This is a genomic window from Fodinibacter luteus (assembly GCF_039541575.1).
GTDB lineage: Bacteria > Actinomycetota > Actinomycetes > Actinomycetales > Dermatophilaceae > Fodinibacter > Fodinibacter luteus.
Genome location: NZ_BAABGM010000001.1, coordinates 340,757 through 433,365 on the forward strand (window position 1 = coordinate 340,757; position 92,609 = coordinate 433,365).

Below are 92,609 nucleotides of genomic sequence, written 5' to 3' on the forward strand. Positions count from 1 at the left end.
CCCCGTGGCCGGCAGCGACGACCGCCGCCGTTCCCGTGCCCACCCACCCGTAGGAGTCCACCGTGTCCGAGATCCTCGTCCTCGCCGAGCTCACCCCCACCGGGGTCCGCAAGGCGACCCTCGAGCTGCTCACCCTCGCGCGCCGGCTCGGCGAGCCGGCCGCCCTCGTCTGCGGCGAGGCGACCGACGAGGTCGTCGCCGCGCTCGGGGAGTTCGGCGCGACGAAGGTCTACGCCGTCCCCGCGCCGGAGGTCGCGCAGTTCCTCTCCCTGCCCAAGGCCGAGGCCGTGCTCGCGGTCACCGCCAGGTCGGAGCCGGCCGCCGTGCTCGTGACCTCCGGCCCCGAGGGCAAGGACGTCGCCGCCCGCGTCGCCGTGCGGCTCGACAGCGGACTCGTCACGGATGCCGTCGACGTCGTCGTCGACGGGGGCGTCGTCACGACGACGCAGTCGGTCGTCGCGGGCGCCTTCCACGTGCGCAGCCAGGTGGTGCGCGGCACCCCGGTCATCACGGTCATGCCGAACGCCGTCACCGCCGAGGCCGCACCGGTGCAGCCGAGGGTCGAGGCCGTCGAGGTCGAGTTCAGCGAGCGGGCCAAGGGCGCCGCGGTCACGAGCCGCACGCCGAAGGCCTCGAGCGCCCGCCCCGACCTGGCCGACGCCTCCGTCATCGTCGCCGGCGGTCGCGGCATCGGCTCCGAGGCCGGGCTCGGTGTCATCGAGGCCCTGGCCGACGCCCTCGGTGGAGCCGTCGGCGTCACCCGCGCGGTGAGCGACCTGCACTGGGCTCCCCACGACCTCCAGATCGGCCAGACCGGCAAGACCGTCGCCCCCGCGCTGTACGTCGCCGCGGGCGTGTCCGGGGCGATCCAGCACCGGGCCGGGATGCAGTCGAGCAAGACCATCGTCGCCGTGAACAAGGACCCCAAGGCCCCCATCTTCGCGATCGCCGACTTCGGCGTCGTCGGCGACCTGCACACCGTCCTGCCCGCACTCGTCGACGAGGTCGGCAAGCGCCGGGGCTGAAGCAACCCCCCGCCCGGGGGGAAACGCAAAGGAGCGTGATCGATGGCGACCGTCAAGCTGGTCCTCGGCTTGGGCATGACGATCGTGCTCCTCGGCATCGCAGGCGCCCGCCTGCTCTACCTCTACCGCGTCGGACGGTCCGCGCAGCCGATCGAGCCGGGGCGGGTCGGCCGCACCGGCGACATCGCCCGCGCCGAGGTCGTCGAGGTCGCCGCCCAGCGCAAGCTGCTGCGGTGGACCGCGCCCGGGCTGGCGCACCTCGCCGTCTTCTGGGGTTTCATCGTCCTCGTCCTCACCATCGTCGAGGGGTTCGGCGCCCTCTTCTCACCGACGTTCCACATCCCCGTCATCGGCACCTGGCCCGCCCTCGGCTTCATCGAGGACCTCTTCGCGGTCCTGTGCCTGCTCGCCGTCGTCGCGTTCACGGTCATCCGGCTGCGCGAGTCGCCCAGGGAGCACGGTCGCTCCTCACGGTTCTTCGGGTCGCACCTCGGGGTCGCGTGGTTCACCCTCTTCATGATCGTCAACGTCGTCTGGACGCTGCTGCTCGCCCGTGGCGCGCAGATCAACGTCCAGGACGTCGACGGCACCGACAACCTGCCGTTCCTCGAGGGAGCCTTCGTCTCGCAGTGGATCGCCTCCCTCCTCGAGCCGCTCGGCGAGACCGCCAACGAGGTCATCGAGACGGTCGCCCTCCTCCTCGCCCTCGGCGTCCTCCTCGGGTTCACGGTCTTCGTCACGTACAGCAAGCACCTCCACATCCTGCTCTCGCTGCCGAACGTCGCCCTCGCTCGCCGCCCACGGGCGCTCGGGGCGCTCCTGCCGGTGTACTCGGGCGGGACGGCCGTCGACTTCGAGGACCCGGGCGAGGACGACCTCATGGGGGTCGGGAAGGTCGAGGACTTCACCTGGAAGGGCCTGCTCGACTTCGGGACCTGCACCGAGTGCGGCCGCTGCCAGAGCCAGTGCCCGGCGTGGAACACCGGGAAGCCGCTCTCGCCCAAGCTGCTCATCATGACCCTGCGCGACCACGCGCTCGCCAAGGGCCCGTGGCTCACGGCGGCCGAGGAGGCGCGGGCGGGGCTCGACGACGAGCTACAGGCCCTCGCCTCGGTCCCGCTCGTCGGGGAGACGGGCTACGCCACGGAGTCACCGCTCGCCGCCTACACGCCGCACGGCCCGGATGCCGTCATCGACCAGGACGTGCTGTGGTCGTGCACGACGTGCGGTGCCTGCGTCGAGCAGTGCCCCGTCGACATCGAGCACGTCGACCACATCGTCGACATGCGGCGCTACCAGGTGCTCATGGAGTCGGCCTTCCCCGAGGAGGCCGGCATCATGCTCACGAACCTCGAGCACGCCGCCGACCCCTGGGGCCGGGGCGTGGCCCAGCGCCTCCAGTGGACCGAGCCGCTCGACTTCGACGTCCGGGTGCTCGGCGACGACGGCGGGACGACGATCCCCGACGACGTCGAGTACCTCTACTGGGTCGGGTGCGCCGGAGCCCTCGACGAGGGCGCGCAGCGCACCGCCCGGGCCGTCGCCACGCTGCTCCACGAGGCCGGGGTCGAGTTCATGGTGCTCGGCGACGCCGAGTCCTGCACCGGTGACCCGGCCCGCCGGATGGGCCACGAGTACCTGTTCCAGATGCTCGCGACCCAGAACGTCGAGGTGCTCAACGAGGCCGGCGCGAAGCGGATCGTCGTCACCTGCGCCCACTGCTTCAACACGCTGCGCAACGAGTACCCCCAGGTGGGCGGGCACTACGAGGTCGTCCACCACACGACCCTGCTCTCCCGGCTCGTCGCGGAGCGGCGGCTCGTCCCCGTCGCCCCCGTGGCCAGGTCGGTGACCTACCACGACCCGTGCTACCTCGGGCGGCACAACCGCGTGTTCAGCGCCCCACGGGAGGTGCTCGGGTCCGTCCCCGGCCTCACCCTCACCGAGATGCCGCGCACCCGGGAGCGCTCGTTCTGCTGCGGTGCGGGCGGCGCCCGCATGTGGATGGACGAGGACCTCGGCACCCGGATCAACCTCGACCGCACGGACGAGGCGCTGGCCCTGTCGCCCGACCTCGTCGCCGCCGCGTGCCCCTTCTGCGTCACCATGCTCGGCGACGGCATCGCCCAGCGGCGGATCGAGGGCACGGCCGGCGACGGCGTCGAGGCCGTCGACATCGCCGAGGTGCTCCTGCGCTCGGTCCGCCCCGACCTCGACGAGTCCCCGTCGGCGCCCGCCGACTCCACCCCCGCACCCACGCCACCCCAGTGAGGACCAGATGACCGACACCGCCACGACCGCCCCCGAGTCCGGCCACTTCGGCGGCGCCGGGCTCGACCTGCCGACGCTCACCCTCATGCTCGAGGCGCTCGGCGACTTCGTCGACGCCTCCCTCTCCCCCGACCTCCAGCTCGAGCTCGACCACGAGGACCGCTGCCCCGAGGACATCGTGCGGGCGATGTCGGACCCCATGACGCTCGGCGTCCAGCTCGTCTTCATCCCCGAGCAGTACGGCGGCATGGACGGCGGGGCGTTCGACTCCTACCGGGTGTGCGAGGCGATGGCCCGCAAGGACATCGGGCTCGCGACGGCGGTCTTCGCGACCTTCCTGGGCTCCGACCCGATCGTCGTCGGGGCCACGGAGGAGCAGAAGAAGGAGTGGCTCGGCGCCATCGCCGAGCAGGGCGTCGTCTTCGCGTACGGCGCGACCGAACCGGATGCCGGGTCCGACCTCGGCGCGATGACGACGACCGCGACGCCGGTCACCGATGCCGACGGCACGGTGACGGCCTACCGGATCAACGGACGCAAGCAGTGGATCTCGAACGGCTCCATCGCCGACTACTGCACGATCCTCGCGGCGACCCCCGAGGGGCCGACCTGGTTCGTCGTCGCGAAGGACACCCCGGGCTTCACCGGCGGCCCGCCCGAGGACAAGCACGGCATCCGGCTGTCGAACACGGCCTCGCTGTTCCTCGACGACGTCGAGGTGCCCGCCGGGAACCTCGTCGGCACGCGGGGCGGGCTCGGGCTCGTCCAGGCCCAGCAGGTCTTCGGCTACACCCGCCTCATGGTCGCGGCCTTCGGCCTCGGTGGCGGCTGGGAGGCCCTCGACCGCGCCATCGCGTACTCGCAGCAGCGCGAGCAGGGCGGTGGCCCGCTCAGCGAGAAGCAGGGCTTCACGCACAAGCTCATCGTCCCGCACGCCGTGCGCCTCGAGGCGGCCCGCGCCTTCATGGAGGACACCGCCGACCGACTCGACCGCGGCCTCGGGGACAACGGGGCGATGAACACCGAGGGCGCCATCGCGAAGTACATGGCGACCGAGGCCGGCAACGCCGCCGCCGACGCCGCGATCCAGGCGCACGGCGGCTACGGCTTCACCCGCCCCTACGTCGTCGAGAAGATCCGTCGCGACGTGCGGATCACGACGATCTACGAGGGCACCTCCGAGATCATGGAGATGACCATCGCGCGCGACCGGTGGCAGGCCCACCTGAAGTCACGCGGTCGGCACTACCTCGACCTGGCGAGCGAGCTGAACGCACTGCACGCCCGCAACCCGCAGGTCGGTGCGGGTGCGGCGGCCCTCGCGGCCCAGTCCCTCGCCGTCGTCCTCGACTGCTGCCAGGCGGGGCGGCTCACCCGCAACCAGCACCTGCTGTTCCGCATCGGCGAGCTCGTCGCGACGACGGAGACCGCCCTCGTGTTCGCCCGCGAGGCCGACAAGGCGATGGCGGGCGCTCGGTTCGAGAAGTCGCCCACCCGCTTCGACGGCGAGGCCGTCGCCGCGATGTCCCGGGTCTTCGCCCGCGAGGCGGCGCAGCACGTGGCCGTCGACGGCACCCGCTGGGTCGCCGGCGCGCTGGAACCGGACAGCCCCGTGCTCGCCCGGCTGACCGGCATCCCGACCGATGCCATCCGGGCGGCGCAGGCCGGCCTCGTCGCCGACATGGACCGCGTCTCCGACGTGCTCTACGGGCGCTCCCCGGCCTGACCGCCCCCTCGACCACACCCTCACCACCACCACACCCAGCACACCACCGATTCGGGACACGACCATGACGCACCATGACACCCACCCCGTCGCCATCGTCGGCATGTCGGCGATCATGCCTGACGCGCCCAGCGCAGAAGCGTTCTGGCACAACGTCTCCGGAGGGAAGTACTCGATCTCACCGACGCCGGCCGACCGCTGGGACCAGGCCCTGTACCACAGCGAGGACCGCAGCGCCCCGGACAAGACGTACAGCGTCATCGGCGGGTGGGTCCGCGAGTTCGACTGGGACCCCATCGCGTGGCGCCTGCCGGTGCCCCCGAAGGTCGCCGCCCAGATGGACGAGGGGCAGCGCTGGGCGATCTCGGCCGCGCGGGCGGCGCTCACCGACGCCGGGTGGCCGGCGTGGCCGGTCGACAGCGACCGGGTGGCGGTCATCCTGGGCAACGCCATCGGCGGCGAGAAGCACTACACCTCGAGCATGCGGATCCGGCTGCCGGAGATGCTCCGCCGGCTCGAGGAGTCGGCCACCCTCGCGACCCTGGCACCGGAGACGCGTGAGCGGATCGTCGAGGAGACCCGACGCGGCTACCTCGACGGCACCTTCGAGATCACCGAGGACACGATGCCCGGTGAGCTGGCCAACGTCATCGCCGGTCGGGTCGCGAACCTGTTCAACCTGCGAGGGATGAACTACACGACGGATGCCGCGTGCGCGTCCGGGCTGGCCGCGCTCAACTCCGCCGTCACGGGCCTCCTCGACCACCAGTTCGACGCCGTCGTCACCGGCGGCATCGACCGGAACATGGGCGTGGACGCCTTCGTGAAGTTCTGCAAGATCGGTGCGCTGTCGGCCACCGGGACGCGCCCCTTCGACGCCGGCGCCGACGGCTTCGTCATGGGTGAGGGCGCCGCGCTCTTCGTGCTCAAGCGGCTCGAGGACGCCGAGCGCGACGGGGACCGGGTGTACGCCGTCATCCTCGGCATCGGCGGCTCGTCCGACGGCAAGGGCAAGGGCATCACCGCCCCGAACCCCGTGGGCCAGCGGCTCGCCGTCGAGCGCGCGTGGGAGCGCGCCGGGGCCGACCCGGCCACCGCGGGGGCGGTCGAGGCCCATGGCACGTCCACCCGGGTGGGCGACGCGTCCGAGCTCACCAGCCTCACCGACGTCTTCGGCGCCGCCGGGGCGGCTGCGCGCTCCATCGCCCTCGGCTCGGTGAAGTCGAACATCGGGCACCTCAAGGCCGCGGCGGGCTCCGCGGGGCTGTTCAAGATGGTGCGCTCGCTCCACGAGAAGCAGCTCGCGCCGAGCCTGCACTTCGAGAACCCCAACCCCAACGTCGACTGGGACACCGTCCCGTTCGCCGTCAACACCCACCTGCGTCCCTGGCAGGCACCCACGAACGACGTCCGGCGGGGCGGGGTCAGCGCGTTCGGGTTCGGCGGCACGAACTTCCACGTCGTCGTCGAGGAGCACGTCCCCGGCCGGCACCGCCCACCGGCGCGCAGCTTCGCGTCCGCAGGGATCGGCAGCAGCACGGCCGCTCCCCCTGTCGCCGCTCCCGCCTCCGCCGCGACGGCGGCTCCGGCCAAGGCTCCGCTGCGCGGCGCCCTCGTGCTCGGCGGCCGCGACGACGCCGACCTCGCCGCCCAGGTCCAGGCGGCCCTGGCCCAGGCCCGCGCCGGTGTCACACCGCCGCGCGTCGCGCCCGACCCGGCGCTGGCGACGGCGGCCGTCCGCGCGGCGGTCGACCACACCGACGCGGCCGACCTCGCGCCCAAGCTGGAGCGACTGGCGACGGCCCTCGCGTCCGGCAACGCCGGTGCGTTCCGGTTGCTGCGCCAGCAGGGCGTCTTCGTCGGGCGCGGTCCGGCGCCGCGCGTCGCGTTCCTCTACACCGGGCAGGGGTCCCAGTACGTCAACATGCTCAAGTCCCTCGCCGCGCAGGAGCCCGTCGTCAGGTCGACCTTCGACGAGGCGGACCGGGTGATGACCCCCCTCCTCGGGAGGCCGTTGACCTCCTTCGTCTTCATCGACGGCGACGACCCCGCCGCCGTGAAGACCCTCAACCAGCAGCTCATGCAGACCGAGATCACCCAGCCGGCGGTGCTCGCCACCGACATCGCGCTCACCCGGCTCCTCGCCGCCTACGGCGTCCAGCCCGACATGGTCATGGGCCACAGCCTCGGGGAGTACGGCGCCCTCGTCGCCGCCGGAGCGCTCACCCTCGACAGCGCCCTCGAGGCGGTCAGTGCCCGTGGCCGCGAGATGACCAAGGTCTCCGTCGCCGACAACGGCGCGATGGCCGCGGTGTTCGCCCCGATGGCCGACATCCAGCGCATCGTCGACGCGGCCGACGGCTACGTCGTCGTCGCGAACCTCAACAGCACGAGCCAGGCCGTCGTCGGCGGCGCCACGGATGCCGTCGAGCGGATCATCGAGCGCTTCACCGCCGAGGGGTTCACCGCCACACGCATCCCGGTCAGCCACGCGTTCCACACCTCGATCGTCGCGCCCGCGTCCGGCCCGTTCGTCGACGCGCTGCGCCGGCTCGACCTCCGACCGCCGACCACCCCCGTCGTCGCCAACGTCACCGGCGAGTTCTACCCGGCGGACGCGACGACCGAGACGGTGCTGGACTACGCCGGGCGCCAGATCGCCTCCCCCGTGCAGTTCGTCAAGGGGCTCCAGACGCTGTACTCCGCCGGCGCGCGGGTCTTCGTCGAGGTGGGGCCGAAGAAGGCCCTGCACGGCTTCGTCGAGGACGTCCTCGGCTCCGAGCACGACGACGTCGTCGCGCTCTTCACCAACCACCCGAAGGTCGGAGACGACGTGGCGTTCAACCAGGCCCTGTGCGGTCTCTACGCGGCCGGCATCGGCCTCGACCGGCACGCCACCCCCGAGGTCCCCGTCGGGTCGACCGCCCCCGCGACACCAGCACCAGCGGTACCTGCGGCCCCCGAGGCCCCCGCGACGACCGGCGGGCCGGCGGCGTCCACGGCACCCGGCGCCGTGGCGTCGACCGCCACGCACGGTGCGGCGACGGCCGCGCCGGCGGACGACACGATCCGCGAGCTGGGGCTGCTCTTCGCCGACGTCCTCGAGAAGGGCATGCACCTGTACGCCGGGACGGGCGCGACGGAGCAGTCGCCCGGGTCCGCCGCCACGACGACGAAGACGGCCCCGGCTCACCCCACCACCCCGTCCCCTGCCGTCGAGCCGGTCGTCATCACCGGCGCCGCCCTCGGGCTGCCCGGGACGGAGCAGACCTTCGCCGACGACAACGTCGCCCGGATCCTCGCGGGCCAGAACTTCATCAGCGTGCTCGACGAGGACGCCCGCCACCGGATGGTCGACATGCGGATCACCCGGCTCGTCAAGGACGCGAAGACCGGCGGCGGCAGCTTCGCGACGATCGACGACCCCCAGGACGTCATCAAGCTCGCCGGGGTGCACGCCCCCCTCGACGTCGTCGAGCAGTTCGGCGTCGACAAGGCTCGCGACGAGGCCCTCGACACGACGACCCGGTTGGCGATCGGGGCGGGCTTCGACGCGCTGCGCGACGCCGGCATCCCGCTCGTCATGAGCTACAAGACGACGACCCTCGGCACCCAGCTGCCCGACCGCTGGGGGCTCCCCGAGGCCCTGCGCGACGAGACCGGGGTCATCTTCGCCTCGGCCTTCCCCGGCTACGACCGGTTCGCCGAGGCCGTCGAGGGCTACGCACTCGACCGCGGGCGCCGGGAGGGCCTCCTGGCCGTCGAGGGCCTGCGCGCCCGGATGGCCGAGGACGACCCGGCCCGCGCCGAGGTCGACGCGCTCGCCACCGAGCTCCGCGAGAACCTCGAGCGCGACGGCGGCTACCGGTTCGACCGTCGCTTCCTCTTCCGGGCACTGTCGATGGGCCACTCGCAGTTCGCCGAGATCATCGGGGCGCGCGGCCCGAACACGCAGGTCAACGCCGCGTGCGCGAGCACGACCCAGGCCATCTCGCTCGCCGAGGACTGGATCCGCGCCGGCCGCTGCCGCCGCGTCGTCGTGGTCTCGGCCGACGACGCCACCGGGGAGCACCTGCTGCCGTGGGTCACCGCCGGCTTCCTCGCCTCCGGCGCGGCCGCCACCGACGAGCGCGTCGAGGATGCCGCGACGCCGTTCGACCGGCGTCGGCACGGGATGGTCGTCGGCGCGGGCGCGGCAGCCGTCGTCGTCGAGTCCGCTGAGGCCGCGCGGGAGCGGGGGATCCAGCCGATCGCCGAGGCGCTCGCCACGATCACCGCGAACAGCGCCTTCCACGGCTCGCGCCTCGACGTGCAGCACATCTGCGACGTCATGGAGGCGCTCGTCCGCGAGGCCGAGGGCCGCGGTGTCGACCGCCACGAGATCGCGCCACGCACGATGTTCGTCTCGCACGAGACCTACACCCCGGCTCGCGGCGGCAGCGCCGCCGCCGAGATCAACGCCCTCCGCCGGGTCTTCGGCCCGGCGGCCGGCGAGATCGTCATCACGAACACCAAGGGCTTCACGGGACACGCGATGGGCGCGGGCGTCGAGGACGTCGTCGCGCTCAAGGCGCTCGAGACCGGCATCGTCCCGCCCGTCCCCAACTACCGTGAGGCCGACCCCGACCTCGGCACGCTCAACCTGTCCACCGGCGGGCAGTACCCCGTCGAGTACGCCCTGCGCCTCGCCGCGGGGTTCGGGTCCCAGGTCGCGATGTCGCTCGTGCGGTGGACCCCCGTGCCCGACGGGCGCCGCCGGGCGCCCGACGAGCTCGGCTACGCCTACCGCGTCGTCGACCACGACGCGTGGCAGGGCTGGCTCGACCGGCTCTCCGGGCACCCCGAAAGCCGGCTCGAGGTCGACCACCGGCGGCTGCGCGTCACCGACACCGGCCCCGCGACCATCCCGGTCGCCAGGTCGGGACACGTCCCGGTGCCGTACGCCGACCGGCTGGCCCCGACCCGTGGGTTCACCACGACCCCGGGCGCCCGGACGGCCTCCGCCCCCGCGCCGCAGGTCACCGGCGCCGCTCCGGTCCCGCAGGCGCCCGCGACGGTTCCCGCGGCCTCCGCGGCGCCGTCGGCACCACCGATGGCGCCTGCCGCGCCGGCGGCACCGCCCGCGCCGGCGGCACCCGCGACGCAGCCCTCGGCCGCAGCATCGGCCCCGACGGCGGACTCGGTGCTCGAGACCGTCACCGGCATCGTCGCCGAGATGACCGGCTACCCGGCCGACCTGCTCGACCCGGACCTCGACCTCGAGGCCGACCTCGGCGTCGACACCGTCAAGCAGGCCGAGGTCTTCGCCGCCGTGCGCGCGCGGTGGGACCTCGAGCGCGACGACAACCTGCGGCTGCGGGACTTCCCGACGCTCAACCACGTCGCCGGGTGGGTCCGGGGCAGGCTCGGCGTCGACGCCGGCGGCTCCACGGCATCCGCCGCGGCGGTGCTCGCGCCGTCGCCGCGGCCCTTCGACGAGGGCGCCGAGGTCGTCGCCGACCCGATCCTGGCCACGATCACCCAGATCGTCGCCGAGATGACCGGCTACCCCGCCGACCTGCTCGACCCCGACCTCGACCTCGAGGCCGACCTCGGCGTCGACACCGTCAAGCAGGCCGAGGTCTTCGCCGCCGTGCGCGCCCAGTGGGACCTCGTGAGGGACGACACCCTCCAGCTGCGCGAGTTCCCCACCCTCAACCACGTCGCGGCCTGGGTCCGCGGCCGGCTCGGGGTGGCCGCACCCACCGCAGCCACCGCAGCCACCGCAGCCACGGTCGCTCCGGCCGCCACCCCGGCGGCTGCGCCCGCGGCCGCTCCGGCCATGCCGGCCGGCCAGCCGGCGGGCGACGAGGTCCTCGACACGGTGACGTCGATCGTCGCCGAGATGACCGGCTACCCCGCCGACCTGCTCGACCCCGACCTCGACCTCGAGGCCGACCTCGGCGTCGACACCGTCAAGCAGGCCGAGGTCTTCGCCGCCGTCCGCGCCCGCTGGGACCTCGAGCGCGACGACAGCCTCCAGCTGCGCGAGTTCCCCACCCTCAACCACGTCGCCGCCTGGGTCCGCGGCAAGCTCGGCACCGCCGCACCGGCCGCACCGGCCGCACCGGCGGCACCGGCCGCACCGGCGGCACCGGCCACGTCGGCCGGCCAGCCGGCGGGCGACGAGGTGCTGACCGCGGTGACGTCGATCGTGGCCGAGATGACCGGCTACCCCGCCGACCTGCTCGACCCCGACCTCGACCTCGAGGCCGACCTCGGCGTCGACACCGTCAAGCAGGCCGAGGTCTTCGCCGCCGTCCGCGCCCGCTGGGACCTCGAGCGCGACGACAGCCTCCAGCTGCGCGAGTTCCCCACCCTCAACCACGTCGCCGCCTGGGTCCGCGGCAAGCTCGGCACCGCCGCACCCGCCGCCCCGGCGGCACCGGCGGCACCGGCCGCACCCGCCGCACCGGCCACGTCGGCCGGCCAGCCGGCGGGCGACGAGGTGCTGACCGCGGTGACGTCGATCGTGGCCGAGATGACCGGCTACCCCGCCGACCTGCTCGACCCCGACCTCGACCTCGAGGCCGACCTCGGCGTCGACACCGTCAAGCAGGCCGAGGTCTTCGCCGCCGTCCGCGCCCGCTGGGACCTCGAGCGCGACGACAGCCTCCAGCTGCGCGAGTTCCCCACCCTCAACCACGTCGCCGCCTGGGTCCGCGGCAAGCTCGGCAGCACCGACACCCCCGACGCCGCGTCCGGCACGACGGACGGCCAGGGGGCGCCCGGGGCGGGCGAGCACCACCCCGTCGCCCCCGCCACCGTCACCGGCGACCTCGACGCCGTCGACGCCCTGCCCCGACGCGTCCCCACGCCCTCGCTCCGCCCGCCGGCCGACCGGTGCCTGCCGACCGGCGTGTCCCTCGAGGGCGCCCGCGTCGTCGTCATGCGCGACGAGGGCGGGGTCGGCAACGCCCTCGCCAAGCGGCTCGGCAAGGCCGGCGCGACGACTCTCGTGCTCGACCCCGGCACGTCCACCGACGAGGTCGTCTCGCAGCTCACGGCCTGGACGGCCGAGGGCCCGGTCGACGGCGTCTACTGGCTCGCCGCCCTCGACGACGAGGGTGACGTCACGACCTACGACCTCGCCACCTGGCGCGAGGCGCTGCGCCGCCGGGTCACGGCGCTCCACGCGACGATGCGGCACCTCTGGGCGTCCGACGCCTTCCTCGTGTCGGCCACCCGCCTGGGCGGCTACCACGGCTACACGCCCGCGGGCGCGGCATCCACGCTGGGCGGTGCGGTGACGGGCTTCACGAAGTCGTACAAGAAGGAGCGGCCGGACGCCCTCGTCAAGGCGGTCGACCTGCCGGTGGACCGCCGGACCGCGGCGGTCGCCGACGTGCTCATCGAGGAGACCCTGCTCGACCCCGGCTGCGTCGAGGTCGGCCGGGTCGACGGCCGCCGCTTCGGCATCGCCCTCGTCGAGCAGCCGTTCCCGGCCCGCGCGGCCGGTGACGCCCCGACCGCGGACGGCGGGATGCCGCTGACGTCCGACTCGGTCGTCGTCGTCACCGGTGCCGCCGGCAGCATCGTCGCGGCCATCACCGCCGACCTCGCCCAGGCCTCGGGCGGGTGCTTCCACCTGCTCGACCTCGCCCCGGAGCCGGACCCGGCCGACCCCGACATCGCCGCCTTCCGCACGGACAAGAACGCGCTCAAGGCCACGATCGCGTCCCGGATGAAGGAGCGCGGCGAGAAGCCGACCCCCGTCGCCATCGACCGCGAGCTGGCCCACATCGAGCGCCTCGAGGCCGCGCTCACGGGCGTGGAGGCCGTCGAGGCGGCCGGCGGGACGGCCTACTACTACTCCGTCGACCTCACCGACGCGGAGGCCGTCGGCTCCGTGATGAGCCGCGTGCGCGAACGCAGCGGGCACGTCGACGTGCTCCTGCACGCCGCCGGTGTCGAGATCAGCCGGAGCCTGCCCGACAAGGAGCCCCGCGAGTTCGAGCTCGTCCTCGACGTCAAGGCGACCGGGTGGTTCAACGTCTGGCAGGCCCTGCGCGACACCGACATCGGGGCGGTCGTCGTCTTCTCGTCGGTCGCCGGCCGCTTCGGCAACGCCGGCCAGACCGACTACGCCGCGGCCAACGACCTGCTCTGCAAGACGGTCTCCCACCTGCGGACCAGCCGGCCGACGACCCGGGCCATCGCCCTGGACTGGACGGCCTGGGGCGGCATCGGGATGGCGACCCGCGGCTCCATCCCGAAGATCATGGAGATGGCGGGCGTGCAGATGCTCCCGCCGGAGGCCGGGGTCGCGTGGATCCGGCGCGAGCTGACGTCCTCGGACTTCTCCGGGGAGGTCGTCGTCGCCGGCGCGCTCGGCCTCATGGCGGGCGAGCAGCACGAGCACGGCGGTGTCGCCCCGGGCGCGCTGACCGACGGCGGCTCGTGGGGACCGATGGTCGGTGACGTCACGCTGAGCACGACCGACGGCGTCGTCGCACGGGTGACCCTCGACCCGAGCGAGCAGGCCTTCCTCGACGACCACCGGATCGACGGCACCCCCGTCCTCCCGGGCGTCATGGGGATGGAGGCCTTCGCCGAGGTCGCGGCGGTCGTCGCCCCACCCGGATGCCGGGTCGCGGCGGTCGAGGACGTCTCGTTCCTCGCGCCCGTCAAGTTCTACCGCGACGAGCCACGGACCCTCACCGTCTCGGTCGTGACCGGGCCCGACCCCGACGGGGGTGACGACCTCGTCTCCCGGTGCACCCTGACCGCCGAGCGCTCGCTCCCCGGCCACGACGCCCCGGTGCGCTCGACGCACTTCACCGGCCGGGTGCGCCTCACCACCGCCCCCGCCGAGCAGGAGCGCAGCGGGCTCGACCGCTCTCAGCACGACCCCGCCCTCGAGGCGGAGCAGGTCTACCGGTTCTACTTCCACGGGCCGGCGTACCAGGTCGTCGAGGCGGCCTGGCGCGACGGTGACGGGGCGACGGCACGGCTCCCCGAGTCGCTGCCCGACGACCGCTCACCCGATAGCGCCCCGCTCACCCTCGCGCCACGGCTCGTCGAGCTGTGCTTCCAGACCGCGGGACTCTGGGAGGCGGCCCGCGACGACCGTCTCGCCCTGCCGCTCGGTGTCGCGAGCGCGCGGGTCGTGCTCGACCCGGCCGAGGCCTCGGGGCGCCTCGTGGCCCACGCCGAGGCGTGCGACGGCCGGGTCGACGCCGTCGTCGTCGACGACGACGGGCGGGTCGTGGTCCGGCTCGACGGGTACACGACCGTGCCCCTGACCGCGGTCCCGGACGACGTCCGCGGCGCGCTGCGCACCGCGTTCGGCTCGGAGTCGTCGCAGTGAGGAGCGGGCGCCGGCTGGCCGTCGTCGACCGGGGCGAGCCCGCCGTCCGGGTGCTCACCACCGCGGCGGCGACGACCGACCCGGCCACCGGCGAGCCGCTGCGCACCGTCGCGGTGAGCACGGTGCCCCGCTCCGCCGCCTGGTGGGCGCGCGAGGCCGGCGAGACGCTCGTCGTCGACACGCACGAGGGCGACGTCGTTCCCGCGGGCGAGCTCGGCGCCACCCTCGTCGCGGCGGGTGCCGACGCGGTGTGGCTCGGGCTCGTGCCGTGCGCCGACCGGGCCCAGCTCGCCGAGGAGTGCGAGCGGGCCGGCATCCTCGTCATCGGCCCGGACGCGACGACGATCCGCTCCTTCTGCGACCCCGCCCGCCTGGCCGCGCTCGGCTCGGCCGCCGGCGTCCCCGTCCACGGGGGCGGCACGTTCCCCGAGCAGGCCCGACGCCTCGAGGTCGACGTCCTGCGCGACGCCGCCGGGACGGTCTGGGCCCTCGGCCTGCGCGAGGTGACCGTCCTGCGGGACACCTGGGCCATCCTGAGCGAGCTGCCCGCGACGGGGATCCCCGACGCGACGGTGGACGCGATGGAGGCGGCGGCCCGGGCGCTCGTCGAGCACGCCGGGTACCGGGGCAGTGCCCTCGTGCACTTCGCGCTGGGGCCCGACGGCTCCTTCGCGGTGACGAGCGTCGACACCGACGGGCGGGCCACCCACACCGGCGTGGAGGAGCGCACGGGCGCCGGCATCCTCGGCATCCGCCTGCGGGTCGCGCTCGGCGAGGCCCTGCCCCCCACCCCGCCGCACGGGGAGGGGTGCACCGTCGAGGCCCGCCTGCTCGCGCACGACCCCGACCGCGGCTACGCCCCGACGGGGGGTCGGGTCGAGGTCCTCTCGCTCCCGGTGGGCACGGGGGTCCGGGTCGACTCGGGCCTGCGGGTGGGGGACGTCGTCGACGCCCGGCTCGACCCGGTCGTCGCGACGGTGACGTCGTGGGGCCGGGACCGGGCCCAGGCGATCGCGCGACTGCGCCGTGCGCTCGAGCGCACGAGTGTCGTGCTCTCCGGCGGGGCCACGAACCGCACCGGGCTCATCGCGATGCTCGGTGCGCCCGCCGTCCTCGACGGCCCACCCCACCCCGACTGGTACGCCGAGCAGCTCGCCTCGGGCGGGCTCGTGCCCGAGGCCGACCCGGTCGCCGTGGTGGCGGCAGCCATCGAGGTGTACGACGCCGACCTCGCGCTCGCCCAGCGCTCCTTCCGGGCCAGTGCCGAGCGCGGCCGTCCCGAGCACCCGGAGCGCGTCGGGGTGGCGATCGACCTCGCGTACCGCGGGGGCCGCCACCGCCTGCGGGTGGACCGCACCGCGCCCGACCGCTACCGCGTCCACGACGGCGTCCGGCTCGACGTCCTCGTCGACGTCCTGAGCCGGTTCGAGCGACGCCTCCTCGTCGCGGGCCGGACGCGCCGGGTCGTCGCGGTCACCTCGGACGACGCGATCCGCCTCGAGATCGACGGCGTCGCGCACACCGTCACCCGTGAGGACGGGGTGGTCGTGCGCGCCCCGGCCCCCGCGCTCGTCTGCTCGCTGCTCGTGGCGGTCGGGGACCGGGTCACCGCCGGCCAGCCCGTGGCGACCCTCGAGTCGATGAAGATGACGAGCACGCTCAGCGCTCCCCTCACCGGCACCGTGACGTCCCTCCCGGTGCTGCCGAACCAGCAGGTCGAGCAGGGCGACCCGTTGATGCGGGTCAAGTCGGCCGAGACCTCGCGCCTGCTGCCGGTCCTGCCCACGACCGATGGTGGGCCCGACGTCGACCTCGCCACGCTCCTCGAGGAGGGTGACGCGCCACCGTCGGCCGACGTCTTCGACGACCTCACGGCCTACCTGCTCGGCTTCGACCTCGACCCGGCGGCGGTCAAGGCGCTGCGCACCGCCTACCGGAGCCGAGTGGCGGCCAGCGACCCGGGCGACCCGCAGCTCCTCGCGCGCGAGGACGCCTTCCTCGACCTCTTCGCCGACATCGGCTCCCTCTACCGCCCGCGGACCGAGGCGGAGTCGCTCGGCGACGCCGACGAGGTGGATCAGGGCAGCACGCAGGAGTACGTCCTGGAGTTCCTGAGGTGGCTCGACGCAGACCGCGTCGGGCTGCCGTCGCGCTTCCGGCAGCGCCTCGAGCGGGTGCTGTCCCGGTACGGGGTCGACGACCTCGCCGACCGTGCCCGCCTCGAGCGGGCGACCTTCTGGCTGTTCCGTGCGTTCTCGAGGGTCCCCGAGCTCGCCGACCTCGTCACCGAGCTCCTGGGACGCCGGCTCCAGAACGCCAACGACCTCCTGGGACGGGCCACCGCCGCGGACCGGGTGCGGCTCGAGCGGCTCGTCCGGGCGACCCAGGGGCGGCAGCCCGCCGTGGCGGACGCCGCGCGGGACGTCGTCTACCACTGGTTCGACGAGCCCGTGCTCAGCCGGGTGGTCGCCGAGACCGAGGCCGAGATGCGCGACCACCTCGCCGAGCTCGCCGCCGACCCCACGGGGATCGAGCGCGCCGACCGCATCGGCAGGCTCGTGTGGTGCCCGCAGCCGATGCGCTCGATGCTGCTCGGGGCCTGGCTCGGCGCCCGGGACGACGGGGGCGCCGGGGCGTCGCCCGACGGCACCGCCGGCGTGACGGACCGGGGGACCGCGTTCCGCCGGGCCCTGCTCGAGACCTACCTGCGCCGCTTCTACCGGATGCGCGACCTGCACGGGCTCGACTTCGACACCCGGGACGGCCTCGACCTCGCGTACGCGCGCTACGAGCTCGACGGCCTCCTCGTGCACGTCGTCGCCGGGTACCTCCCGATCGACGACCTCACGAAGGCGTCCCGCGCCGTCGCCCGCCACCTCGCCGAGCACGCGGGCGAGCGCGACGTCGTCGTCGACCTCGTCGTCTGGCGCCAGGGCGCCCGCCAGGACATCGACGTGACCGCTGCCGAGGCCGCCGGCCTCCTCGAGGAGTGCGAGTTCGGACGGGCACTGCACCGGCTCGACCTCACGATCACCTCCCTCGAGGGCGGCGGGCCGGAGCGCGACCGCACCCAGCACGTGACGTTCCGCAGCCGTCCCGACGGCGCCGGCTTTGTCGAGGACACGATCTACCGCAACCTCCATCCGATGCTCGGGAAGCGCCTCGACCTGTGGCGGCTGTCGAACTTCGAGCTCACGCGGCTGCCGTCCCCGGAGGACGTCTACGTCTTCGACGGCGTCGCCAAGGACAACCCGCGCGACCACCGGCTCTTCGCGCTGGCCGAGGTCCGCGACCTCACCCCGGTGCGCGACCCCGCGACGGGGCGGGTGTCCTACCCCCGTCTCGGGCGGAGCGGGCTCGCGGCCCTCGCCGCGATGCGCAGCGCGATGGCCCGCTACCCCTCGCGGGAGCGACCCGCGGCGAACCGCCTCGTCGTGTGGGTCCGACCCACGTGGCACATCCCGCGGGAGGAGTGGCGCGACCTCGCGATGACGTACGAGGGGCTGGCCCGCGGGGCGAGCCTGGAGAAGGTCGTCCTGCACGTCACGATCCCCGAGACCGACCGCCACGGCCGCCGCGTCTTCGAGGACCGGATCGTCGTGCTCGAGGGGCTCGGCGCCGGGGGTCCGACGATCCGGATGCGCCACCCCGGGCCCAACCCGGTGCGCACCCTCACGCCGTACGCCCAGAAGGTGCTCACCGCGAGCCGCTTCGGCACCCCGTACCCCTACGAGATCGTGCGGATGCTGACCCCCGCCGAGGGCGACGCCTCGCCCTTCCCGCCGGGCAGCTTCGAGGAGCTCGACCTCGGCGTGGGCGACGAGCTCGTCCCCGTCGACCGCGAGCCCGGGGGCAACACGGCCCACGTCGTCGTCGGTCTGCTCACCAACCGCACGGCCGTGCACCCCGACGGGATGACGAGGGTGGCGATCCTCGCGGACCCGACGCAGGGCCTGGGCAACCTCGCCGAGCCGGAGTGCCGGCGGGTCAACGCCGCCCTCGCCCTGGCCCTGGAACGGGGCATCCCCGTCGAGTGGTACGCCGTGTCGTCGGGTGCGCTCATCGCCATGGACTCGGGCACCGAGAACATGGACTGGATCGCGCTCACCCTCCGCCGGCTCATCGAGTACACGCAGGCCGGCGGCGAGGTCAACATCGTCATCACGGGGATCACCGTCGGCGGCCAGCCGTACTGGAACGCCGAGGCGACGATGCTCATGCACACCAAGGGCATCCTCGTCATGACGCCGGCCAGCACGATGGTCCTCACCGGCAAGCAGGCGCTCGACTTCTCCGGCGCGGTGTCGGCGGACGACAACCAGGGCATCGGCGGCTTCGACCGGGTCATGGGCCCGAACGGGCAGGCCCAGTACTGGGCGCCGAGCTTCCCGGAGGCCTGCGCCCTGCTGCTGCGCCACTACGACTTCACGTACGTCGTGCCCGGTGAGCGGTTCCCCCGGCGTCGGCCGACCGCCGACCCGGTCGACCGCGACGTCCGCACCTCCCCGCACGCCGCCCTGCCCGAGTCACGGTTCACGACGGTCGGTGACGTCTTCGACGCCGCCACCAACCCCGAGCGCAAGCTCCCGTTCGACATGCGCTCGGTGATGCGCGCCGTCGCCGATGCCGACGTCGAGCCCCTCGAGCGCTGGCGGGCCTGGCAGGACGCCGACACGGCGGTCGTCTGGGACGGCACGGTGGGCGGCATCCCCGTGTGCCTCATCGGCATCGAGTCGCACACGGTGCAGCGCAAGGGTTTCGTCCCGTCGTACGGGCCACCGACGTGGACGTCCGGCACCCTGTTCCCGCAGTCCTCGCGCAAGCTGGCGCGGGCCGTCAACGCCGCGAGCGGCAACCGTCCCCTCGTCGTGCTCGCCAACCTGTCCGGGTTCGACGGGTCACCGGAGTCGATGCGCAACTGGCAGCTCGAGTACGGCGCCGAGATCGGCCGTGCGGTGACGAACTTCGACGGACCCATCGTCTTCGTCGTCGTCTCCCGCTACCACGGCGGGGCGTTCGTCGTGTTCTCCAAGGCCCTCACCGACAGCATGGAGATCGCCGCTGTCGAGGGGTCGTTCGCCTCCGTCATCGGGGGGGCGCCGGCCGCGGCCACGGTGTTCGCGCGCGAGGTGAAGCGTCGGGTCGAGCAGGACCCACGGGTTGCGGGCGCCCGGGCGGATGCCGCCTCGGCGAGCGGTCCCGGGGCGGCCGCCCTGAGGGCTCGCGCGGCCCGGGTCGTCGAGGAGGTCCGGTCGCAGAAGCTGCACGACGTCGCCGACGAGTTCGACGCCATCCACACGATCGAGCGGGCGTTGCGCGTCGGCTCGGTCGACCGGATCATCCCGGCGTCGACACTGCGCCCCTACGTCGTCGACGCGCTCGAGCGGGGGATGGCGCGAACCGCCGGTCGCCAGCCCGGGTGACCCGCCCGGCTACTCACCCGGCTACTCACCCGGGCTGACGACCGGCGCCGCGACCCAGCTGTGCACCGGCGTCGCCGAGGCCATGTCCACGGCCCCGGGGAGCACCGCCGGGGGCTCCAGGTCGCGCCGCGCGGCGACCGTGAGCAGGAAGTCGCCCTCCCGGCGCCACCAGCCGGGCAGCACCTGGCCGCCGCGCCAGGTCGCCGCGAACCGGGCCCAGCCGTCGTCACGGGCGTCGGACCGCACGGCGACCTCCACCCACCGGGTGTCCGCCCGCAGGCCCAGGTGGAGCACCTTGAGGGCCGCCTCCTTGGCCGACCACACGAGGTTCGCCGCGGCATCCCGACCAAGGAATGGGTCCGACGACGCCGGGCCCCGGACCCAGGCCTGCTCCGCCGCGGTGAGGAAGTCGCTGACGAACCCCTCGCTGCGCGGTTCGACGACCTCGAGGTCGATGCCGAGGGTCCCCGCCCCACCGGGGCCGAGGACGCCGACGACGGCGACGGCGCACCCCGCCCGGTCGGACAGCGAGACCTCCCACGGCGCCTCCTTCCCCTCGAGCGCGACGTAGGGGGCGCCGGTCATCCGGTTGAGCAGCTCGATCCGGGCGAGCGAGCCCGGGTCGGCGGCGAGCCCGGCCCGGGCGGCCACGGCCCGCTTGCCCACCCAGCGGCGCAGGAGGTACTCGGTGCGCCGCTTCGTGAAGCGCAACGAGTCGAGCCGGGCCGCCTCACGGGACGACAGCCAGTCGCGCCCGCCGGGGAGGTCCCCCTCGTGCCCGGCCCACCAGTGCCGCTCGGCCCCCGGCTCGCCGGTGCGGCCGGCAGGGGCTCCCCCACCCGCCGTCCCGCCGGTCGCGTCCACCCCACCATCGTAGGGAGCCCAGGCCCGGCGAGACGCGCTTCACACCGCCTCGGCGGGTGGAGCGCGCGTCAACGGTGCACACTGGAAGGGTCCACAGCGAGGCCATGCACCCTGGCCTCCGGACGGCTGGAACGCTGTCGCCCGACAGGTCGGGGAATTGACCCTGCTCACCGTGGTCGAGACAGCGGAGAGCGCCCATGAGCAGCACGTCCACCGGTCCAGACGTCCCCGTCGACACGTCGACGCCCCCACCGACAGGTGGCCGGGCCCCGAGCGTCACACCGAGGTACCCCGGCATCCCGACCGTCATCCACGGCAACGGGGCCGTGGCCCACGTCATGAGCCACGTCTGCGGAGGGGTCATCGGCTACCCGATCACGCCGTCGACCGAGATCGCCGAGCTCTACGAGGCGACCCGTGCCGAGGGCGGCCTCAACGTCTGGGGCAGGCACGCCTTCTTCTTCGAGCCCGAGGGAGAGCACTCGGCCCAGAGCGGTGCGCTCGGGGCGGCGCTCACCGGCGGCCAGTACATCTCGAACGCGTCCTCGAGCCAGGGGATCCTCTACGCGATGGAGTCCCACTACGTCACGGTGGGCAAGAAGATCGGGGGCTTCGTGCTCCAGGTCGCAGCGCGCGTGGTGTCCAAGCACGCCCTCAACGTCATGGCGGGCCACGACGACGTCTACGCCCTGCTCGCCTCCGGCTACACGGTCCTCTTCGGCTCGAACCCCCAGGAGGCGGCCGACCTGGCCGCCATCTCCTACCGCGCGTCCGCGCTGTCACTCATCCCGGTCGCCAACGCGATGGACGGCTTCTCGACGAGCCACATGCTGAGCGAGGCGCTCCTGCCCGAGCCCGAGCTGCTCCGTGAGTACCTCGGCGACCCGGCCGGCCGCGTCCCGTGCCCCACCGTCGCCCAGGAGATGCTCTTCGGCGCCAAGGGCCGGGTCTTCCAGCTCGGCGGCTTCCTCAGCCGGCACAGCCGGGACATCCCCGAGAGCGACGTCGCCGACCTGCGGGCCTTCCTCGCCGCCAAGGCCGACGAGGTCGAGAAGGACCACGACGGCGAGCTCGTCGGCGCCACCCTCGCCTGGGTGCCCGTGGAGCTGCACGGGGCGTGGCGCCGCCAGTGGGTCAACGCGTGGGAGAAGGGCACCCGCCAGCTCGTCCCCGCGCTCGTCGACATCCACAACCCGGGGCTCACCGGCCCGGTGCAGAACCAGCCCGACTTCCAGGCCGGCGCCGTCGACCACCGCACCCACTTCGCCTCCGCCGTCCCGAGCCTGGTGCGCCGGGCGATGAGCGAGTACTCCGAGCTCACCGGCCGCGACTACGCGCCGATCCACACCTACGACTGCGACGACGCCGACGTCGTCATGATCGGCCTGGGCTCGGTCGGCGACGACGTCCGCGCCGTGCTCCCCCACCTGCGCGCCCAGGGCGTCAAGGCCGGCCTCATCTCCGTCAAGCTGCTCCAGCCCTTCCCCGAGGCCGAGGTCGTCGCCGCCCTCGCCGGCAAGAAGGCCGTCATGGTCCTCGAGCGCAGTGACCAGACCGCCCTCACCGCCCTCGTCACCTCCGCCCTCTTCCGGGCCCGCGAGAACGCCGTCGAGCCGCGCCACGACGGCATCCCGGCGCTCGCCGACACCCCGCGCCTCACGACCGCGATCTTCGGTCTCGGCGGCCACGACCTCCAGCCGCGCCACCTCGTCGCCGCCTTCACCGAGATGGATGCCGGCACGCTGCCTCCGCTCGTCTACCTCGGGTCCCAGTTCTTCGAGGACCACCCCACGGAGCGGATGGCGCTGGTGCAGGAGCGGCTGCGCACGGCCTACCCCGAGACCGAGCTCATGGCGCTGCGCACGGGCCCCAACCCGGTGCTGCTCCCGCCGGACGCCATGCGGATCCGGTTCCACTCCGTCGGTGGCTACGGCACGATCGCGACCGGAAAGCTGCTCACCGACATCCTCGCCGGCCTGCTCGGGATGCACAGCAAGTCCGCGCCCAAGTACGGGTCGGAGAAGTCCGGCGCGCCGACGAACTACTACATCACGCTCAGCCCCGAGCCCATCTGGGTGACCAATGCCGAGCTCGAGGACGTCGAGATCGTCATCGCGCCCGACCACAAGGCGTTCATCCACACCAACCCGCTCAAGGGCCTGGCGCACGGGGGCACGTTCATCCTGCAGACCAGCCTCTCGCCCGAGGAGGTGTGGCGCGAGCTGCCCCGGCACGCCCGAAAGGCCATCGAGGAGAGGGAGATCCGCTTCTTCACCATCGACGCCTTCAAGGTCGCGCGCCGCCACGCCCCCACCCCCGACCTCGAGACCCGGATGATGGGCATCGCCTTCATCGGCGCCGTCGCCGCCCACGTCGACCGGGTCGCGGCCGGCGCCCCCCGCGAGGAGATCCTGGCCCGGGTCCGTCACCAGCTCGAGAAGAAGTTCGGCCGCAAGGGCGCGGGCGTCGTCGAGAGCAACATGTCGGTCATCATCGACGGCATCGAGGCGACGACGCGCATCGACTACGACACCCCGCAGTTCCGCGAGATCGGCGAGGAGCGGGCGCCCGCACCACTGCTCACCGTGGCGCTGTCGGCGTCGATGTGCCCGAGCACGACGGCCGAGCGCACGAGTGGCCTGTTCGACCCGGCCTACTACGAGGACCTCATGCTGCGGCCCTTCCGCGAGGGCACGATCGCCGAGGCCCCCGTGCTCCCCGGTGTCGGGCTCTTCATGCCACCCGGGACCGGCGCCGGCAAGGACAAGGGCCTGTTCCGCCGCGAGGTGCCCGAGTTCAACCCGGACCTGTGCACCGGCTGCATGGACTGCGCCCTGGTGTGCCCGGATGCCGCCATCCCCAACACCGTGCACGAGGTGCACGACCTGCTCCTCACCGCCGTGGACCAGATCGAGGCGACCCCCGGCCAGAAGGACCAGCTGCGGCAGGCGGTCTACGGCATCGCCGAGCGCACCCGTGAGGCCCTGCGGCACAAGGACGAGCGGCCGTTCTCCGAGGTCGTGGAGTCGGCAGCCACCACCCTGCGCGACGACCCGGTGATGTCCCACGTCGTCGACCGCCTCGTCGCGAAGCTCGCGACCTACCCGGTGGCGCGCACCCGCCCGTTCTTCGACTCCCCGGAGAAGGAGCAGCCGGGCACCGGCGGCCTCTTCGCCGCGACCGTCGACCCCTGGAAGTGCACCGGGTGCCTCGAGTGCATCGACGTCTGCGGCCCGGGCGCCCTCACCGTGCAGGAGCAGGACGAGGACGTCCTCGCCACCCTGCAGTCGCGGTTCGGCTTCATGAACGCCACCCCGAACACGCCGACCCGGTTCACCGAGGGCTCCGACACGCCCGACGGCGACATCAAGCGCCTCATGCTCGACCACGACAACTTCTACGCGACGACCGGCGGCCACGGCGGATGCCGGGGCTGCGGCGAGGTGACCGCCATCCGGCTCGTCATGTCGACGTCGCACGCCATCACCGAGCGGCGGCGCCGGGACCACCTCAAGGAGCTGACCGGCATCGTCGACCGGCTCTACGCCAAGCGCGCCACCGTCGCCGACGAGGCGCGGCAGGAGCGGCTGAGCCGGACGATCACGACGCTCGAGCGGCGCCTCTACGAGCAGGAGGGCGGCCCGACCGGCAACGGCCCGGCATCCACGATCATCGCGAACTCCACCGGGTGCAGCAGCGTCTACGCCTCGACGATGCCGTTCAACAACTACCTCGACCCGTGGGTCAACAGCCTCTTCCAGGACGCCCAGCCACTGGCCAAGGGCATCTTCGAGGGCGTCGCCGCGCAGAGCGTCGCCGACGTGCGGGCGCTGCGGACCGCCGAGCTCGAGCTGGCCGACTCCTTCGACCCGCAGGTGCACGACAAGGCCCTCGCCACGCTCTCCTGGTCCGACTACACCCCCAAGGAGCTCGAGCTCCTGCCGACGATCCTCACCATCGGTGGCGACGGCGCGACCTACGACATCGGTTTCGGGGCGATGTCCCGCATCCTCGCGAGCGACACCCCGATGAAGGTCCTGGTGCTGAACTCGGGCGTCTACTCCAACACCGGCGGGCAGGCGTCGACGGCCAGCCTCACCGGCCAGGACTCCGACCTCGCCCGCTTCGGCACCGCCCACGACGGCAAGCACGAGGCCCGCAAGGAGCTCGGCCTGCTCGCGTCGTTCCACAACAACGTCTACGTGTGCGCCACGAGCACCGCGATCCAGGGGCACTTCCTCACGAGCACGATGGAGTTCCTCAGGTACCAGGACGCCCCCGCGGTCCTCGACGTCTACACCCCGTGCGGTTCCGAGCACGGCATCCCCGAGGAGGCCTCCGCCCGCCGGGCTCGCCTGGCGGTCGAGAGCCGGATGAACCCGGTGTTCGTCCACGACCCACGCCGCGGCTCGACGCTGCACGACTGGTTCAGCCTCGACGGCAACCCCGACGTCGACAAGACCTGGACCACGACCGACCTCGCCTACCGCGACGACGCCGGCGCGCTGCAGCTGAAGAAGCTTCCGCTCACGCCGGCCGAGTTCGCGCTCGGCGAGACGCGCTTCCGCAAGCAGTTCAAGCGCCTGCCCGCCGAGCTCGAGGACGTCGCGGTCCCGATGGACGAGTACATCGAGCTCAGCCGCGAGGAACAGGCGGTGCGCGTGCCGTTCGTCTACGCGACCGACGACGAGCAGAAGCTCATCAAGGTGCAGTGCTCGGCCTCGATCGTGGCCCTCGTCAAGGACCGCCGCCGCTACTGGCAGATCCTCCAGTACCTCTCCGGCATCCACGAGGCGAAGCTCACGGCGCTGCACAGGAGCGACCTCGCCGACCTGCAGTCCCGCTACGACCAGGCGATGCGCGAGCGCGAGTCCTCCATCGACGACATCGCGTCGGCGATGGCCTCGCTCGCGACGACGAGCCGCGCACCGGCCGGCCCGGTCCGTGGAGCGGGGGTCACCGTGCCGCTGGGTGCCGCAGCATCCGGGATGCCGGTCGCACCGGCCGGCGCCGCGCCCGCACCGGGTGGCCTGGGCACCGTCGGCGCCGTCGGCACCGCCCCACCGGACGCACCGGTCCACCTCGCCGAGGTCGACATCCCCAAGTGCAACGACTGCGGCACGTGCTACCAGGAGCTCCCGCAGCTGTTCGAGCCGCACTCGATGGTCATCGACGGCGCGGTGCAGAAGGTCGCCCGGATGATCCCGGGGGCGCTCGAGACGGTCGAGATGACCCCGGAGGTCCTCAAGCGGATCGACCGGGTCAAGAAGACCTGCGACGCGGAGATCATCCAGTGAGCGTCGACGTGTCGCCGGACCAGCAGCTCGAGCTGCTGCGTCGCCGCCTCGAGGCCGAGCCCCAGGCCTTCCGCGAGATGTTCATCGAGGACGGCATGAACGCCGTCACGTGGGAGTTCGCCCAGCAGGACCTCAGCGAGGCCTTCACGAAGGCGATGTGGGAGGTGCTGCTGCGCGAGGACGACTCGAGCAAGGTGCTCATGCGCTTCGTCTGGGCGCTGCCGCTCAGCCGCAAGCGCAAGTTCATCCGCGCCATCGACGCCTTCCTCTCCGACCGCTACCCCATGTTCGCCGGTCTCTCCGAGGGCTGGCCCGCGAGCAACGCGATCCCGCCCCACATCCGCGAGCCGGAGGAGCGCGAGAAGGACTTCGGGCTCGTCAACGAGGGCTACCTCGGCTACATGAACGTCGGGCTCACGCGGGCCGAGGTCGACCTGCTCGTCTGGCTCGAGGCGCTGCGCGACAAGCAGTGCGAGGAGAAGCACTGCGAGGTGGGCATCATGATCGCCGGGCGCAGCGAGCCCCAGGGCGGCTGTCCGGTCAAGATCCACATCCCCCAGGTGCTCGAGCTCGTCGGCACCGGGAAGTTCCACGAGGCGATGGAGCTCATCGAGTCGTGCAACCCGCTGCCCGACGTCACCGGCCGGGTGTGCCCGCAGGAGCTGCAGTGCCAGGGGGTCTGCATCTTCAAGAACCAGCCGATCGCCATCGGACAGCTCGAGTGGTTCCTCCCCGAGCGCGAGAAGCTCGTCGACCCCGGTGGCGAGGCCCGGCGCTTCGCGAAGCACGTCGACCCCTGGGAGGCGGCCGCGAAGCCGCCGGTCGCGATCATCGGCTCGGGCCCCTCGGGGCTCATCAACGCGTACCTGCTTGCGGCAGAAGGCTTTCCGGTCACCGTCTTCGAGGCATTCCATGCGCTCGGCGGCGTGCTGCGCTACGGCATCCCGGAGTTCCGACTGCCCAACGACCTCATCGACGACGTCGTGGGGAAGATCAAGCTCCTCGGTGGCCGATTCGTCCCGAACTTCGTCGTGGGAAAGACCGCGACGATCGAGGAGCTGCGGGAGGCCGGTTTCTGGCGAGTCTTCGTCGGAACGGGTGCCGGCCTCCCGCGGTTCATGGACGTGCCGGGCGAGCACTACCTCAACGTCATGTCCGCGAACGAGTTCCTCACCCGGGTCAACCTCATGCAGGGCCTGCGCGACGACTACGAGACGCCGCTGCCCGAGACCGTCGACAAGGAGGTGCTCGTCATCGGTGGCGGCAACACCGCCATGGATGCCGCCCGCACGGCCCACCGGCTCGGCGGTCGCGTGACCATCGTCTACCGGCGCACCCAGAGCGAGATGCCGGCCCGGGTCGAGGAGCTCGAGCACGCCCTCGAGGAGGGCATCAACCTCATGGTGCTGCGCTCACCGAACGAGTTCCACGGCGACGACGCCACCGGCTTCGTGCGCGCGACGACCCTCGACGTCATGGAGCTCGGCGAGCCGGACGCCTCCGGCCGACGTCGCCCGGTGACCACCGGCCGCACCGAGACCATCACGGCCGACCTCGTCATCATGGCGCTCGGCAACGCCTCCAACCCGATCATCAAGGACTCCGAGCCGGGGCTGCACACGACGAAGTGGGGCACCATCGACCTCGAGCACACCGGGTCCCAGGAGACCTCGCTGGCGGGCGTCTACTCGGGTGGCGACGCCGCCCGCGGCGGCTCGACCGCCATCAATGCCGCCGGTGACGGGCAGGCCGCCGCCCGCGAGATCATCGGACACGTCGACGTGCCGCGCGACCAGGTCGCCGGGATGGTGCGGTCGGCGCGGGAGTTCACCGAGCGGGCGTCCAGCGAGCAGACGGTCCTCGCCAAGGCCCACCTGGCCGACGGCATCGAGGAGATCACCGTCCACTCGCCCGTCATCGCGCGCGCGGCGAGGGCCGGCCAGTTCGTCCGGGTGCTCCCGTGGCCCGACGGGGAGCTGATCCCCCTCACCCTCGCCGACTGGGACGCCGACGCGGGCACGATCTGCCTCGTCGTCCAGGGGGTCGGCACGAGCAGCATCGAGATCAACCGGATGCAGGTCGGCGACGCCTTCGCCGGCATCGCCGGGCCGCTCGGGCGCCCGAGCGAGGTCACGGCGTACCCCGCCGACCGGCGTGTCGTCTTCACCGCGGGTGGCCTCGGCCTGCCGCCGGTCTACCCGATCCTGCGCGAGCACCTGCGGGCCGGGAACCACGTGACGCTCATCGCGGGGTTCCGCAGCGCCGAGCTGCTGTTCTGGACCGCGGACGACGAGCGGGTGGCCGGCCTCCAGCGCGAGTTCGGCGACCTCCTCGAGGTCGTCTACACGACGAACGACGGCACGTTCGGGGTCGAGGGGTTCGTCACGACGCCGCTCGAGGCGATGCTCGAGGCGGCCGCGGCGGGCACCGGGCCGGCCGTCGCCGAGGTCGTCGCGATCGGACCGCCGGTCATGATGCGCGCCGTGTCGGACCTGACGCGCCGGTTCGGCGTGCGGACGGTGGCGAGCCTGAACTCGATCATGGTCGACGCGACCGGCATGTGCGGGGCCTGCATGGTCCCGGTGACCATCGACGGCAAGCCGATCCGCAAGCATGCCTGCATCGACGGCCCGGAGATCGACGCGCACATCATCGACTGGGACAAGTTCCTCCCCCGCTTCGGCCAGTTCCGCACCCAGGAGATGCGCAGCCGGGTCCGGCACGGTCTCGCCTGAGCCGTCTCGGCGGCGGAGGTCGGGCGGCTCGAGGCGTACCAGGGGCGTCGCGGGTCGCGTCGGGCCTCCGCGGGACCCCGCGAGCGCTGCGCCGTCAGGCAGTCGGAACGAGGGGGGCGCTGTCAGTCGGGAAGTGGTCGCATCTCGACGACCGAGAGGCCGAGACGGGTCAGGCGAGCGAGCACGCTCATGACGTCGGCCTGGTCCCGGATGGGGCCGAACAGCGCCGTACCCCCGGTGGGATAGGTCGTGGCGGCCATCTCCGGCAGCTCGTCCTCGACGGCCGCCGAGGGCGACCCGGAAACGACGAACAGGTAACGCACGGCGACCTCCATCAGGGCGGGGGCCGCGTCTTGACCTGCGCCCACCTTGGCACGCCGACCGCGCCCGGGTCGACCGGTCGGTGCGCACGACCTCCGGCCCCCGGCTCCCGCGCTCAGGAACTTCTCAGGAAACTCACTGCCCAGGCCGCGCCGCCCGCCGGCCCGACGGGTGCACCCGGTCGGATCGGACTCCCCTGGGGTCAGGGCTGGGACGGCGCGGGTGCGTCGTCGAAGGCCGCGGCCGACTCGACGAGAGCGCGCAGGGTCTCCGTGAACCGGGCGGCGGGTGCTCCGTCGATCACGGCGTGGTCGAAGCTGAGGGTCAGCGGCAGCATCGGCCGGGCCACGACCTGCCCGTCGCGCACCACGGCCCGGTCCACCACGGCCCCGACGGTGAGGACCAGGGTCAGCGGGGCGAGGGGGATGGCCCAGCCCCACCCGTCGGAGAACATCCCGATCGAGGTCACGCCGACGGCCGGCCCGAACCTCGCGGCGACACCCGGCCTGGACCCGGCGGCCCGGATGGCGGCGCGCCGCAGCGGTCCGGGGAGGCGGACGATCTGGTCGGTGACGCCGCCGACCCGATGGGGCTGACCCGGCCCGTACTTGGCCCGGTGCAACACGTCGGTGACCTCGGCACAGGACTGGTGGTCGGCGTCGGTGACCACGACGACGTCGAGCACGGTGCGACCCTGCCAGTGCCGCTCGACCGTGGCCCCGACGTCGACGCGGTCGAAGGACAGGATGTGGCTGCCGGCCCGTCGGGTGTTGACCTCGGGGTGCAGGGCGACCGCCCGGGCGACGGTGGCGACGAGGAAGCCGGTCCACGACACGCGCGGGGTGGTCCTCGCGATCCGCGACGAGGCCTGCGTGACGTCGAGCTCGACGAGGGCGTGGACCTGGAAGCGGCGGCTGGCTCCGGCCAGCCGGTCGAGCACGGGCCGGCGTTCCCTGGGGATCGGCGCGAGGGTGAAGCCGGCACCGGCGGACGGGCGGACGGCCATCAGCGGATGCCGTCCCACAGCGCGCGCTCCCAGGACCGGGGGTCGTGCACGAGCACCGAGGTGGTGTCGAAGCGCATCGTGGTCCTCGTGGCGGGGTCGTACCGCGGCCACCCGGGGTCGCCGGTCGTGGCGAAGGTGACCCACGCCGCGTGCATGGCTCCGGCCAGCTCCTGGGGTGGGTCCGCACCGAGCAGCGGACCGAACAGCGGTGCGTTCGGGCTCGCGGTGTCGAAGACGAACGGCACCTCGAGCGCGTGCACCGCGCCGAGGCCGGGCGAAGCCCACGCGAACTCGTACATGTAGGTGCGCTGGGTGGCACCGCGCGCAGCGTGGGCGTCGGCCAGCCGGATGGCGGGGATCCGCATCCACCAGTCGGTCTGGGCCGTGGCGAGCAGGTCGCCGGGCCCGGCGGTGGGGTACCGGTGCCGGTAGGCGGCCAGCGCCGCATCGGGGTCGAGGCCGTACGCGGCCAGGCACTGGTGGCCGTACGTGCGCACCGGTCCGGTGAGCATCTCGTCTGTGATCTGCCCGATCGCACCGCTGACCACGAGCCAGAGCCGCCAGTCGTCGACGTTGGTCCCGACGAGCACGTCGACGCCGGCGGCCGACCCGGCGGCGACGGCATCCAGCGGTGCGCCGGGCAGGACATCACCGTCCACGACGGGCTGCCACGGCATCGTGGTGGTGACGACCGAGGCACCCCACCGGGCCGGGTCCGGGTGGGCGAGCAGGTCCGCCTTGAGCTGCGCCTGGGCTGCCAGCAGCCGGCCCACGCCGGCGGAGGCGACCGAGTCCCGGTCACGGTCCACCCCGAGGAGGTCCGTCAGGGTTCCGGCGATCCGGGCCGCGTCCTCGGGTGACATCACGTGCTGGGCCCCGCCGCTCTGCAGGATGGCTCGGCGGAACAGCCCCCGGGCGGCCGGCATCGCCAGCAGCGCACCGATGCTCATCGCGCCGGCGGACTCCCCGAAGACGGTCACGTTGTCCGGGTCCCCGCCGAACCCCGCGATGTTCTCGCGCACCCATTCCAGCGCGGCGGCCTGGTCCAGCAGCCCGAGGTTCGCGATCCCGTCCGCGAGGTAGAGGAAACCCTCGGCCCCGGGTCGCCAGGTGATGACGACGCACACGACGCCGTCGCGGGCGAAGCGGCTGCCGTCGTACGCGGCCGTCGAGCTCAGCTCGAACATACCGCCCTGGATCCACACCATGACCGGCAGACCGGCTGCTCCGGGATCCGGGGTCCACACGTTGAGGTTGAGGCACTCCTGCGCGGCCGCGGCGCGCTCCACCGCCGCGAACGCCTCGGCCACGGCACCCCAGTCCTCCCCGGCCCCGGCATCCGGGCCGCCGCTCGACGGCGGCGCCACCTGAGGCGGCTCGGGCCCCAGCCGATTCGCGTCGCGCACCCCGTCCCAGCCCTCGACACGGCGGGGCGGCCGCAGCCGGCCGGCACCGAACGGCGGCGCTGCGTACGGGATACCCAGGAACACGTGGACGCCCTCGGTCACGCGGCCGCGCACCGGACCGCCGGTCGTGCGCACCACCGGGCTGCTGGAGCCGTGAACGGACGACGGAACCGTGCCCATGACCAACCTCCCGGGGCCGGGACCGGTGGCCCGGCCTGACCTCCCATCATCCCGCCCTTCGGGGCAGGCGTCGACCACCTGACTCGTAGGTCACGACGGCGCCCGGCACGCACCGGGGACCCGCCGCTCGCACCGGGTGACCCGCCGGCACGTACCGGGTACCTGCCGGTGCGTACCGGGTCAACCGCCGGACGCACCTGGTACCGCCGCTCGTACCAGCCACCCTCAGGGACGGCAGACCTGCTGGCGCGCCCGCTCGGGCAGGTAGGAGCGCCATTCCGCCTCGGTCATCTCGCGGCTGGCGATGCGGCATGCCGCCCTGACCGCGGCCTCGGGCCCCGGGTTCCAGACCGACACCTCACCGCTGGGCGAGGCGATGAGCACCTCGGGAAACTTCGGGGCGAACCCGGCGAGGCTGGCCTCGTCGGAACGCACCGACCCCAGGAATGCCGTCGTCCGCGTGTCCCAGAGCCCCACGCGCTCCGACCCAGAGGTGGTGAACCGCTGTCCATCAGGAGAGAACTGGATCGACCCGGCGACCACCTGCGGCCCTGACCACCCGGACCTGGTGGTCAGGCTCTCGGGGTCGAGTTGGGCGATCGTGCCCTGGCCGTCCTGGGACGGGTCCCTGCCGAGCACGACCACGGCGGTCCCGTCGGCGGACCAGGCCCAGTCCGTCACATCGAACCCCGGGTCGGCACGGACGAGCACCCGTCCTGAGGACAGGTCCAGCAGCTGGAGCCGGCGGTCGATCCACACGATCGCCCGTGAACCGTCCGCGTTCGCGGCGAGTCCGTAGGTCGGTACGCGGGCCTTGACCTGGACGGGGGTACCGACGACCCCCAGGGTGGAGGCGTCGACGGAGTAGACCCAGCCCAGGTGGGTGCCCACCACGAGGCGGGTGCTGTCGCCGCTGAACTTGACGCTGTCGACGACGCCGAAGCGGTCGGGCACCCGGTGGCGGCCCGCGGCCTTCCCGGTGACTCCGTCCCACAGGTCGACCCAGTGGTCGTTCTGGGCGCTCGCCACGACCGCGCCGTCCGGTCGCCAGGCGAGGTCGACGTAGTAGGCGTTGCTGGACCTCAAGGCCGACTGCGGGGTCCTCGTGCCTGACTCCACGTCGAGCAGGTGGACGCCGAAGGACTCCCCCTCCCCGATGACGAGGTTCGCCACGGTCCGCCCGTCCGGGGAGACCTCCGCCTCGAAGATCTCCACCGAGTCCGGGGGCGATTCCACGGGCGGGGACCTCACGAATCGACGGTCACCCACGAGGTCCCACACCCACAGCCGGCCGCCTCCCCGGCTGTAGAACGTCCGCCCGTCGGGGCTGAAGCCGATCCCGTTGAAACCGGCCTCCGCCCCGCTGAGCCGGGACGGCGCCGCGTCGGGGTCCGCGAGCGAGCGCACGACCAGGGTGTCGTCGACCGTGTAGCCCACCTTGTCGGCTCTCGGGGACAGCACGAGCCCGTCGATGCCCCCGTCCTCTTGGATCGTCGACTTCACGGTCAGCCGTTCGGGGTCGAGCAGTGCGATCTCCCGGCCCCGGACAGCAACCAGAGTCGACCCGTCAGCGCTGAGGGCGATCGCCCCGGCGGGCGCAGACCGGAGCACCCGGCCGGACGCGGCGTCGAGCAGGGACACGGACTCGCTGTCCCCCAGATAGACCCGCGTGCCGTCGTCGGCAACGGCGAGCTGCTCCTTGGCCAGGAACGGGACGGTGAACGCCGCCACCGGACGCGCGAGGTCGCCTGTGTCCCAGACCCTGACCCAGGTCTCCGTGTCCAGCTGGGTGGGGTGCGCGAAGCCCGCTGCCAGCCAACGGCCGTTGGAGCTGAAGCCGAGAGCCGTGTGGACCACGCGCTTCTCCGGCAGACCGCCCAGCTGGGTATCGGCAAGCGCCGCAGTCTCGGGGTCGAGCATCCGAACGGAGAGCGGGTCGACCCGCCGTTCACCGCTCGGGGTACTCGGGTTGACCGCGGCGGCGAGCTGGGTGCCGTTCGGGTTGAAGCGCACGCCGTAGAGGGGGATGTCGTGGTTGCGGGCCACTTCCTCGCGAGTCTCCACGTCGAACAGGCTCACTCCGGCGTCCCATCCTGTCGTGGCCACCACCCGACCGTCGGGTCGCACGGCCCCGTCGATCGGTTCGGTGGTCCTGGCGACGCCGATGAGCTCCGGCGCACGGTCGAGCGCCGCGCTGAGGTTGTTCCTTGTGTCTGGGGAGTCATCGAGACGGGTTCCCGCGACGGCGAGCAACAGGGCGAGGTCCGGGTCGCGCGTGCGCAGCGCCTCGGCCCCGAGGCGGCGGGCGTCGGCCGCGACCGACTGCTCCTCGGCTCGCACGGCCTCCTCGTCGGCGAGATCCGCCGCCGTCTTCGCCAGGGCTCCCGCGACCACCGACACCGCCAGCAGGACACCGGCTGCGGCGAGCCCGGCACGCAGCCGCCGGTTGGAGCGGCGTTCCCGGCGGACCTGGTCCTCGGTGGCGCGCGCCTCGGCCTCGGCGAGCGCCGCCGACTCGTCGAGGAAGTCGCGTTCGGTCGGGGTGAGGGTGGGAGTGGTCGCGGTGCGCCACTGTTCGGCCTTGGCCTGGCGCGGGCCGCGGTAGAGCTCGCCGGGCGGCCTGCCGAGCTCCTGCCAGCTGTCGGCCGCCACGGCGAGGTGGCGCATGATGCGCAGGCCCTCGACGTCGTCGTCGAGCCACGACCGCAGGCGTGGCCAGGCCATGACCAGGGCCTCGTGCGCGATCTCCACGCTGTCGCCGTCGCTGCTGACCAACCGCGCCACGACCAGGCTCTCGATGACGGCCTCGTGCTCGGCGTCGGCGGCCACCGACCGGCGCGGGGCGCGCGTGCGCACCGGGTCGCCGGAGTCGGTCGGAACGACGAGACGAAGCATGAGGTCGCGCAGCATGGCCTGCTGGCGGCCCGTCATCCCCCTGAAGACGGCCTCGGCCGACTGCGAGACCGCCTCCTGGATCCCACCGGTGGCCGTGTAGCCGGCCACCGTCATGGTGTTGCCCTCACGCCTGGACCACGTCTGGCGCAGCACGTGGGACAGCAGCGGCAGGGCACCCGGGGCCCCCTCGACCTCGCGGACGAGCAGGTCGACCAGACCGGGCTCGAGCCGCAGCCCCGCCTGCTCGGCCGGTCCCTCGATGGCCCGGCGGAGCGCGTCGGTGTCCATCGGCCCGAGGAGGTGGAGGCCGCGCTCGACGAGGTGCGCGAAGACGGGGTACCGGGTGACCTCACCGAGGCGGTCGGCCCGCAGGGTCAGGATGACGAGACCACGGCCGGCGATGTCGGCCAGCGCGGCCAGGAAGTGCGCGCGCTCCGCGGCGTCGACCTCGGGCGCGAGGACCTCCTCGCACTGGTCGACGACGAGCACGGCATCCCTGCGCCGCGCCGCGCCGTGGAGGGCGTCCATCGGATGCCGTCCCGGCGTCAGGACCTCGACCCGGCGCCCGTCGCGCTCGAGCGCTGCCGCGACGCCCGCCCGCGCGAGCGACGACTTGCCACTGCCGGACGCGCCGACGATCGCCAGCGCGCCGCCGGCGTCGAGGTGGGCCAGGCACGCCGCGACCTCCGCCTCGCGCCCGAAGAACGACCCGGCATCGCGGATGTCGTAGGCCATCAGCCCCGGGTAGGGACACTCGGCGCTGGGCTCGGGGAGCGCGGCCTGCACGGCGAGCGAGGGGTCCTGGCGCAGGATCGCCTGCTCCAGCGACGACAGGGCAGGGCCGGGGTCCAGCCCGAGCTCGGTGACCATGACGGTCCGGGCGCGCTGGAGTGTGTCGAGCGCGTCGCGCTGGCGCCCGTCCTGGTACTGGGCCAGCGCGAGCAACCCCCACCGGCGCTCCCGGAACGGTGCCTCCCTGACCAGGCGTGCAGCGGGGCCGAGCACGACCTGGTGGTGCCCGGACCGCAGCAGTGCCTCGACGTGCAGCTCCTCGGCGTCGTGGTGCAGCTCGACGAGGCGTTCGAGCTCGATGAGCCCGGGCGCCCACCCGTCGAGCTCGCTGAAGGGCTCGCCCCGCCACAGGTCCAGGGCCTCCTGCAGGAGGTAGGAGGACCGCTCGGGCTCGCCGAGCGCCAGCAGCTCACGGCCTCGGCCGACGAGCCGCTCGAACCGCAGGTGGTCGACGTGGTCGACGTGCACCCGTAGCCGGTAGCCGTGCTCGGCGGTCTCGATGACCTCGCCGCCCAGGGTCTTTCGCAGCCGCGAGACGCACCCCTGCACGACCTTCGGCCACGACGGCGGCGGGGTCTCGCCCCAGATCGCCTCGGCGAGCGACTCGGCGCGGACCACCGCGCCCGGCCGGACCGCCAACGCCTCGAGCACCACGCGGTCGCGCAGGCCCAGGGTCGAGGTCGTCCCGTCGAGCTCGAGCGGACCGAGCACGGCGATACCCACGCCTCGAATGTCGACCCCTCGCACCGACCCGTCAAGGGCCGCGATACCGCCGTGATACCCGCGCAGCACGGCGGCGACACCACCGGATGGCACAACGGTGGGAGCCGCCCGCCCGGGTGGCGTCCCACCGTTCGTGAGGCCACGACCATGTCAGCTCTCCAGCTCCGCCTCCTCGGCACCACCGCGACCGCGCTGCTCCTGGGCGCCGCCCTCGTCACCCCCTCGGCCGCACGCCAGGATGCCGGTCCCGCGCCCCAGCAGGACCGCGCGCCCACCTCCTGCCCACTGACCCGGGTCGGCACCCAGTTCGTCCGCTGCGACGACCTCACCGGCAACGGGGTCAGCGCACCCCTGTGGGTCCCGCGACGCTGACCCCGCTCGCGGGGACGTCGACGTCCACCCGCGCCGCAGCGCGGTGAGGGTGGCCGACCAGTCCCGCGCATGACATCTGTCATGCCGAGGTGGTGACTGCGGGCACTACTGGGTCCGCCCCCGGGGGCGCGAGCCTTGGGGCATGACCACGACGCAGCAGACACCCGTTCACCCGACCGCCGCCCACGGCATCCCCGTGCTGGCCGAGCTGCTCGGGGTCTCCAAGCAGTTCGGGAAGGGCCCGGCCACGGTCCACGCCGTCCGTGGACTGGACCTGCAGGTCCGCCCGGGTGAGCTCCTGGCGCTCCTGGGGCCCAACGGGGCCGGCAAGTCCACGGCGATCGGGATGGTGACCGGCCTGACCGCGCCGACGTCGGGAAGCGCGCGCCTGTTCGGTCGCGACCCCCGCGACGTGCGGGCTCGCCGGCGCCTCGGCGTGATGCTGCAGGCCTCCGGCGTGCCGGACACGCTGCGGGTGCGCGAGCTGCTCACCCAGTTCCGGGGCTACTACCCGGCCCCGCTGCCCATGGCGCAGGTCGTCACCGCGGCAGGCCTCGACGGGCTCGAGGGCCGGATGTTCGGCGAGCTCTCCGGCGGCCAGCAGCGTCGTGTGCTGTTCGGGATCGCGCTGGCGGGCGATCCCGACCTCCTGGTCTTCGACGAGCCCACCACCGGGTTGGACGTCGAGGCCCGGCGCGGCCTGTGGTCGACCCTGCGCGGGCTGGCCCGGTCGGGGCGTGGGGTCGTGCTCACCACGCACTACCTCGAGGAGGCCGACGCGCTGGCGGACCGGGTCGTCGTCATCGACCGCGGTGTGGTGATCGCCGAGGGGGGGCCGGACGAGATCAAGGCCCGGGTTCCCGGGCGACGGGTCCGGGCCCGGACCTCGGTGGACCTCGCGGTGGCGAGCCGGTGGCCCGGCGTGGCCCGCGCCTCACGCGAGGGTCCGTGGCTCGAGCTGCTCGCCGCGTCCGCCGAGCCGGTGCTGCGTGCGCTGCTCGACCGGGACCCCTCGACCACCGGTGTGACCGTCACCGAACCAAGCCTCGAGGAGGCCTTCCTCGCCCTGACCAGTACCACGGAGGCAACACGATGACCACCCCCACGACGATGTCCACGACGACCGCACCTGCGCCGCCTCGGTCGAACCCGGCGAGGATCTACGTCACCGAGTCCCGGCACGAGTTCCTCAAGCTGGTCCGCGTCCCCATCTTCGCCGTGAGCACCATCGCCCTGCCGGTGCTGTTCTACGTGCTCTTCGGGCTGGCGTTCGGTGGCGACGACGCCGGAGCGGTCGACCGGCCGACCTACCTCATGGCGACCTACGGCACCTTCGGGGTCATCGGCGCGGCCCTGTTCGGCTTCGGGGTGTCGGTCGCCCTCGAGCGCGGACAGGGTTGGATGCGGCTCAAGCGCGTCTCGCCCATGCCGCCCCAGGCCTACTTCGTGGCCAAGGTCGCGATGAGCACGACCGTCTCCGCGCTGATCATCGGGGCGCTGTTCAGCCTGGGGGCCACACTGGGTGGTGTGCGCATGCCCGCCAGCCAGTGGATCGGCCTCGGCCTCGTGCTCCTCATCGGGGCGCTGCCGTTCTCGGCCATGGGCCTGGCCTTCGGCTACCTCGTGGGCCCGAACTCCGCGCCCGCCCTGCTGAACCTCGTCTACCTGCCGATGGCGTTCGCCTCCGGGTTGTGGATCCCGATCCACCAGCTGCCCGCCTTCGTGCAGGCGATCGCTCCCGCGCTGCCGCCCTACCACTTCGCCCAGCTGTCGCTCGGCACCATCGGTGCCGCCGAGGCCGGATCGCCGGCGGTGCACGCCGTCGCGCTGCTGGCGTTCGCCGCCTTCTTCCTCGCGGTGGCCGTGTGGGGCTTCCGCCGCGACGAGGGCCGGACCTACGGATGACGCAGCCGATGAGCCACCGCGCGCCGCACCCCACCCACTGACATGCGTTACGTCTGGCTGGTCTACCTCGGGGCGCTGTTCTACCAGCCGGTCTTCAACCCCTCCACCGACGGCAGGGACTGGCTCGCCGTCGCGGTGCTCATCGCGGTGTTCCTGCCGCTCTACGCAGCGACGTTCCGGGCACGCGACGACCGGCAGGTCCTGCTCGTCATCGCCGCCCTCGGCGCCCTGGCCCTCGCGGGGTCCCTCGTCAACAGCGGCGCCAGCGTGTTCGCCGTCTACGCGGCGGCCGCGGCGAGTCGCCTGCACCCCGCCCGTCGGGCCGTGCTCGTCGTCGCCGCCCTCGTCGGGGTGGTCGTCGTGATCTTCGTGGTCTCACCGGTCCCGATGCCGTGGCGGCTGGCCGCGATCGGACCGGCGTTGTTCTTCACCCCGGTCGTCGGTGCGACGAGCATCGTCGACGCGGAGCGCCGCCGGGCGAACGAGCGTCTCGTGCGCGCCGACGAGGAGATCGAGCGCCTGGCGACGATCGCCGAACGGGAGCGGATCGCCCGGGACCTCCATGACCTGCTCGGGCACACCCTGTCGGTCATCGTGCTGAAGTCCGAGCTGGCCGCGCGGCTGGTCCGGGCCGACCCGGACCGGGCCGTCGCGGAGGTCACCGACATCGAGCAGATCGGACGCGAGGCCCTCGGCGAGGTGCGCGCCGCGGTCGCCGGGTACCGCGCCCGGGGTCTGGGCGCCGAGCTCGACGGAGCACGGGTGGCGCTGGAGGCAGCAGGGGTCGACGTCGAGGTGCATGCCGACCCGACCGCCCTGCGCCCCGAGCAGGAGGCCGCACTGGCCATGGCGCTGCGCGAGGCCGTGACCAACGTGGTGCGCCACGCCGGTGCCACGCACGCCACCGTCAGCATCACGACGCTCGGGGGCGACGTCCGGCTCGAGGTGAGCGACGACGGCCGCGGCTCCGCGGGGCGGGCCGGGTCCGGGCTCACGGGCATGCGCGAGCGGATCGCCGCCCTCGGTGGCCATGTCGTCGTGGGCGCGCCGACGGCCCTCGGCGACGGCCGGGGGACCGTCGTCGAGGTGACCGTGCCCCTGGCGGAGTCCACCGACGACCACGGGTCCGAGTGGGTGGGTGGGCGATGACGATCACCGTCGTCCTGGCCGAGGACCAGCTCATGGTCCTCGGTGCCCTGAGCACGCTCCTGGGCCTGGAGGCCGACATCACCGTGGCCGGCACGGCCGCCGACGGCGAGGAGGCCGTGCGCCTCGTCGACGCCCTGCGCCCCGACGTCCTGCTGACGGACATCGAGATGCCCGGGATGACCGGGCTCGAGGTGGCCACCGAGGTCCGACGACGCGGTCTGCCGACCCGGGTGGTCATCCTGACCACCTTCGCCCGGGGCGGATACCTCCGGCGCGCGCTCGACGCCGGTGCCGTCGGCTACCTCCTCAAGGACGCCCCCGCCAGCGCCCTGGCCCAGGCCGTCCGTGACGTGCACGCCGGACGCCGCGCCATCGACCCCCAGCTGGCCGCCGACGCGTGGGGGGAGCCCGACCCGCTGACCGACCGCGAGCGCCAGGTGCTGCGCCTGGCCGGCGACGGGTTGGGCAACGCCGAGATCGCCGGGCAGCTGCACCTGTCCGAAGGCACGGTGCGCAACTACCTGTCCGAGGCCATGGGCAAGCTCGGCGCGTCCAACCGGGTCGCGGCGGCCCGACAGGCACGGGACCGCGGGTGGCTGTGACGGGGCCCGCCGCCGCGTCCGAGGGGGGCCTCGCCGGGATGCCGGGCGACCCCTGCGATGCCCGGGTCCGGTCCGGTGACGAGCTCGAGCGCCGGTGGCGAGCGCCCCGACGAACAGGCAGTCCCTCGCCGAGGTTCCTGGCGCCACGCTCGAGAGCCGACCTCGGCTCGCCAACTGCCTGTTGGTGGAAACGCTCCGCCAGCGCTTCAGGACCAGGTGAGCCAGAGGTGGGAGAGGCCGGGGTCATGACGTCGTGCTCGCCAGCCGCGACGACACTCAGGACTCACGACCCCCCGAACTGCGACTCCAGCTCGACGTGCCATCGTCGGTGGCGATCGGCCAGCTCGGGCCGGGAGCCGATGCGCGCACCGCAGCTCAGGCAGTCCAGGCCCGTGCTGCCCTGCACGAAGCCCCTGCGCCAGTCCCGCTCGGCCCACCGGGATGGTCGGTGGTCACCGACGTCCACGGGAATCAGCCGACTCTTCGGCGTGACGAGTTCCATTGGTGTCTCCTCCAGGCAGTGACAACGTTGTCGCGATAGTTTCACCCACGAACCACCTCGGGTCAAGAACCGGCCGCACGGTGACGTCAACCTTCGACACGGGCGTGTCGGCCGCGGGTCGACCGGCGCCCGCCGGACGCGAGCGAACAGTTCGGTCGTGGCCGATCGTTGGGGGTGACGGCGCGCGGACCTCGGCCCACGCCTCCAGCAGCTCCCGCTCGGCCTGTCGGAAGCATTCAGGACTCGCGCTCCGCTGCGCAGGCGGACACGAGCCCAGCGCGGGATCTCAGCGCCGGTCGCGATCGGCGCGCGCAGCGCTCGTGACGTGATCAGTGGCCCGGGGACCGATGTCAGGTCGACGGCGGCTGGGCCGGGAGCGGACACACCGGGACGGCGGGGTTGGCCAGGACGGAGGACGCCCGCGTGACGGGGCCCGTCGTGCCACCCCAGAGGTAGTTGATCTCGAGCGCCCCGCCGGTGGCGCCGACGGGGATGTCGAACACCAGGCGCAACCAGAAGGCCTTGGGCCCGCCGAACATCCAGAACCCGCCGAGGCCGAGTGACGTGCCGACGCTGTCGTACGCCGCCGTCAAGGTCAGCGGCACCGCGCTCAGGTTGGCGCTGACGATCTTCACGCGGCGGGAGTCCGGGGCGGGGATGTCCAGCTCGACCCAGTACTCGTACTGCCACTGGCCGCCGGCACGCCGCGACAGGCAGGCCGCGCCCAGCCGGGTGAACGACGGCGCCAGAACGGCCCCGGATGCCGCATACGCCGGTGCGGCCACCACGGCGGCGACCACCGGGACGGACCAGGCAGCGCCCAACGCGAGGGTTCGACGACGGACCTGGGGCCCACCCGATGCAGGGTTCACGGGCAACTCCGGCATGACGACTCCTGACTGTGATACCAGTACGATCCGGACGATCATTTCACTGGCGAACAGAATATCCACGTGGCCCCCCGGCATCCCGAGGGCGCCAGCATGTGGACGGGGCGGCGGGGCCCCCACGCCTGCGCCGGAGCGGACGATTCGCACTCACCTGCCGTGTGTCGTGTCGACCCCAAGGCCCCGCGGGCGCACACTCGGGCGGTGCGGGTTCGTCGTCAGTCGGTGCGAATGTGGTGGGAGCGCACGTTCTGGCCGCTCCCGCTGGCCGGCATGGTGGTCGCCTTCCTGCTGCAGGACCTGACGGTGACCATCGACGAGTCGCTGGCCGACCTCGAGGGGTCGATCATCTCCCCGGCCGCCGCCCTCACCCTCCTCGCGGCGGTGGGGGGCGGGATGGTGACCTTCACCGGCTTCGTCTTCTCGGTCATCCTCCTGATGCTCCAGTACGGGTCGGCGACGTACTCGCCGCGCAGCGTGTCGTACTTCCTCCGGCTCCGGCGGACCCAGCTGGTCCTCGCGGCCTTCCTGGGCACGATCACGTTCTCGTTCCTCGCCCTCGTCGAGGTCGGGTCCGGCGGTCGGGACGCCTTCGCCCCGGTCGCCAGCGTGGCCGTCTGCGTCTCGCTGCTGCTCGTCAGCCTGATCGGCTTCCTCGCTCTCATCCAGGGCGTTGGCTCGACGCTGAAGGTCGACGGGCTGTTGTCCGCCTGGGGCCGGATGGCGCAGCGGCAGCTCTCCCGCCAGGCCATGGCCAACCATGGCGACGCGGCGCCCCCCGAACCGGACGCCGACGGACCGGCCGATGGCCGCGCCGCCCACGGTGAACCACCGGACCTGGATGCCGGGCGGGGCGCCCTCGTGATCCGGCACCCGGGTCGGACCGGCCAGGTGGTCGCCATCGACGGGGCGCACCTGGGGCGGCTCGCGCGACGCGCCGGGTCCGAGGTGGTCCTCCTCGTCAGGCTCGGCGACGGCGTCGGCCCGGGCACGGCCGTGGCTCGGGTCCACGGGCCACCCGTTCCGCCGCGCCACGTCGCGCGATGCGTGCTCGTCGCGCCCGAGCGCTCGCTCGTGCACGACCCGCTCTACGCCGTCCGCCTGCTCACCGACGTGTCGCTGCGCGCACTGTCCCCCGCGGTGAACGACCCCACCACGGCCGTCCGTTCGCTCCACGAGATCGAAGACGTCCTGCGCACGGCAGCAGCGAGGGAGCTCGGCACCGTCCGCATCGCGGCGGGTGCGGGTTCGGTCACGCTGCCGGGGGCCACCTGGGACGACGTCGTCGACCTCTGCCTGCTCGAGGTGGTCGAGGTGTCCACGGGGCAGCCTCAGGTGGTCCGCCGCCTCACCGCGCTGCTCCGGGACCTCCTCGACGACGTTCCGGAGCACCGACGGGCACCCCTGCGCCGGTACCTGACGCGGCTCGAGGCCGCGGTCCACGACGCCGGGCATGATCCCGACGTGTGGCTGCGGCGCGACCGCCAGGGCGTCGGCGGAGGACGCTGAGCCGCCGTCGCCGACGTCGGCAGGCTCATCGCGCCGGGCAGTCCGGGTCCGAGGCCGAACAGAACTCGGCCCACCGGGTGTAGGGGAAACCTCGCACCGGCGCCGGCGCTGCTGTCCAGGTCGACGACGGTCACCCGGGTCGGGGTGACCCGACCGCAGTCCCCGAAGATCGCCGGGCTGGCCAGGTCGAGCTCACCGACCACGAGGGGACCGGCGAGCCGGGGTGGTCTGCCCACGTCGCTCGGTGGGCAGAGCGCGACCCGGGTGGCCGCCGGGCCGACGCCCGACAGGTACCGGCTGCCTCGGTCGACAGTTTCCAGCCTCCCGCGCCCCGCCATCGGTGGTGGAGGTCGGCTGCTATCGTCCCCTGCCGGGCGTGGACACCCGTGCCTCACCGCGAGTCTCGGAGGTCGTTCCATGGAAGCCGACGGTTCCGCCGAGATGGCCGCGCCCCACTCCGGGGCCGCGGGCGGGCCACCCCCCGGCCACCGCAGGCTCGGGCGGCTGAGCCTCACGGGCGCGGCGGTCGGTCTGGTCCTGGCCGGCATGTCGTCGACCCCGTCGTTGGTCCCGCGCGGGTGGCTGGTCAACGCCGTCCTCGTGGGGGTGTGCGCCGCGACCGGCTACGCGGTCGGGGCTGCCGTGGGGTGGGGGTGGCGGGTGCTGTCGCTCCCCACGCTCGGCACGGTGTCCCGTCGCCGCGGCTGGTGGGCCGTCGGGCTCGTCGCCCTGGTCGGCACCCTGATCCTGGGGTGGCTGAGCCGGGAGTGGCAGCGCGAGCAGCGCGAGCTCTTCGGGATGGACCCAGGGGTGACGTGGTGGTGGCTGGCCACCCCCGTCCTCGGCCTGGTCATCGCCGCCGTGCTGCTGGGGGTCGGCCGCGGCGTGAAGCTCGTGGGCCGCTTCGCCTTCCGGGTGGTGCGGCGGGTGCTTCCCGAGCGCGCCTCGTGGCTTGTCGCCGCCCTGAGCACCGCGGCTCTGGTGTGGGTGGGGCTCGCCGTCACGGTGACGGTACTCCTCTACGTGGCGAGCCGGTCCTTCGTGGCCAGCGACCTGCAGGACTACGCCGGAGTCACCCAGCCGGCCTCCGCGCACCGTTCGGGCGGACCGGCCTCGGTGGTCGAGTGGGGGGACATCGGCCGTGAGGGACGTGCGTTCGTCACCGGGGGACCGTCCGCGAGCGACATCGCGACCGTCATGTCCGACCCTGGCGCAGCGGAACCGGTTCGTGCGTACGTCGGGCTCGGCTCCCCCGGAACCGCGCAGGACCGCGCCGAGACGGCCATCAGGGAGCTGCATGCGCTCGGGGCCTTCCAGCGAAGCGCCATCGCCGTCGCGGGGACGACGGGCACGGGCTGGATCGACCCCGAGGCGGCAGCCGCGCTCGAGTACGTCGCGCGCGGCGACGTCGCGACCGTCGCGACGCAGTACTCCTTCTTCCCCAGCTGGATGTCGTTCATGTCCGACCGGGGAGCGGCCGAGCGCAACTCCGAGCTGCTCATCACGGCGCTGCGGGTCGAGCTGGACGGGATGCCGGCATCCGACCGGCCGTCGCTGTACGTCTACGGGGAGAGCCTGGGCGCCTTCTCGACCGACAACGCGTTCACGAGCGTGGAGGACATCTCCACGACGACTGACGGCGCCCTGCTCATCGGGCCGCCGAGCTTCGACCGGAACTGGCAGAAGGTGCAGGAGGGTCGCGAGCCCGGCTCGGCGCTGTGGCAGCCCGCCTACGGGTCCGGCGAGCTGGTCAGGGCGGCTGACACCGACGAGGACATCACCGACCAGACGCTGACCTGGCGCACGGACAACCCCATCATCTACCTCTCCCATGCCTCTGACCCCGTCGTCGCATGGACGGCCGACCTCGGGGAGTGGCTGGAGAATCCAGGTCCCGACACCCACCCGGCCACCATCGCCTGGCCGGTGGTCGGTGCGGTTCAGACGACCCTGGACCAGCTGGGGGCCACGGCGGTCCCCCCGGGCCACGGCCATGTCTACGACGAGACCGTCGTGACCGCGTGGTCGGAGATCCTCGGCCCCCCCTCGCTCCCCGACGAGCAGATCGACGCGATCCGCTCGGCCGTCCGGGTACCGTCCCCCTGAAGGGACCTGCCTGCAAGACACCGAAGTCCGTGAACCCGGCCGGACGTGATGTCTGGCCCGGACCGGCGTCAGGAGCCTCGGGTGCCCAGCCGAGGCCGCGACCGCCGCCTGGCCCGGCCGTAGACACGCCCGCCCCAGCCGGTCGGGTCAGCGCGGTCCTCGGTGATCCGCTGGCTGCGCAGGGCATCGGCCGTCGGCGAGGGTGCGTCGACGAGCGGCGCACCGGTCCCCCAGATGAGGAGCAGGTCGGCGAGGTCGGCATTGCGCGCGAGCAGCGGGCCGTGCACGTAGGTGCCGATGATGTGTCCCTGCCGGGCCCCGTCGTGCTCCCCGTCGTTGCCGTGGCCCAGCTCGAGGGCGACGAAGGCCACCGCGCCCGGACCCACGTCGGTCGTGCCGTGGTGGCTCTCGTAGCCGGACAGTGCGGCCAGGCCCAGCGCCGGGTCCGGCCGCGTGATGACGGGGCCGAGGAACGGGGAGGTCGAGCGCGACGACCGCACGTCGATCAGCCCGAGCCCGGCGTGGCGGGCGCCGTCGGGTGCCACGTACGAGTGCCCGAGCACCTGGTAGCCGGCGTTGACGGCGAGCACCACCGCGCCGCCGCTGACGCGCTCGGCGAGTCCGCCAGCGCGCAGTCGTTGCGCGAGAACCGGCATCCGGTCGTCGTCGAGGCCGCCGACGAGGTAGATGTCGGCCTCCGGGACAGCGCCCTGGTGCACCCAGGTCACCGTGCTCCGGATGCCGCGCAGGTCGGCTCGCCGCGCGAGCACGCGTGCGTTGCCCTCGTCGCCCTGGGCAGCGGTGGCCAGGGGGTGGAGGACGGCGATGCGCAGCGGGCTCACGTGGTCAGCCTCCGCCGCAGGTCCTTGAAGGCGGTGTAGTTCGCGATGACGTGGACGGGCCCCGACGGCATCGACAGGATCGCCTCGACGGGGTCGTCGATGACGGTGTGCGGGATGCCGGCCGTCTCGAGCAGCACGGCGACGTCGAGGCGGCGCTGCCCGGTGGCCACGACCCGGGTCCCGGACAGCACCGACAGGTCGACGTCCCAGCCCGGTGTCATGTCGCGGAACGAGAAGCTCTCCATGGCCAGCACGATGGGGACCTTCGCGTCCCCTCCGAGCGACACCGCCTCGAGCCAGCTGGCCGGGTTCTTGACGAGGAACAGGCGCACCCCGCGCCCCTCGACGTCGACCGCGCGGTAGCGTCCGTCGACGTCGGAGACCGTGGCGACCGCCCGGGCGGCCGACGCGACCGGGACGCCCATCGTCACTGCGGTCGCCACGGCGAAGGCGGCGTTCGACGTCAACCATCGACCCGGCAGGTGCATCACCAAGGGGGCCCGCGCACCATCAGGGCCGTGCAGGATCCCGTCCTCGACGAACCAGTCGGGCTGGGGCCGCGCCAGCCCGCACCCGGTGCAGGCCCAGTCCGGGCGCCGCTCGTCCGGCCACGCGACCGGCGACTCGCACCGGCGACAGAGCGCGGCGTCGTGGCGCCACTCCATCCCCCCGCCGACCCAGACGACCCGGTCCGCGGGGTGCACCGTCATCGCCAGCTCCGCGATGACGGGGTCGTCGGCGTTGGCCACGACAGTGAAGCCCAGGCCCGGGTCGGCGAGCGTCTCGGCCCAGTGGGCGAGGGTGCGCTGGAGGGAGACCCCCCGGGTGTACTCGCGCGAGGCGTTCATCAGCACGACCCACCCGGCGGAGGTCTCGCGGGCGACCGGGCCCAGGACCATCTCGTCGACCTCGAGCACCGCGCAGGTCGCCCGACGGGTCTGCGCCAGGGCCATCGCGGCACCTTCTCGCATGTTGGACCCCCCGGCGTTGAACGCCACCGGACCCCGGCTCGACAGGGCAGCGGTGAGCATCGTGGCCGCCGTGCTCTTGCCGTTCGTCGCACTGACCAGGGTGACCGGAATGCCCTGCGCGAGATCAGAGATGGCCCGCGGCTGGACCTTCATCGCCACGCGGCCACCGACGGCGGTGCCGTCGCCGAAGTCGGCCAGCCGGGACACCCGGGCCGTGACGCGCGCCGCGACGGCCGCGACCTCGGTCCTGGTCCGGCGGGTCGCCACCAGGGCGCGCCTGGTCAAGGGTTGCACGGAGCCGTTATATCGTACGTTTGTGAAACTGATTGCCGCGGTGAACGACAGTGCCGCCGAGTCACCACGCTACGTCGCCCGCGGTCCGGCCCAGCTGCGCCGGATCGCGAAGCGCTACGACCTCTCCCCGCAGCTCGCGGAGACGGTGCGCCTGCTCTCGCTCGTGTTGCCGTTCCGGGTCAGCCAGTACGTGCTCGACGAGCTCATCGACTGGTCGCGTGTGCCCGACGACCCGATGTACCAGCTCGTCTTCCCCCAGGACGGGATGCTGTCGCCCGAGCACGTCCGAGCGCTCGCAGCGCTCGCTCCCCACGGCCGGCTCGCCGGTCCCGGCCTGGCCGAGCTCGTCCGCAGGATCCGCTCTGAGCTCAACCCGCACCCCGCCGAGCAGCTGTCGTCGAACGTCCCCCTCGACGCCCGCGGCGACCCGATCCCCGGGCTCCAGCACAAGTACGACGAGACGGTCCTGTACTTCCCCTCCCACGGGCAGACCTGCCACTCCTACTGCTCGTACTGCTTCCGGTGGGCCCAGTTCGTCGGTGACCCGGAGCTCCGTTTCGCCACGAACACCCCCGACGACCTCGTGGCCTACCTCCAGCGGCACCCTCGCGTGTCCGACGTGCTCGTGACCGGGGGTGACCCGATGATCATGAGCACCGCACGGCTGCGTGAGCACGTCGAGCCACTGCTGCGCGTCGACTCCCTGCGCACGATCCGCTTCGGCACGAGGGCCCTCGCCTACTGGCCGAGCCGCTTCGTCGGCGACCGGGACGCCGACGACCTGCTGCGACTGCTGGAGCGCGTCGTCTCCGGTGGACGTACCGCCGCGGTCATGGCCCACGTCAGCCACCCGGTCGAGCTCGAGGGAGACCTCGTCCGCACCGCGATCGAGCGGATCCGGTCGACGGGGGCACTGCTCTTCACCCAGGCGCCACTGATGCGGCGGGTCAACGACGACGCGGCCACGTGGCGGGAGATGTGGACCACCCAGCTCTCCCTCGGGATGACCCCCTACTACCTGTTCGTGGCCCGTGACACCGGCGCCCAGGACTACTTCAAGGTGCCGCTCAGGCGTGCCGCGCAGATCTACCGTGACGGCCTGAGCGGAATGTCGGGCCTGGGCCGCACGGTCCGCGGCCCGGTGATGTCGGCCACCCCGGGCAAGGTCGCCGTTGACGGCCCAGCCGTCCTGAACGGCGACCGGGTGCTCTCGCTGCGGCTCCTCCAGGCTCGGGACCCCTCGCTCGTCGGGCGGCCCTTCTGGGCGTACGACAACGCCGCGGCGGCCTGGGTCGACGAGCTCGTGCCCCACCCCTCGTCCGACCCGGAGCTGGTGCGAGCGGTGTGGGGCGGCCCCGCGCTCACATCGCGATGAGGATCGCGCCCAACCTCGCCCTCGACGAACGGGTCAACGTCCTGCGGTCCAGCGGGGTCGACGTGCTGCACCTCGGCTTCGGCGAGGCGGGCCTGCCCGTGCACCCCGGCCTCGTCGACGCGCTGGGCGCGGGCTCTGCGAGCAACGCGTACGGTCCGGTGGCAGGTGCCCAGGCCCCTCGTGCCGCCGTGGCCGGCTACTGGACCCGGCGCGGGACGCCCACCGACGCCGAACAGGTCGTGCTCGCGCCCGGGAGCAAACCACTGCTGGCGGCGGTCGTCGCCTGCGAGCCGGGCGACGTCGTGCTCCCACGACCCTCATGGGTCACGTACGCCTCCCAGGTCGAGCTGTTCGGCCGTCGCACGGTGTGGGTCGACCGGCCGCTCGGCTCCGGCGGCATCCCCGACCCCGCGTTGCTCCCGGCCGCCCTGGCCCGCGCGCGGGCGGAGGGCGCCACGCCACGCCTCGTCGTGGCCACCCTGCCCGACAACCCCACCGGCCTGCTCGCCCGGCCCGACGAGGTCGAGGCGCTCTGCCGGGTCGCGGAGGCCGAGGACCTCGTCGTCATCAGCGACGAGATCTACCGCGACGTCGTCTTCGGGTCGGTGCCGTTCGTCAGCCCGGCCGACCTGGTCCCCGACCGCACGATCACCGTCACCGGGCTGAGCAAGAGCCTCGCCCTGGGCGGGTGGCGCGTGGGCGCCGTGCGCTTCCCTGACACCGCATGGGGGCGGGCCCTGCGCGGACGGGTCGTCGGCTTCGCGAGCCAGGTGTGGTCCAACCTCGCCGCCCCCATGCAGGCCGTGGCCGAGTACGCCTTCGACGAGCCCGCCGACCTGGTGCGGCACCGCGAGGCCTCGACCCGCCTGCACGGACTGGTCGTGGATGCCGTGCACCGCATCTTCGCCCGGCACGGCGTGGTCGACGTCCCGCCGGACGGCGCCTTCTACGTCTACCCCGACTTCGAGCCGCACCGCGAGCGGCTGGCGCGGCACGGCATCCGCGACGGCTCCGACCTGGCCCGGTGGCTCCTCGAGACGCACGGCCTGGCCGTGCTCGAGGGTGAGGCGTTCGGGGACGACCCTCACGCCCTGCGCTTCAGGGCCGCCACCAGCCTGCTCTACGGCGACACCGCTCGCCGCCGCTCGCAGGCCCTGGAGAGCGCCGACCCACTGGGGGTGCCGCACGTGGCGCGCAGCCTCGACCGTTTGGATGCCGTCGTGGCGGCCGCCACCTCGGCCTGACCGCCCGGGCCCTCGAGGTCGTGACGGCAAGGACGGCGATGCCGAATGACCGGCGTCAGGGTGTCCCGCGGGACACCCTGACGGAATGGACCTCCAGGATCGCCTCGAGGTGCTGTGCGAACACCGCGATGATCGCAGCGGCCGCCGCCTCACCCCGGGGAGTCAGGAGCACCAGGATCCCCCGCGCATCGTCGGCGACACCGGTGGCGTCGCGCCTCGTGAGACCGGCCCGCTCGAGCCGGTCCAGCACGCCGGTGGTCCCCGCGGGAGTGAGCCACAGCTCGTCCGCGAGCTGCCTGGGCCGGATGGAGCCACGGTGAGCGATCGCGGCGACAGCGAACCGGTCCACCATCGCGTGGATGCCGTACGGCGCAACGGCCGCCTCGACCGCGGCCACGTACGTCGCCCCGACCGTCGCCAGACGCCGTGCCGCCTCCGAAGGCTCGATCGCCGGCTTGTCGAGGACTGCCTCGGTGTCGCGGCCGAGGAGGAGCAGCACCTCCTTGACGATCGGCGCGCAGTCCTCGAAGTAGTCGGCCAGGGCCGCGTGGAACGCCGCCAGGCTGCGACGACCTTCGGGGCCGAGCGTGAGGTTCACCCGTCGGCGGTCACCCGGCACCGGTCGGGACTCGATCATCCCGGCGGCGAGGAGGCGGGTGATGCTGCGCGAGAGGGTGCTCCGAGGCCGGCCGAGCGACTCAGCCACGACGGAGGGCTGGACCGGGCCCATCGCGTCGACCGCCGTGAGCAGCCCGATGTCGACGTTGGACGCACCACCATGGGCCAGCGATGTCTGCGCGACCCCGGACAGCCCCAAGGAGTAGCCCTGCAGCAAGGTGAGGGCATGGAACAGGTCAGAGGTCGACGGCGAGCCGTTTCCCATGAGGCCAAGGTACGCGGTCCGTCCCAGCTCAGGGGGCCGCAATGCACGCCGATAGTCCACAGGGATCGGTGGGGGGCGGGCCGGGTGGATCACGGTTCGGCGGCCAGTCGCTCGATGGTCGCGCTGAGCGAGTCCGTGATGGATCTCAGGATCAGGACGATGACCTCAGGAGGTGCCCCCCGGACCTCCGCAAGGGCGTTCTCCAGCCAGTCCCGCGCCCCGCCCATCTCGCCCTCGCCGGCCTCCGTCAGGCTGACGACGGTGCGCCGCCGGTCGGTCCGGTGCGGCCTGCGATTCGCGAGGCCCCGTCGTTCCAGCCGGTCCACCAGTGCCGTGGTGGAGCTCGTCGTGAGTCCGAGCGCCCGCGCAAGGTCGGTCTGGCCCATGGGCCCGCGGGCCAGGAGGTAGCTCACCGCCTGGCTCTCGGTCACCGTGAGGTTGAGCCGCCGACTGACCACCGCCCGGTAGCGCTCCCCGGCGAGGATCAGCTCCCGGAGCGCCATCAGCAGGTCCGCGGGGGCGGTGGGGGCGGTGGCGCGATCGACGGCCGCCGGTGGGGTGCCCTGCACGGTGGCCATCCTAGGCCGCGCATGTCGTTAGATTGACAAACTGCGTGATGGTCGAGCAGAATCCCGCCGTCGCACCTGAACGTCCACATGCGCTCGGACCACTACCTCAGGGCACTGGCAGCATGACCGCTTCGGCTCGTGCGCCACCACTTCCCCATCGGAGGTATCTCGTGGATTTCCCGCTCTGGATCATCGGCCTTGCCGTTGCCGTCGCCATTGGCTTCTTCTGCTACCGCACGGCCGAGGCGAAGGGTCGCAACCCGATCGGCTACGGCCTGCTCGGACTCTTCCTGCCGCTGGTCGGACTGATCGTGGTCCTGGTGATGAAGCCCCAGGCGCAGATCTCGACCACCGGCGCCTGAGGCCGTGGCCGGCGTCGACGCCCGCGTCGGCGGCCGGCATTCGCGACCCCTTGGCCGGGGAGGTCCCGCACGCGCGTACCTCTGCTACGCCATCGGCCTCCTCGTCGTCTACGCCGGCGGGCTGGTGGCCTTCTGGCCCCCCGAGGGAGAGCAGCCCGCCGCCACCTTGTTCCTGGTGCTCATGTTCGCCCCCACTGCGGGAGCCCTCCTGGCCAAGGTCGCCGCTCAGGGTCGCATCCAGTGGGGCCGACCGGGGCTGACGATGCTCCTCGGCCTGGTCCCGGTCCTCGCAGTCCTCGGCGCATATCTTCTTGCTGGCGCCCTCGGTTGGGTCCGGGAGGATCCTGACGTGCTGTGGGCGGCTCTTGCCGGCGCACCGATCGCCATCTTCGGCGCCGCGATCTCCGCCGTCGGCGAGGAGATCGGCTGGCGCGGCTTCCTGTGGCCGACCCTGCGTCAGCGCAACAGCTTCGTGCGCGCGAGCCTGGTCATGTTCGTCGTGTGGTGGCTCTACCACGTCCCGCTCGTGATCCTTGGCTGGTACGGCTCGCTGGCCGGTCTGCCTGCCTTCACCGTGGCGGTGGCGGGGATCGTGCTGTTCCTCGGCGTGATCACGGACAGGTCCCGTTCCCTGTGGCCGAGCGTGGTGACCCACGGCGCCTGGAACGGTCTCGTCGCGACGAGCTTCGCGGCGACCGAAGGGGTCGAGCGGGTGCCGGCCTTCTCCGGCAGCGAGGCACTGCTCGGCGAGTTCGGGTGGCTCTCCGCTGTGGTCATGGCCTGCGTCGGGCTGGGGTCGGTCTGGTGGCACTTCTCCCGACCCCTGGCGGATGGAGCCGCAGCCCCGAGGCCCACCCTCGTCTCGGCGCGGGCCAACCGACCGTGACGGCTGCCGGCGGGAGCGCCCCGGTCAGGCCCGACACCCCCTCGCCGAGGCACGCCGTGGAGTCCACCGGCACTCGTCTTCGCACCCGGTTGGCCCTGGGGGTGCTGGGGGCAGCCCTGAGCGCGCTGGTGGCCCCGGCGGCCGGCGCAGCGCCGACCGTCCAGGCGCCGACCGTCCAGGCGCCGACCGTCCAGGCGCCGACCGTCCAGGCGCCGACCGTCCAGGCGGCATCCGCCAGTGACGAGCAGGCGCTGGCCGAGCGGTACGCCCCGGTCGTGCGCCTGGTCCAGCAGGCAGAGGACTGCGGCCGGGGCGAGCCCTTCCAGCCCACCGACGTGGACGTGCTGCTCGGCAACACCACCGTCGCCCTGCGCGGGCCCTGGGACACCGACGACCTCGTGAAGATCGCCCCCCTCGCCGACGACCTCGGCAAGGGCCTGGCCGGCTACCACCTCGACTTCCCGGGCAGCCCGCTCCAGCCGGGCTGCACCTACGAGGAGTGGGCCGACACCCAGACGCTCGGGTCCAGCCCGACCACCTACGCTCGGGTCGTCACGGAGCCCGGCGAGGACGGCCTGGCCCTGCAGTACTGGCTCTACTACCCGTTCAACGACTTCAACAACAAGCACGAGAGCGACTGGGAGATGATCCAGGTCGAGTTCGCGGCGGCCGACGCCGCGACGGCGCTCCAGCAAGAGCCGACCCGGGTGGGCTTCAGCCAGCACGAGGGTGTCGAGATCGCCCGCTGGGACGACCCCAAGCTGGAGGTTGCCGAGGACTCGCACCCGGTGGTGCACCCCGCGGCAGGATCGCACGCGAACTACTTCGATGCCGCCCTCCACCTGGGCCGATCCGGCCAGCAGGGGTTCGGATGCGATGACACCCGTGCCCCCTCCGTCGACGTGCGTCCCGCTGTGGTCCTCGTGCCGTCCGACGCGAGCGAGGCGGGTGCAACCTTCCCGTGGCTCAGCTACACCGGCCGCTGGGGTCAGCGTGAGAGCAGCTTCTACAACGGCCCCACGGGCCCCAACACCAAGGACCAGTGGACCGCCCCGCTCACGTGGACCGATGCCGAGGGGACCGACACCGCCTACGCCGTGCCGGCCAGTGGCCTCTACGGCACCGAGGCGACCAGCGCGTTCTGCGGCATCGTCTCCAGCGGCTCGAACGCCCTGCGAGGCGCGATGAACAACCCCGCGATCGCAGCAGCCGCCCTCGTGGCTCTCGGACTGGTGATGGCGTGGCTCGCCGGGCGCACGACATGGCGACCCTCGGCGCCGCTGCGGTTGGCGCGCAGGCGCAGCACCGGCCAGGTCATCTCCGCGGTGTGGCGGCTGTACACACGCCGCCTCGCGCTGTTCGTCGGCATCGGCCTGCCCATCACCGTCGCGATGGTCCTGCCCGGGCTCGCCTCTGCCTGGATCGTCTCGACCACGGAGGCGTTCGGCGACGACGGGACGATGCGCCGCACGATCGTCACCGTCACGGGGCTGCTGTTGGCACTGCTCGCCCCGGCGACCGTGGCACTGGGGCAGGCGGCCGCGGTCGTGGCCGTCCGCGAGATCGACGGTGGGCGCAGGGTCGGGGTGTCCCGCGCCTATTCCGTGGCGTCGCCTCGGGCCATCCCCCTGCTCCTGACTCAGCTCGCCATCGGCGTCGCCCTGGTGGCGTGCCTGGTCACCGTGGTCCTGGCCCCGGTCGCCGTGGTTCTCTTCGTCGTCAGCCTGCTGCTGGTCCCGGTCGTCGTCCTCGAAGGTCTCTCCGGCTGGGCTGCCGTCAGGCGGAGCGCCCACCTGGTGCGCCCCTCCTGGGTCAAGGTCGTCGTGCTCGTCGGGCTGACCGCCGGCCTTGCCTATGGGGTCGGCGCGGTGCTGGGAGCCGTCCTGATCCTCACGACCTCGCTGCCGCTGGCCGTGAGCAACGCCGTGTCCGGGTTCGTCTACGCCGCCCTCGCGCCGCTCGTGGCCGTGAGCAGCGTCTACATCTACGCCGACGTCGTGGTGCGCGAGAAGCTAGCCACCGGGGCCGCCCGGGACGGCGAGCTCCCCGCCGAGGCCATGCTCCCCTGAGCATGGGGAGACACGGGAGCTGTGGGCGTGGACAACGGGGTCACGACACGAGGCACCAGTGGTAGTTTGTCGCCGGAACAGTTGCGCCCGACGTACCGCGTCGTGACAACCTGAGTCAGACCTCACCCACCGGAGACCGTTCATGGTTGACCAGTCCCAGCCGCCGACCACCCGCTCGGCCTGGCCCGGCGTTGCCCTGCTCGCCCTCGCCGTCGGGTTCTTCGTCCTGGCCACCATGCTCAGCCTGGCCGACACGGGCGCCTCCACCAACTGGTACATGTGGGCTGCCCTTGCCGCCGCTGCCGCTACTGCGGTGGCCGGGATCGCCCGTCTGATCCGCCGCTGACCCGTGTCGACCTCGCGAGGCAGCGGACCCCAACGGCCCGATGAGGCCCGGAGCGCGGCCATCAGCAGCCCACCACAGGACATGGGCGGCACGTGGCCACCCGAGGAGAGGATGCGCACATGACTGCTGAGACGATCCAGGCCACCGCGCCCAGGACGAGCTATCTGGACTGGACGTTCGAAGGACGCGCCGGCATCGTCCGCTACGTCGTGACCGCCGTCCTCATGGTGCTGGTCTTCTTCTTCGTCGCCGCACTGCTCGGAAGCATCCCCACGGTGCTCCTCCAGATCGCGGCCCCCGAGTTCGACCACAGCGATCTCGGCCAGAACGTCCAGGTGATGTTCACGTTCGTCATGGCGTTCCTGCTGCTTCCCCTCGTCGTGTGGCTCGTCCATCGCCGCCCCGGCTGGTCGATCGGCCTGCCGACGCGGCGCATCCCCTTCCGCGACCTGGGCCTCGGCTTCGGCGTCGGGGTCGCGGTGGCGGTGCTCGTGTCCGCGGTCACGCACGTCACGGGGATCTACGAGGTCGAGTACGTCGGTATCGACTGGTCACAGTGGCTGCTCGTCCTCGCCGTCACGGCGCCGCTGATCCTGATCCAGGCGTCGTCCGAAGAGATGCTGTTCCGCGGCTACCTCACCCAGGTCGTCCGTCGGCTCTCGAGCAACCCCCTGCTCTTCGTCAGCATCCCCGCCGTGCTCTTCGGGTTGCCGCACGCGGCGAACATCGCGGCATACCGGGGAAACATCGCCGTGCTGCTGCCCTACATCGTCAGTGGCCTCCTCTACGGGTGGGCTGCGTGGCGCACGGGCTCACTGGTGCTGGGCGCAGGTCTGCACTGGGCCAACAACCTCGGCGGTGAGGTCCTCATCGGCACGAAGGACGACGTCCTGAAGTCGGTGGCCCCGTGGGTCAGCGGGCTGCCGAGCCTGACCATGGTCACCGTGATCACCACCGTCAACGCGGTCCTGACCATCGCGGTGCTCGAGGGGCTGCTCCGGCGACGCGCCACGACCCGACCCTGACCTCAAGGGAGAGCGGCCTGGCCATCGACGGGGTTGACGGTGCCAGCAGCCACGCTGTGCACCACGAGTCACGAGGCATGAACGCCTCTGCTCGCCGCCGCGACGGCGGGAGCGTCCGATCTCTCCAATCTGGGCCCCGGCCGTTGAGCGCGTGCGGTACGAGGCACCCACGTCGTGTGCCCATCGGCTCTCCGGGCCCGAGGCGTGCTCGCCGCGACGCCGTCGCCACCCACTGCGAGTCTGATCCCGTGTGGGCCATGCGGATGCTGCTCCAAGGGCGCGACCAGCCCCTCGCACTGAGCACGCCGGTCGCCGTGCGATCTGGTCCACGGGAACCCCACGACAGCCGTTGACTGGCCCTTTGGCAGACCCAGGCGGACACCATGCTCCGCGAGTTCGCCCGCGACCGGCGGCCGATCCCCAGTGGCTCGCTGCCCGGATGCCGCTACGCGCGCCTTGGGCCCCGCTCCCCCTTGAGGTAGGGACAACCATTGGACGATGGCCTTTCCGAGCTCGGCATCGAGATCAACGAGCGTGAACTGGTCACGACGTGAGCTTCGACCTCGAGCCGAACGAGTCCGTCAGCTCCTCCGTACCGGTGGGATCGCTGGCGACTGTCCACGTCGTGGGAGGCGTCGCGATCTCATGTCACCTTCCCCACGCAGACCGCCGCACTCAAGAGATCGATGGCGTCACGACCGACGACTAGGTCGCCGACATCGTTGCGCCCATGGCCTACGAGCTCGGCCTGCCCGAGGGGTGGCTCAACGGAAGCGCCCGCCCATTCCTCTCGCCCAGCCCCGCTGACACCCTCACTCCAAGACCGCGTCGTCGGCGGCGATGATGAAGTCGCAGCTGATCGCCAGCTCACAACCACCGCCGTAGACCATGCCGTGCAGCGCAGCGATGATCGGCCGGCGCAGCTGACGCACCGTGTACACCAACCGGTCGAACACCTGCCGCTGGCGCAACCACTGCTCCTTGGTCATCTCCTTGCGTTGGTACAGGTCACCACCGACGGACAAGGCCCGGTCCCGGCCGAGGTCAGGACCGCCACCCGCACCGAGGGCCGCGCCGCGATGGTCTCGAGCACCTCGATGAACTGCACCGCCAGCTCGGTGGTGATCGCGTTGTCCGCATGCGGGCGGTTCAACGTGATCACCGGGACCCGCTCGTCCAGGACGAACTCGAGCAGCACGAGCTGCTCCGGCTCGGGACGTCCTCGGGGGGCCGATAGCCAAGCCGCCCCATCCGGGCCTCACTGTGGTTTCCCATGATCCAGCCTCCTTCACAAGGCGCCAGATCACCGGCGCCGACGATGTCCTCCAGGCCACCCTCTCGCCCCGCCACGGCACGTCGTGACACCGCGGGGGTGACCCACCCGTCTCACCCGTCTCACCCCTCTCGCCTCACCCGGCCGGAGCGGCTGCTCCGCCTCCATCACGGATGACTTCGGTGATGCACACCGCGCGATAGCACGCGCCCTCTGCATCACCCGGTGGGCCAGATCGACCACTCGAGTGAGCATCGATCAAGGGCAGGCCCCGGCATGACGACGTCGCGGTAGGCCCGGGTTGTGCGCCCCACGTGCTATTCAAAAGGGCACTTCTGGCCGCTCACGGTGGCTCACGGGGGCGAGCTCAGCGATCCAGTCGAACGTGTCGAATCCCCGCGCGAACGCACCAGTCCGCCGCTTCCGCCGTCATCCGGTCCGGACCGGCCAGAAGCACCCGCCGGAGCTCGTCGATGTCGGAGATCTCCTTTGGCCGTGGGCCGACGTCCTCAAGGGCCTGAACACTCCAGTGACTGTCCTCAGGGTGCTGAACCGCTCTGCAGAATTCGTTCACTCGGCGTGGCCAGGTTGGCATCCCATGCCAGTCACCACCACTCCAGAGAGTTGGGCAAGCCGCGAGCACCCTGGCCGCACGCCGGCCGGCGTTCGCTTCCACCTCAGCCAGCAGCTCGCCGGCGACCTCCGCGCTCAGTCGCAGGTCGGCCAGGTCAAGATCGACGCACTCGACGAGCGCCCGCCCATCAGGGAGTCGGCGCTCGGGGTCAGTGACCGCCGCGGCGACCACCTCCCAAGGGCTTTCACTCGCCAAGAGCTCGTGAGCCAGGCGCACGGTCGCGGCATTGGCTCGCATCATCTCGCCGTCAGGCAAACCCGAGCTGCCCGCGTGCCAGTCCTCCAACGTCGTGTTGCGCCACATTCGCTGCGTCGCGCCGACAGCGGCGGCCCAGAGGAGACCGGCATCAGCATCGAGCGACACCCCAGACTTCTCGAGCTCACGCTCGATGAGCGGTAGCTGCTCGATCAGCTCGCGCACGGTTCGGTTCACGTAGAGCCCTGGGGTCGAGACGGCTTCGTCGGGATGCAGACCGATCCTAGGCATCCATCCACTGGCGGACCGCGACTGGTCTGGCCATAGCAGTAATTGCTATACTCGATGTCATGAGCAACCGCGGCGACATCCTCGAACAGGTGATGACGAAAGTCGGCATCAGCCAGTCGGAGCTGTCCCGCATCAGCGGCGTGCACCAGCCGAGCATCAGCCAGTTCCTCTCCGGGCGCACGGACCTCAGCGACGACATGCTCGACCGGATCCTCCAGTGCATGGGATATCGCCTCGAAGTCGTCCGGCGACCCATGCAGCCCGAGCTGACCCGTTCCGAGCGTCGATCGTGGCTTCTCCACCGCCAGTTGTCGCGCCACCTCTCACCGGAGAGCCTCCTGGAGTGGACACCCCGCATCCACTCCAACCTGGATCGGCTCCGCTCCGGCGTCGCCGGCCAACCGCACACACGGAACCTCGAGCGATGGCGGGACCTCGTCGACCACGGCAACCTTCCCGGCCTGCGCCGAGTCCTCACGGGCCTGGACCGCGACAGCATCGAGATGCGCGAGGTCTCACCTCTTGGTGGACTCCTCGGTCAGGACGAGCGCGACAGGGTCATGGCGAGTCTCTGATGCGCCGCGACCAGCTCGAGCACGCCATTCGTACCGCATGCCAGATCATCGACGCCCGCGAGGTCATCGTCATCGGCTCCCAAGCCATCCTTGGCTCGGTCGACGAAATGCGGCTGCCAGCTGAGGCAACGATGTCCCTCGAGGTCGACATCCTTCCCATCGCCGCGGACGAGGATGACACGAGCCGCCTCGCCGACCTGATCGAAGGCGTCGCCGGCGAGTGGTCGCCCTTCGAGGAGCTCCATGGCTACAGCATCGACGGCGTCAGTCTCGTCACTGCCGTACTGCCGCCCGGCTGGCGCGACCGGCTCGTGAAGGTCGAGAACGACAACACCACTGCACCCGGCGGCGACCCGCGGTTCACCGGATGGTGCCTTGAGCCGCACGACCTCTGCGTCGCCAAGCTCGTGGCCCTTCGCGAGAAGGACACCCGGTTCGTCGAGGCGCTGTTGGGGGCCGAGATTGTCGACGCCCACTTGATCGCCGAACGCCTCCGTCTGCTCGGCGCGACTCACGAGGCCGCGGCACAGCGCGCCTTGGGGTGGCTCACCTCGCGTGAGGCATAGCGTCCCGCAGGCGTCCGTCGTCGCGAGGCCCGGCGCACCTGTCTTGGGACAGATGCGGAAACAGGAGCGTTGCCGCTTGGTTGCTACACAGCCGAATGCGACCATCTATCGGCCAGTCCCCTCTCCGGGAACGGCTTACAAGTGACAGATGCGCGGTACGAGAACTCGCCTGACCTGCGGCGATGCCGAATCCAGGCAGCATCGAAAGTGGTCTCGTGCGACAGCCGTGCGACAGTGATGTCCATCTATGTACACCTGTGTCGTGCGACAGCGTCCAGGCCCTTGGGAACGAACTGGGAACTTTCGTGCGTCCCGCTCGGCTCCACCTCGACGATACGGGACCTGTCAGGCAGGCCCAAGGCGTTGCGCTCAGACGGGACGACCTTGCTTCTGGCCACAGGGCGATCCCACGCGGACGGCACACTGGTGTCCATGGCCCTCGAACCGCTTGACGAGGTACGCAACCACCTCAGCGAGGTCATGGACCGCGTGGAGTTCCGACGCGAGCGGGTCACCGTCACCCGCGACGGCCGCCCGGATGCCGTCATCCTCAGCCACGAGGACCTGAGTGAGCTTGAGGAGACCATCTCGGTGCTCAGCGATCCCCAAGCCTTACCGGACATACGCGAAGCGGATGCCGCGTTCGCAGCCAGTGATGTCGTGCGCGGATCGATGCCGTCGGCGCTCTGCGTCCGTGAGCCACGGCCCTCGCCTCAGTGCCTTCCAGCGCCGCGTTGTGGGATGGCCGCATCAGCTTCCAGCCGCACGTCCTCGGCGTTGGTGAAGACTTCCAGCGCGTCGCTTCCATAGGTCTCGAGCGTCAGCTGCACGGCAGCGTCTGCGTCGATGCCGAGCGCCGCGGCGATGGCCGTGATGTCCGCTCGATCTCGGGCACGTCCGGCCGCCAGTTTCATGGCCAGGAGATGCCTCAAGGGCGCCAGTTCCACGCGCAGCCCAGCGGAAGTTGGAGGGTCCATGGCGCCACGCGGTGGCGCCGGGACATACGGCGCCGCTGCCCCGTTCAACCAGTTCTCCGGAAGGCCCAACTCGGCCGCCATCGCGCTGACCACGCCCGCGACCTTGTCATTGGTCGTGATGCCGTCGATGTCCTGCGTGCGCCGATCAGCATCGGGCAGCTGCAGGGCTACCGCCGCGCCCCCGACGAGGTAGACAGTGGCAGCGACACCGTCGGCGCGCAGCCGGCGGTCCAACTCATCGAGGAGTTCGCGGATCTGATCCGCGTCCAGGTCGAAGCTCATGCGGTCAAGAGCTCACGCTCGTTGACCCGGATGCCAACCTTGGCCAGACCCTCGTGCAGCGTCCGGTCCTCGCGGACCGGCAAGGGCGCCCACGGCTGTTCCAAGGGAATCGGGGCGACGAGCCACCTGGGGATCGGTCGCCCGTCACGCGCGCTGTCCCTCAGCAATAGATAGGTGAGCGTCTTCCACGGGCCGGTCAGGCGACGGCTGGGGGCGCCCGTGGACCAGATGGCCTGCCTGGCAGGCGTGCTGAGCGCGAGTGACTGGTCTCGGCCTTGGAGCAGCATCCGCATCGCCCAGATCGGGTCGGTATCGGCATGCTCCGCGACGGCGTCGACCACGTCGGCTGCGCGCATCCAAGTGCGCCTGGACGCCTGCTCTGCGGCTTCCTCGAGATCGAGGAGAACCAAAGCCGAGGGGACCGTGCGCCCGGCGAGGTAGTCGCCGAGCCGGGACGGGGTGCGCCCGATCGCGAACGCGGCCTGGCTGCCGTTCAAGCCCGCAGCGTCGATGAGCGCACGAAGGCGCGCACGAAGCTGGTCGGTCGTGGCCATATCCCAAGAATACCCATATTCGGTTACTTAGCACATCCGCTCTCCCTGGCTATATCCGCAGCCTCCGCCCTCCCGGCAACATGGCCGCCGTCCCCCGCTGCCAGCGAGAGAACACCCCAGCCGACACCGCCGAGCCTCCCCCGAACGGCCTTCGTTCCTACTCGACGAATCCGAACGATGTCGTGGCCCGCACACCTCATGCATCCGCGGCGGGCACCCCAGTCGTTGTGACGACTCATTCACCCGCTGAACACTCCAGCGATGTGGCCCCCAAGAGGCGTCCCGAATGCGTAAGGAAGTAGGGGGACCATCTAGGAGACGACGATGGAACGCAAGCTCAGGAAGCAGGCCAAACGGCAAGCGGCACGCCGCGCCATGCTCGACGGCACCTCCGCGAACCGGCAAGACCCTCGCCGACGACCGACGCGGCAGGGACCCACCACCGAGCCCAAGGTCGAGCGCCGGCTGCCGCGCGCTCCCGGGGGCACGGTGGCCTTCGGTTGGTGCGGCTCAACGGTCACCGTGCCCCACCGCGGCCGGATCCCCAAGTGGTGCTCCGCCACCTGCCGTCACCGCGCCTGGGAACAGCGTCGGGCCGCAGCCTCAGGGCGCGCAGCCATCGAGGTCGTCGACCGACCAGTAGAGGTCGTGCACCACGTGAACCGGGAGAAGAGCGGGCCTGGCGGCGGGTACGACCTGTGCTCCCACTGCGGCCGGGAGAAGAAGTCCTACGAGGGCGGCAACCCCTCCTTCAAGGGACCTCTTATCGGCTGAGTACCGTTCCAGGGCCCGCTCCGACAGGTGGCTGGGGCGCCGTGTGGCAGGCGATCCGGTCAGCGTCCAGCGCACGCGCCGGGCACCGGCACCCCGGAGGTCGCCGGACTCAGCACCCGCGAGCTCTTCACAGTGCTCCGCCTGCTGCGTGGGCTCAACATCGTCGGCGGCGACGTCGTCGAGGTCGCACCCGCATACGACCACGCCGGCCTCACCGGCCTCGCGGCGGCGCACACGGCATGGGAACTCCTCACCCTCATCGGCCTCGCACCGCTCCAGCCGCAATGACCCCCCTGCCACCTGCCCCACCACTCAGGCTTCTGGCGGCGAGGCTACGCCCCACGCCGGCAAGGGAAGGGCCCAGCGCTCTGTCCAGACGCGGCACGGCGACTGTGCCGCTACCTTGATCTCATGTTCGGGGTCAATGTCGCAGAGCTGGCGATTCTGCTTGCCGTCCTCGTCGCCGTGCCGATCGCTCTCTACTTCATCGTCAAGCTGGCCGTCCGAAAGGGCTCCCAGTAGCCCAACGCACGACGAGGTGTGTTGCACCACGGCCGGCTCGACATTTCGACCCAGGGCGACTCGCGGCGAAGTGGGTCGCTTCGCGTAATCCCCACTTTGGCGAGTAGTTCTGTGGTGCACACGGCGCTACCGACACCGCTGCGGTTCGGCCCGTACGCTGGTTGCATGGGGACCGCGACCAGACAGAGCGAGTCGTTGCGTGCAGCGATCGCCAGCCATCGTCGCGCGCTCGAGGAGATCCTTGCTCGGTACGGAGCGACCAACGCGCGCCTGTTCGGTTCCGTTGCCCGTGGCGACGCCACGCCGGGGAGCGACATTGACCTGCTGGTCGATCTGACACCCGGTGGCGCCAACGAACTCCTGCGCGTGTCCGGTATTGCCGAGGAGCTGACCGAGCTCCTCGGGACCCGGGTCGATGTCGTGGCGACCTCGCTGCTACGTGGTGAGGTCTTCTCCAGCGCCCTTGCCGACGCGGTAGCGGTGTGAGCCGCTCCGAGGACGAGCGGTTCGCCGACATCCTGGGCGCCATCGAGCGCTGTCTGGAGTACGCGCCGCACCTGCATTCCGACGAGTTCGGGTCGATGGCCTACGACGCTGTGCTGCGCAACCTCGCCGTCGTCGGCGAGGCCGTTCGGTCAATGCCCGACGAGACTCGGTCCACCATGCCGGATGTGCCGTGGGCCTCGATCGCAGGTCTGCGCAACGTCGTCGTGCACGAGTACTTCCGCGTGAACCCCGACCTGGTCCGGGACATCGTCGATCATGAGCTCACCGACCTGGCCACCGCCATACGTAACCGCTGACACCGGCATCTCCACGCGGTGCTGGAGCATGGTCGACTCGCGGCTATGACGCGGGTCCCAAGCGTGCTGCCAGCCAGTCAGCGATATCCGGCACCTCGAGCTTGCCCGATGCCGCGCTGAGCATCATCTCCTCTGCTTCGTCGACGGTGTAGATGAGGTCTTGGCCGTTCAGGAGACAGAAGATGCGGGTCGCGGACCAAGCCAGACGCTTGTTCCCGTCTACCAGGGCATGGTTGCGGACCAGCGAGTGGAGAAGCGCTGCGGCCTTGTCCAGAAATGCCGGGTACGCGTCGTCACCGAAGAGGGTGACCCGTGGGCGGCCCGCCGCCGCAGCCAGCAGGCCGGCGTCTCTGACGACCACGTGGTCCATGACGCCAGCGGCGATCTCCAGCAGGTCCTCCACCGAGAGGTAGTCGATCTCCTGGCTGCTCACTTGCTCAGCCGCTGGAGCAGCTCGGCATCTTCAGTGCGCACACGGTGGATCGCGCTGAGCAGTCGCTGCGGGCGTTCCGTCACGTACTGGGCGATGGCAGTCCTGGCGACCTCCTGCATGGAGCGGCCCTCCTGCTCGGCCTTTGCACGTAGGGCGTCGCTCTCGGAGTCGGTGAGCCGCAGATTCATCGCCATCCACACACGGTACCACCACGGTACCAGGCAAGCAGATGTCGCGATCTGGCCTTGGAAAGTGAGGCTGCTCAAACACCCGCGACGTAGGCGGTCAGGAAGTGCACGGCGTGCCGGTCGAGGTTGCCGCGGGCGCGGTCGTAGTGCTCCGTGGTCCTGGGGTCGGCGTGGCGGGCCAGGATCTGCGCGTCGCGAAGCGGCACCCCGGCATCCAAGGCGTTGGTGATCGCGGCGTGCCGCAAGGTTGCCTGGCTTGAACAGTGTGCAACCCGATTTGCTACGGCTCGCCCGAGTGAGCAGCAAGTAGTGGTCTGCTCGACCTGTCGGCCGGTTGTCCAGAGGCGTCGAGTGCTTGTCGCGCAACTGTCCCAACCTTCAGCTCTAGCTGGACGGCAGGCGGCTGCCGTTGAGACGCAGTCCGTGAGGTGGAACCCCGCGATGGGATCCGGGCGCCAGCCCATGGGGGCGGTACGGTCACCCGCCGCCGCCACCCCCGCCGCTTGACGACGGTCCGTGGAAGTCCCCTCTGTACTCCTCATCGGTGCGGCTGTTCATGTTGAAGTCCACGCTGCCACCCGAATTCGACGGGCCACGCCGCCGGTCAACGACCATTGCGATGACCGCCGCAACCGCCACTATGCCGAGGATCCAGAACCAGATCTCCATGGCTAACCCTTCGCCGGTACCGCCGACCCGGGCGTCGGTGGGTACGTCGAGTGTCCGCTCATCCGGTGTGCGTCGTCTAGGCGCTTTGGCGTCGACACTTGCCACCTGTCGTCTTCGGGAAGGGGCCCCGTCCCACCACCAGGCCGGCGGCGATCGTCAGAAGCGCGTGTCGCCTCCCGCATGGTGCGCAGGAGGGGCCTTGGGAAACGGGGTGTGTTGGTCGAGCCCTCCAACCCACCCCTGCGACTCGCGGCTGCAGAGACGCAGGTCAACCCCCCTCCCACGCGGCTGCGATAACACAGCGGGTGGGGTGAACCGCGCGGTCATCCTCTGGACGTGCGCACGGTCGCGCCCCGATGTACCGTTGCCACCGGGCGCACTGACAACGTTGTCATCTTGGGCGCGTGATGGACTGTCACCCACGAAGCCACGATGGGCGTGCCGAGGTTTCCGGCGCTCGCCGCCCGCGAAGAGAAGGGAACGTGAAGTACGCAGGCGGCCAAATCCCGACGGTCGGCATTGTGATGTTGGTTCGCACATACCAACTGTTGGCGGCCTCGAACCCGGCGGCGTTGTGCAGCGATGTTGGTGCCGCTGCTGGCCCCAAGCTGCTGGTCGGGCTCACCTTCGGCCGGCGTTCGCCGATGGCGACTGGAACCCGCCGGCCGCGTCGCCTCACGTGATCGTCTGTAGCGCGGGGACCGTCCGCTCACTGCGGCACTCGACCCGGGTCAGGTCGCGGGTTCGCCTTGTCTCCCAGGGCGGACGAACCCGCTCTCGTAGGCCAGCACCACGAGCTGCACCCGGGAACGCAACCCGGCCTTGGCGAGCAGCCGGTTCATGTGTGTCTTGACCGTCGCCTCGGTGACGAAGAGCCGTTCAGCGATCTCGTGGTTGGCGAGCCCGCGTGCCACGAGTGCAAGCACTTCACGTTCGCGCTCGGTGAGCGCGCCCAGAGCCGCCGGGACCCCTTCACTGGGGGCGGGTCCGCGCACGTGCTGCTCGATCAGCCGCCTGGTCAGGGACGGAGAGAGCAGCGCCTCCCCCGCCCTCACCGTCTCAATGCCGGCCACCAGCCGGTCCGGGGTCGTCGCCTTGAGCAGGAACCCGGCTGCTCCAGCACGCAGGGCCCCGTAGACGTAGGAGTCGACGTCGTACGTCGTCAAGACGAGCACCTTCGTGGACACGGCGCGAGCCGCGATCTGACGGGTCGCAGCGATGCCGTCGAGGACGGGCATCCTGATATCCATCAACACCACGTCGGGACCAAGCCGCATGACCGCCTCGACCGCGGCCCGACCATCCGCAGCCTCTCCCACAACGTCGATGCCGCGGGCCTGCAGAACCATGCGCAGCCCCGAGCGGACCAGCTCCTGGTCGTCGGCGATGACCACCGAGGCGCTCATCTCGCGTGCCTCATGAAGGGTCCCCCGGCAGGGTTGCGGCGAGTTCGAAGCGTCCGTCAGTCGTGCCGTGAGCCAAGGTCCCGCCGAGCATCGAGACGCGCTCGGCCATGCCGCGCAGGCCCAGCCCAGCCCCCCTTGAGGTCCGCGTGTCGGCGGTGGGGTTTGTCACCCGGATCGCCACGCCCGAGCCGGATGACCTCACCTGCAGGGACACGGTGCCGGTGCCGTGGCGCAGCGCGTTGGTGAGCGCCTCTTCCGCGATCCGGTAGGCGGAGACGTCGATCCCTGCGGGCAACGACGGCAACTCGGCGTCCAGCTCCAACTCCAAGTCCAGGCCGGCGTCACGGAACTGTGCAACGAGCGCGTCGAGGTCGGCTAACCCCGGGGTTGGCGTGAGGCCGAGCTCGTCGCCATCATCGCGGATCACGTGCAGCAACCGACCGGTCTCGGCCAGGGCCCGCCGGCCCGTGTCGGCAACGTCGCGGAGCACCCCTTCGGCCCGGGCTGGGTCGGTGCGCACCAGATCCTGCGCGGCGGCCGTCTGGACGACCATGGCGCTGACCGAGTGCGCGATGACGTCGTGCAGCTCCCGGGCGATTCGATCCCGCTCCGCACGCACTGCCTCACGGGTGACCAGCTCCTCGCGGTCCTCCAGCAACGCCTTCTGGTCCGCCAGCCTGCGAACCACCCGGCCGAACACGTACGGCGGAATGAGCAGCGCGCACACGAAGAAGACGTCGCTGATGTCGTTCACCCGGGGGCCGGACGTGCGGTAGCCGGTGAAGATGCCCAGCGCGATCACTGCGAGTCCGATGAGCCCCCGAAGGTCGCGGCGCCACCGGGCGAGGGTGTAGATCGAGACCGCGAGGATGAGGATCGGCGCCGAGGTGTCGTCGACCTTCTCTCCGACCAGCGCGGTACTGAGCAGCACGATCGGGGCCGCCGTACCAATGACCAGCGGTGCCCGGCGACGCACGGCCAGCAGAGCACAGGCCACCGCGTTGATCGCCAGCGCCCACTGCCAGCCCTCCGGACGCACGACGACCAGCTCGAAGGCGCTAACAGCGAACAAGGCCCCCGCCAAGGCGAGGTCGAAGGCCCACACCGGGATCCGCTTCCCCATCTTCGAAGGGTAGGACGTCGCGGGCACCCTGTCCGTCCACCCACGGGTGGATGCCGGTGCCACCCGCCGGGCGACGACACCCAGAGTGCCTGTTGCCTAGCGTCGCAGACACCGAGAGGCACAACCGTCGAGGAGGACGCCATGAACAACGACCTGAGGCACCGCCGCATCGGACAAGCGGCCTGGGTGATGGCCTGGGTCGGCCTGGTGATGGGGCAGCTCCACGCCATGGCCCGGCACAACACCGCGGACGGCAAGTCGGACCTGGAGAGTGGGACCACACGAGTTTGGTCCGACCCAGCGAGGGACTTCTTCAGCCCGCTGCTGGACTGGGCGAACCCGGACGCGGTCTACCTGACCTACGGCAAGATCTGGTTCCCCGTGTTCGCGGCCTTCACCGCGTGCGCCTTCGTGCTCTACCAGCGGCGCCGACCACAGGGCTTCGAGAAGTTCGCGTGGCGCTTCGCGCTGGTGGCCTACACCTGGGCCTGCGTCGCCGTCCTCGTCACCTACTGGACACAGTGGACGCACGCCACCGCGCTGCTAGACCAGGCATTCCTCTTCCTCGACATCCCCGGGGTGCTGCTGACCGGGATCGGGTCGACCATGCTCGGGATCACTCTAGTCCGGCACGGATTCCGCCCCCGGACCTCAGCATGGCTGCTCGTCCTGGCCGTCCCTCTCTCCCTCGTCCTGGACCTCGTCACCTCGATGGGCAGTGGGGCCCTGCCCGAGATGTTCGCCTTCGGCATCGCCGGTCACCAACTGTCAAAGGGCGAGGGACGCCGAGAAACGGCAGGTGAGACCACGCTGAGCAGCACCAACGCGTGACCGGCGGGAGCAAGCTGGATGTCGCTGCCCCCTCCCCGCGGGCCACAGTCCTCGCCGTGAGTCCGGTGACCGCCCTCGCCGTCGACCGAGTCGGTTGATGAGGGGAGCAGGTCCATCCCAAGCCACTGCTTGCGCCCTGGGCCGACCAAATCAAGGCGGCCCTGGTGGATGTGGCGTCGAGCTCCGGCGGCCATCGAGGCGCACCCCGGTCGGCGTCCGGTGGCGCAAGTGGGTGGCGCGCTAGTTTCACCGAGCTCGCCGCTGGGGTACGTGCTCTAGGTACCTGCCAAAGGCGCGGAAGCCCACCGACGCGTAGACGTTCTCGGCCAGGGGTCGACTGCAGCGTGGACGAGGTACACCCACGGTCGCCAGGGTCGTGCAGGAGCATCGCGGTCAGCGCGGGGTCGAGTCCCAATGGAGGGAGCCACGGCGCACGGACGTAGCTGCAGCCGCCATTCTGCGAGGACGCCGCCGTCATCCCGGCGCCGCAGATGCCGGATCGGCCGTCTGCGCTGCTCGCCCGGGGTTGTCTATAGGTGCGAAGCGGCGGTCATACAGCGTTGGAGCTGTTGTCGCCCGGCGCGGCCCGGCCCGAGGAGGATCTCACGAGCGCCGGCGTCGGCGTACTCCCCGAGAACTTGCGTGCAGTGTTCCGCGCTGCCGATAGGCAGCCGCGCCAGGGGACTACGACGTAGGGGCTAAGCGGGCGAACAGGCGGCTACTAGACGATTCCGTTAGGACCGGCGTCCGTCTCGCCTTTCGCACTCCTGAGGGTTGAGGACCGGGCGGTCACTCGTGCAGGTCCAGGCGCGCGATGATCTCGCCGTCGGGTTCGACTTCTCCGGTCGGAACGAATCCGAGGCGAGCGTAGAAGCCGGCCGGGCCCCCTTCGCCCGGTGCATAGCTGGTGAGCAGCTCGGTCGCCGCTTGGTCGCGCACCAGTCGGACAACTTCCTGCACGACCTCCCGGCCATAGCCCCGACCTTGTTGCTGGTGGTCGATCAGCAGCTTCCACAGGAACCACGGCCCGATGATCTCTGGTGGCCGCGGCTCCACGTCCCAGCTCAACATCACGAACCCGACGGGCTTGTCGTCGACGTAGACGGCACGGAACCAGGGATTTGCCTCGGGGCAGTCGGCGGCTTCCGCCATCGAGGTGGCCACGGAACTAACGAACCGCTCCTGACCAGGGGTGGTGCGCACGGCGAGAACCGACCGGAGGTTGTCGTCGGTGATCTGGCACAAGGTGACGGCCACCGTCCACACAATAGCCCGCTCGATCCGCCATTCTCAGCCTCGGAGGGAGAGCACGGCTGCCGTGGCGTTCGGTTGGCGGCGGAGAGCGTCACCCACTCCGTCTCACCTCTTCCAGGCGGCCGAGCCGCCCGCGGATCGGCGATTGAGGTCAGATCGTTTCCGGGCTGGCCATTCATGCTGGGTGGTCTGGGGCCGGGTCCTACCGCGTCGGTTCTGAGGACCCGTCGCTCGCGGCTACTCACCGGGCCGGGCCTCGAAGCCCAGCCGATGAGGTCGCTCCAACGACCCCAAGGGCACGCCCTCACAGGCGTCTGTCGACGATCCGGGGGTAGACGGCCTGGCAAGCGTGCAGGAGTGGCTCGGGTATCCCCGCTTCCCCGCCATCCCCGACGCGCGCCGCCGTCTACCACTGCCACGTCCTCGACCACGAGGACCAAAGGAATGATGGGCCTCATCGACGCGCGGTAGACCTCGGCATCTACCCAGTCGATGGCTCCACGTTCCCGTCTGCGAAGGAAGCCGACCCGATGAGCCCACCCACAGAACCCGCCGCTGCGCACGAAGACAGCCCGGCCTCTGGTGACGTCAGGACCGCGCGGCTACTGGTCGCTGGCCAGTTCGCGCTCATCGGTGTCCTCGTGGTGCTCCCGAGCGGCGACGACTGGCCGGTGCCCACCGCTCTCATCGTCGCCTGCACCGCCGCCACCGTCCTGGGCCTGGCCGTGATGGTCATCGGCGCAACGGGACTCGGCCGAGGCCTGACGGCCACGCCGTTGCCGAACGCCCACGCGCAGCTGCGCACCGGCGGCCTCTACCGGCACGCACGGCACCCCATCTACAGCGGGTTGCTGCTCGTGATGGCCTCAATCACGGTGGCGGCCGGAAACGTGCTGCGGCTCCTCACACTCGCAGCCCTTGTCCTGCTCCTGAACGTGAAAGCACGATGGGAGGAGACACGTCTGGCCCAGCGATTCGAGGGATACGCCGACTACGCCGCCCGCACTCCAAGGTTCGTGCCCTTGCGGTTGCGGAGGTCACCGTGACAGCAAGTGGGGTCCTCGACCTACGAACAAGGTCCGGTCCTCGACCTACGAACACAAGGTCGGAGAGTGTGGTCAGAGGACGGTGTGCAGTAGGCGTCCCCGGCGAACCGAGCATGCGCTCTTTGCCGCAGATCGCATGGGTGGACAGGCGGCCCTATGACGCAAGGGCGGATGCGGTAGCGGATCGGCAGACCTCAGGTGGGCAGCCACGCCCGGTCGCCGTACCTGTCGAGATGCACCACCTGCTCGACCGGTTTGCGGGTCGTGGGCCCGTAGCGGCCACGCGGCCAACCCAGCGGCACCACGCAGCATGGTGTGACCGACAGGGGCAGGCCGAGGATCCTGCGGGCCGAGGTGACGCTCCACAACGGCAAGGTGATGAGCGAGGCGCCCAACCCCATGGCTCGCGCTGCCAGTAGCAGGTTCTGCACGCTCGGGTAGATGGAGCCGTAGAACGACGCCGCGACCCAGTGCGCCGAGGGAAGGTACGCAAGGTGCCCTTCGCGGACACCGGCGCGTAGGCACGGCACGACCAGCACGGGGATCTCGGCGAAGTGGTCGACCTGCCACTGCACCGCGCGGATTTGCTTCACCATCGGCTCGTCGCCGCCCGCCACCCGCCTGGCCAGGTTGCCGTACACCGACCACGCCTGGCGGTAGCGGGCCGCCAGCTGCGCTTTGACCTTGCGGTCCTTGACGACGACGAACTGCCAGTTCTGGCTATTGGAACCGGTCGGTGCGCGCAGGCCCAGCTCGATGCACTTCAACACGATGGCGTCGTCCACGGGATCGGGGAGCACACGCCGCACCGCCCGCTGGGTCATCATCGCCTCGACAAGCGACGTGTCGAGCCGATTGAAGGCCTCGGCGACCGTCGGGATAGCCACCGACGCGGAACGATCAGGACGGCCAGAAGCCACAGGGTCGGTCATCTCGGTCATGTCATCAACCTGCCTTCATCTGGTGACGATCCACTTGGATGCGTCGGCCGGCCTCCGAGGACTCCCCGATGTACCAGCACGTGTGCACCGTGCTGGGATGGGCTGGGCTGGGCTTTGCGGTTGGCGGCGTCGTCGGGCCGATGCCGTTGGGCCTGCGCCAGCGCACCCCGCCAGCCCCACCCAATGTCCGCCCGGACAGGCGATGAACCTTCCCATTCCGGTCTTCATCACGCCTCCCGTGCTGGCAGCGGGGGTCTCCACTTCAGACGTACACCCGTTCTGTCCGGACAGTGCGGCTGTGTGGCCAACGAGCCAAGAAGTCAGCCCTGTTTCCAGAGACCGGGCTGCGGGCGCCCCCAGTGAGACATGCCGGCACGACCGCTGGCCATCGGGTGGTGCCCTACCCGGACCCCGGAACGGCGGTGCGTGGCGAGGTCAGCGGCGAGGACAGGAGGGCATCTCGCGGCTGCTGCTGAGACGCACCGGTTGCCTGCAAGGTTGCGCGGACCGGCATCGGTGTCGCGGTACCAGTACGTCTCGCTCGGCTCGAGTGTCAGCCAGCAGATCCCAAGGACGACCTGCTCCGGGGAGACGGTGAGCAGGTGCTGGTCTGGACTTCGCCGCCAGGGGCGTTCGTGGTCGATGGGGTGTCGACCCGCCAATCATTGACCAGCTCGACGAGAACGGATCTTGTACGTTGTCCATCTTCCATGACCCCGTACGCAGACCTGACTGAGCAGCAGGCGGCGGCCGCCCTCGAGGAGTTCCTGCAGGAGCGGTCCCCCGCCCTGCGGCGTCTCGAGCTCGCCCTGGGGGGTGCTGTCGACCTGGATCACTCGGTCGAGAGCCTCGGACCACTGTGGGTGTGGGTAAAGGAGAGGCTTCGGCTCGGGCCGTCCGGACAGCAGCCGTCCTGGTCGAGGCTGGGGCTCGGGGAGCACGAGCGGCTCAACGAGGCCTCCCTGCAGTTGCTCGACGGACTGATCTCCTACGTGATCGACATCGTCACGAGCGCCGTCCCGGAGGCGAAGTGGGAGGTGGCGACCGACCCGAATCCGCGATACCTCGACCAGAACAAGCCGATGCTGAGAGCCGGGGCCTGGGAGCAAGTGCCAGCCTCGACGATCGGCAACCTGGGGCGCCAAGTATTCAGCGACTGGCCACCTGCCGATGACCGACTCGCCTCGATCGTAGGTTTCTGGCTCACGGACGTTGCCGACAGCCGATGACTGTCGATTCATAGGGTCCTGTCCGTAGGACTTTCAGGGCCGTGAGGAGCAGTGGCGCACGGACCGGTGGAACGAGTTCTATGGCGCCGTAGGCCTATATGCGGTCCTCATGGCTGTCCTGGTCTGGCTTGGCCTCTTCCACAGACCGACCCACGGCGAGCCCTCTCGCCCGTTTCCTCCCCCCGCGGTGCTTGTCGCGCTCGCGGGGGCCGCGGTGTGGAAGTGGACCTCCGGGGACTACCTCACCGCGCTCAGCGCACTGCTGCTCGGGGGGATGCTCGCGGCCACCGCATGGACCATCGTTCTCGTGGTCGACCGGCCCCGGGCAGAGACGCTCGAGCCGCCAATTGGGCGACTTCCGACAAACCCGAGCAACGTGGCGGCGCCCAGGGAGCTGGTGGTCAAGCCGCGGACCCGGCTGTGGTGGTTCTGGGGATGGATCGCAGGCGCCACATTCTGGGCCGTCATGGGCGCGGCCTCGCAAACCCGGCCCGTACCCCGAGCCGAAGGGCATGTTGATCGGCCTAGCGGCCGCGCTCGCCTGCTGCGGGGTCGCCGCGCTCGGATTACGCCTGCGGCTCACCGCTGACCAGAGCGGGATCCACCTGTTCGACCTGTTGCGCACACGGCACTTGGCCTGGCCCGACGTCACAGACGTCGAGCTCCAACAGGAGATCGACGAATCCGGCAACGCGCGAGACGTCTGGCACCTGGTGATCTCCACGACGGACTCACAGCGCGAACCGGTAGAGGGTGTCGATTCGCCGAGAGTGCGGCAGCGATCTCCTTGTCGCGCCCCTGGGCCGCGTGCTGGTACCTCAGTGCGGCCGAGACCGAGCTGTGGCCAAGACGCTGCTGGAGCTCGGCGAGGGTCGCGCCGGCGCGTGCTGCCTTGGTCGCTCCGGTGTGGCGGAGGTCGTGCACGCGCAGGTCCGGGCGACCGGCAGCCTCGCGCGCCATCCGCCAGTTGCGGTGCAGCGTCGACGGCTGCAGGTGCGAGACCCCATCACCCCCCGGGAAGAGCAACGCGTCCGGGCTCGCGGCCGTCATCGTGTCGAGGTGGTGGGCAACCGCGGGAACGACGTGGGGCGGGATGGACACCACCCTCGTCCCCGCCGCCGACTTCGGCGTCCCCACGATCGGCTGGCCACCGACCCACGACACCGCACGGACGACCCTCACCGTCCCTGCCACGATGTCGACGTCCTTGCGCTGCAGCTCGAGCACCTCCCCACTACGCAGCGCGCACCAGGCGCAGAGCAGCACCAGCGCACGGTGACGGCTCGGGATGGCCTCGACGATCGCGGCCAACTCATCGATGGGGGCCGGCCGGATCTCCCGGGCTCGAGGTGTGTTCGCAGCGCCCCGGATGCGACACGGGTTGCTATCGATCACCTCATCGGCAACCGCCGTGTTCATCACCGCCTTGAGGAGGGCGTAACTACGAGCCCGGACGGTCGGCTTGTCCACCGGCAGCTGCGACCACCAGGTCCGCACCACGCTGGGCGTGATCGTGTCGATGACCAGCGGACCGAGCACCGGGCTGAGGTAGCTGCGCATCAGGTGCTCGTAGCCCTCCCGGGTGCGGGGCTTGAGGTCACGTTCCCGCAGCCACTGTGCCGAGTAGGCGTCGAAGGTCAAGGGCGCCACCCGCACCGCCGGGACGGGCGGCCGCCACTCCCCCGCCACCACGTCGGCCTGCCGCCGACCGAGCCAGCCCTCGGCATCCCCCTTGGTCTCGAACGTGTGAGGCGCCGAGTGTCGCGCCAGGTCCGGGCCGACGAAGCTCGCCTGCCACCGACCGGAGGGCAGTCTTCGGACGTACCCGAAGCCCCGACGGCGGCCCCGGCCGCTCATGTCGCACCTGTCATTCGCCGGTTTCGTGCGATAACCGTGCGATATCTCTGTCTGTTCGCGTCCATCCGTGTCCACTCCTGACCCCGTGGCGACGACACTGTCGCCACCTCAATAGCAGCACAGGACAGGGGTTTTCGGTAAGAACTACCTCGAGCTGGCGAAGGGACTCGAACCCTCAACCCCCTGTTTACAAGAGCCAATCTGCCCTGGCATCACATCGCTCTGACCTGCAGCAACACCAACCTCCCAGCACGAGTGCACCGGATCCTGCCGCCTGCGTGCCATACGAGTGGGCGCCGATGTCCGCCTGTGGCACGTGATTCGCTGGCACTCCCACTCTGAAGGCGAGCCGCGTAGTCGTCGATTCGCTCTCTCCGGGCCGCTACGATCTCGCGCCCCGCTTGTCGACCGGCATTGTTGGGCAGGGTCGAGGCTGGCGCTCGTGGTTGGCTCTCGTCGTGTCCGTCGGTTCGTGCGGTTCTCCTCCACGACCTGCCGGTGGAGGTTCCTGACGGACGGTCGACCCATCTTTATATCCAAATTTGGGTATATAGTTGCTTGCGTGAGTTCAAGGGATCGTCTTCGTCAGCGCCTCGCGGCGCTGATCGAGGCTGCCGGTTTCAACCGGAGTCAGGCGGCGCATGCGGTCGGGTGCACGCCGTCCCGACTTGGGGACTACTTGGCCGGGCGCACCATCCCTTCAGCGATGGTTCTGCTCGACCTCGAAGACGCAGCGGACCAGGCAGCACACCGCTCCTGGATGCGGGCCTGCGATGTCATCGACGAAGTCGCCACCCATTGCGACTCTGATCCGGTGTGGGCCATGCGGATGCTGCTCCAAGGACGTGACCAGGCCCGCGCACTGAGCACGCCGGCCCGTCGCGCGATCTGGGCCACGGGTTCCCCACGACTGGCTTTGACTGGCCCTTGGAAGACGCTGGCGCACACCATCCTTCGCGAGACCGCCCGCGACGGGCGCCCGATCCCTCGGTGGCTCGCTGCTCCCATGCCGCTTCGCGAGCCTTGGGCCCCCTTGCCGTTGAGGCAGGGGCGGGCATTGGACGGATGCCTTGCCGCGCTCGGCATCGAGATCAACGAGCGTGAGCTGGTCACGGCGTGAGCTTCGACCTGGACGCGGCGCAGATCCGCCAGCTGCTGGACGAGCTCGACCAACGCCTACGCACCGCTGGGATCGCGGCGACGGTCTACGTCGTCGGAGGCGCTGCGGTCTCGCTGCACCTTCCCGACTCAGGCCGCCGGACCCAAGACATCGATGGCATCACCACAGATCACCGCGTCGCCGACATCGTCGCGCAGATGGCCGACGAGCTCGGCCTGCCCGAGAGGTGGCTCAACGGAGCCGCCCGCCCATTCCTCCCACCCATCCCCACTGATGCCCTCACACCACCCAGCTCCCCAGGGCTGCGAGTTCAGTTGGCATCACTCGAGCAGTTACTCGCAATGAAGCTGGCGGCAGGCCGAGCACGCGACCAAGCGGACATCACCGCCCTGGCAACGGTGCTGCAGGTGGACCCGGAGGAAGCGGTCCAACTGACGCTCAAGGCATACGGAGCTGAAGCACTCGAGGTGATGACCAAGCTGGAGGACGTCACGTACGACGCGCACGCACTCATCCCCGAGCGTCCACGAGGCTGACCAGCCGTTCCGCAAAGGCGCAGCGACGGGCTCAGAGGTTCGTTCTCATTCCGAGCACCATCACCTTGGCGCACGACTCGAGCGGCTGGCGCGGGGTCCTGCCGTCAGCCCCGTGTTCGGGACTCGGACCGGGTCCGCGGCGCCAACCTGCCCTCGAACCGTGCCGATCGAGTGCGTGGTCCCGGCCGGGAGTCCGCGCTCAGCGAACGGTGCTGCCCGTTCCTGGCGAGCAGTTCTCGGGGGCGAAGTTCCCGCTGACGGTGAAGTCCTCACAGGTCAGGATCCGCGGGTGCTGGGTGCCCAGGCCGAACGACACCAGCATCATCAACGAGACCACGGCCACGGCGCCCAGTGCCCGCCTGCCGCGCAGCCGCTCCGCACCTGGGATGAGCAGGCGCACCATCACGGCGGCCAGGGCCGGCAGCCCGACCACGGTGATGACGACACCGAACCAGAACAGCACCTGGTAGATCCCCGAGGTGCCGCCGACCGGCAGGATCCAGGCCAGCAGGACCCACAACGAGGGCAGCAGCAGCGCGAGTGCCTGCGGCCGCCGCCACACGTGCGGCCCCTTGGACAGCCCGAGCGCGAGGAACACCGACGTGGCGGCGGCCCACAGGGCCAGGTGCTGCTCGAAGAAGATGACGCCGTAGACGCCCAGGGTGAACGCGGGCCAGGACCCGAGGGCGGCGCCGGTCAGGCAGGCGGCCGCGAGCTGGCGGCCCTCGTCGTCCAACAACCCGATGCCGTGGGGGGCCCGGTCGGGCGCATTGGTGCCCGGGGCGGTGGTCATGGCGTCTCGGCCACCTCGGATGCCGGCTCGGGGGCCTGCTCGGGGGAGGGCGCCGTCGGCGGTTCGCTGCTGCCGGGGGGCCGAGCCGCTCGGTCCGGCGTGTCGCCCGCCGAGGGCGGTGGGGTGCCGAGGATGCCCTCGCTTCGCAGCCGCCCGAACGCGTTGACGGCGGCCGAGGTGAGCGGTGCTGCCAGCACGGCTCCCATGACGCCGAACAGCATGGTCGCGGTGGTCACGGTGAGCAGCACGGCGAGGGGGTGCAGCCGCAGCCGGGTGCCGAAGGCGAACGGCTCGACGACGTTCTGGATGGTGTTGTTCGCGAGCAGGACGATGGCGAGCATGGCCACGGCATCCCCGAGCCCACCGGACCCGTAGGCGATCAGGGTCGCGAAGGCGCCGGCCACGAAGGCCCCGATGTAGGGCACGTAGCTCGTCACGAACGACACCAGCGCGATCGTCGCGGCGAGGGGGACGCCGAGCGCCCAGGCGCCCACGAACACGACGGCGGCGTTGGCCGCGCCGATGATCGTCAGGCCCATGGCGTAGCCGCGGAAGGCCAGCACCGTGTCGTCCAGGATGTCGCGGCCGATCTCCGGCGGCAGGCCGACGTGACGGGTCGTCCACCCGGTGATCTGGGACCAGTCCTTGAGCAGGAACAGCAGCATGAACAGGGCCAACACACAGCCCACGACCAAGCCGCTCGCGGAGCTGAACAGCGACCCGAGCACCCCGTGGACCAGCAGGCTGACGACGCCCTGCGCGAGGTCCCCCAGCTCGCTCGTGCCCTCGGCCGAACCGGTGGCCGCGGTGTCGGCCTGCTGCAACGAGCTCCCGACCTGCGCCCAGATCTCGTCGCTCTGGCTGACCAGCCCGCCCACGATGACCGCGACGACCGCGACGACGATGGCCAGGCTGGCGATGAGCACCAGGGTGGCTCCGAGCCACCGAGGAACCCGCCACCGCTCGAGGCGATCGGTGAGGGGCACCAGCAGGGCCGCCAGCACGGCGGCGATCGCCAGCGGGATGGCGACCTCCGCGACCAGGGCCGTGAGCAGGAGGACCACCACCAGGGCGCCCACCACCCCGATGAAGAGCCAGGCGGTCATGCCCACGGTCCGGAACCACGGGGTGGTCTGCGCAGTGGTGAGTCCTCGCTGGGCGGCGGCCTTCACCCCGTGATGGCCAGAGCCATCCTGGTCCAGCGTCGCCATGGCAGCCTCCTCGTCCGTGCCCCTCGATCGTCTCCAGCCGCTCGGGCGAGGTCATCCTCCCGACCGGATGAGAAACGCGGACGTCCGTGCTCAGGTGCCGGGCGGCGACTCCACGAGCCCGAGCGTCCGGGCCCGGTCGACGGCCGCGTTGCGCGACGTGGTGCCGAGCTTGCGGTAGATCGCGAGCGCGTGCGTCTTCACGGTGTTCTGCGAGACGAAGAGATGGGCACCGATCTCCGGGAACGTGAGCCGGCTCGGTAGGTACTGCAGCACCCGCAGCTCTGCCGGGGTCAGCGTGCCCGGGGCGATGCCCTCGACATGGACGTCGTGCAGCAGGGTCTCGGTGGAGGCCAGGAAGTCCTCGAGGACGGTTCCGGCGAGGTCGGCGCCCATGTGTTCTCTCGCCTCGGCGCACAGCGTCCTGGCCAGCCCGGCGTCACCGAGCAGCAGGGCCACGCGCGCCTGGACCAGGGGCCCGGCGACAGCGAACCACGGAGCGATCTGGCGCACCTGCCCGGTCAGTCGACGGGCCGCGCCCAGGGTGACCCGCGCGTCGTTCTTGCTGCCCCGGGCTGCCTGGAGCAGTGAGATCGCCGTGACGCACATCGCCGACGTGGCCAGCCGGTCGAGGTCGTGGGCGCGCACCAGGTCGGCCGCCCGGGCGATCAGGGGCGCACCCCGGGCCCAGTCGTCGCCCATCAGGGCGACGAGGCCCTGCCACGCCAGCGAGTTCGCCTCGACGACGTGCACGCCCAGAGCACTCGCCAGCCGCCCCCCCTCGCGCAGGCTCGCGACCCCGAGCTCGGGGCGTCGGGTGAGGATCAGGGCGACACCTTCGTTGAGGAACGAGGCCGCCCGGAACCCGGAGTCCTTGGGTAGGCACCGCTGGATGCCCCGGCACAGCTCGATGGTGCCCTCGAGGCCCAGGTCCCCGACGGTGACGTGGATGGCGGCCAGGGAGGCCGAGTAGGCGTCCTCCCTCGCCTGGGTCTGCCAGTCGGCCCCGGCGTGACCGTCGGCCGTGAGCAGCCACCGCGTCATCCGGGCCGGGTCACCGGCCTGGAGCGCGAGCCAGGCCGATGAGAGGGTCAGCCACGGGTCGGAGGCGATCTGGCGGTCGTCGAGCCCGTCGAGCCAGGCGCGCAGCCGGTCGGGGTGACCCGAGGCGATGCAGGCCGGGACCCCGGCCCAGACCAACCGGCTCACTCGGGGCAGGTCGCCCGCGGCCTGCGCGTGCCGGATCGCGGCATCCCAGTCACCCGCGGCCTCGTACCAGCTGCTGGCGCGTGTGTGCAGCTCGGGCTCGAGCCAAGGCTCCTGCTCGGTCAGATCCACCCGCAGGGCGTCGGTGAGGAGGTGGTGGTAGCGGTAGAGCTGCCCGGTGCCGTCGAGCGGCACCACGAGCTGCAACCGCTGGGCCAGGTCGGCGAGCAGGCGCGCCGAGTCGCGGCGCTGGACGAGGGCGTCGCACAGGTGCACGTCGAGCTCGTCGACGACCGACGTGCGTCGCAGGAACTCGCAGGTGCGAGGTGGGAGGCCGGTGAGCACCTCGCCGCGGATGTAGTCGAGCACGTAACGGTCCGAGCCCTTGGGCGCGACCGCGGGGACGCGCCCGGAACCCTGGCCCTCCGCGGCCAGCGCCATCAGGTAGAGGCCGACCGGCCATCCCTCCGAGCGTTCCACGACGTCGCGCGCCTGGACCTTGGTCAGCGGGACGCCGAGGGTCGCGAGCAGGTGAAGGCCCTCGGAGTCGTGGAACGCCAGGTCTGCGGCCCCGACGTCGACGAGGCGTCCCTCCGCGCGGGCCCGGGCGACCGCCTCCGGCAGCTTCTCGCGACTCAGCACGGCGAGCTGCGACCCCGGGGGGATCCCTCGGGCGACGGCGTGGAGCACCTCGTGGCAGTCGGGGTCGACGAGCAGGTGGATGTCGTCGACCACCACCACGTAGGGAGCGGGCGGTGACGCGGCCAGCCCGCTCAGCGCCGGGAGGGCCACGGCGGAGAACCGCGGTTCGCTGGCGGTGATGACGGCCCGGGTGCCGCCGGCATCCGCGCCGACCGACTCCAGCGCATCCACGAGGCGGAGCGCGAGCGTCGCCGGGTCGTCCATGAAGCGACCCACCCGCACGAGGGCGTGCGGCCGGGTGTCCTGCTCGGCCCACTGGGCGGCCAGGGTGGTCTTGCCGAAACCGGCCCCGGCGCTCACCACGACCAGCGGGACGTCGGCCGAGTCCGCCAGGCGCCTGAGCAGGGAGGATCGCTGGATGTGGGCGGCGGGGACCGCCGTCGTGTCGCTGCCGGTTTCGCGCACGTCGTGATCGTATGTCCACCCCACCCCAGCCCGATGGTGGTTCCACGCGACGGGCAGTGGACTACGACTCAGTCGGTGATGAGCGCGTCGGCCCACCAGGCCGGCGGGGGCTTGGGTGCCGACATCGGCGGCCCGGTGATCTGCGTCGGGCCGACGACGGGCCAGGCGTACGCGTCGATGGTGGCCTGACCGGTGACGATGCCCTCCTTGGTGATGGTGAAGCGGGTGAGGTCCTGGGCGATGGTGACCGGGCCGTCGTACCGGGTGCGCATCTCGTCCATGACCGGGCCGACCGTCTCGTGGTCGACGGCGAGGTGCCACATGACCGACATCCGGGCGCCGGCGCGGGCGAACACGCCCCCGACGGCCGCCGGGCTGGTGTGCACGCCGTTGACGACCTGCTCGGCGAACGCCAGCGGCACGCCGGCCTTCTGGGCGAAGACGCTGGCCGCGGGGAAGGTCTCGTGGATCAGCAGGTCGGCCCCGTCGCACGCGTGGACGAGGGTGTGGCTGGGCCGGGTGTCGCCGGAGAAGACGACGCTCAGCCCGTTGTAGTCGAGTCGGTACCCGACGGCTCCGTTGAGGATGTGGATGACGGGAAACGACGAGATCCGGACCCCGTTGCGGTCGTAGACGGTCGACGTGGTCTCGAAGGGCACCTCGGTGACCTCGGTGTGGGCGCCGGACTGGCCGGGGTGGCCACAGAGCGACTCGGTGTCCCAGGCGTGGGCCGCCTCAAGGTGCTCGGCGTAGGCGCGGGTGCCGAGCTCGGGCCGCTCCCCGCCGGGGCCCCACACCTCGACCGGGTCGCGCCGGCCGCCCTTGGCCATGCTCCACACCAGGGTCGGCACATCGCCCACGTGGTCGGCGTGCAGGTGGGTCAGGAAGACCTTGGTCGTGTCGGTCACGGGGAGGTGCAGGCCGTTGAAGTTGGCCAGCGACCCCGAGCCGAGGTCGAAGAAGAAGAAGTCGCCCTGCTCGTTGCCGACCTCCATCAGCACCGAGGCCGATCCCTGGGAGCGGTTCACGAAGGGGTCGCCGCTGCCCAGGATCGTCACCCGGATCGCCCCGTCGGGGACCGGGCCGCCCCCCACGACGTCGGACGGCTCCGCGGTCTCGGGTGGGTTCGCGACGACGGGTGTGGTGGTCAGCGCCTCGCCGCCGTCGTAGGCGAGCTCGGTCAGGTCGTTGATCTCTGATTTCATCTCGGGTTCCCTTCGGTGTGGTGCGTCGTCATGGTCGGATCCGGTCCGCGAGTGCGTCGGCAACCGATGGATAGGAGTCGTCCAGGCCGGCCAGCTGGTCGAGGGAGAGCCGGCCCGCGTACTCGCGAACGGGTGCGTGGACCGAGGCGAAGCGGACCTCGACCCCGCTCGAGCGCTGGTCCGCCACGAAGCGGGCGAGGGCGGTGGCCGAGGTGACGTCGATCTCGTAGGTCGCCTCGAAGTCGAGGACGACCAGGTCGGGCCGCGGGCTGGTCTCGCGGATGCCGCGTCGCAGCTCGTCGAGGACGGGGTCGACGTTGGCGAAGACCAGGGGCCCGTCGACCCGGACGACGAGCGTGCCCGGCAGCGGCACGGCATCCGGGTAGGCGGTGAGGTCGACGAAGCCGCGATCGGGGTGCCGGCCGAGCAGTGCGACGTGTGGCTGCCCCAGGCGCTGCAGGAGCAGGACCAGGCTGAGCACCAGGCCGATGATGATGCCGGCCGTCACGTCGATGAGGACGACACCGACGAACGCCGACGCCGCGAGCCAGAAGTCGGGCACCCGGATCTGCCGGAGGCGCCAGATCGGCCGGGGGCGGATCATGCTGGCCACGGCGTGGATGACGATCGCACCGAGCACGGGCTCGGGCAGCGTGGCGAAGACGCCCGTGAGCAACAGGATGGTGAGCACCACGAGGGCCGCGGTGGTCACGAAGGACATCGGCGACTTCGACCCGCTGCTCTCCGCGGCCGCGGACTTCGACAGGCTTCCGGCCGGGGGGAAGCCCTGCAGCACACCGGACCCGATCGAGGCGGCGCCGTACGCGAGCAGCTCGCGGTTCGCGTCGACCGTGGTGCCGTCCTTCGCCGCGTATGCCTTGACCACGGCCAGGCTCTCGGCGAACCCGACGATGACGACGGTCAGGGCCCCGGGCACCAGGGCGACGACGTGGTCGAGGGTCAGGCCGTCCCACGGCACGAACGCGAACCCCGCCGGGATCTCGCCGACCACCGACACCCCGCGGTCCTCGAGTGACAGCAGCGGCACGAGGAGCAGCGACACGACCACGACCACGAGCGCGGCCGGGACCTTGGGTGCGAACCGGTGCAGCACGAAGAGCAGGACGAGCGCTCCCCCGCCGAGCAGGATGGAAGCGAGGTTCCAGTCGCCGATCTCGCGCAGCAGGCCCCCGAGCTGCTGGACGGTGTTCCCCTCGGGCTTCTCGAGGCCGACCAGCTTGGGCAGCTGGCCGACGGCGATGTAGAGGCCCAGGCCGACGATGAAGCCATCGAGCACCGGCTCGGCGAACAGCCGCGACAGGAAGCCCATCCGGAGCAGCCCCAGGGCGATGAAGATGACGCCGACGATCAGGGAGAGCACCGCGGTGAGCAGGATGTACTCCTCGCCACCGGCCACCGCGAGGGGAGCGACCACCGTGGCCGTCAGTGCACAGATCGTCGAGCTCGGCCCGACGAACAGCCGGGTCGACGTGCCCAGCCAGGCGTAGGCCAGCACCGCCAGGGGCACCGCGTACAGCCCGAACTGCGCCGGGACACCGGCGATCGAGGCGTAGGCCATCGCCTCCGGGACCACCAGCGCCCACAGGGTCAGCCCGGCCACCAGGTCGCGGGTCAACCACGCGCGGCGGTAGCCGGTCAGCCACGCCGGGGGGCCGAGGGCGAGCCGCGGCCGGTCGTCGCTGTGCTGCGCTGCCTGGACCACCGTCGGGCCTCCTCCGCCTCGATCACCAGTGTTCAGGGGACGCACGCCCGGCACCTCATCCATGGTGGATGAGGCCTCGTTGGGGTCGCGGCACGTTCGCGGGCCTCAGGAGACGGTGCTGTCGGGAACGGTGCGGCAGGCGTCGACGGCGGCGGTGACGGTGCCGTGGAAGTGGTCGTTGCCGATGGCGTCGTCGAGGTCGACGGCGGTGAGGCGGTCGCGCAGCTCGACGGTGGCGCGGGCGAGGTGCAGCTCGATGTTGCGTTCGTGCAGCCCGTCGATCACCTCGCGCAGGGCCACCTCGGCGCTGGCGTCGATGTCGCTGATGAACGAGGCGTCGAGCACGACGTGGTGCACGGGCTTGGGTGCGCCGTCGACGGCGGCCCACAGGCGCCGCTTGAAGAAGTGGGCGTTGGCGAAGAACAGCCGGTCCTGGATCCGGTAGACGACCACGCCCGGCGTGACGCCGGCGTCGGGGTGGTCGACCACGTCGACGTAGCGGTCCTCCTGGTCGGACCAGCCGAGCACGGCGTCGGCGGGTCGGGCTGCGCGGCGGATGATGTCGGCGACCGAGAGCACGACCGCGACGATGATGGCCTGGAGCACGCCCACCATGACCACGCAGGCGACGGTGACCGCGGCGATGACGACCTCGACGCGGCTGCTGCGGGCCAGGTCGCGCCACTGCCCCACGTCGATCAGCTTGGCGGCCGCGTACACGATGACCGCGCCGAGCACCGCGGACGGCAGGTACTGGATGGGGCCGGTGAGGAACAGCAGGATGACGGTGATGGTGCCGGCCGACGCGATCCCGCTGACCTGGGTGGTCGCCCCCATGTCGTCGTTGACCGCAGTCCGCGAACCGCTCGTTCCCACCGGGATGCCCTGGGATGCACCGGCAGCGAGCTGGACCACACCGAACGCGAGCAGCTCCTGGTTGGCGTCGACGGTCTCGTGGTGCCGAGCGGCGAACGACCTCGAGGTGAGGATGGAGTCCGAGAACGCGACGAGGAAAACCGCCACCGCGGCCGCGGCCAGGGTGGCCATGTCGTTCGCAGAGACGTCGGGGACCTCGAGGTTGGGGAGACCGCTGGGGACCTCGCCGGTGACCGACACGCCTTGCTCGGCCAGATCCAGCGCCCACGAGACCGCGATGCCGAGCACCACGAGCACGAGCGCACCCGGGAAGCGCTTGTTGACCCGGCCCGCCACGACCAGCAGCGCGACCGAGAGGGCGCTGACGACCACGGTGACACCGTTGGCGTCGCGGAGGTGGGCCAGGACGTCCACCGCCTCACGGATTGCGCCGTCCTCGTCGCTGGACACCCCGAGGAGCTTGCCGAGCTGGCCCAGGATCAGCACGACGGCCACCCCGGTGATGTAGCCGACCAGCACGGCCTGGGAGAAGTAGTCGGCGATCCAGCCGAGCCGGGCCACCCGGGCGAGCAGGAAGACCGCGCCGACCAGGATCGCGAGCATCGCGGCCAGTGCGGCGTACTCGGGGCTTCCCGCCGCCGCCAGTGGCGCGAGCGCGGTGGCGACGAGCAGCGCGACGGTGCCCTCCGGCCCGACCACGACCCGCGGGGCGGACCCGAGGAACGCGTACGCGAGCACGGGCAGCAACAGCGCGTAGAGCCCGGCACTGACGGGCACCCCCGCCAGCTCGGCATACGCCATCGACGAGGGCAGCGCCAGGGCGGCGACCGTCACTCCGGCGATCACGTCGGTCCGCAGCCGGCCACCGGAGTAGCCCGACATGGATCGTGCGAACGGTACGTACCGGGTCGTCATCGGGGGGCGGCTCGCCGAGGCGAAGGCGCGGCGCCCTTGGTAGGCCTTCCTGAACGGCTCCACGTCCTCACGGAATCGGACCGGGCCGGTGCCCGGCATCCTCCGCGGCGGATGAGATCCCGGCGCGGACCTCGCCGCCGGCGACAGGGCCGGGGACGGTGTGCGTCGAGGGGTGGACGTCGGGGGCCGTCGTGCCCGGCATCCGTGTAACCGTTTCGGGCTGGTCTCGGTGCGTTCCTGTCCGCACCATGGGGGCGCCGGGAAAACCAGTGCGGCGCACCGGCGACGGCTCGCCTGGCACTCGCGGTTGGCTGACCTGGTCGGCCTCCGCCTGGCGGTCGACCATCCCGGCTGCCCGTCACGGATCGGAGGAAGCGGTGGAGATCGTCCCCGGTGTCGGGTTGCCCTGGTGCGACTGGGGCAGACCCTTGAGGACATCGAGGCGGTGGTGGGGCCGGCCGAGGTCACCCCTCGCGGCAAGTCGCCAGGTTCGCGCTCCAGTCTTGCACTTCGCATCATGCGGGCGACGATCGAGGCTGGGCTGCGCCGTCGTGACCGCTGTCCTGTGTCGCGGCCGCCGGCGCGCCTGCCACACACGCGAGGCTACGACGCGCACCTTCGACGGAGTTCGCGACGAGGTCCGGTTGGCCTGTCGGTGCCGGGGGTGTTCAGTCGGGGAGCGGGCGCATGTCGATGACGGAGAGACCGAGGCTGACGAGGCGGGCAAGCATGGTCAGGATGTCGGCTTCGTCTTGTACCGGGCCGAACAGGGCGGTACCACCGGGTGGGAAGGGGGCGGAGGCCATCTCGGGCACCTGTTCGGCGATGGTGTCCGGCACCGATCCGACGACGATGAACTGGTACCGCACGGCATCTCCATCTGTCGGGTCGTAGCTCGGGCTGCTGAGTGTGCGCGGAGTGGTGGCCGGGCTGGGTTCCACACCGCTACGGGGCGGAGCCTTCGCTCAGTCCCAAGTCGTCCCGGACGTGCAGCAGGGCCGTGACGCGGGCCATGGTGGGGTGGACGCCGAACGTGTGAACGTCATGCCCGGTTCGTCTCGCGTACCGGGCGAAGCTGGCCAAGGCACGGATCGTGGCCGTATCGGCGAAGGTCAGCTCGCTCAGGTCCAGCTGGATGAGCGGGACGGGGTCGTCCTCGACCCTGGGCAAGCTGCGGTCCAGCTGGTGGACCATCGAGAAGTCGCATTCGCCGTGAATCACGACTCGCAGGTGATGTTCGTCCTTGACTGTCTGGACGCGCAGATTCTCCACGTCATCGCGATCAGTCAGTGTGACTGGTGGTGCCATGGTCGTCCCGACCTCGCCGAGGCAGCCGTCGCACATGCGCAGGACCCCAGGTATCTGATTCGCCGGGAACGGCGCTGCCATGGGTGGCCACGCTCGAAGACCTCTCGGTACTCTCCTCTTACCCGGGTCTGCGGCCAGCATGCATTCGCCTGGTCACTTTCGGCCTTCGTTGCTCGTCGCGGCGCCGGGTCGCCAGCATGGATGCAATGGAACGCCCGACTGAAGACTTGCGCGCCCACGCGCCACCTCCTCGATCCCGCCCTGACCGCGTGGGAATCTCCCCTGTGACGGCCGTGCACCCTCCTGCAGCCAGTGGCTCGCGACCCGTGCTGCGATCGTGGACACCCGGTTGTTGACCACCGAGGTCCCATGTGCGCACACTGCGACATGGTTCTTCGCGTTGGGCCTGCGCCGCGGCAAACCGACCCCGGTTGGCAGGTGGACAGGGTCGTCGAACTCTTCGACGCGGCCGTGACCGCCGAGGACGACATCCAGTCGCAAGCAATCGGATCCGTAGCGCGGGACGAGTTGGAGCGACAGCTCCGAACCTGTGGTGCTCTCGGTGGCTTGTCCGACCTCGAACGTCTCTCCGCAGAACTGGTGGCACGGCACCTGCAGCGCCGAACCGGTGAGCCGCGAACTGGTGAGAGCGGCGAAGAGGGCCCTCCGGTCTAGGTCAACGCTCTTGTGAGCCTCCGCAAACCGACTGAGCGAACCGCCAGCCGCATCGCGGCTTGCACACCCCTGCGCGGAAGGACGTTAGATGACCTGCGTTTGCCCAGCCACGACGGTCCAACGGCAATGCGCTTACGGTCGCTGCGCGCCTGGCGACCGGGGACCGGCGGCCGGGCGGGGCAGCACGCCGGTCAGTTCGACGTGGTCGGCGACGTGGCGCAGCTTGATGTTGAGGCCCATGCTCGTGCGGCGCAGGGCCTCGAAGGCCTCGTCGCGGGAGATCTTGTGCGTGGCCATGAGGATGCCGACCGCCGTGCTGATCATCCGGGCACTGTCTAGCGCGGTGGTGAGGTTGGCCACGTCCTGCTGGTGTAGCTCGGCTTGCAGCACGAGCGCGACGAATGGGACCAACAAGGAACCGGGTACGACGTCGTCATCGCTGAAGGCGTCGACGTCCCGCGAGTAGAAGTTGAGGCCGGCGTGGTCCTCTCCACCCATCGGCAGCCGAAGGGACAGCATGGACCGGACCCCGGAGGTCGCCACGCACCGTGGGCCGTACCGGGGCCACCTCGCATCCGAACCGACGTCGCCGCTGACCAGGACCGGCGGACCGAGGGCGGCGTCCAAACAGGGGCCGTCGCGCAGCTCGAACTGCAAGCTGTCCAGGAGCTCCGGGACCTCGTCGGTGACCGCAGCCGACCGCGGTGGACGGTCGGCTCGCAGCAGCGTCACACCGACGTGCTGCGCATGCGGCACCGCCAGGAGCGCGACATCCACGACACCTTTGGCGGAGATGGGTCGACCATCAGCCGTCATAGCCGTGGCGATCTGCTCCAGATGGCCGGCGATGTCTCGGATCACAGGTTCCGGCGGCAATGTCGCGGAGTTGTCCATGCGTTGCCTGTCCAGTCGTCGAGGGTCAGCGCGTCGCGAATGGCACGCACGCTTGCGATCGACCGTACGCGCCGCCCATGCGATTGGGGGCCGGACGTACCCCGCCATCGCCGGCTCCCGCGCGACCGGGTCCCCACAACGCTCGCAGGAGCCCTGCCTCAGGGCACCCGGGCGAGCGGAGCAGAGCTTGGCCCGATGTGCCCGACTATTGTGAGGCCCCTCTCGCTGGCCGAGTCGGCAACCCGAGTTGAGAGGCCCTATCCGCGTCCGAAGGATGGTGGGCCACACGGGGCAGACGAGAGGCGCCACGGCCCCCCTGTGTCGAGAACGTGGCAACGCCCCGCCCTGTGAGGGCGGGGCGTTGCAGGGCCCGAACGAAGCAGGCTGTGGGGCGTCGAGCTCCGTCATCCGGTCGTTGCGACCTCGGTGGTCACCCCTGCTTGCGCTCTTGCCTCTTGGCTTCGGTGAGGTTGCTGAGGCGGTCTGCGTCGGCGCGGTTCTTGGCGGCGCCCTGTTTGGCCTTGCGCGCGTCGTCGAGGTCGGACTTCGCCTTGCGTCCAGCCGCCCGCTTCGTGGCCTGCGCAGAGGATTCCGCGCGGGCCTTGGACTGCGTGACGGCGGCGCTGCGGGCGTTGGCCCGCTTGGTGGCGGCCGCCTTCTTCGCCGATGCCGACTGGGCGGCCTTGGCCTTGGCCTGCTGCTTGCCGTGCGCCTCGGCGGCGTCGGCCTCCTTCAGTCCCGACATGGCTCGCTTCTGGGCGGCGCTGCGCTTCGCAGCCGCCTGCCGGCTGCCGGCGACGGCCGTCTCGCGGGCCTGCTCGCGGCGGGTTGCGGCCTCCAGCTCGAGCTGGGTTGCCCGCTGGAGCTTGTGGGAGCGCTCGAGGCGGTCGGCGCCGCGCTTCGCTATGTCGCCGTTGCGAAACACGGCCCCGGCAAGCTTGTCGGACGTGCCGATGGCCCGGTCCAGGGCCACCCGCGGCACGGAGGTCACCGACAGCCCGGACAGGGTGGCATCGAGGAGGGTCAAGGGGAGCAGGGCGAGCTCGTACGGAAGGGCGATGACGGTGCTGATCATGGTGGTCCTCACTTGTCGGTCTGGGCGCGCAGCTTCGCGGCCTGCTGGTCAGCGGCGGCGGCCTGCCGCTCGAGGCGACGCCTGTCGGCGGCCGCCTCCCGCTCGGTGCAGTCCGCCTCGGCTGCGATGGCCTCGGCCTCGCGCAGCCGGGACTCGGCGAGCTCATCGGCCCGCCGCTCGGCGGCCTCACGGCCTGCAGCCTCCTGCTGGTGCGCCTCGCGGTCTGCGACCGCGTGCTCGGTCTCGCGCTGACGTTGCACGGCTGACTCCTGGCGTTCAGCCCGGGCACGTGCCTCGCCCTGGCGCTCGGCTGCCTCACGGCTGGCCTCGCCCACCTCATGTGCGGCCTCGGCTCGCTTGGCGTCAGCGACCGCTTCGTCGGCCAGGGCGGCCTTGCGGTTACTGGCCGCTGCCTGCTGGAGCTGCCCCTCCTCCACCAGGTCGTCCTGGCCGGTGACGGCGCCAGCCACTTCCTTGGCCTTGCCCTTGACGCTGTCGAGGAGCCCCTCGCGAGCCTGTGCTGCCTTGTCGATGGTCATGGACCACCCCTGCCCCCAGATCTCGGGCTCAACCCCGCTCTGGGCGGTGACCCCCGTCTCACACCGCTTGGCCGCCGCAGGGTGGGGTCTCGCCGGGCGCTGCGTCGAGACTCGAGACCCGCCGCTCCGGCTGGCCACGCGGTGCTTCACCCGAGCAGATCCGGGCGATCCTCGGGTTTGCCGCACCCAGAGCTGGGCATGACACCCGGCGGCCCGGTCGCTCGGTTCAGCTGCGAGCCGGCGACTCATCGAGGCCAGTGCCCAGGCGCACAACTCACCCTCAGACCCGCGAGCACGACCGTGCCCGGGGTCGCGTCAAGAGAAGGAAGATCGACCTTGTCGACCACCCAGCAGCACAACGAGACCACCAACGCGCACCGCACCGACCGCGGTCACGGCATCGAGACCCGCCCGGCGCGCAAGACCACCGAGCTGATCGCGTACGTCGCAGCCGTCCTCGCCGTGGCGGTCACCGCGTTCGTCGTCGGCGACGACGGCAACAACACCGCCGACCCGTTCAGCGCCGAGCAGGCCCTGCGCTACATCACGTTCCTGACCATCGGCTACATGATCGCGCGTGGCCTGGCCAAGTCCGGCAGCCGCAGCACCACCCGCGACAACGACTGACCGTCGCCCACCAGTGCGCCCCGCCCCTCACCCGGGGCGGGGCGCACTGCCGTACGGCCCCCGGACCCCTACTGCGAAGGACCCCTCATGCCACAGCCCGGTCGCGGCCCACGAGTGCGGCTCACGCCGGTCCCGCACTACTCGACCACCACCACCCCGGCGGACCCCGTGCCAGGAAGACGAGTACCGGTCTAGACCACCCTCGTGGTGTTGTCCCCGGCCTCGGACTCGACGCCCGGGAATGGGCCGGGGTCAGAGCCCTGCTCACCGGCCCGAGCGTCGTGGTGCCTCTCGCTCGCTGGGTCAGCCCGCACGCAGCGGGGCCGACCTGCACGTCGAGCAACAGAGCCGGCGGTTGCTCGCGGCCCTGCGCCACCGCTGCGACATGGTCCTCGTCGGGCACTCCGTTAGCTGCCCGGTCGTCGTGGAGCCGGTCCGGCGCCATCCACACGTGCTCGCCCTGCTGCTGGTCGGGCCGATCACCGATCCCCGCGCCCGCACCTGGCCGCGGATGCTCCTCCAGTGGCTGATCACGCGCGCGAACACCTCTGCGGTCGCCCGCGTGGCGAAAGGGTCGACCGCACGGCGCTCATCCTGGCCGGTGGGTCAGGTGCGCCGCCGACGACGCGCGGCGGCCGTCGGGCGGCCCGTTCGCCAGAAGGACCTGGTCCACTTCGTCCTGCGTCAGGTGTCGCGTGACGCTGGGTGCTGCCACTACAAAGCTCCCCAAGCAGTCTGATCTCCTCGGAGAGTGCCCCGTCGTGGAGCTCGCGAGCAAAGTGGAGATCCAAGATGCGCCCTCCCTTCCGGTCGGGACTCATTGCTCGGCCCCGTAGAAGCCGAGTGTCCGCCCCGGGCGCGAACGGCGAAATGGCTCGTTGGGATGGTCCGGCGGCCCGGGGTCGTGGCCATTTCGAGCCACCCGAGCGCATGCCGCCCTCCACAACGTCAGGCCCTTGCGGGCCGCCCTCCGCAGACTTCGCCGTACTCAGCTTCACGCAGTGGTCGGCTCGGGTCCGGCGGCTGGGAGGTCGGTCACGTCGCCAGAGTTGACGATGTCGTCGGCGACCAGGCGCAACTTGCAATTGGTGTTCTGGCTTGCCCTGACCAGGATCGCGAACGCTTGGGTCTCGCTGATGTGACGGTTTGCCATGATGATCCCCACAGCTGCACCGATGGTTCGTGACGACGTCAGCGCCTGATGCAGGTTCGCGGACTGCTCCCTGTCGAGCATCCCTTCGGCCTGCAACGCCGCAAGCATGGCGCGGTCCATGTCGGCGCGCTCTTCGATCCTGTCCATCCGCATGTGTTGGCGCATCGCGCGGACCTCAGTCGCGTCGGCGCGCGTGTCCGCGTCGTCGGCGAGTTCGCGAAGATGTTGGATCGCGGTCATGTTCGTGGCGACCTGCCCAGCAAGTTCCTCCACTTGTTGCTGAAGCTCAGATTCGGCCCCGGAGTCCTGCTTCCCCATGCGCGCGAGTATGGCGCGAAGGAGTGCTTGGCGGAGGATTCGCGACCGATCACCCGCACATCTCAGAACCGGCCGCTCCGGCCGGGCCTCCCTGATCACGCGGGACGTATTCGCGACCTCCCCGGGCCCGGCCCAGGACGAACCACACCCGTTTGCCGCGCCGGGCGTCGTCGCGGGGGGCGGTACCCCAGGAGGTCGCGAGTGCGTCGACCAGTCGCAGGCCGTTGCCATGCTCGGCCGGTGGTTGAGCGTGGAGGACCGTGGGCAATCGCGGGCTCTCGTCGTACACCTCGACCTTGAGGCCGTCGGGGGTTCGGGCGACAGTCATCAGGACGGCTCCGTCGGCGTGCAGCACTGCGTTGGAGACCAGCTCGGTAACCAGCAGTCGCGCGACGTCGACGGTGTCGGCGGGCAGCCCTTGGCACACGGCCTCGACGTGACGGCGGGCGTGGAAGGCTGCCCTTGGGTCCGAGGGCAGGACTAGCCGCTCTACCGGGCCTGGCTCCACCCTCAAAGCACCCCCATACCGACCAGCCAACCGCAGACACACCAAGCAAGTCCTGCTGACCATGATGTCATTCGCGTTGAGCCGACGGCGAGATCCGCCCACTCCGATCGTGTCCGGCCGTCGCAGCGCCGGCGGCATCCCCGTCAGCATGATGATCAAGCCATGCCGACGGGGACACCTGACCGATCGAGCACTCTCATCGAACCTGACCGGCTGGCTTCCCCGTACCCGCGCCGATGAGGACGATTCGCGGCCTTCGGCCACCATTTGCACCTGCCGCGCTCGAGCGAAGTCTGCGCGCTCCTTCTGAGCCTGAAGGTGCCATCATCACCGCCGACGGGTGCGGTCGATTGGTAGCACTCCACCAACGGTTGAGCGCCAATCACAGATACCGGGCGCGGCCAACTGCCGAAAAAATGGCTCCGCGGAGACTGTCCGACTAACGGTGTAACTGGCCCAAGTCGCTGACTCGTTCAGCGGGAAGGGTCG

General features: G+C 71.5%; 71 protein-coding genes and 2 pseudogenes. 35 read left to right on the top strand and 38 right to left on the bottom strand.

The window, feature by feature from the left end; all coding sequences use genetic code 11:
* Positions 1-62: 62 nt before the first annotated feature.
* The 5 genes from ABD899_RS01505 to ABD899_RS01525 all read left to right on the top strand — a co-directional run bounded on the left by ABD899_RS01505 (position 63) and on the right by ABD899_RS01525 (position 19,794).
* The gene (locus ABD899_RS01505; RefSeq protein WP_345201504.1) at positions 63-1,025 is read left to right on the top strand and encodes an electron transfer flavoprotein subunit alpha/FixB family protein; all 963 of its coding nucleotides are present in this window, start codon (positions 63-65) and stop codon (positions 1,023-1,025) included.
* A 42-nt stretch (positions 1,026-1,067) separates the two neighbouring features.
* On the top strand, positions 1,068-3,296 hold the full coding sequence (locus ABD899_RS01510) for a (Fe-S)-binding protein (protein ID WP_345201506.1): 2,229 nt from the start codon (positions 1,068-1,070) through the stop codon (positions 3,294-3,296).
* Between the two features lie 7 nt (positions 3,297-3,303).
* Positions 3,304-5,022 carry an acyl-CoA dehydrogenase family protein gene (locus tag ABD899_RS01515; RefSeq protein WP_345201509.1) on the top strand — a complete coding sequence of 573 codons (1,719 nt, stop codon included), beginning with the start codon at positions 3,304-3,306 and terminating at the stop codon, positions 5,020-5,022.
* A 64-nt stretch (positions 5,023-5,086) separates the two neighbouring features.
* On the top strand, positions 5,087-14,371 hold the full coding sequence (locus ABD899_RS01520) for an SDR family NAD(P)-dependent oxidoreductase (RefSeq protein ID WP_345201512.1): 9,285 nt from the start codon (positions 5,087-5,089) through the stop codon (positions 14,369-14,371).
* Positions 14,368-19,794, top strand: coding sequence for a carboxyl transferase domain-containing protein (locus ABD899_RS01525; RefSeq protein ID WP_345201514.1), 5,427 nt, complete (start codon positions 14,368-14,370; stop codon positions 19,792-19,794). The genes ABD899_RS01520 and ABD899_RS01525 overlap by 4 nt, the downstream gene beginning before the upstream one ends.
* A gap of 21 nt (positions 19,795-19,815) precedes the next feature.
* Here the strand turns inward: ABD899_RS01525 and ABD899_RS01530 are convergent, their stop codons facing one another.
* Positions 19,816-20,658 (bottom strand): 4'-phosphopantetheinyl transferase family protein, encoded by an 843-nt coding sequence (locus ABD899_RS01530; protein ID WP_345201517.1) that lies wholly within the window; start codon positions 20,656-20,658, stop codon positions 19,816-19,818.
* A gap of 197 nt (positions 20,659-20,855) precedes the next feature.
* On the opposite strand from ABD899_RS01530, the gene ABD899_RS01535 reads away from it, so the two are divergent.
* Complete coding sequence (locus tag ABD899_RS01535) at positions 20,856-25,955, top strand: 2-oxoacid:acceptor oxidoreductase family protein (protein ID WP_345201519.1); 5,100 nt, start codon at positions 20,856-20,858, stop codon at positions 25,953-25,955.
* Complete coding sequence (locus ABD899_RS01540; RefSeq protein WP_345201522.1) at positions 25,952-28,690, top strand: sulfide/dihydroorotate dehydrogenase-like FAD/NAD-binding protein; 2,739 nt, start codon at positions 25,952-25,954, stop codon at positions 28,688-28,690. The genes ABD899_RS01535 and ABD899_RS01540 overlap by 4 nt, the downstream gene beginning before the upstream one ends.
* 122 nt (positions 28,691-28,812) lie before the next feature.
* Here ABD899_RS01540 and ABD899_RS01545 read toward each other — a convergent pair whose 3' ends face one another.
* The 4 genes from ABD899_RS01545 to ABD899_RS01560 all read right to left on the bottom strand — a co-directional run bounded on the left by ABD899_RS01545 (position 28,813) and on the right by ABD899_RS01560 (position 36,013).
* A complete protein-coding gene (locus tag ABD899_RS01545; RefSeq protein WP_345201524.1) occupies positions 28,813-29,013 on the bottom strand; it encodes a hypothetical protein in 201 nt (66 codons plus the stop codon).
* Between the two features lie 200 nt (positions 29,014-29,213).
* Positions 29,214-30,017, bottom strand: a complete 804-nt coding sequence (locus ABD899_RS01550) for a 2-oxo acid dehydrogenase subunit E2 (protein ID WP_345201526.1) — start codon at positions 30,015-30,017, stop codon at positions 29,214-29,216.
* Positions 30,017-31,603, bottom strand: a complete 1,587-nt coding sequence (locus ABD899_RS01555; RefSeq protein WP_345201529.1) for a carboxylesterase/lipase family protein — start codon at positions 31,601-31,603, stop codon at positions 30,017-30,019. The genes ABD899_RS01550 and ABD899_RS01555 overlap by 1 nt, the downstream gene beginning before the upstream one ends.
* Positions 31,604-31,828: 225 nt before the next feature.
* On the bottom strand, positions 31,829-36,013 hold the full coding sequence (locus ABD899_RS01560; protein ID WP_345201531.1) for an nSTAND1 domain-containing NTPase: 4,185 nt from the start codon (positions 36,011-36,013) through the stop codon (positions 31,829-31,831).
* 147 nt (positions 36,014-36,160) lie between these two features.
* Here ABD899_RS01560 and ABD899_RS01565 point away from each other — a divergent pair, with 147 nt between their 5' ends.
* The 5 genes from ABD899_RS01565 to ABD899_RS01585 all read left to right on the top strand — a co-directional run bounded on the left by ABD899_RS01565 (position 36,161) and on the right by ABD899_RS01585 (position 40,041).
* Positions 36,161-36,385: a hypothetical protein gene (locus tag ABD899_RS01565; RefSeq protein WP_345201533.1), complete on the top strand. Its 225-nt coding sequence runs from the start codon at positions 36,161-36,163 to the stop codon at positions 36,383-36,385.
* Between the two features lie 142 nt (positions 36,386-36,527).
* A complete protein-coding gene (locus tag ABD899_RS01570; RefSeq protein ID WP_345201536.1) occupies positions 36,528-37,481 on the top strand; it encodes an ABC transporter ATP-binding protein in 954 nt (317 codons plus the stop codon).
* The gene (locus ABD899_RS01575; protein WP_345201538.1) at positions 37,478-38,290 is read left to right on the top strand and encodes an ABC transporter permease; all 813 of its coding nucleotides are present in this window, start codon (positions 37,478-37,480) and stop codon (positions 38,288-38,290) included. Before ABD899_RS01570 ends, ABD899_RS01575 begins: the two co-directional genes overlap by 4 nt.
* Before the next feature lie 42 nt (positions 38,291-38,332).
* Positions 38,333-39,439, top strand: coding sequence for a sensor histidine kinase (locus ABD899_RS01580; protein WP_345201540.1), 1,107 nt, complete (start codon positions 38,333-38,335; stop codon positions 39,437-39,439).
* Positions 39,436-40,041: a response regulator transcription factor gene (locus ABD899_RS01585; protein ID WP_345201542.1), complete on the top strand. Its 606-nt coding sequence runs from the start codon at positions 39,436-39,438 to the stop codon at positions 40,039-40,041. The genes ABD899_RS01580 and ABD899_RS01585 overlap by 4 nt, the downstream gene beginning before the upstream one ends.
* Before the next feature lie 283 nt (positions 40,042-40,324).
* Here the strand turns inward: ABD899_RS01585 and ABD899_RS01590 are convergent, their stop codons facing one another.
* Both ABD899_RS01590 and ABD899_RS01595 read right to left on the bottom strand, forming a co-directional pair.
* Positions 40,325-40,543 carry a hypothetical protein gene (locus ABD899_RS01590; protein ID WP_345201544.1) on the bottom strand — a complete coding sequence of 73 codons (219 nt, stop codon included), beginning with the start codon at positions 40,541-40,543 and terminating at the stop codon, positions 40,325-40,327.
* 350 nt (positions 40,544-40,893) lie between these two features.
* Entirely contained in the window at positions 40,894-41,331 is a 438-nt protein-coding gene (locus ABD899_RS01595; protein WP_345201547.1) for a hypothetical protein, read from the bottom strand.
* Positions 41,332-41,634: 303 nt separating this feature from the next.
* Here ABD899_RS01595 and ABD899_RS01600 point away from each other — a divergent pair, with 303 nt between their 5' ends.
* Entirely contained in the window at positions 41,635-42,939 is a 1,305-nt protein-coding gene (locus ABD899_RS01600) for a DUF2254 domain-containing protein (protein ID WP_345201550.1), read from the top strand.
* Between the two features lie 417 nt (positions 42,940-43,356).
* On the top strand, positions 43,357-45,045 hold the full coding sequence (locus ABD899_RS01605; RefSeq protein WP_345201551.1) for an alpha/beta-hydrolase family protein: 1,689 nt from the start codon (positions 43,357-43,359) through the stop codon (positions 45,043-45,045).
* A gap of 68 nt (positions 45,046-45,113) precedes the next feature.
* Here the strand turns inward: ABD899_RS01605 and ABD899_RS01610 are convergent, their stop codons facing one another.
* Together ABD899_RS01610 and ABD899_RS01615 are read right to left on the bottom strand one after the other, a co-directional pair.
* Entirely contained in the window at positions 45,114-45,887 is a 774-nt protein-coding gene (locus ABD899_RS01610; protein WP_345201553.1) for a glutamine amidotransferase, read from the bottom strand.
* The gene (locus ABD899_RS01615) at positions 45,884-47,125 is read right to left on the bottom strand and encodes a MurT ligase domain-containing protein (RefSeq protein ID WP_345201555.1); all 1,242 of its coding nucleotides are present in this window, start codon (positions 47,123-47,125) and stop codon (positions 45,884-45,886) included. Before ABD899_RS01615 ends, ABD899_RS01610 begins: the two co-directional genes overlap by 4 nt.
* 49 nt (positions 47,126-47,174) lie before the next feature.
* Between ABD899_RS01615 and ABD899_RS01620 the strand changes: the two genes are divergently transcribed.
* Together ABD899_RS01620 and ABD899_RS01625 are read left to right on the top strand one after the other, a co-directional pair.
* The gene (locus tag ABD899_RS01620; RefSeq protein ID WP_345201558.1) at positions 47,175-48,527 is read left to right on the top strand and encodes a KamA family radical SAM protein; all 1,353 of its coding nucleotides are present in this window, start codon (positions 47,175-47,177) and stop codon (positions 48,525-48,527) included.
* Positions 48,524-49,771 carry a pyridoxal phosphate-dependent aminotransferase gene (locus ABD899_RS01625; RefSeq protein ID WP_345201559.1) on the top strand — a complete coding sequence of 416 codons (1,248 nt, stop codon included), beginning with the start codon at positions 48,524-48,526 and terminating at the stop codon, positions 49,769-49,771. The genes ABD899_RS01620 and ABD899_RS01625 overlap by 4 nt, the downstream gene beginning before the upstream one ends.
* Positions 49,772-49,826: 55 nt before the next feature.
* On the opposite strand, the gene ABD899_RS01630 is transcribed toward ABD899_RS01625, so the two are convergent.
* Together ABD899_RS01630 and ABD899_RS01635 are read right to left on the bottom strand one after the other, a co-directional pair.
* Complete coding sequence (locus ABD899_RS01630) at positions 49,827-50,654, bottom strand: MarR family winged helix-turn-helix transcriptional regulator (RefSeq protein ID WP_345201561.1); 828 nt, start codon at positions 50,652-50,654, stop codon at positions 49,827-49,829.
* Between the two features lie 89 nt (positions 50,655-50,743).
* On the bottom strand, positions 50,744-51,223 hold the full coding sequence (locus ABD899_RS01635; RefSeq protein WP_345201563.1) for a MarR family winged helix-turn-helix transcriptional regulator: 480 nt from the start codon (positions 51,221-51,223) through the stop codon (positions 50,744-50,746).
* Between the two features lie 170 nt (positions 51,224-51,393).
* On the opposite strand from ABD899_RS01635, the gene ABD899_RS01640 reads away from it, so the two are divergent.
* From ABD899_RS01640 to ABD899_RS01660, 5 genes are all read left to right on the top strand, one after another.
* On the top strand, positions 51,394-51,585 hold the full coding sequence (locus ABD899_RS01640) for a hypothetical protein (protein WP_345201566.1): 192 nt from the start codon (positions 51,394-51,396) through the stop codon (positions 51,583-51,585).
* A gap of 4 nt (positions 51,586-51,589) precedes the next feature.
* Complete coding sequence (locus ABD899_RS01645; RefSeq protein WP_345201567.1) at positions 51,590-52,471, top strand: CPBP family intramembrane glutamic endopeptidase; 882 nt, start codon at positions 51,590-51,592, stop codon at positions 52,469-52,471.
* Between the two features lie 56 nt (positions 52,472-52,527).
* Positions 52,528-54,540: a hypothetical protein gene (locus ABD899_RS01650; protein ID WP_345201569.1), complete on the top strand. Its 2,013-nt coding sequence runs from the start codon at positions 52,528-52,530 to the stop codon at positions 54,538-54,540.
* A 142-nt stretch (positions 54,541-54,682) separates the two neighbouring features.
* Positions 54,683-54,886: an LPXTG cell wall anchor domain-containing protein gene (locus ABD899_RS01655; protein ID WP_345201571.1), complete on the top strand. Its 204-nt coding sequence runs from the start codon at positions 54,683-54,685 to the stop codon at positions 54,884-54,886.
* 119 nt (positions 54,887-55,005) lie between these two features.
* Complete coding sequence (locus ABD899_RS01660) at positions 55,006-55,911, top strand: CPBP family intramembrane glutamic endopeptidase (protein WP_345201572.1); 906 nt, start codon at positions 55,006-55,008, stop codon at positions 55,909-55,911.
* Positions 55,912-56,723: 812 nt separating this feature from the next.
* Here the strand turns inward: ABD899_RS01660 and ABD899_RS01665 are convergent.
* From ABD899_RS01665 to ABD899_RS01675, 3 genes are all read right to left on the bottom strand, one after another.
* A complete protein-coding gene (locus tag ABD899_RS01665) occupies positions 56,724-56,900 on the bottom strand; it encodes an enoyl-CoA hydratase-related protein (RefSeq protein WP_345201575.1) in 177 nt (58 codons plus the stop codon).
* The gene (locus tag ABD899_RS01670) at positions 56,897-57,109 is read right to left on the bottom strand and encodes an enoyl-CoA hydratase/isomerase family protein (RefSeq protein WP_345201576.1); all 213 of its coding nucleotides are present in this window, start codon (positions 57,107-57,109) and stop codon (positions 56,897-56,899) included. Before ABD899_RS01670 ends, ABD899_RS01665 begins: the two co-directional genes overlap by 4 nt.
* Before the next feature lie 442 nt (positions 57,110-57,551).
* Positions 57,552-58,238 (bottom strand): hypothetical protein, encoded by a 687-nt coding sequence (locus ABD899_RS01675; RefSeq protein WP_345201578.1) that lies wholly within the window; start codon positions 58,236-58,238, stop codon positions 57,552-57,554.
* A 125-nt stretch (positions 58,239-58,363) separates the two neighbouring features.
* On the opposite strand from ABD899_RS01675, the gene ABD899_RS01680 reads away from it, so the two are divergent.
* The 3 genes from ABD899_RS01680 to ABD899_RS01690 all read left to right on the top strand — a co-directional run bounded on the left by ABD899_RS01680 (position 58,364) and on the right by ABD899_RS01690 (position 60,255).
* Positions 58,364-58,879, top strand: coding sequence for a helix-turn-helix domain-containing protein (locus tag ABD899_RS01680; RefSeq protein WP_345201579.1), 516 nt, complete (start codon positions 58,364-58,366; stop codon positions 58,877-58,879).
* The gene (locus ABD899_RS01685) at positions 58,879-59,445 is read left to right on the top strand and encodes a DUF6036 family nucleotidyltransferase (RefSeq protein ID WP_345201582.1); all 567 of its coding nucleotides are present in this window, start codon (positions 58,879-58,881) and stop codon (positions 59,443-59,445) included. Before ABD899_RS01680 ends, ABD899_RS01685 begins: the two co-directional genes overlap by 1 nt.
* Before the next feature lie 432 nt (positions 59,446-59,877).
* A complete protein-coding gene (locus ABD899_RS01690; RefSeq protein WP_345201583.1) occupies positions 59,878-60,255 on the top strand; it encodes a type II toxin-antitoxin system Phd/YefM family antitoxin in 378 nt (125 codons plus the stop codon).
* Here the strand turns inward: ABD899_RS01690 and ABD899_RS01695 are convergent.
* Together ABD899_RS01695 and ABD899_RS01700 are read right to left on the bottom strand one after the other, a co-directional pair.
* Positions 60,159-60,704, bottom strand: coding sequence for a DUF6036 family nucleotidyltransferase (locus ABD899_RS01695; RefSeq protein WP_345201586.1), 546 nt, complete (start codon positions 60,702-60,704; stop codon positions 60,159-60,161). The genes ABD899_RS01690 and ABD899_RS01695 overlap by 97 nt on opposite strands.
* Positions 60,701-61,258: a helix-turn-helix domain-containing protein gene (locus ABD899_RS01700; RefSeq protein ID WP_345201587.1), complete on the bottom strand. Its 558-nt coding sequence runs from the start codon at positions 61,256-61,258 to the stop codon at positions 60,701-60,703. Before ABD899_RS01700 ends, ABD899_RS01695 begins: the two co-directional genes overlap by 4 nt.
* Before the next feature lie 840 nt (positions 61,259-62,098).
* Here ABD899_RS01700 and ABD899_RS01705 point away from each other — a divergent pair.
* From ABD899_RS01705 to ABD899_RS01715, 3 genes and pseudogenes are all read left to right on the top strand, one after another.
* Positions 62,099-62,320 (top strand): annotated as a pseudogene (locus ABD899_RS01705) (arginase family protein); the annotation flags it as partial.
* A 399-nt stretch (positions 62,321-62,719) separates the two neighbouring features.
* A complete protein-coding gene (locus ABD899_RS01710; protein ID WP_345201589.1) occupies positions 62,720-63,040 on the top strand; it encodes a nucleotidyltransferase family protein in 321 nt (106 codons plus the stop codon).
* Positions 63,037-63,357 carry a HepT-like ribonuclease domain-containing protein gene (locus tag ABD899_RS01715; RefSeq protein WP_345201590.1) on the top strand — a complete coding sequence of 107 codons (321 nt, stop codon included), beginning with the start codon at positions 63,037-63,039 and terminating at the stop codon, positions 63,355-63,357. Before ABD899_RS01710 ends, ABD899_RS01715 begins: the two co-directional genes overlap by 4 nt.
* 43 nt (positions 63,358-63,400) lie before the next feature.
* Here ABD899_RS01715 and ABD899_RS01720 read toward each other — a convergent pair whose 3' ends face one another.
* The 6 genes from ABD899_RS01720 to ABD899_RS01745 all read right to left on the bottom strand — a co-directional run bounded on the left by ABD899_RS01720 (position 63,401) and on the right by ABD899_RS01745 (position 67,176).
* Positions 63,401-63,790 (bottom strand): type II toxin-antitoxin system death-on-curing family toxin, encoded by a 390-nt coding sequence (locus ABD899_RS01720; protein WP_345201591.1) that lies wholly within the window; start codon positions 63,788-63,790, stop codon positions 63,401-63,403.
* Entirely contained in the window at positions 63,787-63,984 is a 198-nt protein-coding gene (locus ABD899_RS01725) for a DNA-binding protein (RefSeq protein ID WP_345201593.1), read from the bottom strand. Before ABD899_RS01725 ends, ABD899_RS01720 begins: the two co-directional genes overlap by 4 nt.
* Positions 63,985-64,052: 68 nt before the next feature.
* A complete protein-coding gene (locus ABD899_RS01730; RefSeq protein ID WP_345201594.1) occupies positions 64,053-64,184 on the bottom strand; it encodes a hypothetical protein in 132 nt (43 codons plus the stop codon).
* Between the two features lie 271 nt (positions 64,185-64,455).
* On the bottom strand, positions 64,456-64,647 hold the full coding sequence (locus ABD899_RS01735) for a hypothetical protein (protein WP_345201597.1): 192 nt from the start codon (positions 64,645-64,647) through the stop codon (positions 64,456-64,458).
* Between the two features lie 731 nt (positions 64,648-65,378).
* On the bottom strand, positions 65,379-66,053 hold the full coding sequence (locus ABD899_RS01740) for a response regulator (protein WP_345201600.1): 675 nt from the start codon (positions 66,051-66,053) through the stop codon (positions 65,379-65,381).
* A gap of 10 nt (positions 66,054-66,063) precedes the next feature.
* Positions 66,064-67,176: a sensor histidine kinase gene (locus tag ABD899_RS01745; protein ID WP_345201602.1), complete on the bottom strand. Its 1,113-nt coding sequence runs from the start codon at positions 67,174-67,176 to the stop codon at positions 66,064-66,066.
* Positions 67,177-67,317: 141 nt separating this feature from the next.
* Between ABD899_RS01745 and ABD899_RS01750 the strand changes: the two genes are divergently transcribed.
* Positions 67,318-68,007 (top strand): hypothetical protein, encoded by a 690-nt coding sequence (locus tag ABD899_RS01750; protein WP_345201604.1) that lies wholly within the window; start codon positions 67,318-67,320, stop codon positions 68,005-68,007.
* Between the two features lie 789 nt (positions 68,008-68,796).
* Here ABD899_RS01750 and ABD899_RS01755 read toward each other — a convergent pair.
* Positions 68,797-69,264 (bottom strand): GNAT family N-acetyltransferase, encoded by a 468-nt coding sequence (locus ABD899_RS01755; RefSeq protein ID WP_345201606.1) that lies wholly within the window; start codon positions 69,262-69,264, stop codon positions 68,797-68,799.
* Between the two features lie 638 nt (positions 69,265-69,902).
* Between ABD899_RS01755 and ABD899_RS01760 the strand changes: the two genes are divergently transcribed.
* Positions 69,903-70,307, top strand: a complete 405-nt coding sequence (locus ABD899_RS01760) for a methyltransferase family protein (RefSeq protein WP_345201609.1) — start codon at positions 69,903-69,905, stop codon at positions 70,305-70,307.
* Between the two features lie 194 nt (positions 70,308-70,501).
* Here ABD899_RS01760 and ABD899_RS01765 read toward each other — a convergent pair whose 3' ends face one another.
* Complete coding sequence (locus tag ABD899_RS01765) at positions 70,502-71,248, bottom strand: nitroreductase family protein (RefSeq protein ID WP_345201611.1); 747 nt, start codon at positions 71,246-71,248, stop codon at positions 70,502-70,504.
* A gap of 710 nt (positions 71,249-71,958) precedes the next feature.
* Between ABD899_RS01765 and ABD899_RS01770 the strand changes: the two genes are divergently transcribed.
* Together ABD899_RS01770 and ABD899_RS18895 are read left to right on the top strand one after the other, a co-directional pair.
* The gene (locus ABD899_RS01770; RefSeq protein ID WP_345201613.1) at positions 71,959-72,477 is read left to right on the top strand and encodes a hypothetical protein; all 519 of its coding nucleotides are present in this window, start codon (positions 71,959-71,961) and stop codon (positions 72,475-72,477) included.
* Between the two features lie 512 nt (positions 72,478-72,989).
* Positions 72,990-73,100 (top strand): annotated as a pseudogene (locus ABD899_RS18895) (hypothetical protein); the annotation flags it as partial.
* 25 nt (positions 73,101-73,125) lie between these two features.
* Here the strand turns inward: ABD899_RS18895 and ABD899_RS01775 are convergent.
* Positions 73,126-74,334: a tyrosine-type recombinase/integrase gene (locus ABD899_RS01775; protein WP_345201615.1), complete on the bottom strand. Its 1,209-nt coding sequence runs from the start codon at positions 74,332-74,334 to the stop codon at positions 73,126-73,128.
* A gap of 562 nt (positions 74,335-74,896) precedes the next feature.
* Between ABD899_RS01775 and ABD899_RS01780 the strand changes: the two genes are divergently transcribed.
* Positions 74,897-75,454 (top strand): helix-turn-helix domain-containing protein, encoded by a 558-nt coding sequence (locus ABD899_RS01780; protein WP_345201617.1) that lies wholly within the window; start codon positions 74,897-74,899, stop codon positions 75,452-75,454.
* A complete protein-coding gene (locus ABD899_RS01785) occupies positions 75,451-75,990 on the top strand; it encodes a DUF6036 family nucleotidyltransferase (RefSeq protein WP_345201619.1) in 540 nt (179 codons plus the stop codon). Before ABD899_RS01780 ends, ABD899_RS01785 begins: the two co-directional genes overlap by 4 nt.
* A gap of 199 nt (positions 75,991-76,189) precedes the next feature.
* Here ABD899_RS01785 and ABD899_RS01790 read toward each other — a convergent pair whose 3' ends face one another.
* From ABD899_RS01790 to ABD899_RS01840, 11 genes are all read right to left on the bottom strand, one after another.
* The gene (locus ABD899_RS01790) at positions 76,190-76,783 is read right to left on the bottom strand and encodes a hypothetical protein (protein WP_345201621.1); all 594 of its coding nucleotides are present in this window, start codon (positions 76,781-76,783) and stop codon (positions 76,190-76,192) included.
* Positions 76,780-77,994 (bottom strand): AI-2E family transporter, encoded by a 1,215-nt coding sequence (locus tag ABD899_RS01795; RefSeq protein ID WP_345201624.1) that lies wholly within the window; start codon positions 77,992-77,994, stop codon positions 76,780-76,782. Before ABD899_RS01795 ends, ABD899_RS01790 begins: the two co-directional genes overlap by 4 nt.
* A gap of 90 nt (positions 77,995-78,084) precedes the next feature.
* Positions 78,085-80,304 carry a winged helix-turn-helix domain-containing protein gene (locus ABD899_RS01800; RefSeq protein WP_345201626.1) on the bottom strand — a complete coding sequence of 740 codons (2,220 nt, stop codon included), beginning with the start codon at positions 80,302-80,304 and terminating at the stop codon, positions 78,085-78,087.
* Positions 80,305-80,372: 68 nt separating this feature from the next.
* A complete protein-coding gene (gene gntH, locus ABD899_RS01805) occupies positions 80,373-81,509 on the bottom strand; it encodes a guanitoxin biosynthesis MBL fold metallo-hydrolase GntH (protein WP_345201629.1) in 1,137 nt (378 codons plus the stop codon).
* Between the two features lie 28 nt (positions 81,510-81,537).
* Entirely contained in the window at positions 81,538-83,232 is a 1,695-nt protein-coding gene (locus tag ABD899_RS01810; protein ID WP_345201631.1) for a SulP family inorganic anion transporter, read from the bottom strand.
* A gap of 105 nt (positions 83,233-83,337) precedes the next feature.
* A complete protein-coding gene (locus ABD899_RS01815) occupies positions 83,338-85,086 on the bottom strand; it encodes a SulP family inorganic anion transporter (protein ID WP_345201632.1) in 1,749 nt (582 codons plus the stop codon).
* 605 nt (positions 85,087-85,691) lie between these two features.
* A complete protein-coding gene (locus ABD899_RS01820) occupies positions 85,692-85,892 on the bottom strand; it encodes a hypothetical protein (RefSeq protein ID WP_345201634.1) in 201 nt (66 codons plus the stop codon).
* A 76-nt stretch (positions 85,893-85,968) separates the two neighbouring features.
* On the bottom strand, positions 85,969-86,412 hold the full coding sequence (locus ABD899_RS01825) for an STAS domain-containing protein (protein WP_345201635.1): 444 nt from the start codon (positions 86,410-86,412) through the stop codon (positions 85,969-85,971).
* Between the two features lie 726 nt (positions 86,413-87,138).
* Positions 87,139-87,900, bottom strand: a complete 762-nt coding sequence (locus tag ABD899_RS01830) for a GAF and ANTAR domain-containing protein (RefSeq protein WP_345201638.1) — start codon at positions 87,898-87,900, stop codon at positions 87,139-87,141.
* Between the two features lie 430 nt (positions 87,901-88,330).
* On the bottom strand, positions 88,331-88,975 hold the full coding sequence (locus ABD899_RS01835) for a hypothetical protein (RefSeq protein WP_345201639.1): 645 nt from the start codon (positions 88,973-88,975) through the stop codon (positions 88,331-88,333).
* 8 nt (positions 88,976-88,983) lie between these two features.
* The gene (locus tag ABD899_RS01840) at positions 88,984-89,514 is read right to left on the bottom strand and encodes a hypothetical protein (RefSeq protein ID WP_345201641.1); all 531 of its coding nucleotides are present in this window, start codon (positions 89,512-89,514) and stop codon (positions 88,984-88,986) included.
* A gap of 336 nt (positions 89,515-89,850) precedes the next feature.
* Here ABD899_RS01840 and ABD899_RS01845 point away from each other — a divergent pair, with 336 nt between their 5' ends.
* Both ABD899_RS01845 and ABD899_RS01850 read left to right on the top strand, forming a co-directional pair.
* Complete coding sequence (locus ABD899_RS01845; protein WP_345201643.1) at positions 89,851-90,141, top strand: hypothetical protein; 291 nt, start codon at positions 89,851-89,853, stop codon at positions 90,139-90,141.
* A 451-nt stretch (positions 90,142-90,592) separates the two neighbouring features.
* The gene (locus tag ABD899_RS01850) at positions 90,593-90,880 is read left to right on the top strand and encodes a hypothetical protein (RefSeq protein WP_345201644.1); all 288 of its coding nucleotides are present in this window, start codon (positions 90,593-90,595) and stop codon (positions 90,878-90,880) included.
* Positions 90,881-91,135: 255 nt separating this feature from the next.
* Here the strand turns inward: ABD899_RS01850 and ABD899_RS01855 are convergent, their stop codons facing one another.
* Both ABD899_RS01855 and ABD899_RS01860 read right to left on the bottom strand, forming a co-directional pair.
* Positions 91,136-91,612: an ANTAR domain-containing protein gene (locus ABD899_RS01855; RefSeq protein WP_345201646.1), complete on the bottom strand. Its 477-nt coding sequence runs from the start codon at positions 91,610-91,612 to the stop codon at positions 91,136-91,138.
* A 49-nt stretch (positions 91,613-91,661) separates the two neighbouring features.
* Positions 91,662-92,387 carry an ATP-binding protein gene (locus ABD899_RS01860; RefSeq protein ID WP_345201648.1) on the bottom strand — a complete coding sequence of 242 codons (726 nt, stop codon included), beginning with the start codon at positions 92,385-92,387 and terminating at the stop codon, positions 91,662-91,664.
* Between the last annotated feature and the right edge of the window lie 222 nt (positions 92,388-92,609).

What these genes read in the sequence shown, in the direction of transcription:
- ABD899_RS01735 (WP_345201597.1), bottom strand. Translation starts at nt 64,647, where the DNA reads ATGGAGATCTGGTTCTGGATCCTCGGCATAGTGGCGGTTGCGGCGGTC.
- ABD899_RS01565 (WP_345201533.1), top strand. Translation starts at nt 36,161, where the DNA reads ATGTCAGCTCTCCAGCTCCGCCTCCTCGGCACCACCGCGACCGCGCTG.
- ABD899_RS01550 (WP_345201526.1), bottom strand. Translation starts at nt 30,017, where the DNA reads ATGGCCGTCCGCCCGTCCGCCGGTGCCGGCTTCACCCTCGCGCCGATC.
- ABD899_RS01745 (WP_345201602.1), bottom strand. Translation starts at nt 67,176, where the DNA reads ATGGGGAAGCGGATCCCGGTGTGGGCCTTCGACCTCGCCTTGGCGGGG.
- ABD899_RS01790 (WP_345201621.1), bottom strand. Translation starts at nt 76,783, where the DNA reads ATGACCACCGCCCCGGGCACCAATGCGCCCGACCGGGCCCCCCACGGC.
- ABD899_RS01690 (WP_345201583.1), top strand. Translation starts at nt 59,878, where the DNA reads ATGGCCCTCGAACCGCTTGACGAGGTACGCAACCACCTCAGCGAGGTC.
- ABD899_RS01685 (WP_345201582.1), top strand. Translation starts at nt 58,879, where the DNA reads ATGCGCCGCGACCAGCTCGAGCACGCCATTCGTACCGCATGCCAGATC.
- ABD899_RS01740 (WP_345201600.1), bottom strand. Translation starts at nt 66,053, where the DNA reads ATGAGCGCCTCGGTGGTCATCGCCGACGACCAGGAGCTGGTCCGCTCG.
- ABD899_RS01840 (WP_345201641.1), bottom strand. Translation starts at nt 89,514, where the DNA reads ATGACCATCGACAAGGCAGCACAGGCTCGCGAGGGGCTCCTCGACAGC.
- ABD899_RS01590 (WP_345201544.1), bottom strand. Translation starts at nt 40,543, where the DNA reads ATGGAACTCGTCACGCCGAAGAGTCGGCTGATTCCCGTGGACGTCGGT.
- ABD899_RS01680 (WP_345201579.1), top strand. Translation starts at nt 58,364, where the DNA reads ATGAGCAACCGCGGCGACATCCTCGAACAGGTGATGACGAAAGTCGGC.
- ABD899_RS01660 (WP_345201572.1), top strand. Translation starts at nt 55,006, where the DNA reads ATGACTGCTGAGACGATCCAGGCCACCGCGCCCAGGACGAGCTATCTG.
- gntH (WP_345201629.1), bottom strand. Translation starts at nt 81,509, where the DNA reads ATGAAATCAGAGATCAACGACCTGACCGAGCTCGCCTACGACGGCGGC.
- ABD899_RS01795 (WP_345201624.1), bottom strand. Translation starts at nt 77,994, where the DNA reads ATGGCGACGCTGGACCAGGATGGCTCTGGCCATCACGGGGTGAAGGCC.
- ABD899_RS01510 (WP_345201506.1), top strand. Translation starts at nt 1,068, where the DNA reads ATGGCGACCGTCAAGCTGGTCCTCGGCTTGGGCATGACGATCGTGCTC.
- ABD899_RS01835 (WP_345201639.1), bottom strand. Translation starts at nt 88,975, where the DNA reads ATGATCAGCACCGTCATCGCCCTTCCGTACGAGCTCGCCCTGCTCCCC.
- ABD899_RS01535 (WP_345201519.1), top strand. Translation starts at nt 20,856, where the DNA reads ATGAGCAGCACGTCCACCGGTCCAGACGTCCCCGTCGACACGTCGACG.
- ABD899_RS01515 (WP_345201509.1), top strand. Translation starts at nt 3,304, where the DNA reads ATGACCGACACCGCCACGACCGCCCCCGAGTCCGGCCACTTCGGCGGC.
- ABD899_RS01695 (WP_345201586.1), bottom strand. Translation starts at nt 60,704, where the DNA reads ATGAGCTTCGACCTGGACGCGGATCAGATCCGCGAACTCCTCGATGAG.
- ABD899_RS01585 (WP_345201542.1), top strand. Translation starts at nt 39,436, where the DNA reads ATGACGATCACCGTCGTCCTGGCCGAGGACCAGCTCATGGTCCTCGGT.
- ABD899_RS01570 (WP_345201536.1), top strand. Translation starts at nt 36,528, where the DNA reads ATGACCACGACGCAGCAGACACCCGTTCACCCGACCGCCGCCCACGGC.
- ABD899_RS01520 (WP_345201512.1), top strand. Translation starts at nt 5,087, where the DNA reads ATGACGCACCATGACACCCACCCCGTCGCCATCGTCGGCATGTCGGCG.
- ABD899_RS01860 (WP_345201648.1), bottom strand. Translation starts at nt 92,387, where the DNA reads ATGGTGGCCGAAGGCCGCGAATCGTCCTCATCGGCGCGGGTACGGGGA.
- ABD899_RS01555 (WP_345201529.1), bottom strand. Translation starts at nt 31,603, where the DNA reads ATGGGCACGGTTCCGTCGTCCGTTCACGGCTCCAGCAGCCCGGTGGTG.
- ABD899_RS01625 (WP_345201559.1), top strand. Translation starts at nt 48,524, where the DNA reads ATGAGGATCGCGCCCAACCTCGCCCTCGACGAACGGGTCAACGTCCTG.
- ABD899_RS01765 (WP_345201611.1), bottom strand. Translation starts at nt 71,248, where the DNA reads ATGACCGAGATGACCGACCCTGTGGCTTCTGGCCGTCCTGATCGTTCC.
- ABD899_RS01725 (WP_345201593.1), bottom strand. Translation starts at nt 63,984, where the DNA reads ATGGCGATGAATCTGCGGCTCACCGACTCCGAGAGCGACGCCCTACGT.
- ABD899_RS01580 (WP_345201540.1), top strand. Translation starts at nt 38,333, where the DNA reads ATGCGTTACGTCTGGCTGGTCTACCTCGGGGCGCTGTTCTACCAGCCG.
- ABD899_RS01825 (WP_345201635.1), bottom strand. Translation starts at nt 86,412, where the DNA reads ATGGCAGCGCCGTTCCCGGCGAATCAGATACCTGGGGTCCTGCGCATG.
- ABD899_RS01710 (WP_345201589.1), top strand. Translation starts at nt 62,720, where the DNA reads ATGGGGACCGCGACCAGACAGAGCGAGTCGTTGCGTGCAGCGATCGCC.
- ABD899_RS01830 (WP_345201638.1), bottom strand. Translation starts at nt 87,900, where the DNA reads ATGGACAACTCCGCGACATTGCCGCCGGAACCTGTGATCCGAGACATC.
- ABD899_RS01665 (WP_345201575.1), bottom strand. Translation starts at nt 56,900, where the DNA reads ATGACCAAGGAGCAGTGGTTGCGCCAGCGGCAGGTGTTCGACCGGTTG.
- ABD899_RS01775 (WP_345201615.1), bottom strand. Translation starts at nt 74,334, where the DNA reads ATGAGCGGCCGGGGCCGCCGTCGGGGCTTCGGGTACGTCCGAAGACTG.
- ABD899_RS01605 (WP_345201551.1), top strand. Translation starts at nt 43,357, where the DNA reads ATGGAAGCCGACGGTTCCGCCGAGATGGCCGCGCCCCACTCCGGGGCC.
- ABD899_RS01855 (WP_345201646.1), bottom strand. Translation starts at nt 91,612, where the DNA reads ATGGGGAAGCAGGACTCCGGGGCCGAATCTGAGCTTCAGCAACAAGTG.
- ABD899_RS01630 (WP_345201561.1), bottom strand. Translation starts at nt 50,654, where the DNA reads ATGGGAAACGGCTCGCCGTCGACCTCTGACCTGTTCCATGCCCTCACC.
- ABD899_RS01655 (WP_345201571.1), top strand. Translation starts at nt 54,683, where the DNA reads ATGGTTGACCAGTCCCAGCCGCCGACCACCCGCTCGGCCTGGCCCGGC.
- ABD899_RS01575 (WP_345201538.1), top strand. Translation starts at nt 37,478, where the DNA reads ATGACCACCCCCACGACGATGTCCACGACGACCGCACCTGCGCCGCCT.
- ABD899_RS01750 (WP_345201604.1), top strand. Translation starts at nt 67,318, where the DNA reads ATGAACAACGACCTGAGGCACCGCCGCATCGGACAAGCGGCCTGGGTG.
- ABD899_RS01700 (WP_345201587.1), bottom strand. Translation starts at nt 61,258, where the DNA reads ATGGCCACGACCGACCAGCTTCGTGCGCGCCTTCGTGCGCTCATCGAC.
- ABD899_RS01770 (WP_345201613.1), top strand. Translation starts at nt 71,959, where the DNA reads ATGACCCCGTACGCAGACCTGACTGAGCAGCAGGCGGCGGCCGCCCTC.